At 68.4% G+C, this 106,633-nt stretch carries 95 protein-coding genes and 1 tRNA gene (1 of these 96 cut by a window edge); 49 read left to right on the top strand and 47 right to left on the bottom strand.

All coding sequences use genetic code 11. The features are described 5' to 3' along the window. Both SAOR_RS14605 and SAOR_RS16980 read left to right on the top strand, forming a co-directional pair. On the top strand, positions 1-1,338 hold a 1,338-nt coding region (locus SAOR_RS14605), incomplete at its 5' end, for a YjiH family protein (protein WP_221180014.1). Next, positions 1,281-1,505: a hypothetical protein gene (locus SAOR_RS16980; protein WP_221180013.1), complete on the top strand. Its 225-nt coding sequence runs from the start codon at positions 1,281-1,283 to the stop codon at positions 1,503-1,505. The genes SAOR_RS14605 and SAOR_RS16980, both read left to right, overlap by 58 nt. Positions 1,506-2,543: 1,038 nt before the next feature. On the opposite strand, the gene guaB is transcribed toward SAOR_RS16980, so the two are convergent. Continuing rightward, the gene (gene guaB, locus SAOR_RS14600) at positions 2,544-4,010 is read right to left on the bottom strand and encodes an IMP dehydrogenase (protein ID WP_123632080.1); all 1,467 of its coding nucleotides are present in this window, start codon (positions 4,008-4,010) and stop codon (positions 2,544-2,546) included. A 97-nt stretch (positions 4,011-4,107) separates the two neighbouring features. Here guaB and xseA point away from each other — a divergent pair, with 97 nt between their 5' ends. Together xseA and SAOR_RS14590 are read left to right on the top strand one after the other, a co-directional pair. Further along, entirely contained in the window at positions 4,108-5,481 is a 1,374-nt protein-coding gene (gene xseA / locus SAOR_RS14595) for an exodeoxyribonuclease VII large subunit (RefSeq protein WP_123632069.1), read from the top strand. 79 nt (positions 5,482-5,560) lie between these two features. Then, positions 5,561-6,664: an SH3 domain-containing protein gene (locus SAOR_RS14590; RefSeq protein WP_123632068.1), complete on the top strand. Its 1,104-nt coding sequence runs from the start codon at positions 5,561-5,563 to the stop codon at positions 6,662-6,664. 645 nt (positions 6,665-7,309) lie between these two features. Here SAOR_RS14590 and der read toward each other — a convergent pair. The 14 genes from der to SAOR_RS14520 all read right to left on the bottom strand — a co-directional run bounded on the left by der (position 7,310) and on the right by SAOR_RS14520 (position 20,217). Beyond that, complete coding sequence (gene der / locus SAOR_RS14585; protein ID WP_245965490.1) at positions 7,310-8,662, bottom strand: ribosome biogenesis GTPase Der; 1,353 nt, start codon at positions 8,660-8,662, stop codon at positions 7,310-7,312. A 21-nt stretch (positions 8,663-8,683) separates the two neighbouring features. After that, a complete protein-coding gene (gene bamB, locus SAOR_RS14580; protein WP_123632067.1) occupies positions 8,684-9,856 on the bottom strand; it encodes an outer membrane protein assembly factor BamB in 1,173 nt (390 codons plus the stop codon). After that, positions 9,853-10,524, bottom strand: coding sequence for a YfgM family protein (locus SAOR_RS14575; RefSeq protein WP_185015712.1), 672 nt, complete (start codon positions 10,522-10,524; stop codon positions 9,853-9,855). The genes bamB and SAOR_RS14575 overlap by 4 nt, the downstream gene beginning before the upstream one ends. A gap of 67 nt (positions 10,525-10,591) precedes the next feature. Continuing rightward, positions 10,592-11,869, bottom strand: coding sequence for a histidine--tRNA ligase (gene hisS / locus SAOR_RS14570; protein WP_123632065.1), 1,278 nt, complete (start codon positions 11,867-11,869; stop codon positions 10,592-10,594). Positions 11,870-11,897: 28 nt separating this feature from the next. Next, entirely contained in the window at positions 11,898-12,920 is a 1,023-nt protein-coding gene (locus SAOR_RS14565) for a RodZ domain-containing protein (RefSeq protein WP_123632064.1), read from the bottom strand. Next, positions 12,920-13,675, bottom strand: coding sequence for a type IV pilus biogenesis/stability protein PilW (gene pilW / locus SAOR_RS14560; RefSeq protein WP_123632063.1), 756 nt, complete (start codon positions 13,673-13,675; stop codon positions 12,920-12,922). The genes SAOR_RS14565 and pilW overlap by 1 nt, the downstream gene beginning before the upstream one ends. After that, positions 13,672-14,856, bottom strand: coding sequence for a dual-specificity RNA methyltransferase RlmN (gene rlmN / locus SAOR_RS14555; RefSeq protein ID WP_123632062.1), 1,185 nt, complete (start codon positions 14,854-14,856; stop codon positions 13,672-13,674). Before rlmN ends, pilW begins: the two co-directional genes overlap by 4 nt. 22 nt (positions 14,857-14,878) lie before the next feature. After that, positions 14,879-15,304, bottom strand: coding sequence for a nucleoside-diphosphate kinase (ndk, locus tag SAOR_RS14550; RefSeq protein ID WP_123632061.1), 426 nt, complete (start codon positions 15,302-15,304; stop codon positions 14,879-14,881). 136 nt (positions 15,305-15,440) lie between these two features. Continuing rightward, entirely contained in the window at positions 15,441-15,788 is a 348-nt protein-coding gene (locus SAOR_RS14545; protein ID WP_123590052.1) for a HesB/IscA family protein, read from the bottom strand. 87 nt (positions 15,789-15,875) lie between these two features. Continuing rightward, positions 15,876-16,253 carry an iron-sulfur cluster assembly scaffold protein gene (locus SAOR_RS14540; protein ID WP_123632060.1) on the bottom strand — a complete coding sequence of 126 codons (378 nt, stop codon included), beginning with the start codon at positions 16,251-16,253 and terminating at the stop codon, positions 15,876-15,878. Then, positions 16,250-17,416 carry a cysteine desulfurase family protein gene (locus tag SAOR_RS14535; RefSeq protein WP_123632059.1) on the bottom strand — a complete coding sequence of 389 codons (1,167 nt, stop codon included), beginning with the start codon at positions 17,414-17,416 and terminating at the stop codon, positions 16,250-16,252. The genes SAOR_RS14540 and SAOR_RS14535 overlap by 4 nt, the downstream gene beginning before the upstream one ends. Beyond that, positions 17,413-18,582 carry a cysteine desulfurase family protein gene (locus SAOR_RS14530; protein ID WP_123632058.1) on the bottom strand — a complete coding sequence of 390 codons (1,170 nt, stop codon included), beginning with the start codon at positions 18,580-18,582 and terminating at the stop codon, positions 17,413-17,415. Before SAOR_RS14530 ends, SAOR_RS14535 begins: the two co-directional genes overlap by 4 nt. 40 nt (positions 18,583-18,622) lie before the next feature. Further along, complete coding sequence (cysE, locus tag SAOR_RS14525) at positions 18,623-19,360, bottom strand: serine O-acetyltransferase (RefSeq protein WP_123632057.1); 738 nt, start codon at positions 19,358-19,360, stop codon at positions 18,623-18,625. Positions 19,361-19,494: 134 nt separating this feature from the next. Beyond that, positions 19,495-20,217: a TrmJ/YjtD family RNA methyltransferase gene (locus SAOR_RS14520; RefSeq protein ID WP_185015713.1), complete on the bottom strand. Its 723-nt coding sequence runs from the start codon at positions 20,215-20,217 to the stop codon at positions 19,495-19,497. Between the two features lie 130 nt (positions 20,218-20,347). On the opposite strand from SAOR_RS14520, the gene SAOR_RS14515 reads away from it, so the two are divergent. Beyond that, positions 20,348-21,130 (top strand): inositol monophosphatase family protein, encoded by a 783-nt coding sequence (locus tag SAOR_RS14515; RefSeq protein WP_123632055.1) that lies wholly within the window; start codon positions 20,348-20,350, stop codon positions 21,128-21,130. A gap of 314 nt (positions 21,131-21,444) precedes the next feature. On the opposite strand, the gene secF is transcribed toward SAOR_RS14515, so the two are convergent. The 4 genes from secF to tgt form a co-directional block, all read right to left on the bottom strand. Beyond that, positions 21,445-22,386, bottom strand: coding sequence for a protein translocase subunit SecF (gene secF / locus SAOR_RS14510; RefSeq protein ID WP_123632054.1), 942 nt, complete (start codon positions 22,384-22,386; stop codon positions 21,445-21,447). Between the two features lie 10 nt (positions 22,387-22,396). Then, complete coding sequence (gene secD, locus SAOR_RS14505; protein ID WP_123590060.1) at positions 22,397-24,250, bottom strand: protein translocase subunit SecD; 1,854 nt, start codon at positions 24,248-24,250, stop codon at positions 22,397-22,399. A 61-nt stretch (positions 24,251-24,311) separates the two neighbouring features. Beyond that, positions 24,312-24,638: a preprotein translocase subunit YajC gene (gene yajC, locus SAOR_RS14500; protein WP_123590061.1), complete on the bottom strand. Its 327-nt coding sequence runs from the start codon at positions 24,636-24,638 to the stop codon at positions 24,312-24,314. A 414-nt stretch (positions 24,639-25,052) separates the two neighbouring features. Then, positions 25,053-26,186 (bottom strand): tRNA guanosine(34) transglycosylase Tgt, encoded by a 1,134-nt coding sequence (tgt, locus tag SAOR_RS14495; RefSeq protein WP_123590062.1) that lies wholly within the window; start codon positions 26,184-26,186, stop codon positions 25,053-25,055. Positions 26,187-26,293: 107 nt separating this feature from the next. Between tgt and dacB the strand changes: the two genes are divergently transcribed. The 5 genes from dacB (at position 26,294) to SAOR_RS14470 (ending at position 29,499) form a co-directional block, all read left to right on the top strand. After that, complete coding sequence (gene dacB / locus SAOR_RS14490; protein WP_185015711.1) at positions 26,294-27,787, top strand: D-alanyl-D-alanine carboxypeptidase/D-alanyl-D-alanine endopeptidase; 1,494 nt, start codon at positions 26,294-26,296, stop codon at positions 27,785-27,787. A 53-nt stretch (positions 27,788-27,840) separates the two neighbouring features. Further along, a tRNA-Leu gene (locus SAOR_RS14485) sits at positions 27,841-27,927 on the top strand. A gap of 467 nt (positions 27,928-28,394) precedes the next feature. After that, entirely contained in the window at positions 28,395-28,580 is a 186-nt protein-coding gene (locus tag SAOR_RS14480; protein ID WP_123632052.1) for a CsbD family protein, read from the top strand. Between the two features lie 296 nt (positions 28,581-28,876). Further along, positions 28,877-29,296 (top strand): HIT family protein, encoded by a 420-nt coding sequence (locus SAOR_RS14475; protein WP_123632051.1) that lies wholly within the window; start codon positions 28,877-28,879, stop codon positions 29,294-29,296. After that, on the top strand, positions 29,293-29,499 hold the full coding sequence (locus tag SAOR_RS14470; protein WP_123632050.1) for a SlyX family protein: 207 nt from the start codon (positions 29,293-29,295) through the stop codon (positions 29,497-29,499). The genes SAOR_RS14475 and SAOR_RS14470 overlap by 4 nt, the downstream gene beginning before the upstream one ends. A gap of 552 nt (positions 29,500-30,051) precedes the next feature. Here SAOR_RS14470 and SAOR_RS14465 read toward each other — a convergent pair. Together SAOR_RS14465 and ppc are read right to left on the bottom strand one after the other, a co-directional pair. Continuing rightward, positions 30,052-30,438, bottom strand: coding sequence for a hypothetical protein (locus SAOR_RS14465; RefSeq protein ID WP_123632049.1), 387 nt, complete (start codon positions 30,436-30,438; stop codon positions 30,052-30,054). A 176-nt stretch (positions 30,439-30,614) separates the two neighbouring features. After that, complete coding sequence (gene ppc / locus SAOR_RS14460; protein WP_185015710.1) at positions 30,615-33,371, bottom strand: phosphoenolpyruvate carboxylase; 2,757 nt, start codon at positions 33,369-33,371, stop codon at positions 30,615-30,617. A 124-nt stretch (positions 33,372-33,495) separates the two neighbouring features. Here ppc and SAOR_RS14455 point away from each other — a divergent pair, with 124 nt between their 5' ends. Then, complete coding sequence (locus SAOR_RS14455; protein WP_123632079.1) at positions 33,496-34,083, top strand: NUDIX hydrolase; 588 nt, start codon at positions 33,496-33,498, stop codon at positions 34,081-34,083. Positions 34,084-34,124: 41 nt separating this feature from the next. Continuing rightward, positions 34,125-34,448: a ferredoxin FdxA gene (gene fdxA / locus SAOR_RS14450; protein ID WP_123590071.1), complete on the top strand. Its 324-nt coding sequence runs from the start codon at positions 34,125-34,127 to the stop codon at positions 34,446-34,448. Between the two features lie 7 nt (positions 34,449-34,455). On the opposite strand, the gene SAOR_RS14445 is transcribed toward fdxA, so the two are convergent. Both SAOR_RS14445 and xerD read right to left on the bottom strand, forming a co-directional pair. Continuing rightward, positions 34,456-34,971 (bottom strand): class IV adenylate cyclase, encoded by a 516-nt coding sequence (locus tag SAOR_RS14445; protein WP_123632047.1) that lies wholly within the window; start codon positions 34,969-34,971, stop codon positions 34,456-34,458. Between the two features lie 3 nt (positions 34,972-34,974). Beyond that, a complete protein-coding gene (gene xerD, locus SAOR_RS14440) occupies positions 34,975-35,892 on the bottom strand; it encodes a site-specific tyrosine recombinase XerD (RefSeq protein WP_123632046.1) in 918 nt (305 codons plus the stop codon). Positions 35,893-35,935: 43 nt separating this feature from the next. Between xerD and zapE the strand changes: the two genes are divergently transcribed. Next, the gene (gene zapE / locus SAOR_RS14435) at positions 35,936-37,033 is read left to right on the top strand and encodes a cell division protein ZapE (RefSeq protein ID WP_123632045.1); all 1,098 of its coding nucleotides are present in this window, start codon (positions 35,936-35,938) and stop codon (positions 37,031-37,033) included. A gap of 97 nt (positions 37,034-37,130) precedes the next feature. Next, positions 37,131-38,111 (top strand): alpha/beta fold hydrolase, encoded by a 981-nt coding sequence (locus SAOR_RS14430; protein WP_123632044.1) that lies wholly within the window; start codon positions 37,131-37,133, stop codon positions 38,109-38,111. 15 nt (positions 38,112-38,126) lie between these two features. On the opposite strand, the gene SAOR_RS14425 is transcribed toward SAOR_RS14430, so the two are convergent. From SAOR_RS14425 to SAOR_RS14415, 3 genes are all read right to left on the bottom strand, one after another. Further along, a complete protein-coding gene (locus SAOR_RS14425) occupies positions 38,127-38,576 on the bottom strand; it encodes a MaoC family dehydratase (protein ID WP_123632043.1) in 450 nt (149 codons plus the stop codon). Beyond that, entirely contained in the window at positions 38,573-39,022 is a 450-nt protein-coding gene (locus SAOR_RS14420) for a MaoC family dehydratase (RefSeq protein ID WP_123632042.1), read from the bottom strand. Before SAOR_RS14420 ends, SAOR_RS14425 begins: the two co-directional genes overlap by 4 nt. Before the next feature lie 78 nt (positions 39,023-39,100). Beyond that, positions 39,101-39,874: a pentapeptide repeat-containing protein gene (locus SAOR_RS14415; protein ID WP_185015709.1), complete on the bottom strand. Its 774-nt coding sequence runs from the start codon at positions 39,872-39,874 to the stop codon at positions 39,101-39,103. 243 nt (positions 39,875-40,117) lie between these two features. Here SAOR_RS14415 and SAOR_RS14410 point away from each other — a divergent pair, with 243 nt between their 5' ends. Then, entirely contained in the window at positions 40,118-41,728 is a 1,611-nt protein-coding gene (locus tag SAOR_RS14410) for a long-chain fatty acid--CoA ligase (RefSeq protein ID WP_123632040.1), read from the top strand. Positions 41,729-42,177: 449 nt separating this feature from the next. On the opposite strand, the gene bla is transcribed toward SAOR_RS14410, so the two are convergent. Beyond that, positions 42,178-43,101 (bottom strand): class A beta-lactamase, encoded by a 924-nt coding sequence (bla, locus tag SAOR_RS14405; RefSeq protein ID WP_245965489.1) that lies wholly within the window; start codon positions 43,099-43,101, stop codon positions 42,178-42,180. 1,049 nt (positions 43,102-44,150) lie between these two features. Here bla and SAOR_RS14400 point away from each other — a divergent pair. Genes SAOR_RS14400 through SAOR_RS14375 form a run of 6 tightly spaced genes read left to right on the top strand, consistent with a single transcriptional unit; the run spans position 44,151 to position 49,583 of the window. Continuing rightward, on the top strand, positions 44,151-44,957 hold the full coding sequence (locus SAOR_RS14400) for a nitrilase family protein (protein WP_221180011.1): 807 nt from the start codon (positions 44,151-44,153) through the stop codon (positions 44,955-44,957). 47 nt (positions 44,958-45,004) lie between these two features. Then, positions 45,005-46,264, top strand: a complete 1,260-nt coding sequence (locus SAOR_RS14395; RefSeq protein ID WP_123632038.1) for a substrate-binding protein — start codon at positions 45,005-45,007, stop codon at positions 46,262-46,264. A gap of 25 nt (positions 46,265-46,289) precedes the next feature. Further along, the gene (locus tag SAOR_RS14390) at positions 46,290-47,147 is read left to right on the top strand and encodes a branched-chain amino acid ABC transporter permease (RefSeq protein WP_123632037.1); all 858 of its coding nucleotides are present in this window, start codon (positions 46,290-46,292) and stop codon (positions 47,145-47,147) included. Continuing rightward, positions 47,144-48,160, top strand: a complete 1,017-nt coding sequence (locus SAOR_RS14385) for a branched-chain amino acid ABC transporter permease (RefSeq protein WP_123632036.1) — start codon at positions 47,144-47,146, stop codon at positions 48,158-48,160. Before SAOR_RS14390 ends, SAOR_RS14385 begins: the two co-directional genes overlap by 4 nt. Then, complete coding sequence (locus tag SAOR_RS14380) at positions 48,157-48,879, top strand: ATP-binding cassette domain-containing protein (protein ID WP_123632077.1); 723 nt, start codon at positions 48,157-48,159, stop codon at positions 48,877-48,879. The genes SAOR_RS14385 and SAOR_RS14380 overlap by 4 nt, the downstream gene beginning before the upstream one ends. Then, positions 48,876-49,583, top strand: coding sequence for an ABC transporter ATP-binding protein (locus tag SAOR_RS14375; RefSeq protein WP_123632035.1), 708 nt, complete (start codon positions 48,876-48,878; stop codon positions 49,581-49,583). Before SAOR_RS14380 ends, SAOR_RS14375 begins: the two co-directional genes overlap by 4 nt. Positions 49,584-50,329: 746 nt before the next feature. Here SAOR_RS14375 and SAOR_RS14370 read toward each other — a convergent pair. Beyond that, a complete protein-coding gene (locus SAOR_RS14370; protein WP_123632034.1) occupies positions 50,330-52,078 on the bottom strand; it encodes an acyl-CoA dehydrogenase in 1,749 nt (582 codons plus the stop codon). Positions 52,079-52,408: 330 nt separating this feature from the next. On the opposite strand from SAOR_RS14370, the gene SAOR_RS14365 reads away from it, so the two are divergent. The 5 genes from SAOR_RS14365 to SAOR_RS14345 are packed head-to-tail and all read left to right on the top strand — an operon-like array spanning position 52,409 to position 58,333. Further along, positions 52,409-53,377 (top strand): lysylphosphatidylglycerol synthase transmembrane domain-containing protein, encoded by a 969-nt coding sequence (locus SAOR_RS14365; protein ID WP_185015708.1) that lies wholly within the window; start codon positions 52,409-52,411, stop codon positions 53,375-53,377. After that, on the top strand, positions 53,377-54,807 hold the full coding sequence (locus tag SAOR_RS14360) for a UbiA family prenyltransferase (RefSeq protein ID WP_123632032.1): 1,431 nt from the start codon (positions 53,377-53,379) through the stop codon (positions 54,805-54,807). The genes SAOR_RS14365 and SAOR_RS14360 overlap by 1 nt, the downstream gene beginning before the upstream one ends. A 9-nt stretch (positions 54,808-54,816) precedes the next feature. After that, the gene (locus tag SAOR_RS14355; RefSeq protein WP_123632031.1) at positions 54,817-56,136 is read left to right on the top strand and encodes an FAD-binding oxidoreductase; all 1,320 of its coding nucleotides are present in this window, start codon (positions 54,817-54,819) and stop codon (positions 56,134-56,136) included. Next, a complete protein-coding gene (locus SAOR_RS14350; RefSeq protein WP_123590083.1) occupies positions 56,133-56,870 on the top strand; it encodes an SDR family oxidoreductase in 738 nt (245 codons plus the stop codon). Before SAOR_RS14355 ends, SAOR_RS14350 begins: the two co-directional genes overlap by 4 nt. Before the next feature lie 2 nt (positions 56,871-56,872). After that, the gene (locus SAOR_RS14345; protein ID WP_123632030.1) at positions 56,873-58,333 is read left to right on the top strand and encodes a glycosyltransferase family protein; all 1,461 of its coding nucleotides are present in this window, start codon (positions 56,873-56,875) and stop codon (positions 58,331-58,333) included. Positions 58,334-58,715: 382 nt separating this feature from the next. Here SAOR_RS14345 and SAOR_RS14340 read toward each other — a convergent pair whose 3' ends face one another. Beyond that, entirely contained in the window at positions 58,716-59,462 is a 747-nt protein-coding gene (locus SAOR_RS14340) for a phosphatase PAP2 family protein (RefSeq protein ID WP_123632029.1), read from the bottom strand. Positions 59,463-59,710: 248 nt separating this feature from the next. Here SAOR_RS14340 and SAOR_RS14335 point away from each other — a divergent pair, with 248 nt between their 5' ends. The 7 genes from SAOR_RS14335 to SAOR_RS14300 all read left to right on the top strand — a co-directional run bounded on the left by SAOR_RS14335 (position 59,711) and on the right by SAOR_RS14300 (position 66,893). Continuing rightward, positions 59,711-60,460: a glycosyltransferase family 2 protein gene (locus tag SAOR_RS14335; RefSeq protein ID WP_185015707.1), complete on the top strand. Its 750-nt coding sequence runs from the start codon at positions 59,711-59,713 to the stop codon at positions 60,458-60,460. Next, positions 60,453-60,752: a lipid-A-disaccharide synthase N-terminal domain-containing protein gene (locus SAOR_RS14330; protein WP_221180010.1), complete on the top strand. Its 300-nt coding sequence runs from the start codon at positions 60,453-60,455 to the stop codon at positions 60,750-60,752. The genes SAOR_RS14335 and SAOR_RS14330 overlap by 8 nt, the downstream gene beginning before the upstream one ends. 41 nt (positions 60,753-60,793) lie before the next feature. Next, a complete protein-coding gene (locus SAOR_RS14325) occupies positions 60,794-62,344 on the top strand; it encodes an ArnT family glycosyltransferase (protein ID WP_185015706.1) in 1,551 nt (516 codons plus the stop codon). Positions 62,345-62,348: 4 nt separating this feature from the next. After that, entirely contained in the window at positions 62,349-63,029 is a 681-nt protein-coding gene (locus SAOR_RS14320; protein ID WP_123632026.1) for a response regulator transcription factor, read from the top strand. After that, positions 63,016-64,302 (top strand): sensor histidine kinase, encoded by a 1,287-nt coding sequence (locus tag SAOR_RS14315; protein WP_123632025.1) that lies wholly within the window; start codon positions 63,016-63,018, stop codon positions 64,300-64,302. Before SAOR_RS14320 ends, SAOR_RS14315 begins: the two co-directional genes overlap by 14 nt. 84 nt (positions 64,303-64,386) lie before the next feature. Then, the gene (locus SAOR_RS14310) at positions 64,387-66,120 is read left to right on the top strand and encodes a phosphoethanolamine transferase (protein ID WP_221180009.1); all 1,734 of its coding nucleotides are present in this window, start codon (positions 64,387-64,389) and stop codon (positions 66,118-66,120) included. Between the two features lie 446 nt (positions 66,121-66,566). Beyond that, positions 66,567-66,893, top strand: a complete 327-nt coding sequence (locus SAOR_RS14300; protein ID WP_123632022.1) for a YnfA family protein — start codon at positions 66,567-66,569, stop codon at positions 66,891-66,893. Positions 66,894-67,107: 214 nt separating this feature from the next. Here the strand turns inward: SAOR_RS14300 and merA are convergent, their stop codons facing one another. From merA to SAOR_RS14260, 8 genes are all read right to left on the bottom strand, one after another. Then, positions 67,108-68,754, bottom strand: a complete 1,647-nt coding sequence (gene merA, locus SAOR_RS14295) for a mercury(II) reductase (RefSeq protein ID WP_123632021.1) — start codon at positions 68,752-68,754, stop codon at positions 67,108-67,110. Between the two features lie 22 nt (positions 68,755-68,776). Then, positions 68,777-68,989 (bottom strand): mercury resistance system transport protein MerF, encoded by a 213-nt coding sequence (gene merF / locus SAOR_RS14290; RefSeq protein WP_123632020.1) that lies wholly within the window; start codon positions 68,987-68,989, stop codon positions 68,777-68,779. Positions 68,990-68,995: 6 nt separating this feature from the next. After that, positions 68,996-69,295, bottom strand: a complete 300-nt coding sequence (locus SAOR_RS14285; protein ID WP_342782595.1) for a cation transporter — start codon at positions 69,293-69,295, stop codon at positions 68,996-68,998. 12 nt (positions 69,296-69,307) lie between these two features. Next, entirely contained in the window at positions 69,308-69,670 is a 363-nt protein-coding gene (locus tag SAOR_RS14280) for a mercuric transporter MerT family protein (RefSeq protein ID WP_123632019.1), read from the bottom strand. Positions 69,671-69,758: 88 nt separating this feature from the next. Continuing rightward, positions 69,759-70,160: a mercury resistance transcriptional regulator MerR gene (merR, locus tag SAOR_RS14275; protein ID WP_123632018.1), complete on the bottom strand. Its 402-nt coding sequence runs from the start codon at positions 70,158-70,160 to the stop codon at positions 69,759-69,761. A 502-nt stretch (positions 70,161-70,662) separates the two neighbouring features. Next, the gene (locus SAOR_RS14270; RefSeq protein WP_123632017.1) at positions 70,663-72,252 is read right to left on the bottom strand and encodes an FGGY-family carbohydrate kinase; all 1,590 of its coding nucleotides are present in this window, start codon (positions 72,250-72,252) and stop codon (positions 70,663-70,665) included. Continuing rightward, complete coding sequence (locus SAOR_RS14265; protein ID WP_123632016.1) at positions 72,249-73,802, bottom strand: glycerol-3-phosphate dehydrogenase/oxidase; 1,554 nt, start codon at positions 73,800-73,802, stop codon at positions 72,249-72,251. The genes SAOR_RS14270 and SAOR_RS14265 overlap by 4 nt, the downstream gene beginning before the upstream one ends. After that, on the bottom strand, positions 73,792-75,399 hold the full coding sequence (locus SAOR_RS14260) for an FAD-binding oxidoreductase (protein ID WP_123632015.1): 1,608 nt from the start codon (positions 75,397-75,399) through the stop codon (positions 73,792-73,794). The genes SAOR_RS14265 and SAOR_RS14260 overlap by 11 nt, the downstream gene beginning before the upstream one ends. Before the next feature lie 99 nt (positions 75,400-75,498). On the opposite strand from SAOR_RS14260, the gene SAOR_RS14255 reads away from it, so the two are divergent. Next, on the top strand, positions 75,499-76,515 hold the full coding sequence (locus SAOR_RS14255) for an AraC family transcriptional regulator (protein ID WP_123632014.1): 1,017 nt from the start codon (positions 75,499-75,501) through the stop codon (positions 76,513-76,515). A 301-nt stretch (positions 76,516-76,816) separates the two neighbouring features. Here SAOR_RS14255 and SAOR_RS14250 read toward each other — a convergent pair whose 3' ends face one another. The 3 genes from SAOR_RS14250 to maiA all read right to left on the bottom strand — a co-directional run bounded on the left by SAOR_RS14250 (position 76,817) and on the right by maiA (position 83,727). Then, a complete protein-coding gene (locus SAOR_RS14250; protein WP_123632013.1) occupies positions 76,817-77,845 on the bottom strand; it encodes a hypothetical protein in 1,029 nt (342 codons plus the stop codon). Between the two features lie 122 nt (positions 77,846-77,967). Further along, positions 77,968-82,752: an NAD-glutamate dehydrogenase gene (locus SAOR_RS14245; RefSeq protein WP_123632012.1), complete on the bottom strand. Its 4,785-nt coding sequence runs from the start codon at positions 82,750-82,752 to the stop codon at positions 77,968-77,970. A gap of 321 nt (positions 82,753-83,073) precedes the next feature. Further along, entirely contained in the window at positions 83,074-83,727 is a 654-nt protein-coding gene (maiA, locus tag SAOR_RS14240) for a maleylacetoacetate isomerase (RefSeq protein ID WP_123632011.1), read from the bottom strand. A gap of 67 nt (positions 83,728-83,794) precedes the next feature. On the opposite strand from maiA, the gene SAOR_RS14235 reads away from it, so the two are divergent. The 4 genes from SAOR_RS14235 (at position 83,795) to SAOR_RS14220 (ending at position 87,981) form a co-directional block, all read left to right on the top strand. Then, positions 83,795-84,154, top strand: coding sequence for a DUF4870 family protein (locus SAOR_RS14235; protein WP_123591884.1), 360 nt, complete (start codon positions 83,795-83,797; stop codon positions 84,152-84,154). Next, positions 84,151-84,639: a hypothetical protein gene (locus SAOR_RS14230; protein WP_123591885.1), complete on the top strand. Its 489-nt coding sequence runs from the start codon at positions 84,151-84,153 to the stop codon at positions 84,637-84,639. The genes SAOR_RS14235 and SAOR_RS14230 overlap by 4 nt, the downstream gene beginning before the upstream one ends. Positions 84,640-84,835: 196 nt before the next feature. Further along, positions 84,836-86,860, top strand: coding sequence for a hypothetical protein (locus SAOR_RS14225; RefSeq protein WP_123632010.1), 2,025 nt, complete (start codon positions 84,836-84,838; stop codon positions 86,858-86,860). Next, positions 86,857-87,981: a histone deacetylase family protein gene (locus SAOR_RS14220; RefSeq protein ID WP_123632009.1), complete on the top strand. Its 1,125-nt coding sequence runs from the start codon at positions 86,857-86,859 to the stop codon at positions 87,979-87,981. Before SAOR_RS14225 ends, SAOR_RS14220 begins: the two co-directional genes overlap by 4 nt. A gap of 70 nt (positions 87,982-88,051) precedes the next feature. Here SAOR_RS14220 and SAOR_RS14215 read toward each other — a convergent pair whose 3' ends face one another. Together SAOR_RS14215 and SAOR_RS14210 are read right to left on the bottom strand one after the other, a co-directional pair. Beyond that, positions 88,052-89,278 carry an ATP-grasp domain-containing protein gene (locus tag SAOR_RS14215; RefSeq protein ID WP_123632008.1) on the bottom strand — a complete coding sequence of 409 codons (1,227 nt, stop codon included), beginning with the start codon at positions 89,276-89,278 and terminating at the stop codon, positions 88,052-88,054. Positions 89,279-89,465: 187 nt separating this feature from the next. After that, the gene (locus SAOR_RS14210; RefSeq protein ID WP_123632007.1) at positions 89,466-90,389 is read right to left on the bottom strand and encodes an ROK family protein; all 924 of its coding nucleotides are present in this window, start codon (positions 90,387-90,389) and stop codon (positions 89,466-89,468) included. Between the two features lie 646 nt (positions 90,390-91,035). Here SAOR_RS14210 and SAOR_RS14205 point away from each other — a divergent pair. Then, complete coding sequence (locus SAOR_RS14205; RefSeq protein WP_123632006.1) at positions 91,036-93,381, top strand: ExeM/NucH family extracellular endonuclease; 2,346 nt, start codon at positions 91,036-91,038, stop codon at positions 93,379-93,381. A gap of 56 nt (positions 93,382-93,437) precedes the next feature. Further along, positions 93,438-94,010 carry a hypothetical protein gene (locus SAOR_RS14200; protein ID WP_123632005.1) on the top strand — a complete coding sequence of 191 codons (573 nt, stop codon included), beginning with the start codon at positions 93,438-93,440 and terminating at the stop codon, positions 94,008-94,010. Between the two features lie 179 nt (positions 94,011-94,189). Here the strand turns inward: SAOR_RS14200 and SAOR_RS16975 are convergent, their stop codons facing one another. From SAOR_RS16975 to SAOR_RS14190, 3 genes are all read right to left on the bottom strand, one after another. Then, positions 94,190-94,813 carry a GGDEF domain-containing protein gene (locus SAOR_RS16975; protein WP_221180008.1) on the bottom strand — a complete coding sequence of 208 codons (624 nt, stop codon included), beginning with the start codon at positions 94,811-94,813 and terminating at the stop codon, positions 94,190-94,192. After that, the gene (locus SAOR_RS16970) at positions 94,783-95,376 is read right to left on the bottom strand and encodes a hypothetical protein (RefSeq protein ID WP_221180007.1); all 594 of its coding nucleotides are present in this window, start codon (positions 95,374-95,376) and stop codon (positions 94,783-94,785) included. Before SAOR_RS16970 ends, SAOR_RS16975 begins: the two co-directional genes overlap by 31 nt. A gap of 121 nt (positions 95,377-95,497) precedes the next feature. After that, positions 95,498-96,505, bottom strand: a complete 1,008-nt coding sequence (locus tag SAOR_RS14190) for a LysR family transcriptional regulator (protein ID WP_221180006.1) — start codon at positions 96,503-96,505, stop codon at positions 95,498-95,500. Between the two features lie 40 nt (positions 96,506-96,545). Between SAOR_RS14190 and SAOR_RS14185 the strand changes: the two genes are divergently transcribed. The 9 genes from SAOR_RS14185 (at position 96,546) to SAOR_RS14145 (ending at position 103,743) form a co-directional block, all read left to right on the top strand. Then, positions 96,546-97,616, top strand: a complete 1,071-nt coding sequence (locus tag SAOR_RS14185; RefSeq protein ID WP_123632004.1) for an SDR family oxidoreductase — start codon at positions 96,546-96,548, stop codon at positions 97,614-97,616. A gap of 294 nt (positions 97,617-97,910) precedes the next feature. Continuing rightward, positions 97,911-98,639, top strand: a complete 729-nt coding sequence (pyrF, locus tag SAOR_RS14180; RefSeq protein WP_123591044.1) for an orotidine-5'-phosphate decarboxylase — start codon at positions 97,911-97,913, stop codon at positions 98,637-98,639. A gap of 91 nt (positions 98,640-98,730) precedes the next feature. Beyond that, the gene (gene hemE / locus SAOR_RS14175; RefSeq protein WP_123632003.1) at positions 98,731-99,777 is read left to right on the top strand and encodes a uroporphyrinogen decarboxylase; all 1,047 of its coding nucleotides are present in this window, start codon (positions 98,731-98,733) and stop codon (positions 99,775-99,777) included. 118 nt (positions 99,778-99,895) lie between these two features. Beyond that, complete coding sequence (locus tag SAOR_RS14170; RefSeq protein ID WP_185015705.1) at positions 99,896-100,831, top strand: acetyltransferase; 936 nt, start codon at positions 99,896-99,898, stop codon at positions 100,829-100,831. After that, positions 100,828-101,583 (top strand): SDR family NAD(P)-dependent oxidoreductase, encoded by a 756-nt coding sequence (locus SAOR_RS14165; RefSeq protein WP_123591047.1) that lies wholly within the window; start codon positions 100,828-100,830, stop codon positions 101,581-101,583. Before SAOR_RS14170 ends, SAOR_RS14165 begins: the two co-directional genes overlap by 4 nt. Continuing rightward, positions 101,580-101,771 (top strand): hypothetical protein, encoded by a 192-nt coding sequence (locus SAOR_RS14160; protein WP_123632001.1) that lies wholly within the window; start codon positions 101,580-101,582, stop codon positions 101,769-101,771. Before SAOR_RS14165 ends, SAOR_RS14160 begins: the two co-directional genes overlap by 4 nt. A 1-nt stretch (position 101,772) precedes the next feature. Then, positions 101,773-102,258 carry a YiiD C-terminal domain-containing protein gene (locus SAOR_RS14155; protein ID WP_185015704.1) on the top strand — a complete coding sequence of 162 codons (486 nt, stop codon included), beginning with the start codon at positions 101,773-101,775 and terminating at the stop codon, positions 102,256-102,258. A 4-nt stretch (positions 102,259-102,262) separates the two neighbouring features. Then, positions 102,263-103,138 carry a cytochrome c oxidase assembly protein gene (locus tag SAOR_RS14150; RefSeq protein WP_123631999.1) on the top strand — a complete coding sequence of 292 codons (876 nt, stop codon included), beginning with the start codon at positions 102,263-102,265 and terminating at the stop codon, positions 103,136-103,138. Next, a complete protein-coding gene (locus SAOR_RS14145) occupies positions 103,135-103,743 on the top strand; it encodes an SCO family protein (RefSeq protein WP_123631998.1) in 609 nt (202 codons plus the stop codon). The genes SAOR_RS14150 and SAOR_RS14145 overlap by 4 nt, the downstream gene beginning before the upstream one ends. A gap of 570 nt (positions 103,744-104,313) precedes the next feature. Here SAOR_RS14145 and SAOR_RS14140 read toward each other — a convergent pair. Next, the gene (locus SAOR_RS14140; protein ID WP_123631997.1) at positions 104,314-105,648 is read right to left on the bottom strand and encodes an MFS transporter; all 1,335 of its coding nucleotides are present in this window, start codon (positions 105,646-105,648) and stop codon (positions 104,314-104,316) included. After that, positions 105,645-106,633 carry the 3' portion of an SAM-dependent methyltransferase gene (locus SAOR_RS14135; protein WP_185015703.1) on the bottom strand. It continues 244 nt past the right edge of the window, so 989 of the gene's 1,233 nt are visible here — the last part of the coding sequence; the start codon falls outside the window, past its right edge — the gene reads right to left on this strand; its stop codon occupies positions 105,645-105,647. Before SAOR_RS14135 ends, SAOR_RS14140 begins: the two co-directional genes overlap by 4 nt.

Raw genomic sequence — 106,633 nt, 5'->3', positions numbered from 1 at the left:
TCGCGCCGGCTCGCCGCGCGGCAGTCCCGCCGCCGGGAGCGGCTCGCCGACCCGCACGCCGCGCGTTCCCGCGGCCACACACCCTTCCCCGCCCCGCCGGACGACATGACCGAACACGACAGCCAGAACGCCGCAGCCGAGCCCGCCGACGAGCCGGCGCGACGACCGCCCGGCCGCCGCGCTCTGCTGAGGTTTCTCGTCCCCTCGCTGCTCGGCGCGCTCGCCTTTCTGACGCCGATGGTGACCGCCGAGGGCAACATCACCATCGGCCTGGCGATCCTGTCGAACGCGCTGGCCGCCTTCATGGACGGCTGGCTTGGGCCGATCGCGGGCGTGCTGATGGCGCTGTCCGCGCTGCTGTCGGTCGCAGCATACCTGACCGGCATGGAGGAGTCGCGGCGCGAGGGGCTGTTCGCCGCCCTGTTCGCGGTCTCACCGGCGCAGATCGGGCTGCGCGTGGTGGGCGCGGTCTTCGGCGCGCTGACGCTGCTCGGGTTGGGCCCCGAGTGGATCGTCGGCCCCGACACGGGCCAGGTCGTGTTGTTCGACGTGATCGCGGCACTGGTGTCGTTCTTCTTCTTCGCCTCGTTCCTGCTGCCGCTGCTGACCGACTTCGGCGCCATGGAATTCGTGGGCACGCTGTTTCAGCGCGTGTTCCACCGCATCTTCGGCCTGCCCGGCCGGGCGGCCGTGGATGCGACGGCCTCGTGGCTGGGCGATGGCACCGTCGGCGTGATCATCACCTCCAAGCAGTTCGAGAAGGGCTATTACTCGGCACGCGAGTCGGCGGTCATCGCGACCAACTTCTCCATCGTGTCCATCACCTTCGCGATGCTCGTGGCCAGTTTCACGGAGATCGGCCACCTGTTCGTGCCGTTCTATCTCACGGTGACCGCGTCAGGGCTGGTCGCGGCCATCCTCGTGCCGCGCCTGCCGCCGCTGTCGCGCAAGCGCGACGATTACTGGCCCGCCAGCGGCCGGCGCCTGCCGGCGGACGATGACGACGGCCGCTCTCTGCTGGCGCGCGGACTGCAGCGGGCCCTGCGCCGCGCCGATACCGCGCCCGCCCCGCGCAAGCTGCTCTATGACGGTCTGACGACCTATCTGGAAATCCTGTTCGGGCTGCTGCCGCTGATCATGGCCATCGGCACCACCGGCATCGCCATCGCCGAGTACACGCCGATCTTCAACTGGCTCACCTATCCGCTGGTGCCGGTGCTGGGATGCAGGTGCCGGAGGCCGCGGCCGCCGCCCCGGCGCTGCTGGCCGGGTTCGCGGACATGTTCCTGCCGGCGATTCTGGCGACCGGCATCGAAAGCGAATTCACGCGTTTCGTGATCGCCGCGCTGTCGGTCACCCAGCTCATCTACATGTCGGAAGTGGGCGCGGTGACGCTGAAATCGAACATCCCGCTCAACTTCCTCGAGCTGGGCGCGATCTTTCTGATCCGTACGGTGATCACGCTGCCGATTATCGTGGCGATCGCGCATCTGTTCGTGTTCTAGATCGGAGCGAGAGGCTTTGCTCCGGCCGGCTCGCCATTCGCCAATCTGACCTACGACGATCACGCAGCGGTTCCGAACGAGTGCGGCGCGACTGTCTCTATGGCCCCTTGGTCGCAGCGCCGGCCGGTGAAAACAGCAGGCCTACGGGCCTTACGGGAGTCACGAGTTCAGCGGACCTTTTGTTTCGCACTGCTGTGCGAGTCACTTTCATTTGCTTGTCCAGAATGAAAGTGAGCAAAGAAAAGGACACCCGGCACAGCGCCGGCTACGCCGTGCCGTACGAAGCGAGGAGCGGGGCCTTCCCAGCGTAGCTGGCATGCGACCGCCGGCATTCGGCCCGAGCCCCGAGGCGACGATTCGTACGGTCTCGCCCCGCCGAGGGTCGCATCACGCAGCTTCGCTGCGAGAACGCCCTGCTCCGCCTCTCGGGGCGATACTCCGACGACACGCAGCGACGACGGGATGCGCGCAGAACTCGGATCGCTTTGGCAATCCTCAAACAGGCTGTACGCACCGGTAATGCGCCGGACACCCTTCGGCACTGCGCGTCTGCGTCGCTGTACAACGGGGCCCAAATACAGGCGGGCGATTCCATAGCATCAAGTCGATACGATTGCCCCACCGAAATCAGCCGAGCTGGCTACGTTCCAGTCGGATTACACCCAAGGTTCATTCAACCTGGAGAAGCCGCGACCTTGAGCGAGCGGCGGCAAGGCTTGTCTGTATTGGGCCCCTTGGGCGCAGCGCCGAGCAGCGTGGACCGCAAGCGGAAAAAGACGGCCGGATGTTTGAGCGTTAGCGAGTTTCCGGCCGTCCCGCTTGCGGTCCGCGATGGGAGGGCACCGATGCGAAGCATCGGCGCAAGACAGAGTGTCCTTTGCTTTGGTTACTTGCATTTGGACAAGCAAATGAAAGTGACTCGCACATCAGTGCGAAACCCCAGGCCACAATTCGCCTGAACCGTTGATTCAAGACCCGATACTGAGAAACCGAAAAGCGCCAGACGGGCGACAGCAAGCTATCGTCCGCCGTCACCGTTCAGTCCACCCGATAATTCGGCGCTTCCTTCACGATATGCACGTCGTGCACGTGCGATTCCTTCACGCCCGCCGAGGTGATCTGCACGAACGTCGGCCGGGTGCGCATCTCGGTGATATCGTGGCAGCCGGTGTAGCCCATGGAGGCGCGCAGGCCACCGATGAGTTGATGCACGATACCGCCGAGCGGGCCCTTGTAGGGCACGCGGCCCTCGATGCCCTCCGGCACGAGCTTCTGGATCTCCTCGGAAGGGTCCTGGAAGTAGCGGTCGGCCGAGCCGGAATCGCCGCTCATCGCGCCCAGCGAGCCCATGCCGCGATAGGCCTTGTAGGAGCGGCCCTGATAGAGCTCGATCTCGCCCGGCGCCTCCTCGGTACCGGCGAACATGCCGCCGACCATCACCGCATAGGCCCCGGCGGCGATCGCCTTGGACAGATCGCCCGAATAGCGGATGCCGCCGTCGGCGATCAGCGGCACATCGGTGCCGGCCAGCGCGCCGGCCACGTTGGCGACGGCCGAGATCTGCGGCACGCCGATGCCGGCGACGATACGCGTGGTGCAGATCGAACCGGGCCCGATGCCGACCTTGACCGCGTCCACGCCGGCCTCGACCAGTGCCGTCGCACCCTCGGCGGTGCCGACGTTGCCGCCGATGATCTGCAGATCGGGGAAGCGCTTCTTGAGGTCGGCCACCGCCGCGAGCACGCCCGAGGAATGCCCGTGCGCGGTGTCGACCACCACCACGTCCACACCGGCGTCCACCAGCGCCTGCACGCGCTCCACGCTCTCCGGCCCGGGGCCGACCGCCGCGCCCACGCGCAGGCTGCCCTGGGCGTCCTTGCAGGCGTTCGGGAAATCCGAGGACTTCTGGATGTCCTTGACGGTGATCATGCCGCGCAGGATGAAGCCGTCGTTGACCACCAGCACCTTCTCGATGCGGTGGTGATGGAACAGCGACAGGATCTCGTCGCGGCCGGCGCCCTCGCGCACGGTGACGAGCTGTTCCCGGGGCGTCATCACGCTGGTCACCGGGGCGTCGAAGCGGGTCTCGAAGCGCAGGTCACGGCTGGTGACGATGCCCACGGGCGCGCCGTTGTCGACCACCGGCACGCCGGAGATGCGCCGCGCGCGGGTCAGCTCCAGCACCTCGCGGATGGTCGCCTCCGGCCCCACCGTGATCGGATCGGAGATGACGCCGGATTCGTATTTCTTGACCGTGCTCACATGCTGCGCCTGGCGCTCGATCGGCATCGACTTGTGCACGATGCCGATGCCGCCCTCCTGCGCCAGCGCGATCGCCAGGCCGGCCTCGGTGACCGTGTCCATGGCCGCGGAAATCAGCGGCAGGTTGAGCGTGATGCCGCGGGTCAGGCGGGTCGACAGGTCGACGTGGCGTGGCAGCACGTCGGAGTACGCGGGCTGGAGCAGGACGTCGTCGAACGTCAGGGCTTGCTCGCTGATTCTCAGGGTCATAGGCTCGCCGGCAGTGGGCGGCTGCCTCGCGTATGCGATTATCACCGCCGCAAAGACCGCGGATTATAAAGGAAGCGCCCCGAGCTTGACCATGACGAACGCCGCCACTAACGGCCCCACGGTGTTTTCCGTGACCGAGCTCAACGCCGCCGTGCGCGAGCTGCTGGAGCACAGCTTCGGGCTGCTCTGGGTCGAGGGCGAGATTTCCAACGTGGCGCGACCGCGTTCGGGCCATATCTACTTCAGCCTCAAGGACGGCGACGCGCAGGTGCGCTGCGCGCTGTTCCGCGGCAAGGCGCGGCTGGTGCGCACCGCGCTCGACAACGGCGCCCAGGTGCGCCTGCGCGCACGGGTGAGCCTCTACGCCGCCCGCGGCGACTATCAGCTGATCGTGGAACACGTGGAGGACGCCGGCGACGGCGCCCTGCAGCGCGCATTCGAGCAGCTCAAGGCCCGGCTCGACGCCGAGGGGCTGTTCGCCGCCGAGCGCAAGCGCGCCCTGCCCGCCGCACCGGCGCGCATCGGCGTGATCACCTCCGCCACCGGCGCGGCGATTCGCGACGTGCTCTCGGTGGTGGCGCGGCGCTATCCGCTGGGCGCGGTGCGCGTCTACCCGGTCCCGGTCCAGGGCGAGGCCGCCCCGGCCGCGATCGTGGCCGCGCTGACACGGGCCAGCGCGCGCGCCGACTGCGACGTGCTGCTGCTGGTGCGCGGCGGCGGCTCGCTGGAGGATCTCCAGGCCTTCAACGATGAAAACGTCGCGCGGGCGATCGTGGCCTCGCGGGTGCCCGTGGTTTCCGGCGTCGGCCACGAGGTGGACGTGACCATCGCCGATTTCGCCGCCGACGTGCGTGCGGCCACGCCGTCGGCGGCCGCGGAACTGGTCTGTCCCGACCTGGCCGCGCGCGCCGCCGTCGTGCCGCAGGCCGCGGCCCGGCTGCAGCGCCGCATGCGGAGCCGGCTGAGCACGGCCCGCGAACGGCTCGACGGGCTGACCGCGCGGCTGGCACGCCAGCACCCGCGTCGCCGCCTCGAGGCGCCCATGCAGCGCCTGGACGACGCCGAACTGCGGCTCCAGCGCGCCATGCGCCTGCGCCTCGGCCGGCGGCGCGATCATGCAACCGCCCTCTCGCAGCGGCTCCAGCGCGCCTCGCCGGCATCGCGCATCACGCGCGAGCGCCGCCGCTGCGAGGCCCTGGAGCGCCGGCTGACGCTCGCGACCCGGGGCCACATCCGCAACGCCGATCAGCGTCTGCGCAGCGCCGCTCGCGGTCTCAACGGCGTCAGTCCGCTACAGACCCTCGAACGCGGCTATGCTATTGCCCGCGATGCGCGGGGCGAGGTCGTGCGGAATGCCGACGACGTCACCGAGGGCTCGCGCATTGCCGTCGATCTCGCCCGGGGGCGGCTGGACTGTGACGTTCACACGGTCCATTCCACGCCGCCGGACCGGTCGCCCGAGTGAGCGGACCGATTCCGCGATTGCGTGGCGCAAGGCGTACGACGATGCGGAATCCAACCAACAGACAGGGGTATCGAGACCTATGATCAGACCTTCGCTTTCCGCGGCCCGTCGCCCCGTGCGCGTGTGTGCCGCCCTCGCCCTTCTCCTGCTCGCCGCGGGCTGTGTCACCGGCCCCAAGGTCGTCACGCCCGAGCCGCCGCCGGTGCCCGAGGACGGACCGCCAGTGCCGGAAGACAACGAAGTCGTGCTCTCCGAAGGCACGCAGGTGGTGGCGGACGCGCCCTGGGGCCGCATCAAGATCGAGGCCGGCCCCGGCCTGCGCCGCGTCTACAGCTGGCGCGGCCTGCGCCGCGGCGTGGTGCTCGAACCGCGCGAGGAGCGCATGGGTGGCAGCCTGGGCATCCACTTCGAGGGCAGGCCGCCGGTCTGGGAGGACGCCGACGGCCTCACCGAGGTGGACCTCGAGGAGGGTCAGAAGCGCTTCGAGACGGTGGACGACGCCATGGTCTGGATGCAGATCCGGCGCCTGCGCTACGTCTGGAACAACAGCGGCCTGGTGGTGGGCTGGAAACCGCACGAGGACACGCTGCAGGTCGAGGTCTGGCAGTTCTACATCGACGGCGAGCAGCCGACGAGCCTGCCGGACGCCGACGATGCCCGCATCACGACCGGCCCGGTCGAGGTCGTGCCGCAGGAGATGAAGCCGGTACTCGAGTATCCCGACGGCCGTCGCGAACCGTACGAGCCGGAGGCCGCCCCGGCCGACGCATCGAAGGCGGACGACGACTCGGCGCCGGCAGGCGAGTGCAACTGGTTCGAGCGCCTGTTCAACCAATGCCCCAAGGCCGACACGACCGAAAGCGACGATTCGGCCGAACCCGCTGAGCCCGCCGCGGCCGGCGGCGCGGACGCGGCGGAAAGCCCGGACGCCGACGGCGACGATGCCGACTCGACGACGGACGACGATGCGGCACAGCCGGACGAGCCCGAGAGCGCACCCCGTGCGGAGATCGACGGCAGCACGGTGAATGTTCGCAGCCGCGCGACGACCGACTCCGAGGTGCTGTTCCAGGTCCAGCAGGGCGACTCGGTTGGGATCCTGAAAAAGGAGAACGACTGGAGCTACGTCGAGTTCGACGACGGCCGCAAGGGCTGGGTCGCGGACTTCCTGCTCAAGCAGTAGCCGCGGCGCTGTAGCAGCAGCACGCGGCGGCATGGGGATGCCGTCGCGTGCCGTTTCTTCCGTCCGTCGCCAACGGAGGCTGGCCCGACTCGGCGACAATTGTCATAAGAGCCGAGGCGACTAGGCGCGCGGCGTTTCGCGACGCCCGCCTATGTCGTCTCTAGCGGCGGCCATGGTCCCGCTATCAGGCGGGCCAGGCGGGTATATCGGGATCGAGCGGCGACGGCTCCAGGATCGGGTCACGCTCGACGATCGCCAATCCGCCGGCTTGGCGGATGTTCCGCTCCCGTGGGACAGGCCAACCACCGCCATGCCAATGCGTTTCGAGACCGGTGTGGTGTTCGACGGCAGGGCATGCCGAGGCTTGCCAGGGGCCAAGCGAGCGCTCGATCGCTTAGCCCGTCAAACCTCGGCGGGATCCGATAGCCGAAACAGACGTTAGTGCGCAGGGCCCCGCGCCATGCGGGCCGTGGCTTGCACGCGCTTTCGATGGCGGCCGGCCCGTGCGGCCAGCCGTTGGTCCCGACTCCTGAACCCGGACGATACCGACCACCGCCGGAACACACCGCACGATGATGATCACGCCCTCTCGCCGGAACGTCCTGCGGAACGGCCTCGGCGGTTCTCCCCGCGCGTTCGGCCGGCCTATCGGCGCTGGGTGCGCGCCTTGCCGGCGTAGGGATTGTCGCTGTTCTTGAACACCAGATGGATGGGCGTGCCGAACAGGTCGAACTTCTCGCGGAAGCGACGCATCAGATAACGCTTGTACTCGTCCGACAGGCGCTGCGTCTGGTTGCCGTGGATGACGATCGTCGGCGGGTTGCGTCCGCCCTGGTGGGCGAAGCGCAGCTTGATGCGACGTCCGTGGATGGCCGGCGGCGCGTGCTGCTCGACGGCATCCTCCAGCGTGCGCGACAGCGCATTGGTGCTCAGCTCCGCGAACGCCGCCCGATGCGAGGCCTGGACCGCGTCCAGCAGCTCCCGCAGGCCGGAGCCGTGCAGCGCGGAGACGAACAGCAGGGGCAGATAGTCGAAGGCGCCGATGCGCTCGACCAGCTCGGCGTGCAGGCGCTGCCGCTGTTTCTCGGAGAGCCCGTCCCACTTGTTCACCGCGATCACGGCGGCGCGGCCGCGCTCCACGGCCAGGCTCAGCAGGCGGATGTCCTGGGTCGACAGGCCGGCGCGGGCATCGAGCATGACGATGACCACCTGGGCCGCCTCAGCGGCCTGCATGGCCTTGACCACGCTGATTTTTTCCACCGTATCGCTGATACGCGCCCGTCGCCGCACACCCGCGGTGTCGACAATCACGTAGGGCCGCTCGTCGAAGCTGAACTCGCTGGCCACGGCGTCGCGGGTGGTCCCCGGCGCGTCCCGCGTGAGCATGCGGGTCTCGCCCAGCAGGCGATTGACGAGCGTGGACTTGCCCGCGTTCGGGCGCCCCAACAGCGCCAGGCGGATGGCATCGCGGTCGTGGGCCGAGACCAGCGCGCGCGGCGCCGGGAGCTGGGCGAAGACGTGCTCCAGCAGCAGCCCCACGCGGTCGCCGTGGGCGGCGGAGACGGCCCAGGGCTCGCCGAGACCCAGCGCATGGAACTCGGCGATGGCGCTCACGCTCTGCTCGCCCTCGCTCTTGTTGACGACCACGTGCACCGGCCGCTCGATGCGCCGCAGCCGGTCGGCGATCGCGGCGTCGCCGGCGAGCAGCCCCTGGCGATGGTCGGTGATCAACAGGACGACGTCGGCTTCCTCGAGCGCTGCCTCGGTCTGGGCGAAGGCCTGGGTGTCGATGTCTTCGTCGTCCTGACCGATACCGCCGGTATCGACGACGATGTAGCGCTGTGTCTCGTACACCGCGAAGCCGTAATGGCGGTCGCGGGTGACCCCCGGCTGATCCGCGACCAGCGCATCGCGCGACCGCGTCAGCCGGTTGAACAGCGTGGACTTGCCCACGTTCGGCCGGCCCACGAGGGCCACAACCGGCAGCGCGTCGGTCATCGGGGGTCCTGTCCGGGGCCGCTACGAGCCGTCGACGGGGCCAAAGCGCACCGCCGCGATCTCGCCGTCGGCGCCGAGCACGAGCACGCGATCTCCGGCGACCACCGGCCGCGCACGAATGGCTTCCTCGAAGGGCCGGCCGCGGGCCAACACCTGGCCGTCGTCGGCGGACAGCCAGTGCACGTAGCCCTCGAGATCGCCCACCAGCACATCGCCCTGATAGGTCGACGGCGCCGAGAGACGGCGGTATTCGAGCGCATCCTGCTGCCAGCTCTGGCTGCCGGTCAGCCGGTTGAAGGCGCGGACGATGCCGTCCATGTCAGCGGTGAAGATGTTGTCGTCATCGTAGGCGAGACCGGTCTCCGCGGCGACGTCCGCCGACCAGCGCAGACGACCGCCCGCCAGCGACAGCGACGCCATCCGGCCGCCGGCGCTCACGGCATAGAGCTCGCCGCCGACGACCAGCGGGTCGGCGTCGATGTCCACGATGCGCTCCAGTTCCGAGCGGCCGCTCGGCAGCGCGATCGCCTGCTCCCAGCGCTGCTCGCCGTTGTCGAGATCGAGCGCGACGATCTTGCCGTTGTCGAGGCCGGCGTACACCGTGCCGTCGACGATGACCGGCGACGACGTGCCGCGCATGGTCAGTGTGGGCACGCTGTACTCGACCGACCAGCGCCGGCGGCCGTCGCCCAGATTGAGTGCAACCACGCGGCCGTCGAGCGTGCGGACCACTCCCAGGCCCTCCGAGATCGCCGGCGGCGCGATGATCTCGCTGGCCAGTTCCGTGGTCCATTTCCGTTCGCCGGTGGTCGCCGACAGCGCCACGACCTGGCCGTCACGGGTGCCCATGAGCAGCGTGTCGTCCCCGACCGCGGGCCCCGCGATCAACCGATCGCCGGTACGCGAACGAAAAATGGTCTCGCCGGTGCCCAGGTCCAGCGCACGCACATAGCCGTCGCGATTGGCCACGTACACGCGGCCGTCGGCGACCGCCGGGACGAAGCCGCTGACGAACTCGCCCGCGCCCGCACCGGCATCCGTCTGCCAGAGGGTCTGCATGCGGTATGCCGGCGCCTCCAGTTCGTCGAGCGGGGTCGGCTGGGCCACGGTGGCGCCGCCGCCACAGGCCGTAAGCAGCACACTCGCCGCGGCCAGCAGGCCGACGGCGCCGGGGATGGTGCGTCGATTGCTCATGATGCGGAAGCGCTCTCCTGTTCGGATCCGGCGCCGGCGTCGTCGGCCGGCGCGTTGTCGGCCAGCTTGTTCTGAAGCGGCTGCCGCGGCGTGTCCTGCGGCAGGGCATCCAGCGCACGCTGATAGGCCTGATGGGCGGCCTCGCGATCGCCGCGGGCGGCGTGGATGTCACCCGCCACCTCGGCATAGAGGGCGTCGAAGGCCGCGGGATGATCCGTCTCGAGCAGCGTCAGGGCGGCTTCGGCGTCGTCCTGCGTCCACAGCAGGCGAGCCTTGCGGACCCGGGCGATGTGGCGCATGCCCTCTTCGGAGGCGTTGTCGACCGCCCAGTCGAGGTGCGGCATCGCCTTGTCGTACTCGGAGTCGGCGACGTAGGCGCTCGCCAGACCCAGCGCGGCGCCCGTCGCATAGGGCGTGCCGGAATAGTCGTTCTCGAGCCGCTCAACGGCTTCGACCACACTATCGTCGATCGCGCCGTTGACGAGCGCGCCTTCGATCTGCGCGCTGATGTCGGCGGCGGCCGCGGCCTGGCGGTTCTGGTACCAGTTCCAGCCGCCCCACGCGGCGATCACGATCAGCCCGACCAGGACGCCGATCATCAGGGCGTTGCCGTTGGCGGCCCACCATTGTCGGACCCGGCTCAGTTCTTCGTTGTCGAAATCGGCCATGCAGCAATCACTTTGCGTTGTTATTGGACGGTGACGAGACTCGTTGACATCCGCACGCCACGCGGGTTCAACCGGCGGCCAGCAGAGCCGCGATTCGAGCCGGCGCTTCGGCGATCGCCACCCGCTCCTGCGGCCGGCTGTCGACGAGCGGCTTGATCTGCAGGGCATCCTCGGCGGCTTCGTCCTCGCCGAAGACCAGCGCCAGCCGTGCGCCGCTGCGATCGGCCTTCTTGAACTGCGACTTGAAGCTGCCGCCGCCGGCATGCACTCGCAGGCGCAGATCCGGCAGCGCATCGCGCAGGCCCTCGGCCAGACGGGCCACGCGAGCGCCCGCCGGACCGTCCTCGTGAACCAGATACGCCTGCGGCGCGCAGTCGACCAGCGGCACCTGCTGGGCGGCCATCAGCGCGACCACACGCTCGATGCCCAGCGCGAAGCCGGTGGCCGGCGTGGCGCTGCCGCCGAGCTGGTCGACCAGGCCGTCGAAGCGGCCGCCGGAACAGACCGCGTTCTGGGCGCCGAGGTCGTCGGTCAGCCACTCGAACACGGTGCGGGTGTAGTAATCCAGCCCCCGCACCAGCCGCGGATTGATGCTGTACTCGATCCCGAGCGCTTCCAGACCGGCGCACAGCCCCTCGAAGTGGGCCGAGGACTCCGCCCCCAGATAGTCGCGCAGCGTCGGCGCCTCGGCGATCAGCGTCGCCATCGCCGGATTCTTGCTGTCGAGAATGCGCAGCGGATTGCGCTCCAGCCGACGCTGGCTGTCGTCATCGAGCGCCTCCCGGTGGGCCGAGAAGTAGCCGTGCAGGGCGTCGCGATAGGCCGCGCGCTCCGCCGGCGTGCCGAGCGTGTTGATCTCCAGGCGCAGGCCGCTGATGCCCAGGGCGTCGAACAGACGCGCGGCCATGGCGATCTGCTCCACGTCCACATCCGGCCCGGTCTGGCCGAAGGCCTCGACGCCGAACTGGTGAAACTGGCGCTGACGGCCCTTCTGGGGGCGCTCGTAGCGGAACATCGGGCCCTGGTACCACAGGCGCTGAGTGGCGTTGTGCAGCAGGCCGTGCTGGATGCCCGCCCGCACCGCGCCCGCCGTGCCCTCCGGCCGCAGCGACAGCGATTCGCCGCCGCGGTCCTCGAAGGTGTACATCTCCTTCTCGACGATGTCGGTGACTTCGCCGACAGCGCGCTTGAACAGCCCGGTGCGCTCCATGATCGGCAGCCGGATCTGTTCGTAGCCGTAGGCCGCGAACACGCGCGCGGCCGCCCGCTCGAGCGTCGCCCAGGTCGGGTTCTCGGCCGGCAGCACGTCGTTCATGCCTCGGATCGACTGGATGCGCTGACTCATCGCCGGGCGCTCGCGGTCTCGGTCATGCTCATTCGCTCTCGCGTGCCTCCACGGTCAGGCGGGCCGTACTGTTGCCCGTGGTCGCCCCGGCCACGTCCACCGGCTCGCCGCCGATGGTCATGCTGACACCCGGCGCGAAGCCGAGGGTGATGCGATACGGCGCCGGCGCCTCGAGTTCCTGCGTGTCGCCGGCCTCGTAGATCCCGGTCAGCAGGCGGTTGCCGTCGGCGTCGCGCACGTCCACCCACGAACGTTCCTCGAACTCCATCACCAGGTGGTTCGGCGCGATCTGGGGCTCGTTCGAGGCCTCATCGGCGGCGCTGCCGTTCGTGTCGTCGCTGTCCGTGTCGTCGTCGCTCAGGCCCAGGGTGTCGTTGACGTTGCGGCCGCCGGCCGGCTGGTCGGTGCCCGTCGTCGTCTGCTCTCCGGCCGCCTCCGAGACGGCTTCCGGCGCGCTGGCGTTACCGCCCGTGGCCACGCCGTCGTCGCCGGACGTCTCTACGTCGGCGTCATTGGCGGTCGCGCCCTCGGCGCCGGCGTCCGACGACTGATCGTCGAGAACGATGGTGTTGTCCGAGCCGTCGTTGTCGTCCGGCAGCGAGGCATCGGGCAGGAACACGAACACCGCGCCGATCACCACCAGCAGCGCCAGCAGCGCGGCGACCAGGCCCAGCGCGCGCCAGCGCTGCGGGGTGACGTCCTGCGGGACCACGTCGACCGCGCTCGGAGAGGCCGGCCGCGCCGCGGCGTCCCCCGCCCAGGCGCTGTAGGCCGCCATGAGCCGATCCTGATTGATGTCCAGGACCTTGGCGCACTGGCGGTAGTAGCCGCGCGCGAATACCGGCTGGGACAGGGCCGCGAAATCGTTGTCCTCGAGTGCGTTGACGGTCTTCGGCGAGAACTTGGTCTGGGCGCAGAGGTCGGCCACGGTGTAGTCGTGGCTCAGACGCGCCTCGCGCAGGATCTCGCCCGGCGACAGGCCGTCCGCCTTGTTCTGCGTGAGCGACGCCGAAGGCGCATCCTCGTCGTAATGATCGTCGAACTCGTTCATCAGCGCGATTGCTCCAATTGCCGAAGCGACAGGTTAGCCGCCGGACGACTCGCGTTGTAACGGCCGACATAATCGGCCGCGGCGCCCCGGTCGCCCAGCGCGAGTTCGATCCGCGCGGCCAGCCGCAGCTGCTCGGCCTCGAGATCGGCGGCCGCATCGGCGCGCTCGATGAACCCGCGGGCGCTGAGGTATTCACCACGGTCGTACATCAGCCGCGCCATGTGCACGAGCGCGGTGAACTGCTCGCCGTCGCCCTCGAGCGCGTCGCGATAATACCGTTCAGCGGCCTTGCCGCGGTCGGCGCGCTCCAGACACAGGCCGGCGTTGGCCAGCGCATCCGGCGCCCCGGCGTAGCGCGGATCGTCGGCGGCGCGGTCGAAGTATTCCAGCGCCCGATCGACGTCACCCTGACGGCACAGAAACGCCGCGTAACTGTTGTAGACCGGCGCGTTCGGGCGCAGGTCGACGGCGCGCTCGTAGTAGCGCCGCGCCGCCTCGGGCTCGTCGAGACGATCCTTGACGATCGCCATGCCCCAGACCGCCGAGGCGTTGTCGCTGTCGTAGTCCAGCGCGCGCCGGAAACGCGCCAGAGCCTGGTCGTTCTCGTTGCGGCGCAGATAATCCGCGCCCAGGCTGGCGTTGGCCTCGGCCGCCTGGCGGGTGTCGACCCCGTCACCCGAGGTGGCACAACCGCCGAGCGCCACCGCGCAGGCCACCAGCATGCAGGCAGCGGCGCCCCGCCGCGCACGCCTCATGCCGGATTCGCCCGCTTGGACTCCACCCGGATCGGCACGTCGCGAAAATGACGCTTCTGCCGGCTGGCCACCCGGCCGACAAGCTGGCCGCAGGCGGCGTCGATATCGTCGCCGCGGGTTCGGCGCACGGTCGTGCGCACGCCCTTGCCGTGCAACGTGTCCTGGAACGCGCGGATGCGCTCTTCCGCCGGGCGCTCGTAGCCGGAGCCTTCGAACGGATTGAACGGAATCAGATTGACCTTGGCCGGCCGGTCGCGAAGCAGCGCCGCCAGCGATTTCGCATGCGCGGGCGTGTCGTTGACGCCGGCGAGCAGCACGTACTCGTAGACCACGTGGGCGCGCCGCTCCTTGCCCGCGACATAGCGATCGCAGGCGCCCATCAGCTCCGCGAGCGGATACTTGCGGTTGATCGGCACCAGCTCGTCGCGCAGCGCGTCGGTCGGCGCGTGCAGCGACACCGCCAGGGCGACGTCCACCTCCTCGCGCAGACGATCCATGAATGGAACCATTCCCGAGGTCGAGACCGTCACCCGCCGCTTGGACAGCCCGAAGCCGTAGTCGTCGAGCAGAATGCGGATCGCCGGCACCACCGCGCGATAGTTGGCCAGCGGCTCGCCCATGCCCATGAATACGATGTTGGACAGGGCGCGGTCGCCGTGCACCCGGCCCTCGACGCGCAGATCGTGCTCGGACATCCAGACCTGACCGATGATCTCGGCCGTGGTCAGGTTGCGGTTGAGCCCCTGCTTGCCGGTCGCGCAGAAGCTGCAGTCCAGCGCGCAGCCGATCTGGGAAGAGATGCACAGCGTGGCGCGATCCGGCTCGGGAATGTAGACGGCCTCGATGGCGTTGTCCGGATCCAGATCTTCGGTGACCGCCAGCAGCCACTTGCGGGTGCCGTCCGCCGAGGCCTGCTCGCGGATCTTGGTCGGCGGGCGGATCTCGGCGATCGTCGGCAGCCGGTCGCGCAGCTTCTTGGACAGATCCGTCATCGCCGCGAAGTCGGTGACCCCGCGGGCGTAGATCCACTGCATGACCTGCTTGGCCCGGAACGCCGATTCGCCGTGCGACCGGAAGAATGCCGCCATCGCCTCGCGGTCCAGACCGAACAGATTCACGCGCGTGTCACCGCGGGTGGCACGCGTGGGCTCGGTGGATTCGCGAACGCTGGCCTCAGTCATGATGGGATGCCGGCTCGCCCCTTCAGCGCGGGCAGAGGCCGTCCTGGCCGAAGAAGAAATCGATCTCGGTGGCCGCGGTGTCGGGCGCATCGGAGCCGTGGACGGCGTTGGCATCGATGGACTCGGCGAAATCGCCGCGAATGGTACCGGCCTCGGCTTCCTTCGGGTTCGTCGCGCCCATCAGGTCGCGATTCTTCGCGATGGCGTCCTCGCCCTCCAGGCACTGGACCATCACCGGGCCGGAGATCATGAACGACACCAGGGCGTCGAAGAACGGGCGCTCGGCGTGCACCGCATAGAAGGATTCCGCCTGCTCGCGCGACAGATGCACCATACGCGCACCGATGATGCGCAAGCCGGCGTTCTCGAAACGGCGATAGATGTCGCCGATCACGTTCTTCGCGACGGCGTCCGGCTTGATGATCGACAGGGTGCGCTCGACGGCCATGATCTCTCCAGGATGATTCGGTAACTCGTGAAACTAGAACGCCGCGCAAGAACGCTCACGCGGCGGATAACCACATATTGTAGCCCGGCGGCGGCGGCCGTGTCAGGGCGCGTTGCGCCGACCGCCGGGGCCGGCGTTACACCGTGAACGACTCGCCGCAGCCGCAGGCGTTGACCGCACGCGGATTATCGAAGCGGAACATGCGGTTGAGGCCCTCGGCCCGGAAGTCCACGACGGTGCCCCGCAGCACGTCCATATGCTTGCGGTCGACCACCACCTTGGCGCCGAAGCCCTCGAAGACATCGTCGCTCGCGCCCACCTCGTCGGCGTAGTCCATGGTGTACATATAGCCGGAGCACCCGGACTTGCGCACACCCAGGCGAAGCCCCACACCGCTGCCGCGCTGGGCGAGCTGATGCTTGATGCGCTCGGCCGCGGCCGGCGTCAGCGTCAGATCCTCGGTTTCGACTGTTGCTTCACTCATAACGTCCATGATCCCAGATTAGGAAGCGCCTGATCCAGCCGGCCCACGCCGGCGCGACGGGCGGCTGCCGGCATCGCCAGCAGCGTCTCAGACATCCCGGAGCGCACCGGTCAGTGCGTCGAGCACCAGCAGGCCGGCGTATCGCTCGTGCGGCGCCAGCACCAGCGCCTGTTCGAATTCCCTTACCGTCAGACTACGCGCTGCGTCAATCGTTCGCCCGCTCAGCCATTCGCAGACCCAGTCGGCGCAGGCGATGACGACCGGCGGACCGAAGGCCGCAAACGCCGCCGACGCAATGACGCCCTCGGCGGCGTCCACGAACAGCCGGCAATGCGCGTCGGCGGCCGGCGTGTCCGCCTCGCCCGAACCTTTCCATTGAATGATGTCACATTCGCACGCCGCGTGTCGCGGGCGCAGAAAACGCCCCAGCCACGGCGCCTCGGCGGGCGTGGCCGTCGATCTCATGCCGCCGATGCCAGCGCGCGCAGGCGGGCCACCTCCTCGGCAAACCGGGCGGCCGCCGCGTCGACGGCCGCCACGTCCGTGGCCGCGCCGAGCGAGAAGCGCACGCTCGCACCGGCCTCGCGCGGGCTACGCCCCATGGCCCGGAGAACGTACGACGACTGGCCCTTGGCGGCGCTGCAGGCGGCCCCCGAGGCCACAGCCAGCGCGGGCACGCCCTCGGTGAGCCCGGTCAGCAGGGCGTCGCCGTGAACACCGGCCACGCTGACGTTGAGAAACGGCGCGGCCACATGCGCGCCGCTGCCGTTGCGCGTGACCCCGTCGATGGCCGAGAGCCGCTGCGCCAGCCGGTCGCGCAGCGCGGCCAGGCGCGGCTGCTCGGCCTCGCGCACCGCCCGCGCATGGTCGGCGGCCGCGCCGAAGCCGGCGATCTGATGACCGGCCAGCGTGCCGGAGCGCAGCCCGCCCTGCTGGCCGCCGCCATGGATCTGCGCGGCCAGCCCAAGACGCGGTCGGCGGCGCACATAGAGCGCGCCGATGCCCTTCGGACCGCCGATCTTGTGGGCGGACATCGACAGTAGTGCGATGTTCATGGCCGCGACATCGATGCGCTCGCGGCCCAGACTCTGGGCCGCATCGACGTGCAGCGGCACCCCGCGGGCCGCACACAGGGCGCCGATCGCCGGAATGTCCTGGATCACCCCGGTCTCGTTGTTCACATGCATGACCGACACGAGCGTGGCCTCGTCCGCGATCGCCGCGTCCAGGGCCTCGAGATCGATGCGCCCTTCGCCGTCCACGCCCAGCCGGGTGACGCGCGTGCCGCCGCGCTCGAGCACGTCGAGGGTGTCGAGCGTGGCGTGATGCTCGGTGACCACGCTCACGACATGGCCGCCGCCGGCGAAACCGACGGCGCCCTTGAGCGCGAGATTGATCGACTCGGTCGCGCCCGAGGTCCAGACCAGCGCCTCGGGCGGCGCCCCGATCAGCGCCGCGAGCGCCTCGGCCGCAGCGTCGATCGCGGCGGCGGCCGCCCGGCCCGGCGCATGCGCCGAGGACGGGTTGGCGTCCGCGCCGTCCAGCACCCGCCACATCGCGGAGCCCACGCCGGGCGCCAGCGGCGCCGTGGCGGCGTGATCGAGATAGATCGCCGCGGGCGCGCTCATCCAAGGACCGAGGCGCTGATGCTGCCCGGCATGGCGGCGCCGCCGACACCGCCGGCCAGCCGGCCGAGCACGAGCAGAAAGCGCTGGACCTCCTCGCGGCTGTTGTCCGGGCCGAGGCTCACGCGGATCGCGCCCTGGGCCACCGCCGGGTCCACGCCCATAGCCAGCAGCACCGGGCTCGGTTCACCGCTGCCGGCGGCACAGGCCGAGCCGGAGGAGACGGCGATATCCTCGCGGTCCAGGAGCATGAGCAGCCCCTCGCCGTCGTAGCCGGCCACCGCGAACTGACAGGTGTTGGACAACCGCTCGGCGCCGGTGGAGAACCGCGTGATGCCCGACAGCGCGTCCAGCCCGAGCTCCAGCTCGTCGCGCAGCGCACGCATGTGGGCGATCTCGGCGTCACGGGCGGCAGCCAGCCGCTCGGCGGCGGCGCCGAAGCCGACGATGCCGGCGACGTTGTAACTACCCGAACGCAGGCCCTGCTCGTGGCCGCCGCCGCGCGTGACGGCGTCGATATCGAGCTGCTTGTCGACCAGCAGCGCGCCGACGCCCTTCGGGCCCTGAATCTTGTGCGAGGACAGGCTCGCCGCGTGCGCCCCGCTGGCGGCGAAATCGAAGCCGTGCTTGCCGATGGCCTGCACCGCATCGGTATGGAACCAGGCCCCGGCGGCGCGGGCGAGGCGGGCGATCGCGCGCACGTCCTGGATCACGCCGGTCTCGTTGTTGGCGGCCATGATCGAGACGAGCGCCACATCACCTCCGGCGAGCCGCCGCTCCAGGTCGGCGAGATCGACCCGACCTTCGCCGTCGACCGCCACCCGCTCCAGGCGCGCGCCGCGGGCCGCGCGCGCCTCGGCGGCCTCGGTGACCGCGGGATGCTCGACCGGCGAGATCACCAGGGCCGCGTCGCCGCGCAGACCGGCGATGCCCTGCACCGCGAGGTTATCGGCCTCCGTGCCGCCGCCAGTGAACACCACCTGATCGGGCTGCGCCCCGGCCAGCGCTGCCACCTGGGCGCGGGCGTGGTCGACCGCGGCACGGGCCTCGCGTCCGCCGCGGTGCAGCGACGAGGCGTTGGCGTGTCGCTCGGTCAACCACGGCCGCATGGCCTCGAAGACCTCCGGGTGCAGCGGCGTGGTCGCGTTGTGATCGAAATAGATCGTCATCGGGCTGTGCAATCCCGGCCCGCCGACCGTGGACGGCCGGTCAGGCCTTGTCGGTCTCGGTGTCGGTCGTGCGCTCGTCGAGCCGCGCCGACAGGCGCTCGGTCAGCGATTCGAGCTGGTCCTGGCGACGTTCGAGCGCGTCGATGTGATCCAGCATCGCATCGATGCCGCGCGCGACCGGGTCGGGCATGTCCTGGGTGACACCATACATCTCGAAGCCGATCCGGTCGGCGGTCTCCTTGCGCCGGTCCTCGGGCGTGGCGTCCTTGCACTTGACCAGCTTCGCCGGTACGCCGACCGCCGTGCAGCCGGGCGGCACTTCCTTGACGACCACCGCGTTCGAGCCGATGCGCGCGCCGCGCCCGACCGTGAACGGGCCGAGCACCTTGGCGCCGGCACCGACGATGACGTCGTTCTCCAGCGTGGGGTGGCGCTTGCCGGGGTTCCAGCTGGTCCCGCCCAGGGTCACGCCCTGGTAGACGGTGCAGTCGTCGCCGATCACGGTGGTCTCGCCGATGGTCACGCCGAAACCGTGATCGATGAAGAACCGCCGGCCGATCGTCGCGCCCGGATGGATCTCGATGCCGGTGACCCAGCGCGAGATGTGGGAGACGAAACGGCCCAGCCATTTCAGGCGATGGGTCCAGCACCAGTGGGCGAGGTAGTGCCACCAGACCGCGTGCAGCCCGGGATAGGCGAACACCACCTCCCAGATGCTGCGCGCCGCCGGATCGCGCTCGAATATGGTCTGCACGTCTTCGCGCATGCGGCCAATCATGGGCTTGTCCTCTCGCTGTCGCCGCGGCCGACCGTTTGCGCCAATGTAGCAGAGCATCGGGGCCGCGGGGCGCCGTCGCGGTGGTTGTTATCCGGCGTATCTCGGGGCGCCGGCGCCGCAATCAAGCGGCGGCGTCAGTCATCGCCGCGCCGCCGCGGATCCAGCGACCGCAGCGCGCCGCGCAGGATGTTGAGCTCGATGCGGTCCGGCGCGGCCCGGTTGAACAGCCGCCGCAGCCGGCGCATGAGCATGTGCGGGTGCTCGTGGTTGATGAAACCGCTGGCCTCGAGAACCGCCTGCCAGTGGCCGTAGAGCCCTTCCATGTCGGCCGCGGTCACCGGCTCGCGCGGCGCCTCCCCGGCGGCCACGCGGGCCCCGGCGGCCACGCGCAGCTCGTAGGCCACGAGCTGCACCGCGGCGGCGAGATTGAGCGAGGCGTATTCGGGGTTGGTCGGCACCTGCAGATGCAGCTGGCAGCGATCGAGCTCGGCGTTGGTGAGTCCGCTGCGCTCGCGGCCGAAGACCAGCGCCACCGGCTGGCGCGCCGCGGCGGCCACCGCCCGTTCGGCGGCGGTGCGCGGGTCGGCCAGCGGCCAACTGGTGCGGCGCGCGCGCGCACTGGTGCCGATCGCCAGCACGCAGTCGCCGATGGCGGCCTCCAGCGTGTCGACGACGCGCGCGCCGGCCAGCACATCGTCCGCGCCGGAGGCGCGCGCCGTGGCCTCGGCGTCCGGATAGCGCTCCGGGGCGACCAGCACGAGGTCGGACAGCCCCATCACCTTCATCGCCCGCGCCGCGGCGCCGATGTTGCCCGGATGCTGGGGCCCCACGAGCACCACCCGCAGGCGGGCCATCACGTCGGCCTGCGGCATGCCCGCCGTGGCCGGCTCATCGTCCTTCATCGCGGCTCCCTAAGCGCCCATCACCGGGCGCAAATGGTACGCTAGCGCGCTTTTCCAGCCCATCCGGCGCAGCAGGATCCGTTCCATGCAACCGTTGACCAACATCGCCGTGACCGCGGCCCGCCGCGCGGGCGACGTCATTCTGTCCTACTACCGGCGCGGCGAGACCGGCGAGATCTCCCGCAAGGGCCACAACGACTACGTGACCGAGGCCGATCACTACGCCGAGGCCACGATCATCGACACGATCCGCCGCGTCTACCCGCAGCACGCCTTTCTCGCCGAGGAGTCCGGCGAGCAGGGCGAGGCCGACACGGTGTGGATCATCGACCCGATCGACGGCACCGCCAACTTCATGCGCGGCTTTCCGCATTTCTGTGTCTCCATCGCGGCCCGGGTCAACGGCGTGATCGAGCACGCGGTGATCTACGACCCGGTCAAGGACGAGCTGTTCACGGCCGATCGCGGAGCCGGCGCCTCCCTGGACGGGCGGCGCATCCGCGTCTCGCGCACCCTGCACATGCGTCAGGCGCTGCTGGCCACGGGCTTTGCCTATCGCAAGCAGATGGATGTCGCCACGCATCTGCCGCTGTTCAACCGCCTGGTCTCGGCCAGCTCGGATGTGCGCCGCGCCGGCTCGGCCGCGCTCGATCTGGCCTATGTCGCCGCCGGCCGTCTCGACGGCTTCTGGGAGATGGGCCTGGCGCCCTGGGACATGGCGGCCGGCATCCTCATGGTGCGCGCCGCCGGCGGCATCGCCGGCGATCCGCACGACGGCGATCCGCTCGAGACCGGCAGCGTGGTGGCCGCCAATCCCAAGATCTATCCGGTACTCGCCGGCCGTATCGCGAAGACTCCGTCGCGCTGAGCCGACCGCTGGCGTCATGGGGCCGGCCACGGGCATCGACTCGACGCCGCCCGCCGTCGGCGCCTGAACCGGCCGGCGGGCGGCGCGCTCGCGTCACCCTCGCCCGGCGGTAAACCCGCCTGCGATCCGAATATGCTGGAACCCCGGCCGGCGAGTGTACCGTAACGCCGGGCATCGCATCCTTTCCGTCGCGAAAATCGCCCCGCGATCCGCACGGCCGCCACAGCCGATTCGAGCGGGATCGGTCGCCGCGGCGACCGATTCGTCCTCGCCGCAGATCGCCCCCTGGACCGCGTCGAGGCCTCGCCGCGACGCTAGCGGGTGACGCGGGATGCCTTCTCGGCGTCCTCTTCCCTGGGCGGGAACAGATCCTGGCTGGTCACGTCCAGCTTGAGCGCGAGCACGCTGGCCACGAAGATCGACGAGAACGTACCGATGACGATGCCGATCAGCAGTGCGGTGGCGAAGCCGTGGATCACTTCGCCGCCGAGGAAGAACAGCGCCAGCAGCGTGAGGATCGTGGTGCCGGAGGTCATCAACGTGCGCGCCAGCGTCTGGTTGACCGAAGCATTGACGACCTCCATCGGCGTGGCCTTGCGCATGCGTCGGAAGTTCTCGCGGATGCGATCGAAGACGACGATGGTGTCGTTGAGCGAATAGCCCAGCACCGCCAGCAGCGCGGCCAGCACGGTCAGGTCAAAGTCGAGATGGAACAGCGAGAACACGCCGAGCGTGATCGTGATGTCGTGCACCAGCGCGGCCACCGCGCCGGCAGCGAGCTTCCAGTGGAAGCGCACGATGACGTAGATCAGGATCGCGATCACGGTGTAGAGCAGGGCCAGACCGCCCTTGTTGACGAGCTCGTCGCCCACCTGCGGTCCGACGAACTCGACGCGACGCAATTCGGCGGCGGAATCTTCCACGTCGAGGGCGTCCATCACGCGTGTGCTGACATCGGAGCTGTCCGCCCCCTCCTCGGGTGCCAGCCTGATCATGACCGAGTCCGAGGTGCCGAAATGCTGGACCGTGGCGTCGGGGAACTCGCCCTCGGCCAGGGCGTCGCGCACTTTCTGCAGCTCCACCGCTTCGGGATAACCAACCTCGACGATCACGCCGCCGGTGAAGTCGATGCCGAAAGTGAGCTTCTCCATCGAGAACGACACGATGGAGACGACAATCAGCAACGCCGAAAGCACGAGCGCGTACTTGGCGTAGGCGACGAAGTCGATCGAGGTATCGGGCTTGATCAGACGCATCGAGGGCGACCTATATCGAAAGGCTTTGGAGCCGGCGCTTGCGGCCGTACACGAGATTGGCGATCGCACGCGTGCCCACGATCGCCGTGAACATCGACGTGAGAATGCCGAGCGACAGCGTCACCGCGAAGCCCTTGACCGGTCCGGTGCCGAAGCCGAACAGCACCACCGCCGCGATCAGCGTGGTGATGTTGGCGTCCGCGATCGAGGAAAAGGCCTTGTCGTAACCGGACTTGATCGCCGACTGCGGCGTGTTGCCGCCATCCAGCTCCTCGCGTATTCGCTCGAAGATCAGCACGTTGGCGTCCACTGCCATGCCGATGGTCAGCACGATGCCGGCAATGCCGGGCAACGTAAGCGTGGCCTGGAGCAGCGACAGCAGTGCGACCACGAGAATCAGATTCATGATCAGCGCGGCATTGGCGAACAGGCCGAAGCCGCGGTAGTAGACCGCCATGAACACGATCACGAGCAGAAAGCCCACGATCACCGCATTACGGCCCTGGGCGATGTTGTCGGCGCCCAGGCTCGGACCGATCGTGCGCTCCTCGACGATATTGACGGGCGCCGCGAGCGCACCGGCCCGCAGCAGCAGCGCCAGATCGTGCGCCTCGTTGCGGCCCAGGCCCGTGGTCTGGAAGCGCTTGCCGAACACGCCGTTGATGGTCGCGACGCTGATGACCTCCTCGATCTTCTCCCGCTCGCGTATCTCCTCGCCGTCCTCGTAGCGGGTGTTGATCTTGTTCTCGGTGAACAAGACCGCCATCGGGTCGCCGACGTGCGACGAGGTCACGTCGAACATGTTGCTGGCAGCCTGGCCGTCCAGCGTCACGAACACCGCGGGGCTGCCGGACTGCTGGTCGATGCCCGAGGAGGCGTCGACGAGCTGGTCGCCGGAGGCGATCACCTCTTCCTGCAGCAGGATCGGCTGGCCGTCGCGCGTGTGATAGAGCTCGGTGCCCTCAGGGACGTTGCCGGTGCGCTCGGCGGCCTGGGCGTCCCGGCCGCGGGCCACGAGGCGATATTCCAGCGTCGCGGTCTTGCCGAGCAGACGCTTGGCCTCGGCCGTATCCTGGACGCCCGGCAGCTCGACCACGATGCGCGACTCGCCCTGCCGCTGCACGATCGGCTCCGCCACGCCCAGCTCGTTCACGCGGTTTCGCAGCGTGGTCAGATTCTGCTCCAGCGCGAAGTCGTTGATGCGCTGCGCTTCGGTTTCGGTGAGCGTGCCCACCAGCGTATTCTCGGCCTCCGGCGCCTCGCTAAACTCGAGCACGTCGAACTGGCTCGCCAGCGCATCTTCGGCCTCGTTCATCGCCTCGGCGCTGGGAAATTCGATGCGCACGGCGTCGCCGTCGCGCGAGGCGCGGGTGTAGCGGATGGACTCGTCCCGCAGAAAGCGGGGCACGTCACGCGCATAGCGATCATAGGTGTTGTTGAACACCGTCTCCATGTCCACTTCCATGAGGAAGTGCACGCCACCGCGCAGATCCAGACCCAGCGCCATCGGCTCGGCACCGATCGCCCGCAGCCATTCCGGGGTGCTCGGCGCCAGGTTCAGCGCCACGACGTAGTCGTCACCGAGCTCGCGCTTGAGCTCGCCGGCAGCCTTGAGCTGCGTTCCCGTACCTTGGTAGAGCGCGAGCAGACGCCCTTCCTCGAGGTTGACGCTCTGGGGCGCCATGCCGGCGTTGTCGAGAATGCGTTCGACGCGCTGCGCGAGCTGGGCATCCGGTGCATCGCCGCTTTCCAGCGAGACCTGAACGGCGGGTTGCTGGCCGAAGACGTTGGGCAGCGCGTAGAGCACGCCTGCGGCCAGCACCGCCAGCAACAACAGGTATTTCCACAGCGGATAGCGATTCATAGCGGCCCGGTGACGATCGAGGGCCCGTCCGGCGCGCGCCGCGGGCCGGAATGGCGGTGCTCTAGAGCGACTCCAGCGTGCCCTTGGGCACGACGCTGGTCACGGCGTTCTTCTGGATGCGGATCTCGACGCCCTCGGACACCTCGACCACCAGAAAGTTTTCGCCGACCTGGCGAATGCGTCCCGCGATACCGCCGGACGTCACCACCTCGCTGCCCTTCTCCAGGCTTTCGAGCAGCTTCTTGTGCTCCTTCTGGCGCTTCATCTGCGGCCGGATGATCATGAAGTACATGAACACGAAGAACAGGCCGACCATGATGAGCGTCGGCATGATGCCCCCGCCCGCTGCACCGCTCTGGGCATAGGCGGGAGAGATCAGAAAATCCATAGAGTGCCCCTTGGTTTTGCGTTGGCTGTCGTGGCGCTGCCTCGGCGCGCCGTGCCCGGCAGGCGGCGTAGTATGCCATAGCCTCCACCGTGTCCGGCGCACGCTTGCGTTACGCCAGGGTCTGTTAACACCTCATGCAAACGCCGCGCTGGAGGCCGCACATCGTGTGCGGCAAGGCGCGAGTCGCCGATCATGGCGCGTCACGATCCAGACTGGCAACGCCGCGGCGCGCGCCCCTGGTCGATTGTTGCTGGGCGGCCCGCCCCGAAGGGCCAAACTCCGCGGTCCGGCAATCCCGTGTTGCCACACGCTGACGCCGAGTGACTGCGCGGCCCGCACGACGCCTCGTCCCGCCGCCCATAGCCCATTTTCGGGAAGCGCTTGGCGCGGACTCACGTGGTGCGTTGATAGGTCCTAGCTATGACCGAAGCCGGCGGCCTGGGCCGTGCCGGCGCCTTCGGGCCCGGTGAAGAAATCGGCCATGAAGCGCGGATAGTCGTCGGCCTCGATCGCCGTCCGGATGCGCGCCATGAGCGACTGGTAGTAGTACAGGTTGTGCCAGGTGTGCAGCCGCGCGGCGAGGATCTCGCCACAGCGGTACAGATGATGCAGATACGCCCGGCTGTAACCCCGGCACGTCGGACAGCCGCAGGCCGGATCCAGCGGCCCGGTGTCGTGCCGGTGCACCGCGTTCTTGATCTTGACCACGCCGCGGCTGGTGAAAAGATAGCCGTTGCGGGCGTTGCGCGTGGGCATCACACAGTCGAACATGTCGACGCCGAAGTAGACCGAGGCGACCAGATCGGCGGGCGTGCCGACACCCATCAGATAGCGCGGCCGGTCGCGGGGCGCCAGCGGCAGCACGCCGGCCAGGACATCGGCCTTGTCGTCCCAGCCCTCGCCCACCGAGACGCCGCCGATCGCGTAGCCGTCGAAGCCGATATCAACCAGCGCCGCCATGGACTCGGCTCGCAGATCGGCGTAGACGCTGCCCTGATTGATGCCGAACAACAGATTGCCGCTGTCACCGTGGGCCTCGCGACAACGCGCGGCCCAGCGCATGGAGCGCTGCATGGAGGCCGCGGCATCCGCCTGCGAGACCGGATAGTCGGTGCATTCGTCCAGACACATGACGATATCGGAGTTCAGCGCATGCTGGACCGACACCGCGTCCTCCGGCGACAGAAACCAGCGCGCCCCGTCCAGCGGCGACTGGAAGGCCACGCCGTCCTCGGTGAGCTTGCGCATACCGGCCAGGCTCCAGACCTGGAAGCCGCCGGAGTCGGTGAGTATCGGCCCCTGCCAGCCCATGAAATCGTGCAGCCCGCCGTGCTCGCCGATAACTTCGGTGCCCGGACGCAGCATGAGGTGATAGGTGTTGCCAAGCACGATCTGGGCGCCGAGCTCGGCGACCTCGGACGGCGTCATGCCCTTGACCGTACCGTAAGTGCCCACGGGCATGAATGCGGGCGTATCCACCACGCCGTGCGGCAGATGCAGGCGCGCCCGGCGCGCGTCGCCGGATTGGCACAGAGGTTCGAGATGCATGGGCGCGCAGTTTAGACATGGCCGGCGCCGGCGTCGACGCAGAGCAATTGAGTCCGCGACGGCCGATACATACACTGCGGCCGATGCCCCACTGCCCGCGCGCCCCCATGTCCACTGCCCGAAGCGTCGCCCGGCGAGGCGTCGTCGCACTGCTCGCCGTTGCCTGCCTGCTCGCGCCGGTGAGTGCGGGACTGGCCGCGGAGAGACTGTCCTCGCTACGCTCGCTGTCTCAACAGGCCGACGTCAGCGCGCTGGTCGTGCGCCTGGACGACATGCAGCCGATCGCCCGGCTCAACCCGGATCGGCGCCTGACGCCGGCTTCGGTAAGCAAGCTCTATGCGGCCGCGGCGGCGCTGGAACAGTTCGGCCCCGACCACCGCTTCAGCACCCGCTTCGTCAGCGAGGCCAGTCTGACCGAGGGCGTACTCGAAGGTGATCTCGTCTTCGTCGGCGGCGGCGACCCGGCGCTGGACAATGCCGGCCTCTGGTCGTTGATCGGCCGTCTGCAGGGGCGGGGCGTGCGCCGCGTCGCCGGCGACCTGGTGATCGACGACAGCCTGTTCGGCCGCGTGCCGTGCCTGACCAAGGACCGCTGCGACGCCCGCAGCGGCGCCTGGCACGCCTACAGCGCCCCCCTGTCCTCGGCCGGCGTGAACTTCGCCACCGTCCATGCCAGCGTCTACGCCGGGTCCCGCGCCGACGCGCCCACGCGCGTCGTCCTCCATCCGGACCGCCTGTCCGGCTACGACATCGACAATCGCGTGACCACCGGCGGCCCGGATACGCGGGCTCACATGAAGGCATGGCGAACCTACGACGACGGACGCTCCACGCTGCACCTGCGCGGCGAGCTGCCGGCCGGCGGGGGGCCGTATGAAGTACACCGCGCCGTCACCGGCCCGGCGGGCGAAACCGCGCGCGTGCTGGCGGCAATGCTCGCCGACGCCGGGATCGAGGTCGCCGGCGACGTGCGTGTGCAGGAACAGGCCGGCCGCGACGCCGAGCCGCTGGCCCGCATCGACAGCGATACGCTCGCCGAGCAACTGATTCCGATGATGGCCTATTCCAACAACTACATGGCCGACACGCTCACTCTTGATCTGGCAGCGGACAGCCAGTACAACCGGCCGCTGACGCTGCCGCTGGCGGCGCAGTCGCTGGAGGCTCTGGCCGATCGCGCCACGAGCCGGATCTACCCGGATCACGCCGGTGGGCGCGGGCCGATCTTCGACAGCGGCAGCGGCCTGGCGGTCTCGAACGAACTCTCCGCGCGCGACGTCGTGGCGCTGCTGGGCTATATGTATCGTCAGAACGCACTGTTCCCGGCGTTCTACGGCAGCCTGCCGGTGCCGCTGTCCGCGCCCTCACGCACACTCAAGCAGGGCAATTTCGACTGGCTCACCCGGCTGACGGCCAAGACCGGCACCCTCAGCGAGCCGGTCACCGTACGCTCGCTGGCCGGCTACTTCCGTCTCGCCGACGGCGGCTTCGGCGCTTTCGCCTTCATCATCAACGGTACCGCCGACAATCCCGCGCTGACCTATCGTCAGACGGTCACCGCCTACCAGACCGACATGGAAGCGATCCTCGACACCTACTGAAAGCGATCATTGGTCGTCCCGGGCAGGCCGCGTATACTGCGCGACGCACACCGGCCCGGGTGGCGGAACTGGTAGACGCGTCGGACTCAAAATCCGATTCTGGCAACAGAGTGCGAGTTCGAGTCTCGCCCCGGGCACCATCCCTGCTCTTTGCGCACGTGGTGAGTACCACAGACGACTGACGCATTCCACGCTCGGCAGGCCATTGAAGCGCGCGCGTCGGCGACCGCGGGCAAACCCCTGGGTGTCAGAAGCGTGCCTCAGCCAGGCCCGGATGATATCGGTTATGCATCGCACGGAAGGTCGGCGCGCGACCTTTGCGTCCGCCCCCTGTGGGTCCCGCGAGCCCGCATCGCGAGCGGCGTTCGACTGCGATAGAACGGGCGCTGCCGTACTTGTGGTACTGGCGTTGCAGATCCGTCTTAGCATCGACGTGACCGCCGCGATTGACCGCATTCAACCGAATTGCGCGCCAGCAATTAACGCGCTACCGTCGGCTTGCGATGGCAGGGCAGAGCAATTTCGGTGTATACAGGATGTTACGCGCGGGCCGTACGCTCCATACACGAGCGACGACGGACTGACGCGCACTCAACGGAGATTCGACATGGTTGATGAAGATCGCAAGGCGGGCACCGCCGACAAGGTCAAGGGCTCGATCAAGGAAGGCGTCGGCAAGCTGACCGGCGACGAGGAGAAGGAGGCCGAAGGCAAGGCCCAGAAGAACAAGGGCAAGGCCCAGGACAAGGTGGGCCAGGCCAAGGACAAGATGCGCGACAAGCTCGACAAGTAGTCGATCGCGACGCTTGGAACCAAACCGGCCGCAGCATCCGCTGCGGCCGGTTTTTCTGCGCTCGGCGCCGCTGGCGCCGCGGTCCGGTCGATCCACGGGCTCGGCGCGGCATTCACGTCGTTCCAGCCACACCGGCACCGACGCACGGCCCCGCGTGCGAGGCCGCGGCCACCGCGCTTGCAACGGACACAACCACGCCTAAAACCGCACGCATTCTGGAGCGGGCGCGAAACCCGTCGGCGGCGCGTGCCGCCGACGGTGCATTACACTACGCGCCGCATGACTGCGAGACGCTGATGACCATCGACGACACCCTGCTGCGCGACTGCCACGTCCTCGGCCGGATCGACCACGCGGCGGTACTGCTCAACCGCAACGCGGCCGTGGGCTGGCTGATTCTGGTACCCGAGACCGCGGCGGTCGACTGGCACGCGCTGGACGATGCCGAACACGCGCGCATCAGCGGCCAGATCCGGGCGCTGTCGGCTGCGGTCATGGCGCATTTCCGGGCCGACAAGCTCAATGTGGCCACACTCGGCAACGAAGTGCGCCAGATGCATATTCACGTCATCGCGCGCCATCAGGACGACCCCTGCTGGCCGAAACCGGTCTGGGGCCATCTGACCACGCACCGGGATTACGCGGGCACCGAGATCAGCGCCCTGCGCGCCAAGCTTGCCGATCGACTCGGCCTCATCGAGGGCGGCCAAACATGAGTGACGACACACAGGAGTCGCTGGAGATCCGGCTGGCCTATCAGGAACAGGCGATCGAGCGGCTCGGAGACGTGATCTACGCCCAATCGCGCGAGATCGAGGCGCTGCAGGAACGCTGCCGGGAGCTGGAAGCGCGCGTGACCGCACTCGCCGACGCTGGCGCGCGGCCCGAGGGCGACGACGGGCCGCCGCCGCACTACTGAGCCCGACTAACTAGCAACCAAGGCACGCCGACGCGTCATGCGAGCCGCGGCAAACGCTGATTGACAGCAAGACGCGGCGCAAGTGCGCGTCACACCGTTACTCGGCGCCCGCGCACGGCAACGCAGGATCGCCGCACGTTATCGACTCGATGGGACTCGGCCCGACGGATCGGGCCGCCTGCGACCCATTCACCCTGCGGCTTCTTCACCGCCACAAGTCCCGATTAGAATCCCGATTACGGCGCGCCACGATGGACGACTCGCGCGTCCAAGAACACGATGTGCGCTGCCCGGCGCGGCGTTCGCAGACATATCGACGGGCCGAGCAACGCCCGCGCCCACGGCGCGAACGGTCGTCACGCGATTCGTGCCTGCGATGGATGGGCGCATGGCGCCGTCGCCCGACATCCGCCGTATCACGCGACTGGCCGAGCGCCGGACGGACCGCGTCCCGGACAGTGCCCGGCATTGTCGACGCAGCACCGCGCGACGCCTCGACCCGGGCGAACCGGGAATCGGCGGCCCGGCGCCGTCGCCGGGCCCGTTGACCGGTTAGAGCTGAATCTGGCCTCCGCCCTGGCCGCCACCCTGACCGTAGCCGCCCTGGCCCGGCACCTGGATCTGCTGGCTCTGCTGGCGCTGCATCTCCTTGAGTTCCTCGATCGCACGCTCGGCGGCGGCGTTCACGGCGTCGGGGAACTTGTCGATCGCACCCGAGAGGGTGTCCGCCTCGAGTTCGAAGGACAGCGGCAGGTTGCCGGCCGGCGTCATCAGGCTGGCCGAGCCCTCGTAGCGGACATCGCGCGAGCTGTCGTCCTCGCCCTCGCGGGTGACCGGGATCAGTTTCCGGATGCTGCCGACCTTCAGGTCCGAGAAGGACTCCTCCCGGTACATGTTGTCGGCGTCGATCTGGATTTCCGGCATGTCGTTGGCGGCCATGAATACATCCTTGCTGTTCGATTGATGCGACCAAGGATAACAGCGCGCGCCGGGCCGACTCAGCGCAGACTCAGCGCCGGCCGGCGCCTTGCCGCCGAGCCCACCCGGGGCCGCGGCGAGCGCGCGCCGACTCCGCCGTTTCAGCCGATTCGTCGCATCGCTTCTTCCACCAAGCCTCAGCCCGTATTGCGCATGCCCGCCGCGATGGCGTTGATCGAGCGCAGAACCGGGTCCAGCCAGACGCGGTCGCCGGCCTCGCGATAGCGCTTGAGCGCCACGATCTGGATGTGATTGAGCGGGTCGAGATACGGGCGCCGCCGGTCGAGCGAGCGCTTGAGCACGGTGTCGTCGTCCAGCAACTCGGCTTCGCCCGTGATCGCGAGCACGCCGTCGACCGCGCGCTCGTACTCGGCCCGGATGGCGTCGAAGACCGGCTGATGCGGTCCCGCCAGCGCGGCATAGGTCGCGGCGATGCGCATGTCGGCCTTGGCCAGCGACATCTGCACGCTGTCAACGATGGTCGCGAAATACGGCCATTCGCGATAGAGCCGGCGCAGCGTCTCGACGTCCACGCCCGACTCCGAGAGCGCCGCGCCCATGCCGAGCCAGCCCGGCAGCGTATGGCGCGACTGCGCCCAGGCGAACACCCAGGAGATGGCCCGGATCGAGTCCTTGCTGGGCGTGCCGGAGGCCGGCCGCGAGCCCGGGCGCGAGCCGATGTTCAGCGCGCTGATCTCGGCGGTGGGCGTGGCCGACTGGAAGTAGTCGAAGAAGCCGTCGGTCCGTTCGGTGAGTGCCCGGTAACGGCGCTCGCCGGCATCGGCGAGCTGTCCTGCCACCTCCGAATGATCGGCGTCGGCGTTCTGCGGCCCGCTGGCCTCGAGCGTGCCGGTGATGCCGAGCGTCAATTCGTGGACCGCGGTCTCCTTGTTGCTGTACTTGGCGAAGATCATCTCGCCCTGCTCGGTAAACTTGATGTGCGAGCGCACCGTGTTCGGCGGCTGCGAGACGATCGCCTGATGGGTCGGCCCGCCGCCGCGGCCGACGGTGCCGCCGCGGCCGTGGAACAGCACGCAATCGGCGTCGTGACGCTCGCAGACCGCGACCGCCAGCTGCTGGGCGCGGTAGAGCTGCCAGCGCGAGGTCATGATGCCGCCGTCCTTGCAGGAGTCCGAGTAGCCGAGCATGACCTCCTGGCGCATGCGCGTCCCCGCGGCGAGGAAATCGCGATAGGCCGGATGCGCGAGCAGCGCGTCGAGCACCGGCTCGATGTGTTCCAGATCGGCCACGGTCTCGAACAGCGGTGCGATCGCCAGGGGCGGCGGGGTCTCCTGACCGGGCTCGTAGACGCCGGTCACGCGCATCAGCCACAGCAGGGCGAGCACGTCGGACACGCTGTGGGTCATGGAGATGACGTAGCTGCCGAACACGTCCGTGCCGAGCGTGCGCGAGAACTCGCGCACCACCGCGAGGCTGGCCAGCGTGTCCGAGACCGGGCCGGACACGTCCACCCGGTCGATGCGCGGCGCCCGCTCGCGCTCGAGTTCGGCGGTGAGCAGCGCCACCCGCGCGTCGTCGTCGCGCTCGGCGTAATCGTCGGCGACACCGAGCCCGCGCAGGAGCTCGTCCACGCACTCGGTGTGGCGGGTGGATTCCTCGCGCAGATCCAGCCGAGCGAGATGGAAGCCGAAGGTCTCGACCAGACGCTGAAGATCCTTGATGCCATCGTCCGCGATCGAGCGGTCGCCGTGGCCGATCAGCGACTCGCGCATGACCCGGATCTCGTCGAGCAGCGCCGCCGCGTCGGGATAGGCCAGCGCGCTGCGTTCGCTGCGCTCGGCGCGCAGGCGCAGCTCGGTCTGGAGCTGATCCACCATCGCGGCGATGCGCTGGCGCATGAGATAGAGCTTGCGCCGATAGGGCTCGGCGGCGAAGCGCTCGGCGCGGGCGCCGGTGTGTGCGGCGATCAGGCGTTCCTCGGCCTCCAGCCGTTGCCAGAATTCATCGCTGGGCGTGCACCAGCGCGCCGAGAACGACAGGCGGCTGGCCAGCGTGTCGATCCGGCGCAGATACTCGGACAGCACCTCGCGCGCCTGCATGCGCAGGGCGTAGCGGGTCTCGCGCGCGGTCACGTACGGATTGCCGTCGCGGTCGCCGCCGATCCAGGAACCGAACGTCAGCACCGGCGGCGGCTCGGGGCCGTCGCCGTAGTGGTTGGCCAGGGCCCGCTCCAGATTGCGGTAGATCCGCGGCACCGCCTCGAACAGCGAGGCGCGGAAGTAGTACAGCCCGTTGCGGATCTCGTCGGCCACCGTCGGCCGCGAGCCGCGCACCTCCTCGGTCTTCCAGAGCACCTGGATGTTCTGGCGGATGTGCTCTTCGATCGCGGCCCGGCGGGCGTCGTCCGGCTGACCGAAGGACAGCTCGTGGAACCACTCGAACAGACGCCGCAGCGCGTCCAGCACCGCCCGCGGCTTGGCCTCGGTCGGGTGCGCGGTGAACACCGGCACGAACGACAGCGGCGCCAGCCGCTCGAGCACCGCCTCGCGATCCAGCCCGGCCTCGGCCAGCGCGCCGATGCTGCGGTTGAACGACCCGACCCACTGCGGACTGTCCCGCTCGGCCAGCGCCCGCCGCGTGCGGTGGGCGTGCAGCTCCTCGAGCAGGTTGGCCAGATTGAAGTAGATCGCGAAGGCGCGGGTGACCTCGGTCATGGTCTCCGGCGGCAGCGACTCCACCAGTCGCTGCAGCTCGGCGCGCCGCTCGGGATCCTCGGCCTCGCGCAGGTCGATGTAGCCGCGCCGCAGGGTCTCCACGGTGTCGAACACGCCGTCGGTGGCCTGGGCGCGCAGGACGTCGCCGAGCAGCGCCCCGGCGGCCCGGACCTGCGCCCGCAGGGCCTGATCGTGCTCGGCCTGGTCGGTATCGCTCATGGCCGGATGCTTCTCGTTGATGACCGGATTCATGGGTTTTCAAGGCTTGCAAGCGTCGTGCCGAAAGCATAGCAAGCCCGGCGCGCCGTTCGTGGTCTGCTAACCTGTGCGGATGCCCAAGGCCATGCGCTTCTGCCCCGACTGCGGTGCCCCCGTCGAGTACCGCATCCCGACCGGCGACGACCGCGAGCGCGCCGTCTGCACAGCGACCGGCGACATCTTCTACGAGAATCCGCGCAACGTGGTCGGCTGCATCGTCGAGCACGAGGGCGCGATCCTCATGTGCCGGCGCGCGATCGAGCCGCGGCTCGGCTTCTGGACCCTGCCGGCCGGCTTTCTGGAACTCGGCGAAACCACGCCCGACGGCGCGGCGCGCGAGACCCGCGAGGAAGCCTGCGCCGAGGTCGCCGACGTCAAGCTGTTCGCCATGCTCGACGTCACCCACATCGGTCAGGTGCACATCTTCTATCGCGCGCGACTGGTCGGCGAGCACTTCGCCGCGGGCCCGGAGAGCGCCTACGTGACCCTCCAGCGCGAAGACGAGATCGACTGGCCGCAGCTGGCCTTTCCCACCATCCACCGCACGCTGGAACGCTACTTCGCGGACCGCGCCCGCGGGCACTTCGGCCTGCACGTGGAGTCCCTGGGCGCTGCAGACTGGCGGGCCATGGCGCTCGACCGCGAACCGACCGGGCACGACGACGGGTGTTAGACTAGGCGGCTAACGAAAGCTTGCTTACGAGGCCGTCAGCGATGACCTTCGTCGTCACCGAAAACTGCATCAAGTGCAAATACACCGACTGCGTCGAGGTCTGCCCGGTCGATTGTTTCCATGAGGGCCCGAACTTCCTGGCGATCGACCCGGAGGAGTGCATCGACTGCACCCTATGCGAGCCCGAGTGCCCGGTGGAGGCCATCGTCTCCGAGGACGACCTGCCCGAGGATCAGGCCGAGTTTCTCGAACTCAACGCCGAACTCGCGGCGAAGTGGCCGGTGATCACCGAGATCAAGGACGCGCCCGCGGACGCCGACGAATGGGCGGACAAGCCCAACAAGAAGGAATTGCTGGAGCGCTGAGCCCGCCTCAGCCCCGCCGCGCGAGTAGGTCGACGTAGGCGCAGTCGATCCGCGGCGCGTCGGCCAGGCCTAACGCGGCCATGAGCGCTTCCGCTTCGCGCTCGCCGTCGGCGGCGGTATCGCCCTCGGCCAAGACCACTTCCAGCTCCATGAAGTCGCCGATCCCCGCCACGGCATCGACATGCACGCGGGTGCGCCCGACCCAATAGAGCGTGCGCCGCTTGACCACCCGGCCGGCCGTACCGAGAGCCTCGGCGAGCGTGGCCCGCAGCGCGGCCGGCGCGGTCGTGGGCGTGCGGCGGTAGTGCGACAGCGTCGGTCCCGCGGCGTCCGGGCGCTCGTAGGCGATGAGTTCGCCAGTGCCGTCGCCGAAGGCGCGCAGCTTCAGGCGACCGTGGGCACAGGCGAAGAAGGTGTCGTCCTGGTCGATGACGGTGCCGGCGGATCCGGCGCATTCCGCGGCGCGCCGATGCAGGGCGCGGACATCGGCCACCGCCGCCTTGAGCTCGATGTTCCGGGCCACGTCTCAGCCTCGCGGATGATGCGACGCGTGCAGCGCGGCAAGCCGCGCCCGGGCGACGTGGGTGTAGATCTGCGTGGTCGACAGATCGGCGTGCCCCAGCAGCATCTGCACCGCGCGCAGATCCGCGCCGTGGTTGAGCAGGTGGGTGGCGAAGGCGTGCCGCAGACCGTGCGGCGAGACGTCGGCGCGGATGCCGGCGCTCGCGGCGTGGCGGCGGATGCGGTGCCAGACGTTCTGGCGCGTCATGCCGCCCCCGCGGCCGGTCACGAACAGGGCGTCCGAGCGGGCCGTGTCCAACAGCTGCGGCCGCGCCTGGCGCAGATAGCGCTCGATCCAGTCGACCGCGGCTTCACCGATCGGCACCAGCCGCTCGCGCCCGCCCTTGCCCGTGACCCGGATCACGCCCTGGCGCAGATTGACCTGCGCGCGGCTCGCCCCGACCAGCTCGGACACGCGCAGGCCGGCGGCATACATCAGCTCCAGCATGGCGCGGTCGCGCAGGCCGAGATCGGTATCCGTCGCCGGCGCGGCCAGCAGCGCCTCGACGTCGGCCTCGGTGAGCGTGGCCGGCAGCCGCCGCCCCTGCGCGGGGCTCGGGATCAGCGCGGTCGGATCGGTATCGATGGCGCCGGCGCGGCGCTGGTAGCGATAGAACTGGCGCAGGCTCGACAGCAGCCGCGCGGCACTGCGCGGGCTCGAGCCGGGCGTATTGCGGGCGGCGAGATAGGCCTGCAGTTCACTCCGGCCGGCCGCCAGCAGGCTGTCGTGGCCCTGGGCCACGAGCCAGCCCGCCAGCCGCGCGAGGTCGTTGCGATAGGCCGCCAGGGTCGCGTCGGACAGGCCGCGCTCGGCCCACAGGCCGTCAAGAAAGCATTCGATCTCGCCCGCGATGGGCTCCGGCAGTGCGTCGATGGCGGCCATGGCGCGAGCGTATACTGACGGGTATTTCCACGCGAGATTCTCCATGTCAGCAGACGGTGCAGCCAGCCCCGACGGCCCGCGCGCGCGCTACGAGGCCGACGTCGCGCGCGGCGAGCTCGTCCGCGATCCCGCGCAGGCGCAGGCGGTGGACGCGCTCCAGCGCATCCACGACGAGCTGGTCGCCCATCCGACCCAGCGCAGCCTGTTCGGCCGCAGCCGCCGGCAGCCGGTCACCGGCCTCTATCTCTGGGGCGGTGTCGGCCGCGGCAAGACCTGGCTGATGGACTGCTTCTACGAGTCGCTGCCCTTCGAGGAGAAGAGCCGGCTGCATTTCCACCGCTTCATGGCCAAGGTTCACGAAGCGCGCAAGCGCTACGCCAACCAGTCGGATCCGCTCAAGCTGATCGCCAAGGAATGGTCGGCCGACCGCGTGCTCTGCTTCGACGAGTTCTTCGTCTCCGACGTGGCCGACGCCATGATCCTGGCGCGCCTGACCGAGGCCCTGTTCAAGCGCGGCGTGACGCTGGTGACGACCTCCAACATCGCCCCCGACGATCTCTACGCCGGCGGTCTGCAGCGCGAGCGCTTCATGCCCGCCATCGAGGGCATCAAGCAGCACTGCGAGGTCCTGCACCTGGCCGACGGCACCGACTACCGGCTGGATCACATCGAGGCCTCGGCGACCTATCAGACGCCGCCCGGCGAGGCGGCCGATGCGGTGCTCGACCGCCACTTCGAGCGGTTGGCCACGGGCGCGATCGCCACCGGCGGCAACGTCAAGGTGCTCGGACGCAAGATCCCGGTCCGCCGGCGCACGGACGGCGTCGCCTGGTTCGACTTCGAGGATCTGTGCCGCGGCAGCCGTTCGGCCAACGACTACATCGAGCTGGCGCGCGAGTTCCACACCATCATGCTCTCCGGCGTGCCGGTCTTCGACGACGACGACAACAACGCCGCCCGGCGCTTCATCAACGCCGTCGACGAATTCTACGACCGCCGCGTCAAACTGTTCTGCACCGCCCAGGCGCGCCCCGACGATCTCTACGCCGGCACGCGGCTGACCTTCGAATTCGAGCGCACCGCCAGCCGCCTGCACGAGATGAGTTCGAACGACTACCTCGGCGAGGGGCACCGCCAGTAGCACCGCGCCGCCCCGCTTCGGCGCGGCCGCATCCACCGGCGACGGCTGGCGTACACTCCCAGTGTGTGCCACAGGCCGATCGCACGGGGGCATCCGCATGGACCGACTGTGGGGATCCGGACGCATCCGCCGCCTGCTCGCGGCGGCACTGGCCTGTGCGCTGATCGCTGCGAGCGCCCACGCTGCGGCGGAGCTTGCCGCTGGCGAGAGCCGACGGGTGCGCATCGACGGCCGCACCATGCACATTGTCTGCACCGGTCACGGCGAGCCGACCGTGATCCTCGACGCCGGCCTGGGCGACAGCTCGCTGGTGTGGACCCGCGTGATGCCGGGGCTGGCGACGATGACGCGGGTGTGCCGCTACGACCGGGCCGGCTACGGCGACAGCGAGCTCGGCCCGCCGCCGCGCACGAGCGCGACCATCGTCGACGAACTGGAGACGCTGCTCGCGCGCGCCGGCATCGAGCCGCCCTGGCTGCCGGTCGGGCATTCCTTCGGCGGCTGGAACATGCAGCTGTTCGCCTCGCGCAACCCGGACGACGTCGCCGCGCTGGTGCTCGTCGACAGCAGTCAGGTCGACGAAATCGAGCGCTACGAGCGCGAGCTCGGCATGGTCATCGCCCCCCGCGACAACGCCGTGTTCACGCTCACGCCGCAGATTCCATCGGATCTGCCGCCCGCCGCGGCCGAGCGGGCGAGGGCCCAGATCACCAACCCGGCCGCCATGCGCACGGTCTACCGCGAATGGCGCGGCTTTCGCGCCAGCGAGCGCGAGGTCGCCGCCGCCACGCTGCCCGATCTGCCGCTGGTGGTGCTCAGCCGCGGCGCGCCGATCGCCGACCCGGACAGCCGGCGCGGACGCTCGGAAGCGCTCTGGCGGCGTCTGCAGCGCGAATTCGTGGCTCGCCATCCGCAGGCGGTGCATATCGTGGCCGGCGAGAGCGGCCATTACATCCAGCTCGAACAGCCCGCCCTGGTCGTCCACGGCGTGTGCGTGGCCCTGCGCCGGATCGCCGACGACCATCGCGCCTGCGCCCTGCCCGCAGCCGAGAGCGAACAGCGCGCGGCCGCGCGCTAGCGCCAACCGCTCGCGTCAGCCGGCCTCGCGCCGCGCGAGCATGGACACGGTGCGATAGCTCATCACGGTGATGTCGTCCTGGTTGCGCGTCTCGACCGCGAAATGCACCAGGCCCATCTCCGGGCGCGACTTCGACACCCGCTTGTCGGTGACCGTGCAGCGCACCGACAGCCGGTCGCCGACGTGCACGGGGCTATGCCAGCGCAGGTCGTCGAAACCCGGCGATCCGAGGCTGGCCAGCGGTTCGTCGCGGCCGGTCATCAGCAGCTTCATCGTCAGCGCGGCCGTGTGCCAACCCGATGCCGCCAGCGTCTCGAAATAGGTGTCGGCGGCGCCGGCGTCGCTGAGATGGAACGGCTGCGGATCGTAGCGTTCGGCAAACGCCACGATCGCCTCGGCGGTGATCGCCTCGGTCGGGCCCAGATCGGCGACGTCACCCGGCTGCATGTCTTCGTAGTGGATCATGCCGGGGCCGTGCGGCGGCGGAACAGAGCGTTCGAGGCCAGTTCGGCCACGGCCTCGCCGTCCTGGTTCAGCACGATGAAACGGTTCTTGACCAGCCCGAGCTCGGGCCGGCTGTTGAGCACGCGCGCCTCCATCGTCTCCTGCCGCACCGAGAGCGTGTCGCCGGCAAACACCGGCCGCGGCCAGCGCACCGAGTCCACGCCCGGCGACCCCATCGAGGCCGACTGCGACAGCACGTTGTCGACGAGAATGCGCATGAAGATCGCACAGGTCAGCAGGCCCGGGGCCGTCAGGCCGCCGTACGGACCGTCGGCCGCGGCTTCGGGGTCGACGTGGAACGGCAGCGGATCATAGGCGCGGCCGAAAGCGACGATCTCGTCCTCGGTGACGGTATAAGCGCCGAAGGTCTCAACGCGACCCGGCTCGAAGTCTTCCCAGTAACGCATGGCCCCGCGGCAGTGGTACGGCCGATCAGCGCGCGACTATAGCAAGTCGCCGCGCGGGGCGCGCCGCCGCGGCGCGATTCACTGGGCCACGACCATGCCGTCGGCGGTGTCGATGCCGGTGGCCCCGGTCAGCGTCGCGCCCGCGAAACGCGCGCCCTCGGCCCGGGCGCCGGCGAATCGCGCCCCGCTCAGATCGGCCCCGTCGAACTCCGCGTCGCGGATGTCGGCGTTCGTGAAATCCGCGTGCCGGAGATTGGCGAAACGCAGCAGCGCGTGGCTGAGATCCGCGCCCGCAAAGTTCGCGTTCGACAGATCCGCGTTTTCGGCCTCGAAGCGCATCAACCCCATCGACTGGTTCTTCATGTCCGCCCCGAGCCGGGCATTCGAGAAATCCGCGCCGTGCGCGTCGCCCATCGACAGACGCGCGATCACCCGCGCGCCGCTGAAGTCGGCACCGGCGAACAGCGGCGACTGCTCCCGCGAGGCCTCCAGCCCCTGGGCCACCACCGGCCCGAACAGCTGCGCGCCGCTAAGATCGGCGTTGGAGAAATCCGCCCCGATCAGCCAGGTGCCGTTGAGGTTGGCGCCGCTCAGATTCGCGCCGGACAACCGCGTGTCCTCCAGGCGTGCGTTGGTCAGATCCGCACCGGCGAGATTGGCGCCGGACAGATCGAGTCCGGACAGGTCCAGCCGGCTGAGATCGCGGCCGGAGAAATCCGCGGGCTCCTCCGGCGTGGCGGTGTCGATGCGCGCCTGCACATCGTCCACCGACAGCTCGCCGGCCAGGGCGCCGCCCGCATGACCGATGACAACGGCCATGGACAGCAGTAGAGAACCGATCTTCATCTTCATGTGCAATGCCTCCGAATCGGCATGTGGGCGCATGGTCCGCGCCGCGGCCGAGGATACGCCGACGACCGTACGAGAGCTGAACGCCCGCGCGCCGCCGCCCTGCCCGGACACGATGTAATTTCTCTTACCATAGCTCCCGGCGACGATCAATGTATGCGCCAATGGACGCCCCGCAACAGGCAATGCGATGCTGCCCGCGAAGCGCGAAAACAACATTACACGGCCACGCCGGAAGGAGATGCCATGCGATCGACCATGATGGACCGCCCCCTGCTGCTCGACGACATCCTCGAGCGCGCGGGCGCACAATTTCCCGACGTGGAAATCGTCACGAACATGCCGGACAAGACCCTGCACCGGCAGACGTACGGCGACATGGTCCGGCGCGCCAAGCAGCTGGCACAGGCCCTGACCCAGGCCGGCATCAAGCCCGGCGACCGCGTCGCGACGTTCTCCTGGAACACGCACGCCCATCTCGAGGCCTATTTCGGCATTCCGATCACCGGCGCCGTGCTGCACACGCTCAACCTGCGCCTGCCGCCCGACGACGTGTCGTGGATCGTGAATCACGCCGAGGATCGCATTCTGATCATCGACGACGTGCTGCTGCCGCTCTACGAGAAGTTCGCCGACCGGGTGAACTTCGAGCGCATCATCGTCGTGCCGCTCGCCGGCAAGCCGATTCCCGAGGGCATGGAGAGCTACGAGGACTTCCTGGCCTCGGCCGACGGCGAGTTCGTCTATCCCGACAAGGACGAGAACGACGCCTGCGGCATGTGCTACACCTCAGGCACCACCGGCAAACCGAAGGGCGTGGTCTATTCGCACCGCTCGACCGTGCTGCACGCCATGACCGCGGCCATGCCGGATACGCTGAATCTGTCCTTCAACGACACGGTGCTACCGGTCGTGCCGATGTTCCACGTCAACGCCTGGGGCATTCCTTACGTGGCCACGCTGACCGGCGCCAAGCAGGTCTACCCCGGCCCGCACATGGATCCGGAGAGCCTGCTCGACGTCTACGCCGCCGAGCGGGTCAATACCACCGCCGGCGTGCCGACAATCTGGATGGGCATCCTGGAGGCCCTCGACGCCGAACCCGACCGCTGGGCCCTGCGCGATGATTTGAGCATGATCGTGGGCGGCTCGGCGGCCCCCGAGTCGATGATCCGCCGCTTCGATGGCCACGGCCTGACCGTGATCCAGGCCTGGGGCATGACCGAGACCTCGCCGCTGGGTTCCGCGGCGCGGCTCAAGCCGGCGGTCACCGCACGCAGCGAGGACGAACGCTACGCCAAGCGGGCGACCGCGGGCGTGGCGGTGCCCTTCGTCGAGGTGCGCATCGTGGGCGACGACGGCAATCCGCAACCCTGGAACGGCGAGGATATGGGCGAGATCCAGATCCGCGGTCCGTGGATCACCGGCAGCTACTTCCGGCTCGACAACAGCGACGAGAAGTTCACCACCGACGGCTGGCTGCGCACCGGCGACATCGCCACCGTCGACGCCGACGGCTACATCGACATCACGGACCGCACCAAGGATGTCATCAAGTCCGGCGGCGAATGGATCTCCTCGGTGCAACTGGAGAACGCGATCATGGCGCACGACGCGGTCGCCGAGGCCGCGGTGGTCGCCCAGCCCGACGACAAGTGGGGTGAACGGCCGCTGGCTGCGGTCGTACTGCGCAAGGGCGAGACGCTCGACGCCGACACACTGCGCGCCTTTCTGCTCGAGCGCATGGCCAAGTGGATGGTGCCCGACGACTACGTGTTCATCGACGCCATCCCGCGCACCTCGACCGGCAAGTTCAGCAAGCTGGACCTGCGCAAGCAGCTGCTCGACACCGCCTAGACGCGCGATCGCCCACGGGCACCGGGCCCGGCTCGCTCCACGGCGGCCGGGCCTTTTCGTGCGCGGTGGGTCGGGTCCGTCAAGACTGCATGCGAGCCCGCATCTAGCGCTTGCTTAAAACGGCTACGGGCGCCGGGGCGAGGCGTCGTGCGCACCGCGCAGTCGTTCCGCGTTAGGGTCCGACGACGCCGGAGGTCGCACCCTGGTCGTTGCATGGGGCGCTTGGCCCTTCGGATTGGGCCGTCCATGAAACAATCGACTATAGGCGTTGCGGCGTCGCCAGTCTGGATCGTGGCACGCCACGATCGGCGACTGGTGTCTTGCCGCACACGACGTGCGGTCGCCAAGGCGGCGTTCGCCTGAAGTGCTGACAGGCCCTGGCCGGAGGCCGTGACGGCTTTCGACCCGCTCGGGTCGCGCCGGGCACGCCGCCCCTGGACACTCGGTGTCTATCCCGTGCCGAGCCACCGCACTGTGGCCCGCCCGACGTCAGCCAGCACACGGTCTCGCTGGGAACGGCCGGCATCGGAACCGGCGTAATAGGCGGACACGATCACCGGCGCGTCGGGCTGCGGCCAGACGATGGCGATGTCGTTGGCCGTATTGTTACCGCCGGACCCCGTCTTGTCACCGATACGCCAGTGGCCCGGCATGCCGGCGCGCAGACGATGGTCACCGGTCTCGTTGGCGATCAGCCAGCGCGTCAGCTGTCCTCTGGAGGGCGCGCTCAATACATCGTCGAGCAACAGGCGCTGCATGAGGTGGCCCATCGCCGACGGCGAGGTGGTGTCGTGATCGCTGCCGGGGGTGTACGCATTGAGCGCGGTCTCGTAGCGATCGGACCGCGTGACCGTATCGCCGAGCGCACGCACGAAGGCGGTCAAAGCCGCCGGGCCACCGACGCTGCGCAACATGAGGTTGGCAGCCGTGTTGTCGCTGAGGGTGAGCCCGGCACGACAGACCGCCCCGAGCGTCATGCCGGTGCCGACGTGCCGCCCGGTTTCGGGCGAGTAAGTCACGACATCACCGGCGTCGTAGGTGATGTGTCGGTCCAGCGATTCCTCGCCGGCATCCACGCGGGAGAGAATCAGCCCCGCAAGGGGAAACTTCAACGTGCTGCACATCAGAAAACGCTCATCGGCGCGATGCGCGACCCGCTGCTCACCGGCCGTATCCCGTACAGCCACACCGAGGCGGCCGCCGTGGCGTTTCTCCAGGTCGGCGATCTCGGCGTGAAACGCCTCGGCGGCCGTTCGTGCGGCCAGCGGCGGCGTGCCGAGCACTGATACCGCCGCGCCGGCGGCGAATCCCTTGAGCAAATCGCGACGGCGGAGCATGCGCTGGACAGTCTCGGGGGTGGCTTTATTCTTCATGGTAGATCACGGGTTTCATCCGGGCATTGACCCGAGGTCGACGGCATTTCGCACGCCACCGGCCAAAGGCGCCGGCCATGTGCACATTTGCGGCATGCGCGTCCGACCAACGTCCTCGAGCGCTACCGATCGATCGGACCCGGGACGGTCTGCGTCCACTGAACAAGGCGCAGGCATCGGACGCAAGCACGCGTGCAGTCCAAAATGAGTCACGAGGCTATCGCGTCGAGAACGAGACTCGCCTACGCGAGACCCCTGTTCGACGGGCACGGTGTGCACACGAGGGCTTGGCCACTTTAGCTGGCCCGGCCATCGCGTGAGCAGTGCTCGATCGCCGGAGCACAGTCGCCGCATTCATCTTCGGCCCTGCCGTATCAAAGGCAACGGCGGTGCGCTCGAGCACATTCTCGCCGGCAACCGCGAGTGTGACCGCTTAGTCGTGTCCCGGTATGCCTTAGAGCCGAGCTCGGACACCAGCACATAGCCACGCTCACCACTATCCAAGGCGGAGGGACGACCGACAGGGTGTCGCATCCCAGTTGGGCCGCCTCCTGAAGGTCTAAAGACGCCAATGCGAGCGGAGCTGATACGCACTTGCTACACGCGAGCAACCGAAATCGCGCGAAGGTTTATCAAGCCTGCCACGTACCCCCAGCGCTCTCGGACTCGGCCAGAACAAACCAGTCAATCCAAAATGCTAGCACCAGCACGCACTGTTCTTGCTCAAGATATGCACCAGAGAATGGCACCTGCACCATAACTATCCTGCCGAACCCTATTGCGTCAATGGCCATTACCGCCTCCTCGCGCCACTTCATATAACGACCCGATCCCTCGGCTGCAGACTGCTCGCTCGCTAGCTAGCTACCTCCGCCTGCCCTTTCCCGCAACACTTCCAGGCATTGAGTCAACCGCTAGCCGTCCGGGCGAGGTGTTCTTGGCATATCACTTGCTAGCCCTATTCAAGTACTTGAATCCAGCTAAATCCAAACCTGTACGGCGACATGCGAAGGGGTTACCCAATGACAATAAGGATTGCGTGCATACAGATGGAGCCGACCGTCGGCGACAAAGCCGGCAATATCGCAAAGAGTCTGCAGTACATAGCCGAAGCTGCGGATAACGGCGCCGATCTGGTCGTGCTGCCCGAACTGTGCAATTCAGGTTACGTGTTCGAGTCGCTCGAGGAAACGCGCGCTCTTGCCGAACCCGTTCCCGGCGGGCCGACCGTCGATGCCTGGGAGAAGATCGCTGCCGAGCGCGGTTTGCATATCGTGGCCGGCATCGACGAAGCCGACGGCGACACGCTCTACAACTCGGCGGTGGTCATCGGGCCCGGCGGCTACCTGGGCACCTTTCGCAAGGTGCACCTGTGGAATCGCGAGAATGTCTTCTTCACGCCCGGCGACCTGGCGTTTCCGGTATTCGATACGCCGCTGGGCCGGATCGGCGCACTGATCTGCTATGACGGCTGGTTCCCCGAAAGCTATCGCGAATGCGCGCTGCAGCAGGCTGACATCGTCTGTGTGCCGACGAACTGGGTGCCGATCAACGGTCAAGACCCCAACCGCGAGGCCATGGCCAACATCCTCACGATGGCGGCGGCGCATTCAAACTCGGTGTTCGTTGCCTGTGCGGACCGGGTCGGCACCGAGCGCGGCCAACCCTTCATCGGCCAGAGCCTGATCGTGAGCTATACCGGTTGGCCCATCGGCGGGCCGGCGAGTGCCGACGCAGAACAGATCCTCTACGCCGACGCCGATCTCGACGATACCGCCCGGTCCCGCGCCTGGAACGCGTTCAACGACAACCCGCTGGGCGACCGCCGTCCCGGCGAATACCGCAGCGCGGGCTAGAACGCAGCGCCCGCTGCCACCAATGGATTATCCACGAGGGCTCAATCATGACCGATACCATCAAGACCACAGGCGGCCTGTCGCGCCGCAGCCTGATCAAGTCGCTGGGTGCCGCTGGCGCGCTCGGCCTGGCGGGGCCGAATTTCATTCGCAGCGCGTACGCTGCAGACCCGATCCGCGTCGGGGTGATCTCGCCACTGACAGGGGCCTGGACGGTCTACGGGAAGGCGCATCTCGCTGGTATGGAGATGGCTATCGAAGAGATCAATGCCGCCGGCGGCGTCAACGGCCGGCCGTTCGAACTGGTGGTTGCCGACTCCAAGACCGAGCCGCGTATCGTGGTCGAACAGGCGAACCGCCTGATCCGGCACGAGCGCGTCGATTTTCTGGCCGGTACCTTCTCGAGCGCCGAGCGCAACGCGGCCGGCCCCGTGGTCGCCGCGGCCGATAAAGTCCTGCTCTATCCGACCTTCTACGAAGGCCAGCAGCAGAAGTACTACCCCGGCGTGTGCAACAAGAACATGTTCATGTTCGGCCCGGTTCCATCCCAGCAGGTCTGGCCGCATCTGGAATACATGGTCAAGAACTTCGGCAAGAAGTTCTTCATGATCGGTTCGGACTACGCTTGGCCGCGGGTGACCAACGAAGTCACCAAGCCCAAGCTCCGCGAGCTCGGCGGCGAAGTCGTCGGCGAGGTCTATATCCCCTTCAATACGCCACAGTACGAATCGGTGCTGCGCGATATCCGCAATTCTGGCGCCGACGTGATCTTCCATAGTCTGACCGGCAGCGACACGGTCAACTTCCGCAAGCAGCTCGCGGCGGCCGGCATGAACAAGGACTTCACCCTCTGGACCGTCGACGACGAGGAAGTGGTGACCTCCGGTCTCGGCCCGGAAGTCTCGGCGGGCACCTATGTGAGCTTCGACTACTTCATGTCGATCAACAAGCCGAGTAACGCGACTTTTCTCGAGAAGTTCCGTGCCCACGCCGGCGATGACGCCCTCATGGATACGGTGGGCGTGGCCATGTACAACGCCGGCCACATGGCCGCAATGGCGCTGCGCAAGAGTGGCGAAGTCAGCACCGCCGCCCTGCGCAAGGGCTTGAAGGGGCTGACCTTCGAGGACGCCCCGCAGGGCCCGGTCACCATGCGTGAGCTCGATAACCAGGCGGTACTGCCGTCCTATCTGATGCGGGTGCGTGAGAATTGGACCAGCGTCAACGACATGTTCGAAGAGGTGCAGATGTTCGAATCCGTCGAGCCTCAGGACGCCGCCTGTTCGAACCTGCCCCTGGAAGCCTGAGGCCAGGCCTCGTCACGGAGCCCCCATGCTCAATTCGCTACTCAGCATCGCGGTCGACCTGACGCTGATCACGCTCGTTCTGGCGCTGGCGGCCTTCGGGCTCGCCATCGTCTACGGGTTGGTCGGCGTCATCAACATGGGCCACGGTGCCCTGCTCACGCTCGGCGCCTATCTCACCTGGCAGGCCACCGCCTGGCAGATACCCTTCCCGCTCGCGGTGCTATTCGCCGCGTGTGGTGTATGCGTGATCGGGCTAATCTTCGAGCATCTGGTGATTCGCCATTTCTATGAGCGCCCGTTCGATACGCTGCTGCTGACCTGGGCGTTCTTCATGATCGTCACCGAGGTCATCAAGATCGTGTTCGGTACCGATCTGCGCACCGTCTCGAACCCCCTGCCCGGCGCGATCGATCTGGGCGGCGTGCGAGTCCCGGTCTATCGCGCGACGGTCGCGCTGATCGCGGTCGGCGTGATCGGGGCGACGGCGTGGCTGTTCTATCGCACATCGCTGGGCATTCGCATTCGCGGGCTGATCCAGAACCGGGAGGTCGCCGGCCTGCTGGGGCTCAACATCTCGCTGACCTACAAGATCGTGTTCGGCATCGGCGCATTCATGGCCGGCCTGGCCGGTGGTTTGATCAGCCCGATGCTGAGCATCGATCCCTATATCGGCAACGTCTATCTGGTGCGTTCGTTCTTCGTCGTGCTCGTCGGCGGCATGGGCCAACTACTCAGCGGCACCCTCATCGGCAGCTTTTTCACCGGCGGTTCGGAAACGCTATTCGCGCTGTTTTCGAGCCAGGCGGTCGCCCAGACCGCGGTATTCGCGCTCGCGATTCTCATCCTCCGGTTTCGACCGAACGGCATTCTGAAAAACAAATGAGCCACGCCAACTCCACGATCAAACGCAGACCGCGGGCCGCACACTTCGGCGGCGAAAACGCGGCGGCGTTCGCCCTGCTGGCATTGCTGGTGGTTGCGCCGTTCGTCGCGGGCGACTATATCGCCTATATATTGCCTCAGTACATGCTTTACGGCCTGCTCGCGGTGTCGCTGGTGATGCTCTGGGGCGTGGTCGGCATCGTCAGCTTCGGCCAGGCCGCATTCTTCGCCATCGGCGCCTACGCCATGGGGCTGTGCATGGGACAGAGCGACCTCGGTTTCAACTCCGGCTATGCCGGCCTGGCGAGTGGCGCCCTCGCAGGCGGCCTGTTGGCCGGGGTGACCGGCTGGTTCCTGTTCAGTGCCGGAGTCAAGGCGACCTATTTCGTGTTGATCACGCTCGCACTGTCGATCATTACCGAGCAGGTTGCCGTGAGCCAGTCCCAGCTCACCGGCGGCTTCAACGGCATGTTCGTCAACCGCATGGCGCTTTCGCCCTTCGAGGGCGGCGCGATCGCCGGCGATATCGCCCTCTATTTCTTCGTGCTGGGCGTAGTGGCCGTGGTCTACGCGTTGCTGCGCTGGCTGATGGCGAGCAGCTTCGGCACTGTGCTCGCCGGCGTGCGCGAGAACGAGGACCGGCTAACGGCGCTGGGCTATCGCATCGATCAATACAAGACGCTTGCCTTCGCCCTGTCGGGTGCGATTGCGGGCCTGGCGGGTGCGCTTTATGCCACAACCGCCAGCTTCGTGTCGCCCTCGCTCGCCGGGGTGCTGTTCTCGACACAGGTCGTCGTATGGGTCGCAATCGGCGGGCGGTCCTCACTGCTGGGCGGGCTCGTCGGGGCGATGGTCGTGGCCACTGCCTCGAACTACCTCAGTGCAACCATGCCGCAGTACTGGCAGCTGATTCTGGGCGTGGCCTTCATGCTCGTGATCATTTTCTTCAAAGACGGGTTCGCGGGCATGTTCGCGCGCCTGGGCCAGCGGTTGCGTCCGCGGGAGGTGTCATGAGCGCGCTGCTGCAGACCCAGGGGCTGGGCAAGACTTTCCGCGGCCTGGCGGCTAACGCGGATATCGACTTCGCGATCGAGCCACGCTCGATACATTGCGTGATCGGGCCCAACGGCGCCGGCAAGACGACCTTTCTGAGCATGATCTCGGGCCATCTCGCGCCGAGTAGCGGCCGCATCTTCTATAACAACGCGGACATCACCCGGCTGGCGACGGTAGCCCGCGCGCGATCCGGCATTGCCCGCAAGTTTCAGACGCCGTCCGTCTTCCATGGTTTGACCACTCGTACGAATATCGAACTGGCCGCCCTGCGCGGCTCGGGCAGCCGGGGTGAGCGGCGCGCGCGTATCGACGAAGTGCTGGAGACCATCGGGCTCAGCGCGCAGGCGCAGCGGCTCGCCGCACACCTGTCGCACGGGCAGCGGCAATGGCTCGAGATCGGCATGCTCCTCGCGATGCAGGCCAAGGTGCTGCTGCTCGACGAACCGGCGGCGGGCATGACTGCGGGCGAGACCGCGGCCACGGGCGCCCTCCTTCAGAAGCTGGTGGCCGAACGGGGATTGGCCATCATCGTGATCGAGCACAACATGGATTTCATCCGCGACCTCGACGCCGAGATCACCGTGCTGCATCTCGGACGGGTGATCGCGAACGGCCGTTTCGATGAAATCGCGGCCGATCCGCGCGTTGCGGACGTCTATCTTGGACAGCAGGCATGAAGCTCGAACTCGACCACGTCAGCGCCGGCTACGGCGACATCGGTGTGCTGCGCGATGTCAGCGTCAGCGCGGAGTCCGGCAGCGTGCTGGGCATCGCCGGACGCAACGGGATGGGCAAATCGACGCTGATACGCACGATGGCCGGGCTGATCACGCCAAGCGCGGGCACGGTCATTCTCGACGGCGTCGATGTCACCCGCGAGCCGTCGCACGCGCGTGCTCGCCGCGGTCTCACGACGATCGTCCAGGGCCGCGGCATCTTCGCCAACCTGAGCGTGCGCGAACACCTGACGATGGGCCGCGTCGCCGGCCAGCGCGGCAAGCGCGACCGCCTCGCCGAAGTGCTGTCGTATTTTCCGCGCCTCGAGGAGCGGCTGCGTCAGCGCGCGGGCACGCTCAGCGGCGGCGAGCAGCAGATGCTCGCAATCGGTACCGGACTGATGACCGACCCGAACGTGATGCTCCTCGACGAGCCCTCCGACGGCATCATGCCCACGCTTGTCGAACAAATCGGCGTGCAGCTGCGCGAGATCAACCGGCGCGAGAGCATGACGATCGTTGTGGTGGAGCAGAATCTGCCCATGATCTTTGCCATGGCCGACCGCTGCGTGGTGCTGGAAAACGGTACGGTCGTGCTCGAAGGCGACGCCGAGCAGTTGGCTGCCGAGGGTTCTGTGCACAAGCATCTCGCGTTGGCAGAGTAGCTGCGGACTGCTCACTAGCTTGATTACCCAGACCAGCGGCTAAAGATGTGCTAGCGCATTTGTTCTGTATAGGCCAGCATAATGCACGGCCTGTATCCTAGCCGAGCGCCAAAAGGGATAACGATACCGTGAAGGTCATGGCCGGTCAGCCATCACGCCGCACGCTCGTCTCATGACGGGACCACGTCGTAAGCGTGCGCCATCGCGACCCAAGTGACAGCGGCCGTCTGATCGATAACGACCAGGTGGACCGGCATTGCAGAGCACTTGTGGGCCAAACCGCGACTGGCAAGCTCAGACGACATCCGGATACCGCTGTTTAGTCACGCTCACCGTAGAGGTTTACACGTAAGGCCCTCACGATTGCGAAATCGGCACGAGATCTCTCGGGGGCGTCTGCCGCCGAGCTGGTTGTCCAGACGTCGCGCGAGTTGGGCCGGGCATCGCAGGACTGATGCACAATCTGCGTTTGATTAGGCGCAGCATGGATATCGCGCTTCATATCGTGATCCGATTTCCTATCCGGCCGCTGAGTTGTTTACTTTTGCATCTTGATCGATAGCCATTGATCCGCCCGTCAAGTAACTATCGCCAATCTGAGGTCAGATGAATCCGCCGTGCCTCGGCTAGATTGGCCACGAGCTATCACACATAGTAGGCAGAGAATAGACATTCGACATGACTGTTCCTGCTCATGCGAACTTAGTCCCCCGCTAAGAGACTCTCACTAAAAAGCAGAAAATACGCTAGAGATGCCGCGCGGCGTCCACCGTGTCGATCGCATCCGCCCCGCCCTCGATTCGGGCGGCGTAGCCGCGGGCGTCGGGCAGAACCTGACGCACGTAGAAGCGCGCGCAGGCCTGACGGGCTTCGTAGAAGTCGGTCTCGTCGGTGCCCGCAGCCAGGGCGGCTTGGGCCACATCCGCGATGCGCGCGGCGTACCAGGCGCCGACCACGGTCCCGCAGAGCATGAGGTAGTTGAAGGCGTTGGCCATCGCCGCGTCGCGGCCGGCGGCCAGCAGCGTGTCCGTGGCCTGTTCCAGCAGATCGAGACCTTCAGCCAGAGCCGGATGTGGGTTGGCGCCATCGGCGCGGCCGTCGGCGGTCGCCCGCATGTCGGCGATCAGCGCGCGCATGCCGCGGCCTTCGTCGCGCAGGAGCTTGCGGCCGACCAGGTCGATCGCCTGGATGCCGTTGGTGCCTTCGTAGATGGGCGCGATACGTACGTCGCGCAGCGGCTGGGCGGCGCCGGTCTCCTCGATATAGCCCATGCCGCCGTGGATCTGGATGCCGGTGTCGGCCAGCGACACACCGAGCTCGGTACCCCAGCCCTTGACGATGGGGGTGAGCACGTCGACCCGGGTCTGGGCGGCGGCGCGCTCGGCGTCGTCATCGCTGCGCTCGGCGACGTCCATGGCCGCGGCCGAATCCAGGCACAGGGCGCGCAGGACGTCGATGCGGCTGCGCATCGACAGCAGCATGCGCTTGACGTCGGCGTGCTCGACGATCGCGGCGCCGCCCTGCTCGCGTTCGCGCGCGTGGGCCAGGGCCTGCTGATAGGCGCGGTCGGCCACGCCCAGGCCCTGCACACCCATCTTGTGGCGCGCGGCGTTCATCATCGTGAACATATGCGCCAGGCCGCGGTTGGCCTCGCCGACGAGCCAGCCGAGCGCGCCCCGGCCGTCCTCGCCGTAGGTCATGGTGCAGGTCGGGCAGGCGTGGATGCCGAGCTTGTGCTCGACCGAGGCACAGCGCATGTCGTTGCGCTCGCCGGGATTGCCGTCGGCATCGGGAATATACTTCGGCACCAGAAACAGCGAGATGCCCTTCACGCCGGCGGGCGCGTCGGGCAGCCGCGCGAGCACCAAGTGCACGATGTTGCCGGCCATGTCGTGCTCGCCCCAGGTGATGTAGATCTTCTGGCCGAACAGGCGCCAGGCCTCGCCGTCGGGCTCGGCGCGGGTGCGCACCTGCGCGAGATCGGAGCCGGCCTGCGGCTCGGTGAGGTCCATGCAGCCGGTCCATTCCCCGGAGACGAGCCTGTCGAGATAGACCGCCTTCAGATCATCGCTACCATGATGAGCGAGCGCATCGACCGCGCTGGCGGTGAGCAGCGGACACAGCGCGAACGACATGTTGGCGGCGTTCCAGAGTTCGGTCGTCGCCGCGCCCAGCACCCGTGGCATGCCCATGCCGCCGTGCTCGGGATCGCCGGTCAGGCCGTTCCAGCCGGCCTCGACGAACCGGTCGTAGGCATCGGCGAAGCCGGACGCGCTGGTCACGCCGTCGGCCGACCAGTCCACGCCCTCGGCGTCGCCGCTGGCGTTCAGCGGCGCCAGCACCGACGAGGCGAACCGCCCGGCTTCGTCGACGATCGCCGAGATCGTGTCTGGCTCGTAGTCGTCGCAGTCGGGCAGGCCGCGGATGTGCGCGTCGTCGAGCACTTCCGTCAGCATGAACATGAGATCGCGGGTGGGCGCGTGATAATCGGCCATGGCTCTGCCCTCGGATGCATCGGTTGAAGCGCCGCACCGCGGCGCGCCGGGCGCCTCATGATATGGGTAACGATAATTACCCGAGCGGTCGACGTGCGCCGTCCGACCCCGGTCCGCGTCGCGCGCACCCGGGGTACGCCCGGATGCGTGTATTGCAGCGACCGACCCGGTTTACGCTATGCTCTGCTACCGACGCGCGCGTGTACGGCACGGGATGGGGTGGCACGCCGCGGTCGAGTGACATCGTGGAGACGGCCCGCATCGGCCGTCAGCCCCGGCGGTCACGCGCCCTGCGGCGCGGGGCCTCGTCAACCAACCGAAGGCGTCGCATTGCCCCGTCCACGCACCATCGTTTTCTCGCTCTGTCTGGCGGCCCTGCTCTACGCGACCGTGGTCGCCGGCATCGACACCGAACGCACAATCGCCGCCGTGGGCCGGCTCGACGGGCGCTGGTGGCTGCTCATCCTGGCGCTGTCGCTGATCAACTATGCGCTGCGCTTCGTGCGCTGGCACGGCTATCTGCGCTGGCTGGGCAACCGTATTCATCCCGGCCGGCACGCGCTGATCTACATCGCCGGATTCGCCCTCACGACGACCCCCGGCAAGGCCGGCGAGGGCATGCGCTCGATCTATCTCGCGCGTCTGGGCGTGCCCTACCCGCACAGCCTCGCCGCCTTCTTCGCCGAACGCTTTCTGGACCTGCTCACCATCGCGATGCTGTCGATGCTGGTGCTGATCGCCTTCTCGGGCTACGTGCTGTGGGTGATCGCGCCGCTCGCGGTGCTCGCCGGCCTGCTCGTGGCCATTCGTCAGCGGCGCCTGCTGGAGGCCATGAAACGGCGCTACGCCACGCCCGAAACCCGTGTCGCCCGGCTCATGCACGGGCTGGTCTCGGCCTGGGATCAGGCCTTCGCGCTGCTCGGCGACCGGCCGCTGTATGCGGGTCTGGCGCTCGGGCTGGTGGCCTGGGCCGCCGAAGGCGTATCCGTCTACGTCATCGCCCACGGTCTCGGGCTGGAACTGGCCGTGGAGACGGCCATCGGGATCTACGCGGTGAGCATGCTCGTCGGTGCGCTGTCGTTCGTGCCCGGCGGGCTGGGCGGCACCGAAGCGGTGATGGCGCTGCTGCTCAAGCTCTCCGGCGCGGGCGGCGCGCTGGCCATCGCCATCACCCTTATCGCGCGCATCGCCACGCTGTGGTTCGCCGTGCTGCTCGGGCTGATCGCCATGCTCGGTCTGGAAATCGACCGGCGCCGCCATCCGGAGTCCGCGCCGATATCGTCCGAAGGAAAACGCTGATGTCCGATTCGCAATCCGCGCCGCCGCTGGTCGTCGACCTCGACGGCACCCTGGTCAACAGCGATCTGCTGGTGGAGTCCGCCTTCGTGCTCGCCAAGCGCTCGCCGCAGAGCCTGCTGAATCTGCCGGGCTGGCTGCGCGGGGGCAAGGCCCGGCTGAAGGCCGAGATCGCCCGGCGCGCCGATCTCGGTATCGCCGAGCTGCCCTACAACGAGGCGCTGATCGCCTATCTGCGCGGGCAGAAGGAAACCGGCCGCACGCTGATTCTCGCCACCGCGGCCAACGAGCGCTACGCCCGGGCCGTGGCCGATCATCTGGGCCTGTTCGACACGGTGCTGGCCAGCGACGACCAGACCAATCTCAGCGGTCAGGCCAAGCTGGACGCGCTGCGGGCGCATCTGGACGGCGGCGCCTTCGACTACGCGGCCGACGATGACGTCGACACCGTGATCTGGCGGCATGCGCGCCAGGCCATCCTGGTCAACGCCAACGACCGGCTGATCGCACGTACCCGCGACGAATTCGAGATCGGCGCGACCTTCCACGCCGAGCCCGCCGACTGGCGGACCTGGACACGCGCGCTCCGGGTGCATCAGTGGGCCAAGAACGCGCTGATCTTCGTGCCGCTGCTCGCCGCCCATCAGTACGCCGACGCCAGCATGCTGGTGATGGCCGTGCTGGCCTTCATCGCCTACAGCCTGCTGGCCTCCAGCGTCTATCTGCTCAACGATCTGGTCGATCTCGGCGACGACCGCCAGCATCCGCGCAAGCGCGAGCGCCCCTTTGCCTCCGGCCGGCTGCCGATCCTGCACGGCGTGCTCGCGATTCCCGCGCTGCTGCTGGCGACCCTGGTCATCGCCGTGTTCCTGCCGCCCGTCTTCTGGCTGGTGCTCGCGGCCTACTACGCGCTGACGCTGGCCTATTCGCTCGGCCTGAAGCAGCTCGCCCTGATCGACGTGATCACGCTGGCCAGTCTCTACACGCTGCGCATCATCGCCGGCGGCGCCGCCACCGGCATCGATCTGTCGTTCTGGCTGCTGGCGCTGTCGATGTCGCTGTTTCTGAGTCTGGCCATGGCCAAGCGCTGCACCGAGCTGCAGGTCATGGCCGATCATTCCGGCGACGCCCCGCTCGGCCGCGGCTACATGGCGACCGATCTGGCGCCGCTGCGCAGCCTGGGCACCGCGGCCGGCTACACCGCCGTCGTGATCCTCGCGCTCTACATCAACAGCCCCGACATCACCGACCACTACACGCATCCGGCCCGGATCTGGCTGCTGTGCCCGGTCGTGCTCTATTGGATCAGCCGGATCTGGCTGAAGACCCTGCGCGGGGAGATGCACGACGACCCGATCGTGTTCGCCGCCCGCGACAACGGCAGCCGCGTCTGCCTGCTGTTGGGCGCGGCGATCATGGTTCTGGCACTGTAGCGCCCCGCCATGGCCGATTCCGCCCACGCCTCCTGGGGCCGTTACCCCGCCAGCCGTCCGGCGGCGGTCACCCGCGCCACCGACCGCCATCGCGCCGTGCCGGAAGCGGCCACGCCGGTACTGGCCTACGGTAACGGCCGCAGCTACGGCGACAGCTGCCTGAACAACGGCGGCACGCTCGTCGAGACGCGCGGCCTGGACCGCTTCATCGCCTTCGACCCGGCCACCGGCGTGCTCGACTGCGAGGCCGGCGTGCTGCTGGCGGAGATCCTCGCGCTCGCGGTGCCGCAGGGCTGGTTTTTGCCGGTCACCCCGGGCACGCAGTACGTGACCGTCGGCGGCGCCATCGCCAATGACGTGCACGGCAAGAACCACCACGTTGCGGGCACCTTCGGCCGCCACGTGCACGAACTCGAACTGCGGCGCACCGACGGCGACTGCCTGCACTGCAGCCGCCAGCTCAACGCCGACTGGTTCGCGGCCACCGTGGGCGGGCTCGGGCTGACCGGGCTGGTCACCCGCGCGCGCATCGGCCTGCGCCGGATCGAAGGCCCGTACATGGACGTCGACACGCGCCGCTTCGACGACCTCGACACTTTTCTGAAGCTGTCCGCGGCCGCAGATGACGACCACGAATACACCGTGGCCTGGACAGACTGCACCGCCCGCGGCAGCGCCGTCGGGCGCGGCTGGTTCATGCAGGCCAACCACAAGCCGGCGCTGGGCCAGAAGCCCGATCCGCGTCGCCGCGGCGCGCCGGCGTTCCCGTTCACGACGCCGGTGTCGATGATCAACCGCGCCACGCTGCGGCCGCTGAACACGCTGTATTTCCATCGCCGCTGGCGCAGTGCCTGGCGCGACACCCAGCACTATCAGCCCTATTTCTATCCCCTGGACGGCATCCGGCACTGGAACCGCGCCTACGGGCCGACGGGGTTTCTGCAGTATCAGTGCGTGGTCCCGCACGCCGACGCCCGCGCCAGCATCACCGAGCTGCTGGAACGCATCGCCGCCGCCGGCGCCGGCTCGTTCCTGTCCGTGCTCAAGGTCTTCGGCGACGTCCCCTCGCCCGGTCTGATGTCGTTTCCGCGCCCGGGCGTGACCCTGGCGCTGGATTTTCCCAACCGGGGCCGACCCACTTTCGAGCTGCTCGACGCGCTGGACGGCGTGGTCATGGCCGCCGGCGGGGGGGTCTATCCGGCCAAAGACGCCCGCATGTCGGGCGCGGCCTTCCGCCAGTATTTCCCCGAATGGCGCCATTTCTCTTCGTACGTCGACCCCGGCGTATCCTCCAGTTTCTGGCGCCGCGTCATGGAAGAAGCGCAATGAGAAAGATCCTGATCGTGGGCGCGACCTCGGCCATCGCCGAACAGGCCGCGCGCCGCTTCGCCGCCGACGGCGACGCCCTGTTCCTGGTCGGCCGCCGCGCCGACCGGCTCGAGGCCGTGGCCGACGACCTGAAGGTGCGCGGCGCCCACACCACCGGCACCCACGTCATGGACGCCGACGACCTCGCCGCCCACGCGCCCATGCTCGACGCCGCCGAGGCCGCCCTCGGCGGACTGGACACGGTGCTCGTGGCCTACGGCACCCTGCCCGATCAGGCCGCCTGCGCCGCCGAACCGGCGACCGCGGTCGCGGCCTGGCACACCAACGCCGTGAGCCAGATCGCCCTGCTCACCGACGTCGCCAACCGCTTCGAGCGTCAGGGCCACGGCCTGATCGCCGCGATCTCCTCGGTGGCCGGCGACCGTGGCCGGGCCAGCAACTATGTCTACGGCAGCGCCAAGGCCGGGCTGAACGCCTTCCTCGACGGCCTGCGGCACCGACTGTTCGGTTCCGGCGTGCAGGTGCTGACGATCCGACCCGGCATGGTCGACACGCCCATGACCGCCGAATTCGACAAGGGCCCGCTGTTCGCCAGCCCCGAAAAGGTCGGCGGCGACATACACAAGGCCATCGGCAAGCGCCGCGCGGTCTGCTACACGCCCGGGTTCTGGTGGCTCATCATGACCGTCATCCAGTCTCTGCCGCGAGCAGTCTTCCACCGCACGCAGTTGTAGCCGTGGCAGCACCCGCGCGCCGGGCCGGGGCCCGCCCGGTCCTCTGGCTGATCGCGCTCTACGCGATCTCGCGGCTGGCCTTTCGCGCCGCGGGCGTGCGCTTCGACCTGCGGCCGCTGGACACCTCCTGGCAGATTCTCGACCCGGTCCTGCTGCGCCACGACCTGCTCGAAAGCCTGTTCTACATGCCGGGGCAGCCGCCGCTGTACAACCTGATGCTCGGCCTGGTGCTCAAGACGGGCGGCAACGACACGGTACTGGCGCTGCTCTTTCGCTGTCTGTACAGCGCCATGGCGCTGGCCACCGTGCTGCTGCTCTACGCGCTGATGCGGCGGCTGGGCGTGCGCGTGGCCATCGCCTTCTCGACGGCGCTGGTGTTCATGCTGACCCCGGCGCTCGTGCTCTACGAAGCCATTCCCTATTACACGCTGCCGATCCTCGTCCTGCTCGGCGGGATCGCGTGGCTGTTCCACGCCTGCATCGAACGTCCCGCCTTCGGCCGGCTCTGCGCCCTGTTCGCGGCCATGGCGGCGCTGATCTATCTGCGTTCGATGTTCCAGTGGCAATGGTTCGTGGTGCTGGCGCTCTTCTGTGCGCTGGTGCTGCCGGGCCACCGCCGCCAGGTGTTCGCCGCGGCCGCCATCCCGCTGCTGATCGTATTCGCGCTCTATGGCAAGAACCTCGCGATTACCGGGCATTTCGCGACCTCCGACTGGATGGGCATGAGCCTGTCCAAGCTCACGACGCTGGCCATCGATCACGACGAACGCGAACGGCTGGTCGCCGCCGGCGCGCTGTCGGAAATGGCCCTGCACGACGCGCCGTTCAAACCGCCCGAAGCCTATCCGTGGATATTCGACGACCTCGAGCCTACCGGCATTGCGGTGCTCGACCAGCGGCGCAAGTCCACCGGCCACGTCAACTTCAATCACATCGGCTACGCACAGGTCTCCCAGCAGGCGCTCGACGACGCCATGGCCTCGCTACGCCGGCACCCAGAGGCCTATCTGCGCTCGATGGGCACCGCCTGGCTGATGTTCCTGCGGCCCTCCAGCGACTACCCCTTCCTCGCCGACAACCGCGCCGACATCGCCCCCTACAGCCGGGCGTTCTCGCTCGTCCTCGCCGGTCAGCCGGTCTATCCCGAAGAGCCCGGCTTCGACCTGCAGCCCGGCCACATCGGCGTCCTCATCGCCCTCGGCTACGCACTGGCCGTCGGCTTCGGCCTGGTGCTGCTCGTGCGCTGCGCCATGCGACGGCGCATCTCCACCGCCGAAGCCACGCTCATCTTCCTGTGGCTGAACATCATGTACGTCAGCGTCATCGGCAACGCCTTCGAAGTCGACGAAAACCAGCGCTTCCGCTTCTCGGTCAATCCGTTCATTGCGGCAATGCTATCCGTACTGGCCGAGCGTGTTTCCGCGGCGATTCGTTCCCGGCGAGAGCGGGAACCGCACGTCTAATCGCCTCCGCTTAGCAGGCGATATGCTATTTCAGATGTCTTCCATAACTCGGCTTTCGGGGCGTCAGCTATCGGCCAGAAGCGGACCTTGTCACCATCGATTCGGCTAGCTTGCGATGCCTCTAGATGGGCCGCTACTCGATTGGGGTGCTCCAGAATGGGGCGCCCCAGAATGACGTGGATTCCACTTTGTGGTATTTGAAAGCCGCGAAGCAGGCTCACGTCGACTCCCAGATTAATTTGGCGGCGAAGCACGCCCAGGGAAGGGAATGAAAAAAACTCGGCGCAAGTCCGGCGATGGTTTACACGTGAAGTAATAGAGAGCTCTAATTCCCTCGTTTTCCCAGATAGTCCTGGGTCACCTTAAGAGAGTTCTATTCACATCAGCTCTGATTGACGCGGTCGCTCGCCTTGGCGAATCCGATACGAAAGACCGCATAGCTCACGAACCAGCACAGGCCCGCGCTGACCATGTCGTGTGACAGGAAATGCGCGCCGCGCAGCTCCTGTGCGAAACCGTAGGTGATGCCGACCACGATACCGGGTGCCAGCCACCAGATCGCCCGGCCCAGCGGATATTGACGGGCAAAGAAGAACAGCGCGAACAGGCAATAGCCGCCGGCGGCATGGCCGGCCGGAAAGCAGCCGCCGACTTCGCCGGGGTGCAGGGCATAAACCGCCGCGCCGGCGACGTCGCCGCCATAGCGCGACAGATCCCAGGGGCAGGGCAGCGCGAGCATATGCTTGCCCAGCGACACCAGCAGCAGGCTTGTGATCACCGCGATGCACAGGCAGACGAGCCCGCGCCGATAGGGGCGCAGCCGTTGGCTCCAGCTGCTCACCGCGGTCAGTGCGAGCAGGCCCACGCCCCAGGCGATGGAGAACCGTTGACCGTATTCGTGCAGCACCCGCGATGTCAGCCAGGCATAGCGCAAGTCCCAGTCGTCGCCTTCCAGCCGGAACAGCAGGTCGGCCCAGTAGCGATCGAGATCGAGCCCCTGGGTGATCAACAAGCCAAGCACCAGCGCCAGCAACGGGCAGACGAATAACGGGTCGTCCTGCCAGGGACGTGGCGTCCAGGCGGGATGACCGACAGCCGTTCGACGATCGGCGTGGGCGGGTTTGGACATGGCAACGAATCCTGGAAGCGGCTAACCCTAAAGAGCCTGGCCCGGGCCGCGTGCGGAAAACGTGGGTATGCCGTCACCACGGCGTCGGACCGCTCGTACGCGGTCTAGATCGCTGCAGAATTCACGAACCAACGAAAAACAAACGCAATGCCAACGGTCACGCGACCTGCGCTGTCGATAATTCGGTACAACGTAAATACTAAAGCGTGCCGCTCCTTGTGGGGCGGCACGCACGAGGATCGAAGCGTTTGCTTAATCGCGACTGCCGTACGCCGCCGTCCCTGGCCGTGGTCATCCCCTTCTACAACGAGCAGGACAGCGTAGCCGCGCTGCTTGCGGAGATTGATCGTGCGCTCGCCGGCCAGATCGACTACGAGCTGATCGCCGTAGACGACGGTTCGACCGACGATACGGCGGCCGTGCTGTCACTTGCCGCCGGGCGGGTCGCCGCGCTGCGTGTCGTGCGCCTGCCGCAGAACTGCGGCCAGAGCGCGGCGCTGGCCAACGGCATTCATGCCGCACGCGCGCCCTTGATCGCGACCCTCGACGGCGATGGCCAGAATCCGCCGGCCGATATCGCCCGCCTGGTCGACGCGTATCGAGAGCAGGCACACGCCGGCCGCTGTCTTGTAGTCGGCTGGCGCCGCCAACGCAACGACAGTGCCTTGCGACGACTGTCGTCGCGCGTGGCCAACGGCCTGCGCGGCGCGTTGTTGGGCGACGGCTGCCCGGATACGGGCTGTGGTCTCAAGGTCTTCGCCCGTGATGATTTTCTCGCGCTGCCGCGTTTTCGGCATATGCATCGTTTTCTGCCGGCGCTGTTCGTACGCGCGGGCACGCAGGTGATCAGCGTGCCGGTGGCGCATCGGCCGCGGCGCGCCGGGCGGTCGAAATACGGCGTGGGCAACCGGCTCTGGACCGGTTTGCTGGATATGGCCGGCGTGTACTGGCTGCAGCGGCGTGCCTGTCGTATCGAATATGAGGTGGATGATGTTTGACGCGCTACAGACCCAGGACATCGTGTGGATCGGGCTGGGCCTGGTCGGGCAGGCGCTGTTCTCGGCCCGCTTTCTGGTGCAATGGATCGCCAGCGAACGCCGGCGCCAGAGCCATATTCCGGTCGCATTCTGGTATTTGAGCATCGCCGGCGGAGTCACGCTGCTCACCTACGCGATCTATCGCGCCGACCCGGTGTTCATTCTCGGCCAGAGCACGGGCGTGTTCATCTATGCGCGCAACCTCTATCTCATTCGCGCGGGGCGGGCCGAATCGTCGCCGGCCGGGACATGAGCGTGGGATTTCGATTACCGGCTGGAGCGCCGGGGGCATGGGTGGCAGTGATCGTCATCGCGCTGCTCGCGATGGCCGTGGCCAGCCGAGGCATGGGCGAGATTCCATTGGAAAGCCATGAGATCTATGTCGCCCAGACCGCCGAGAACATGCTCGAAAGCGGCGATTGGCTGGTGCCGCGCCTGAACGGCGAATACCGGCTGACCAAGCCGCCGCTTAGCTATTGGCTGGTGGCCGGTATGGCAACGTTCGCCGGTCAGGACCATATCGGCGCGAGTATCGCACGCGCGCCCTCGGTACTGGCCGTGATGGGCGTGGCGTTGCTCGCGCTCTGGATCGGCACGCGGCTGTTCGATCGCCGCACCGGGATGCTGTCCGGGCTGCTGTGCGTGGCCTCACTGGCGGCCTTCAAGTACGGCCACAACGCGCGGCCCGACATGCTCTATGCGTTCTGGACCACGGCCGTGCTCGCGGCCTGGGTCGGCAGCCGTCAGGCGAGCCTGGCCACGCAGGCACGATGGGCCTGGGCGCTGTGGGTCCTCGTCGGACTCGCGACGCTGACCAAGGGGCCGCAGGCGCCGCTCATTCTGCTGCTCGGCCTGGGATTGCACGCGGTGCTGAGCGATGAACGCGCGGTCGATCTCTGGCGGCGACTGCGTCCCGTGCGTGGCTTGTTGATCGTGCTCGCGCTGGTCGTGCCGTGGTATCTGCTGCTGCGTCAGGCGATTGGTGGCCAGACGCTGGGCGACTCGCAGCTGTCCGGCGCGTTGCTCACCATCGATCCGTTACGGCTATTCACGCCGTTCTATCTTCTGCGCGCACCGATGCTTTGGCTGCCGTGGGCGTTGTTGTTGCCGGCAGCGGTGCTGCTTGCCTGGCGCGATCGACGTGGGGCGGCAGGGCTGCTCGCCTTCACGATCGTGTTCGCCATGCTGGCGTTCGCGCTCGGGCCGCAGTACCGCGAGATCTACATGCTGCCCTGGCTGGCGCCGGCGATGTTGCTATTGGCGGCTGCGGCGGTCCGGATTTCCTGGGGGCGAGTCTGTGTCGCGTGGGTGATCGCGGTGGTGGGCGTGGCGCTTGGCTGGCTGATCTATGAAGCCGGGCTGGCTGCGCTGCCGGTAGCTGCAGCCGGGGTGTTGCTTGTCGGTGGCGCCGGATGGGCGCTGCGGCGACGCCAGACGCCGGCTGCTGCAGCGCTGGTGGCAGTGGCCTTCGCCTTGGGGTTGTTCCAGGGTGGCGCGGTGCCCAGCCTGTGGAGCAGCGCGCGCTACGACGAGCTGACCTTCGTCCAGGCGCTGTCGCCGCGTGTCGATCCCGGTATGCCGGTGGTGGTCTGGGATATCGATGCGGCCCACTACTCTTATTATCTCGACCGCCCGGTTAAGGGCGCCGAGGCGCTCGATGCGGTCTGCGACTGGATTGGTCGACAAACCGCGGCGACCCTGCTGATCTATCCGCGAGAGCGACGGCGCGAACTGGCCGAGTGGTTGGCGTTCGTGCCCCTGCTGGCCGATAACGATTCCGAATTCGCGGCGACCCGCCTGCCGCCCGGCACGGCTTGCCGTGCTCCCCAGAACGCTGGAGCCTGACGTCATGTATATCCTGATCGTGGAAGACAACGACGATCTGGCAGCCAATATCGGCGAATACTGTGAAGAGCAGGGTGATATCGTCGACTATGCCGGCGATGGCCTGACCGGCCTGCATCTTGCGGTAGTCAATAGCTACGATGTGCTGGTTCTGGATCTGAGCCTGCCCGGCCTCGACGGGCTATCGCTGTGCGAGCGGCTGCGCCTGGATGCCGGTAACAACGTGCCGATTCTGATGCTCACCGCCCGCGATACCCTGCGCGATCGCCTGACCGGCTTCGAAACCGGGGCGGACGACTATCTGACCAAGCCGTTTTCGTTGCAGGAACTGCATATGCGGCTCAAGGCGTTGGTGCGCCGCGCGGCTGGCGCCACAGATCATCTGGTGGTTTCGGACCTGATCTTCGATCTGCGCACCCTGATCGTGCGCCGCGGCGGGCGGCGCCTGACGCTCACCCCGACCGGGATGCGCATGCTGGAGCTGCTCATGCGCGCATCGCCTGCGGTGGTGCGGACCGCCACCGTGGAGCGCGCCATCTGGGGCGACGACCCGCCCGACAGCGAGGCCGCGTTGCGCGGCCATATCCACCAGCTGCGGGGCATTATCGACAAGCCGTTTCCGACCAAGCTGCTCAAGACCGTGCACGGCATTGGCTACCGACTGGCGGACGATGAGTCGCTCTAGGCTGCTGCCACGGCTGGGGCTACGGCCACGTTTTCTGCTCGCCACGCTGGCGTTGGTGTTCGTCGTGCTCGGCGGTTTTGTCTATGCCGTGTCCGAGTTCCTGGACGTGCTCGAAGACGACATGATCCACGGCGAACTGGCGCGCGACATGGACCGGATCGCGGCCTTGTACGAGCGAGACCCGGCGCTGCTGCAGGTTACCGAGCCCGGGCTGCAGGTGTTCGTCGTGCCGCGTGGCGACACGGCGAGTCTGCCGCCATCGCTGGCGCATCTGCCCGACGGACGCTCGCACGAGGTGGAGGTGCCGGACGCCGAGTACGAATACGGCGCCACGCGACGCGATATCGGCGACAAGAGTCTGTACCTGCTGCTCGATCTCACGCCGGTCGAACGGCTGGAAAAAGAGCTGATTGGCGTGGCCTGGGTGGTCGGCCTCGGCGCGCTGTTCCTGGCCGTGACGCTGGCGTTGTGGCTGTCGCAGCTGGTGATGCGGCCGGTACGCGGGCTGGCCGAACGCGTATCGCGGGTGGTGCCCGGCCAGCAGCGCCCACAGCTGCGTATCGCCACCGGTGATCGACAGCTGGACGTGATCGTCGAAGCGTTCGACAGCGTGCTGGACCGCTTCGATGCGTTCGTCGCCCGCGAGCAGGCGTTTACCGAAGACGCCAGCCATGAACTGCGCACGCCGCTGGCCACCGCGATCAGTTCGATCGATCTGATGGCCGCCGACGAGAGCCTGTCGACCAAGTCGCGCACGCGCTTGATGCGGGCGCGCTCGGCCACCGCGCGCATGCACGAGCTTATCGAGTCGCTGCTGCTTTTTGCCCGCGAGGAGACCGACGAGCGTTGTATTACGCCGGTCAGCCCGGTGGTGCGCGAAGCGATTGCGATGCAGCAGGAGCTGTTTGCCGGCGCCGCTCAGCCGTGTCCCGAGATCGGGTTCGATGCGCGCGGCGAAGCCGAGGTGTCGGCGCCCGCGAGCATGCTGTTGTCGGTGGTCAACAACCTGCTGCGCAACGCCATTGAGCATGGCGGTACGGCACGGATCGATATCGTACTCGATCGTGGCTGCCTGACGATTCGCGACCACGGCAAGGGCATCGCGCCGGCGGCCTTGTCGCGCCTGTTCGATCGACGTTTTCGCGGTGCCCACAGCCGGGGCCAGGGTCTGGGGCTGTATCTGGTCAAGCGCATCAGCGAGCGCTTTGGCTGGACGGTCGATGTCAGCAGCACGCTCGGTACCGGCACCCGGTTCGATCTGCGTTTCCACTAGTCGGGCGTTTCCGGCGGCGATCCGCCCGAACTAACGCAATACCCACGGCAGCAGGACGGGCGGCACACGGCGCGCGCGCAAGGATTGGCCTTCCAGGTCCATCCGCTCGCGAGCACGCTGCCCATGTCGTCGACCACGCCCGAATCCTCTTCACGCCTGCGTCGTTTTCTCCTTGCGCTGCCGCGTCCGGAAAGCGGCACGGCTGGTCTGACGCTCGCGGTCGCGGCGTTTCTGGCGATCTTTCTGAATAGCGCGTTCTGGAAAGCGGTGATCGCGGCAGCCGATATCGGCATGGCCCGCAATCTGGGTTTCGGCCTGTCGCTGGCGGCGGCCATGCTCGCTTTCTTCGTGCTGCTGGTATCGCTGTTCGGCCTGCGTTATCTGTTCAAGCCGGCGATCGTCGTGTTGCTGTTCATCGCCTCGCTCGCCAGTTATTTCATGAACGTCTACGGCGTGGTCATCGACGACACGATGATCCACAACGTGCTCGAGACCGACAGCGGCGAGGCGTCGGGCCTGCTCAGCGCACGGTTGATCGGCCATCTGCTGCTGACCGCAGTCCTGCCGTCGCTTGTGGTCCTGGCATGGCGCATCCGCTATCGACCGTTCTGGCGCGAGCTGGGCATTCGCGCGCTCACCGTGACGCTCGCGGTGGGCGTGTTGGGCGTCAGCGTATACGCGCACTACAAGGACTTCTCGCTGGTCCTGCGCGAGCATCGTGAGCTGCGCTATCTGATCAACCCGACCTATCCGCTCTATGCCGCGGTGGATACGGCGATGCAGACCGCCGAAGCGGCCAACACGCCGGTGGCGCCGCTCGGTCGCGACGCCCATCAGCAACGCCCGGTCGGAACGTCGCGCCGTGTCGTCGTGCTGGTGGTCGGCGAAACGGCGCGTGCCGCCAACTTCTCGCTCAACGGCTACGCGCGGGACACGAATCCACGGCTCGCGAAGCGCGATCTGATCAACTTCCCGGAATTCTCCTCCTGCGGCACGTCGACGTCGGTATCGGTGCCCTGCATGTTCTCGCGGCTCGATCGCGGCGATTACGACGAGTACGAGGCGCGCCATACCGAAGGCCTGCTCGATGTCCTCGCACATGCCGGCGTGGAGGTGCTCTGGCGTGACAACAACTCCGGCTGCAAGGGCGTCTGTGCCCGTGTGCCCAGCGAGGATTTGTCCAACGCGGACGACCCCGCGTTGTGCGGCGACGGTGAATGCCACGACGAGATCCTGCTGCAGGGATTGCAGGACCGGATCGACGGCGCCAAGGGCGATCTGCTTGTGGTGCTGCACCAGCAGGGCAGTCATGGCCCGGAATACTACAAACGCTATCCCGACCGCTTCGAGCGCTTCACGCCCGTGTGTTCAAGCAACCTGCCGCAGGACTGCGATAGGCAGGCGATCATCAACGCCTACGACAACACGATTGTCTATACCGACCACGTGCTCGACCAGATCATCGGCCTGCTGGAACAGGATGCGCGGCAGAACCAGGACGCCACCGCGTTGCTGTATCTCTCCGATCACGGCGAGTCGCTGGGCGAGAACGGGCTCTACCTGCACGGCTTTCCCTACGCGCTCGCACCGGCGGTGCAGACCCACGTTCCTGCATTGGCCTGGTTCTCGTCCGAGTTCGGCCTTGATCGCGGCTGCCTCACCCGGATTGCCGGCAATCCCTACTCACAAGACAATCTGTTTGATTCGGTGCTCGGGCTGTTCGCGGTGCGGACGTCGGTCTACAAGCCAGACGCCGATATATTTGGTCAGTGCCGAGCCGCGAACCGGGAAGATGGTCTTGGCGCCCTAAACCAGTAGTGGCATTCGGCCATCCAGTCCGTGCGCCGGCTCACCGCCAGGGCCTGTTCCACATCGACGGGCCGTAGGCGATCCTCGATCGCACGACGCAACAGCACCAGCCAAGCGTAGCCGGGTTCAATCGTGGTGACGAACAGCGCGAGTTTGCCGACGAAACCGGCAAGCGGCGGAATACCTGCGAGCGAGAGGAGGCTCAGGCGCAATGCGCGGCGAGCAACGGATGAGCGGTGTCGAGGCGAAGACACGCGGGGTTCCATAGCCCGCTATCCGCCAAAGCAGACGCTCTCGGAGCTTCCGAACTCACTAATGCGCTGTTATCGCACACGCATCGACATGACACGCCTTCGGGATTCGAACAGTTTTTCAGTTCAGCCTAGTTCGTGAACGCTCAGTGCTGGTTTGCTCGCGTTAAACTGCATCGCCAAAAGCAAATCTGCTGGTCACTCATGCCGACACTTGTGGTCTATACCTGCGCTGCGCTTGCTGAGATCGCCGGCTGCTTCGCGTTCTGGTCTTGGCTCCGATCGGGGAATAGTGCGCTATGGCTTTTTCCGGGCATGGTTTCACTGGCGGCGTTCGCTTGGTTATTAACGCTCAGCCCCGCTGATCAAGCAGGACGCGCTTACGCTGCCTATGGAGGCTTATATATAGTCGCTTCAATCCTTTGGATGTGGGCTATAGAAGGGCACGCGCCAGACGCCTGGGATGCACTGGGCGCAGTGGTTTGTCTTGCCGGCGCAGCGATCATTCTGTGGGCCCCGCATGCGACGTGAACCTTGTGCTTGAATCGCATACATCAGGGGCAAACTAGGTGAACCGATCTTTGCAGGTCTGTATTGGGTCGTGCCCCAATCAAAGACATCGGGTCACGCGAAAATACCCCAAGACTTGATGGCGAATCCAGCGCTGCGAGGCTCGCCTCGCGCCGAACTTAAAGAGGTAGACGAACAACGGCTCGATCGATCAACCGATCGCTAACGGCGACAGTCACCCAGCACAGCAGGACAGCTGCTCGACATCTTTGGTAAAAGTCTGGGCACAGAGCTTGAGCGCTTCCACGTGAACCAGATAAGGAAACAACAGATCGCCCAAGGCTTCAACGGTCATGCCGTGGTGGACGGCCAATACAGCGGCCTGAATCATCTCGCCGGCTTCGGGAGCCAAGATTTGAGCTCCGAGTAGACGATGGCTGGCCGCCTCGGCAACCAGCTTGACGAATCCGCGGGTCTCGAAGTTGGCAAGCGCACGTGGTACATGTTCCAACCCTAAAGAACGGGTCTCGATCTCGAGGCCGCGCGCTTGGGCTTGGCGTTCATCCAACCCCACCGTCGCGATCTGTGGATCGGTGAAGATCACTGCCGGCATGGCGGACAGATCCAGCCGCGCTCGACCGCCGGTCATGTTGACGGCCGCGCGGGTGCCGCCGGCGGCGGCCACATAGACGAACTGGGGCAGCGTCGTACAATCGCCAGTGGCATAGATATGCTCGGCGCTGGTACACAGCGAGGCATCAACCCTGATCGCACCGCGTTCATCGGTCACCACCCCGATCTTGTCTAGTGCCAAATCGCGGGTGTTCGGGGCGCGGCCCGTTGCCACCAGCAGCCGGTCGCCCTGGATCGGGCCGTCGTCGGTGTCGAGCGTGAATTGCCCTGCCGCAAAATGTACGGAACGCGCCAGGCTGTGCTGGCGTACGTCGATTCCTTCGGCGCGGAAGGCCGCGGCAAGGCCCTCGCCGAGCGCGGGGTCTTCGCTGGATAGCAGCGTACTGCGGGCCAGGACTGTGACCTTCGAACCCAAACGGCGGAACGCCTGAGCCTGTTCAACGGCAACGACAGAGGCGCCGATGACGATGATGTGCTCGGGCGTGTCCGGACTGAAAACCGCCTCATCGGACGTCCAATACGGCGTGTCGGCCAGGCCCGGTATCGGTGGGATCGTTGGGGAAGCCCCGGTAGCGATCAGAATGCGATCGGCCACCAAACGATCTTCGGACCCGTCATGTGTCGTGACAATTAGCGTATGCGCATCTTCGAAGTGGGCCCGCCCGCGGCGCAGCGTAATCGATGGATTATCGTCGAGTATTTTCTGGTACTTGGCCGCGCGTAGTTCTTCGACCCGGGACTGCTGCTGGCGCTGCAGGCGTGGCCTATTAATCGTTGGCTTGCAATCTGCCAACCCGTCAAACGGGTTGTGGCGTTGGTGCTGGGCCAGTTCGGCGGCGCGAATCTGGATCTTGGATGGCACGCAGCCCACATTGACGCAGGTGCCGCCAATGATGTCGCCCGACTCGATCATGCTCACCCGCGCCCCTGCCTCAACGGCGCGGATGGCAGCCGCGAACGCGCCGCTGCCACTGCCAATGATCGCGATATGGCGGTTTTCGTCTTCTCCCGCGACCCGTGAAGACTGGGCAAGCGAAGATTCGTCGTCCCAGTTGCGGGCATCGTAGCCTTGGGCCTGTACCGCTTCGATCAGCGTGGTTTCATCTGTGCCGTCATCCAACTGGACTTCGGCACGGCGCTCGGCATAGGACACCACAGCGCTTGCGCCAGGAAGTGCATTGAGCGCGTCCTCGACCCTTTGGGCGCAGTGCGCGCAGGTCATGCCGTGAATAGCGAGTATGCGTTTCATTTGGGTTCCGGATCGGTCGGGTTTAGCAGGCCATTTTCTTACGCCGATAAACGGCGTAGATCGTCAGCCCCAGGAAAAAGGCCAGCGCGGGCAGCAGCACATAGTCCAAATAGCCCACCAGCGCAGAAAGACCGACGACGCCGAACAGGATCACCAGCACCGGCGTGAAACAGCACAGCGCCGCGATAACGGTGCCTGCAATGCCCACACCGAACAGCTTTTTATTGCGGTCCATGTGGTATTACTCCTTTGGCTTGGACGGATAGCCAGCGCGGGTCGTGGCCGCGGTTAAGTCCGAGACCGAAGCAATCTCCGGATCGAAGGCGACCGTGGCGGTCTTGGACTCGTAGTCCACGCGCACCGTGTCGACGCCGTCGACCTGCTGGAGCGCCTTGCGCACCACAAAGGGACAGGTCGCGCAGGTCATATGATCCACCGCAAGCGTTACGGTCCGTTCAGCCGCCGCAAAAGCGCCTTGTATCCAGACCGTGCCCACCAGCAGCATGGTTGCCACTAAAATCATGCGTTGTTTTCGAACCATGACGATCATTCCTTAGAGAAAAGCCGGCGCGTACCAGGGAAAGGTGAGCAGTGCCGTGACGAGTAATGCGAGCAGCCAGAAAATGAGGCGCTGACGGCGCTTGACCGCCGGTCGGGCGCACGCTGTATCGGAATCGCAACTCGGCCCGCAGCGATACAGCCGCCAACCGGCAAAAATCAGCAGCGCCAGCGTGATAACAACGAATATCGGCCGATACGGTTCCAGTGCAGTGAGCGAGCTCATCCAAGCGCCGCCGACACCGATCGATATCAACAACACCGGCGCTACACAGCACAGGGAAGCCCCGACCGCGGCGAGCACGGCGCCGATCTGGGCCCAGGTGGTGCGACCGGTCGCGGTCGTGGGGTCGTTCATGAAAAGGCTCCGTGCCGGTTCGATAATCGGACGAAGCGCAGCTTAAACGCGGTACTCAGGTACCGTGTCAAGGGCTGGCTGAGTTATTTCAGTCGCGGTGGGACAGCGTCTTGATCAGCGGACAATGATTGGACACTTGCGCGTTCCGGCAGCGATCGATCAGCCCATCCAGCGTGTCCTGCATCGCCGTTAAATCGGCAATGCGGGCTGCCACCAAGGCACGCTGATTTTCCGCAACGCGGCGTACGTCATCGCAATGACCGTCACCCAAAATCAGCAAGTCGCCGATTTCGTCAAGGCTGAAACCCAGGCCCTGCGCGCGCTTGATGAAACGAATGCGGTCAACGGTCGCGCGCGGATAGCGACGATAGCCAGTGGACGGTTTGGGCGGCTGATCGATCAATCCGCGTCGCTGGTAATAGCGCACAGTTTGCAGATTTACGCCGGCGGCCGCCGCGAGTTTTCCGATCGTTAGTCCAGTCTCAGCCATGTCGTTTCAGGTTCAATTTGCGACGCGTAAATACGGTAGCAACAAGACATACGCGATGCGCCGTCACCAGCGCCTATCCAGTCGCGGGCGGTGCAAGTTCAAATCGGACCGACTCGGTGCTGGTAAATTTTGGTGGAGGTTCATGCTTGCCTGTAGTGGGTGACCGATACGGTTTGAACCGTTGGCGACTGTATTCACTGAATGAGCAAATCCTGGCGAGCGTCGCCGCCGAGCATCTGTTTCGCTGGGCATCAAACCACATCGAATTAAGGGTGCCTGATACGACTGCCCGTCAAGTCAATTTCGAAAGGCTTGGCGTGGGTGCCGATCGCTGACTGGGATGGTCCGCTTTGGGTGGAAAGCCGCCACTCGATTAGGTCAACAGATAACTACGCTGACGACAGACGGCGTGTTTCGTCGATCAACACGCGGCATCTCCGTCTGTGATTTAGCCTGCGGCCAACAACCTGGCCCTAAACTCACGCGTGGTCTATCAATCGTTTCAATCCCAGTTGTCGGCAGCACGACGGAATCCCGTACCGGCGTACTGGCCGGCGATACGCCGAAACGTCGGCGCCAGGGCTGGGTACAGTCCGCGATAGACTTCGTGGTACAGGCGGTCGTATCGGCGGCTGGTGTCTGGATCCGGCTCGAACCGCGCTCCATCGTGGACCATGGCGCGGGCGGCCGCGGTGTGGTCGGGGTGCCAGCCGAGCCCCACGGCGGCGTTGATGGCCGCACCCAGGCCGCTGGTATCGTGGGTGTGGCTGCGCTGCGCGGGCAGGCCGAAGACGTCGGCGAGGATCTGCATGGCGGCGTCCGACTGCGAGCCGCCGCCGGCCACGCGCAGGCGCGTCACGGGCGTGCGGGTGCGGCGTTCGATGCGCTCGCGCCCGGCACGCAGCGCGTAGGCCAGGCCTTCGAGAATGGCGCGATAGACGTGGGCGCGGCCGTGAACGTCGGTAAAGCCCACGATCGCGCCGCGGGCCTCGGGGCCGGGGTCGCGCACCCCGGGCGACCAGGTCGGCAGCACGAACAGGCCGTCGCTGCCGGGTGGGATCGGCGCGATGGCCTCGTCTAGGAGCGTTTCGGCGCTGCGGTGGGCGGCGGCCGCGGCTTGGACGGTGTCGACGGCGAATTCGTGCTTGAACCAGGACACGAGCCAGAAGCCGCGATAGATCTGGATCTCGTCGGTGTAGGCGCCAGGCATGGCGGCCGGATAGGCGGGGACGAAGCGCGTGACCTCGCGGTAATCCGCGCGGCAGGTGTTGAGCGTCGCGGTGGTACCGAGCGACACGCAGGCGGTCTCCGGCGTGACGGCGCCGGCGCCCAGCACCTCGCAGGCCTTGTCGGCGCCGGCCGAGAACACGGGCAGCCCCGCGGGCAGGCCGAGCGCTCGCGCGGCCGCGTCGCTGACCTCGCCGAGCACGCCGCCCGGCTCGACCAGTTCAGGCATCTGCCCGGGCGTCGCCGCGATGGCCCGCCATTTCCAGTCCCCCGCCTTCGCCCAGCGCCGGCGTCGATAGTCGAACGGCAGATAGCCGACCTGGGCGGCCACGCTGTCGCGCCAGCGCCCGGTCAGGCGATGAACCAGCCAGCCGGACAGCAGCGGCATGCGCGTGGTGCGGGCATGCAATGTCGGCTCATGCGCGGCCAGCCAGTTCGCCGGCGCGGCGCGCTGGAAGCGCTCGATCGTGCCGGCGAGGCCGAGCAGCGCGAAGACCGCGCGCCAGTGTCCCGGCAGCGCCGGCACGGTGGCGGCCTCACGCTGGTCCAACCACGAGATCGCCGGGCGAAGCGGCGTGCCGTCCTCGGCGGCGAAGACCGTGGTCGCCCGCTGTGTGGTCAGGGCGATGCCGGCGATGCGATCGACCGCCGCTTGCGGCTCATCGGCCAGCGCCCGGCAGGCCGAGACCGTCGCCTGCCAGAACACCTCGGCCTCCTGCTCGGCCCAACCCGGTTCGGGGGCGTGGTACGGCGGCTCGATCGGGACCTGGGCGCGGGCACACAGCGTGCCGGCGGCGTCGAAGACGAGCGCCCGCACGCTCTGGGTGCCGACGTCGATCGCCAGCACGCGATCGCGCGCGCTCATACCGGAGCGTGCACCGCGCGCCAGTGGGCGAGATAGCGCTCCCGCTCCTCGGCCCAGCGCGCGGCGTCCCAGCCCAGCGCGGCGCGGCACAGCGGCTCGATGGTCGCCAGCTCGGCCGCGCCGCCATCGGGCAGCAGCAGGCCTACGCGGGTCCGGCGCAGCATGAGATCGTCCAGATGCTCGACCGCCTCGAAGGCGAGCGCGCAGCGCAGCTCGCGCCGGCAGTAATCGGTCACGCCCACCCGGGCCTCGTCGTCGGGCGCGGCCGCGAGCCGCGCATACGCCGGGCCGTGGCGGGAGGCGCGGCGCCCGGCGGCATCCACCGCCACGCCCGGCAGCCGCTGCTGGACGATCGGCGACGCGGGATCGGCCACGGCACGCCGCCCCAGCGCCTCCCCGACGCGGGCGAGCACGTCATGCGCGGTCACGCGGAAGGTGGTGAGCTTGCCGCCGGTGACGGTGATCAAGCCGCGTTCGACGTCGATGGCCGACTCCCGCGATTCCTCCGAGGCCGAGGCGCCCGGCTGCCCGGCCACCACCGGGCGCACGCCGGCAAAGGCCGACAGGGCATCCGTCGCGGCGAGCTCGCGGTCCGGGAAATAGTGCCGCGCCGCGGCGATCAGATAAGCCGATTCGGCCGCGCTCATCACCGGCGGCGCGTCCATCGGCGCGTCGTGGTCGAGATCGGTGGTGCCGAACACCGTCGCGCCCTGCCAGGGCACGGCGAACAGCGGCCGCCGATCGTCCGGATGAAAGAGCGTGACCGCCTGCGCCACCGGCAGGGCGTGAAAGGGAAAGACGAAGTGCGAGCCCCGCAGCGGCCGCAGCTGCGGCGCGCCGTCGACCTGCGCGCGCAGCGCGTCGCTCCACGGTCCGGTGGCGTTGACCACCGCGCGGGCGCGGAGCGCGAAGGTATCGCCCGTGATGCGGTCGGCCGCGCGGATGCCAACGACCCGGTCGTTCTCGAGGATCGGCGCCTCGGCGCGCACGTAATTGGCCGCGGCCGCGCCGTGTGCGCGCGCCTCGATGAGCACGCGCAGGGTGAGCCGCACGTCGTCGGTCACGGCATCGCGGTAGACGAAGCCGCCGGTAAGCGCCTCACGGTTCAGATCCGGCATCCGCCAGGCGAGGTCGTCCGGGCGCAGATAACGCGAATAGCGCTTGCCGGCCATCAGGTCGTAGGCGGCCAGCCCGGCGCCGAGCTTGATGCGCCCCGGCCGGTCGTGGGCATAGACCGGCAGCAGGAAGTCCAGCGGGTCGACCAGGCCCGGCAGGTCGCGCATCAGGCGCTGGCGCTCGCGCACCGATTCGCGGGTCAGCCGCCAGTCGCCGGCGGCGAGATAGCGCAGGCCGCCGTGCACAAGCTTGGACGACCAGCTCGACGTGCCCGAAGCGAAATCGTTCTGCTCGACGAGTGCGACCGACAGCCCCGCGCGGGCCGCCTCCAGCGCCACGCCGGCGCCGGTGATGCCGCCGCCGACGATCACGAGATCGAAGCAGCGGTCCGCGGCCGCCTCGGCGAAGTCCTCGCGCCAGCCTTCAGCCCACATGATCGTCCTCCCAGAGCTTGTGCGGGTTCATCATGCCCTCCGGATCGAGCTCGGCGAGCGCGGCCCGCATCAATCGCCGCCCCGAGGCGCCGGTTTCGGCGGCCAGATAGGGCGCGTGGTCGCGGCCCACGCCGTGCTGGTGGCTGATGGTGCCGCCCCGGGCCACGATCGTCCGGCTGACGTCGCGCTTGAGCCGGCGCCAACGCTCGATGTCGGTGGCGTGGTCCGGCCCGCGCCGCCAGATCACGGTCATGTACAGGCTGCAGCCGGCGGCATAGACGTGCGACAGATGGCTGAAGGCCAGCGCGCGCTCGCCGTGGGCGTGCAATGCCTCGTGGGCGGCCTGCTGCATGGCGCTCACGGTCGCGGTGGCGCGCGACCAGGGCACCGCGGTCTCCATGGTGTCCACGCAGTAGCCGGCCTCCCACAGGCCGTTGCGCAGATAGGCCCCGGCGAAGCGGCCGGCGGCCCAGGCGCGGCCGAGGGCGGTGCCCACCGCCACGCCTCCGGCCGCACGGGCCAGCGCCAGCGCATCGGCACGCGCGCGCCCTGCCTCGCGCCGGCTGCCGGTGACGCCGAACAGCATCATCACCGGCCGGTCGCCCAGGCGGCGCCAGCCGAGATAGCGGCGCAGCCAGGCGATGGCCGACTCGTGGCCGGCGATGCGCAGCTGGGTATCGGTCTCGTCGGCGTTGGAGACACGCAGCATCGACACCGCCACCCCGGCCTGGCTGATCGCCCGCGCAGCGGCGAGCCCCGCCGCCCAGTCGCCGAAGAACACCGCGTGGAAGCGCTCGTGTTCGGGCGTGGGCGTGACGTGCACGCAGGCCTCGGTGAGCACGCCGAGCCGGCCCTCCGAACCCAGCACCAGCTGGCGCAGGTCCGGCCCGGCCGAGGAGGCCACGCGCCCGCCGACCTCGAGTTCGCCGCCCGGACAGGCCAGCCGCGCGCCGTGGAGACAGTGCTCGATGCGGCCGTAGCGGCGCGACTGCTGGCCGGCGGAGCGGGTCACGATCCAGCCGCCGAGCGTGGAGTATTCGAACGACTGCGGATAGTGGCCGAGCACGAAGCCGTGGGCCCGCAGCTGGGACTCCACCAGCGGCCCGGGCGCGCCGGCGGCGATTCGCGCGAGCCGGTCGTGCGGGTCGATGTCCAGCAGCCGCACCTGGCGACTCATGTCCAGCGAGATCACCGGCCGGCCGTCGTCGACCACCTGCAGATGCCCGACCACGCTGGTGCCGCCGCCGTAGGGGATGACCACCGCCCCGGCGCGTTCGGCCGCGGCCAGCACCGCCCGCGTCTCGGCGTGGTCGCGCGGCCGGGCGACCGCATCCGGAAACGGCCCGACCGCGCCGTGACGCAGTGCCGCCCAGTCGGCGAAGCTCTGGCCGTGGGCGTGGCGCAGCCGCGATTCGGCGTCCCGGTCCCAACCCGGCCTGGCCGGCAGCCGGGCCGCCGGCACCCCCGCGCAGGCCGACGCCAGACTCGCATCGCCGCCGCGATCGCCCTCGCCCAGCCGCTGTGCGAGAAACGCCCACGCCGCCTCCGGCAGCGGTGTCTCGCGGCGCGCCTCGCCCCAGCCGTTCCATCGCCGCATTGCCCGATCTCCGCCGCTCGTGTGCCGTCGCGACCAAGGCTATCGGATTCTGAAGTCACAAAAATTGACTCGACGCGCACGGCCCGATCTCATGCCGACATGACACACCACGCCGCCACGACACCGCGGCCGACCGTCGCGGCCTCGATGCTGCGCTCACTGCATGGCTATCTCGCCGCCCGCGGCCATGATGCCGACGCCCTGCTCCAGGCCGCCGGGCTCGCCGCCCGCGATATCGCCGACGCCGAACGCGCGATCGAGGCGCGCCACTACGAACGGCTGCTGCAGGCGGCGATCGTGGCCAGTCACAACCCGCTGCTGGGGCTGGAATTCGGCATGGCGGTCCACCCCGAACGCTGGGGCGGGCTCGGCCGCCTGCTCGTGCACTGCGCCACACTCGGCGAGGCGATCGCCTTCCAGACGCGCTATGTCCACCTCGTCAACGCCGCCGGCCGCACCACCATCAGCGAGCACGACGGCGAGACGACGATCGAATGGCGTGACGCAGAGCCCACGATGCCGGCGCTGGTGGAAGAAGCCTTCGCGGCCTGGGTGGGTTTCGCCCGCTGGGCCAGCCAGCGCGACCGGGCGCCGATCGCGGTCAGCTTCCGGCACCGCGCGCAGGGCGATCCCGCCGTCTATCGGGCCTTTTTCCGCTGCCCGGTCCATTTCGAGGCGCCCGGCCATCGGCTGCGCTTCGACTCGGAGCTGCTTGCCGCGCCGCTGCGCTCGCCGGATGCTGTGCTCGCCACAGCGCTCGCGGCCCGGGTCGACACCCGCCAGGCCCGGCACGACAGCCATGCCCTGGTCGCCGCGCTGCAGGACTGGATTGCCGCGCGGCTGGCCCACGGCGCGCCCGGCCTGGCCGATGCCGCCGCCGCCATGAACCTCGGCGAACGAAGCCTGCAGCAACAGCTGCACGACGCCGGCACCGGCTTTCGTCAATGCGTGGACGACACCCGCCGCCGGCTCGCCGAGCGGCACCTGCGCGACGCCTCGCTGTCGATCGGCGATATCGGCCTGCGGCTCGGCTTCTCGGAGCAGAGCGCGTTCCAGCGCGCCTTTCGTCGCTGGCACGGCCTGCCGCCCGCGGCCTGGCGGCGCCGGAACGGCTGAGCCGATCCAGAGCCTGTTGACCCTTCATGCGAGCCCGCGCCAAGCGCCTCCTGAAAATTGATTAGGGGCGGGAAGACGAGGCGTCGTGCGCGCCGCGCAGTCGTTCTGCACCAGCGTGCGACAACGCTGGATTGCTGCACGATAGCGCCTGGCCCGAAGGGTTGGGCCGCTCATGAAACAACCATGGGCGCGCTGCGGCGTTGCCAGTCTGGATCGTGGCTCGCCACGATCGGCGACTCGCGCCTTGCAGAACACGATTTGAGCTCTCCAACGCGGTGCTCATATGAGGTGTTAGCGGGCCCTAGCCGAAGACCAGCCGCAGCAGCGGCAGGCCGCCGACCGTACCCAGCGGGCCCGCGAGCGCCAGCAGCCACGGCCAGCGCCCGGACAGCCCCCGCGGCAGCCGCGTGAAACGGCCGTCGCGCACCTGCAGCACCACCACGGCCAGCGCCAGCATCCAGGCGACCCCCAGCCAGCGCGCATAGTCCACGCCCACCGCGAACAGCGGCAGCACGCCCAGCGGCACGAGCGCCCACAGATCGAGACGACGCGCGTTGGCGCGGTACGTGGCCACGAACGCCGCGACGATACCCCCGACGGTGGCCATCAGCAGGCCCACCTCGAGCGGCGAGAACAGCCCCTGCCCCAGGCGGCCGGCAACATAGCCCGCCGCGGCATCCGAATCCCGCAGCCAGACGAACAGGGCGTTGCGATTGGCCGGCGTCAGATGTTCGGCCAGACTCGCGGCGAGCGCGTCGTGGCCCGGCTCGTAGCGGCCGAACACCATGATGACCGCGACCGTCGGCACGCAGGCGACCAGCACCGGCGCGCCTCGCGTCAGCGCGCGGCGGAACTGCGCGGCCGGCGCCGCGTCCGACGCGTGGGCCGCCGCCCCGGCCGCAGCCAGCACCAGCGGCACGCCGTAGAACAGAAACGCTTCGTGAACCAGCAGCGCGAGCACGCAGACCGCGGCGGCGGCCCAGACCCGCTGGCGACGAACGAGCCACACGGCGGCTGCCGCCAGCAGCAGGTTAAGCTGGTCGTAGCGGGCGAAATCGTAGCCGAAGGCGAGAAAGGTCGCCGGCGAGGCGACGACGAGCGCAGTCAGCCCGCGGGCATCGGCCGGGGCCAGACACGCGCGGGCCGTGCGCAGCATCCGGGTCATCACCGCGATCAGGCCGGCGGCCACGGCGACGCCGAACGCCAGCGCCGCGATGCCGCGCACGGGGTCGGGCAACGGCGACAGCAGCGTGCCGACCAGGCCACGGCGCACGAAGCCGTGGGCCACGTAGTCGACGTGAAAATGCAGGGCGTTGAAGCCGCTGAACAAGCGGACATCGCCCGCCGCCAGCGCGGCGACGAACTGGACGCCGAACCCGGCGGCGAATAGCAGTGCGGCGGCCTGCCCGGGCCGGCGCTCCGCCCGGGCACACGCGCGCGCGAGCGTGTCGTTCAGACGGCGCCGCCCAGACTCGTCGGCCGGGCGGTGGTCAGACGCGCCAGATCGCGCACGGCCACGGTCAGGTGGGCGTGACCCGGGCGGTCGATCGCCTGCAGTTCGGCCATGCGCGCGGCGACGTATTCGATGGTGCGGCGGTGGGCCTCGCGCCAGTCGTCCAGCGGTGTCGGCCCCGGCATGTCGAGCACCTGGGCGGCGATCTGCTGGTGGATGCGGTAACTGTCGCCGCGCAGCCCGGCCCGGGCGAGCGCGGCCCAGCGGCCGTCCGCGCCGAGGTCGTGGATCGCATCCTGCAGCCAGGCGACGCCGAGCTCGTCGCCGACGGCGTAGTAGATGCTCGCGACCTCGCCCACGTCGCGGCCGCGGCCCTCGGCCAGCGAAACCACGTCGAGCACGCCGCCGCCGGCGTCCGCGCTGGCGATGCGGGCGGCCAGCGCCTCGTCGAGGCCGGCCTCGGTCCAGGCCTCGAAGTCGGCCTGCCAGTGCGCGTGGTAGCTGCCGGCGAGGAATTGCGGCAGATCCGCGAGCAGCCGGCGGGCGTCGGCGCCGAAGCGCTCGATCAGCGTGGCCATGTCGCCGTCGATCTCCGGCGTGGCCAGCCACCAGCTCATGACGTGCTTGAGCAGCCCGATGACGATCTTGTGCAGGGCGTACTGCTGTTCCGTGGGCAGGCGGTTGTCCAGTGCCTCGATATCGTGGAACAGGGCTTCGCCGTCCAGCCAGGCGTCGGCCAGCAGATAGGCCCGCACCGCCGCGTCCATGCGGCTGCCGAAACCGGCCGGCAGCCGGTGGGCGGTGGCGATGCCCAGCCGATCCACCATCTGGTTGGTCACCAGCGTGGTGATCAGCTCGCGCTTGAGCCGATGGCCGGTCACGGCGTCGGGGTGGCGCTCGGCCAGCGCCGCGGGAAAGCCGTCGGCGAGCGTGCGTTCCAGCCACGGATCGTCCGGGAGATCACCGGCGACGACCGCCTCGGCCACGGCGATCTTGGCGTAGGAGACCAGTACCGCGAGCTCCGGCCGGGTCAGCCCCTGACGGCTACGCAGGCGCTCTTCGATCGCCTCGTCGTCGGGCAGCCGCTCGAGGCGCCGATCGAGTACGCCGTCGCGCTCCAGCGTGCGCATGTAGCTCACCTGCTCGTCGAAGCGGGTGATGCTGTCCGCGGCCATGAGGCTGATCTGCTGGGTCTGCAGATAGTTGGTGCGCAGCACCAGCTCGACCACGTCCGGGGTCATCTCCGCCAGCAGTGCGTTGCGGTCGTCCCGGTCGAGCCGGCCGGCGGCCTCGACCGCGCCCAGCGCGATCTTGATGTTGACCTCCAGATCGGAGGAATCCACGCCGCCGGAGTTGTCGATGGCGTCGGTGTTGAGATAGCCGCCGGCCAGGGCGTACTCGATACGCCCGGCCTGGGTCAGGCCGAGGTTGCCGCCCTCGCCCACGACCCGGGCGCGCAGCTCGCGGCCGTCCAGGCGCACGCTGTCGTTGGCGCGGTCGCCGACATCGGCGTGCGACTCGGTGCGCGCCTTGACGTAAGTGCCGATACCACCGTTCCAGAGCAGGTCCACCGGCGCCCGCAGGATCTCGCGGATGAGCGCGTTCGGCGTCAGGCGCCGGTCGTCTATCGCCAGCGCGGCCCGCGCCTCGGACGAGAGCTCGATGGTCTTGGCGCTGCGCTCGTAGACGCCGCCGCCGGCCGAGATCAGCGCCGGGTCGTAGTCGCTCCAGGCCGCGCCGGCCGCCTCGAACAGGCGCTTGCGCTCGGCGAAGGTGGCCGCCGGATCGGGATCCGGGTCGATGAAGATGTGGCGGTGGTTGAAGGCCGCGACCAGGCGGATCTGCTCCGAGAGCAGCATGCCGTTGCCGAAGACGTCGCCGGCCATGTCGCCGATGCCGACCACCGTGAACGGCTCGCGCTGGATGTCGCGGCCGAGCTCGCGGAAGTGGCGCTTGACGCCCTCCCAGGCGCCGCGGGCGGTGATGCCCATGACCTTGTGGTCGTAGCCGGCGGACCCGCCGGAGGCGAAGGCGTCGTCCAGCCAGAAGCCGTATTCCTGCGACAGGCCGTTGGCGATGTCCGAGAAGGTGGCCGTGCCCTTGTCGGCGGCGACCACCAGATAGGGGTCGTCCGCGTCCAGGCGCACCACCCGCGGCGGCGGCTCGACGGCGTCGCCCACCCGATTGTCGGTGATGTCCAGCAGGCCGCGGATGAAGATCTTGTAGCCGGCGATGCCGCGCGCCTGGCGGGCCTCGCGCGTCTCCTCGGCGGGCGTGTCCTTGAGCACGAAACCGCCCTTGGCGCCGACCGGCACGATTACCGCGTTCTTGACCATCTGCGCCTTCATCAGGCCCAGCACCTCGGTGCGGAAATCCTCGCGCCGGTCGGACCAGCGCAGCCCGCCACGGGCGACCGGACCGCCGCGCAGGTGCACGCCCTCGACCTCGGGGGCGTAGACGAAGGCCTCGAACATCGGCACCGGGCGCGGCAGTTCCGGCACCCGGTGCGGGTCCAGCTTGATGCTGACGTAGGGCTTGGACCGGCCGTCGGCGTCGCGCTGGAAATAGTTGCTGCGCAGGGTCGCCGTGACGACGCCGTGGAAGGCGCGCAGCACGCGGTCGGCGTCGAGGCTGGCCACGGCGTCGAGCGCGGCGAGGATATCGTCCTCCGAGACCCGCTCAGCGGCGCCGTCGGGGTCGAAGCGCTGCTCGAACAGGGCCACCAGGTCGGCCACCAGTTCGGCGTGGGCGGCCAGCTGCATCTGCACGTAGACCGGCGAGAACGGCAGCTCGGTCTGCAGCAGATAGCGCGTGACCGTGCGCACCAGCACGACCTGGCGCGGCGCCAGACCGGCGGCGATCACCAGCCGGTTGAGGCCGTCGTCCTCGGCGCGGCCGGCGACGATGTCGGCGAACGCTTCGGCGACGTAGTCCGCGCGCTCGCCGGCGGCCAGGCATTCGGCCTCCGGATGCTCGGCCTCGTATTCGTGGATCCACTGGCGGTCGTGCCCGGGGCGAGCCACGGCATACGGCCGCTGGGTGTGCACGGACAGGCCGAAGTTCTCGAGGATCGGCAGCACCCGCGACAGCGTCATCTCCGAGCCGCCGCCGTAGAGCTTGAGCGCCACGTCGCCGTCCCGCGTGAGCCCCACGAAACGCAGCACCGGCGGCGCCTCGGCGTCGAGCCCGGCCAGCAGGCGCGCGTCGGCGACCGCGGCCTCGGCGTCGAAGCGCTCGCGATAGCCGATGTCGAAGGCCTGGGCGTAGGCGGGCATGAGCGTGCCCGCATCGCGGGCGGCGGCGGCGAAGCGATCGCTCCAGTCGCGGGTGGCGGCGATCAGGTCGGCTTCGAGACTGCGGGCGTCGATGCCGCCGTCGACCGGGCCGTCGGTGGCGATCTGACAGTGCACGCGCACTACCGCACCGCGCAGGAACTGGGCGTCGGTCTCCTGGGCGCTGCCGTTCAGACGGCGCTCGAGTTCGCGCACGATGCGGTCGCGCAGTTCGACGGTGTAGCGTTCGCGCGGCAGGTAGACGATGCAGGAATGAAAGCGCTCGTAGCGATCGCGGCGCAGGAACAGGCGCAGGCGCTCGGTCTCGCGCATGCCGAGCACGCCGATGACCGTGTCGTAGAGCTCGTCCTCGGAGGACTGGAACAGCTCGTCGCGCGGGAAGGTCTCGAGGATGTAGCGCAGGCTCTTGGCCGCATGCGAGCCCGGACGCAGCGCGGCCCGCGTCATCACATGGCGCACCTTCTGGCGCAGCAGCGGAATATGGCGCGGGCTGGCGGCGTAGGCCTCGCCCGAGAACAGCCCCAGAAAGCGATGCGCGCCGACGACGTTGCCGGTCTCGTCGAAGCGCTTGATCGCGATGACGTCCATGGTCTCCGGGTGGTGGATCCAGGCGCGCGCGTTGGCCTTGGTCACCACCAGCACCCGCCCCGACTGGCTGTACTTGTCCATCATCGCCGCCGGGGCGACATAGCCGTCCGGGTCGATGCCGGGGCGATCCTCGCGCAGCAGGCCGAGACTGCTGTCGGGCACGTCGACCATGCTGTCGGCGTCGCCGCCGGTGGCCACGACCTCGCGGCAGCGGTAGCCGAGAAAGGTGAAGTGATCGTCGGCGACCCAGCGCAGAAAGGCCTGGGTCTCGGCGCATTCGTCGGGGTCCACGCCACTCGGTGCGGTGTCCAGATCCGCCATCACGCGCTGAAGCTGGCGACGCATCGGATGCCAGTCGGCCACCACCCGCGCCAGGTCGTCGAGGCTGGCGCGGATGCGGGCCTCCAGTGCGGCCACGTCCAGCCCGGCGGGCGCGGCGAACTCGATGCGGATGACGGATTCGTCGTCAGCGTGCTCGTTGGCGCCCGCGTGACTCGGCGGACCCGCCAGCCGGCCGTCGGCGTCGCGGGCGACCCGCACCACGGGGTGGATCATCCAGTCGATCTCGGCGCCGGTCTCGCGCACGGCCATGCCGAGGGTGTCGACCAGAAACGGCATGTCGTCGATGACCGTCATCAGCGCGGTGTCGCAGCGGCCGTCGCCGTCGGTCAGCGGCTCCACCGCGATCCGGAACTCGCCGTGCCGCCGCGGCCGGGCCAGCAGCTCGAACTGCTGCCGCGCGGCGGCGAACAGCGCGGCCGGCGAGCGCGCGGCGAGCGTGTCGGCGGCGATACCGTCGAAACAGATATCGACGAAGGCGACGAACGCGCCGGCCTCGCCGGCCTCGTCATGCGCCACCGCCCGGGCGTGCAGATCCGCAAGTAGGGTCGCCGTACTGTTCATCGCGCGTCATCCGGTTGTCGGTCCGTCCCGATTAGTACCTTATTTCGCCTGGTTCTGTATCGTCACAGTGCTTCCGCCGCATCATGGCGGCGCATCGGCAGGGGCTGCAACGCCGCGTCGGCGCGTCGGGCGGACGCGGCCGCCGGCACGACACGCGCCTCTCTAGCGCTGCGCCGCACGGTGGCGGCCCGCCGCGCGTCTCGACGCGCTGTGTATCCGGGCCGTCCCGCTTTCGCCGACGACAAAAGACCCGACCGGCGCGTGAACCTCCGCCGCGGCGTGCGGCGCCGCCCCGCACCCGGCGCGGCGGGCCGGCGCGGGTCAGCGGGTGTCGGGCTGGGTGTCCGGGTCCGCGGCCTGAAAGGCGGCCATGGTCATGCAGGCGCGATAGACGCGGCGGATGGTCGGATAGTCCGACAGATCGACCTGATAACGTTCGGCCAGCGACACCTGGGGCACCAGACAGACGTCCGCCAGGCTCGGCCGCTCGCCGAAGCAGTAGCTGTGCGCGTCGTGCTCGCGGGCGTGGCCGGCGAGAATGGATTCCATCGGCCCGAAGGCCTTGTGGATCCAGTGCTCGAACCATTCGCGGCGCTTGTCATAGGGCACGCCCATGGCGTCGCGCAGATAGCGCAGCACGCGCAGATTATTCAGCGGGTGCGTGTCCGCGATCGCGATCTGGGCGAAGGAGCGGATGCGCGCGCGCTCGGCGATGTCGCCTTGGATCAGCGGGCGTTCAGGATAGCGCTCCTCGAGATATTCTAGAATGGCCGACGACTGGGATATCACCAGATCGTTCTCGGCCCACAGCGCCGGGATGAGCCCCTGCGGATTCACGTTCAGGTACGACAGTCGATCGCCCCTGGCATGGTCCAGATCCGTGAGGATCGACTTGTAGGACACGCCCTTGTAGTTGAGCGCGATGCGCACCCGGTGCGCCGAGACGCTGCGATGGTGAGTGAACAGCTGAAGCATGAGCCGGCGACCGTTTTCGAACGCGATTGACGCCCGATTCTAGCAAACTGACTGCCCTGCCCCACCCATGACCATGGCCCATCACCCCGACAACACGCCGGCCACGCGCAGCGAGATCGAGCGCAACGTGCTGCTGGTGACCTACGTTCTCTACGGTCTGGCGTTCTTCGCCGGCGTCACCGCGATCGCGGGCGTGATCATCAATCACGTCAAGATCGGCGACCGGCGCGACGGCGTGGCCTGGACGCACCACCGCTGGCTGATGCGCACCTTCTGGTTCGGGGTGCTCTGGTCGCTGGTCTGCCTCGTGCTGGCCGGCGTCGGCATCGGCCTGGTCGGCTATGTCGTGCTCTGGATCTGGTTCGTCTACCGCATCGTGCGCGGCGTGCTCGCCTTCGCCGAACACCGGGCCATGCCGGCGCCATGAACGATATCGACCATCCGCGGCCGGCCGCCGGCGCCGGCGGCGCCGGTGTGACCTTGGGCTACCTCACCGCCGCCGCCGTGCTCGCCGCCCTCTGGGTCGGGGTCGGCGTGGTGCTCATACCCGTCATCGCCGTGCTGGCCATCCCCCACGGCCTGGCCACCGGCGGCGCCGATCCGGTGATCGCCGGCCACCACCGCTGGCTGATGCGCCATCACCTGTGGTCCGCCGCCACCCTGCTGCTGGTGCTGATCGCCCCGCTGCTGGCGATCCCGACACTGCTCGACACCACCATGACCGTGCTCAACACGATGGCCTACGCCCCGCACCCGATGGAGACGCTGGCCGCCGCCTGGCCGGAACTGGGCATCGGCACCCTCATGCTGGCCGCCTTCGTCGCCATCGCCGGCTGGCTGATCGTCACCCTCTGGCTGAGCGTCCGCCTGATCCGACGCTGGCTGCGCTGGATGGATCGAGCCCCGGCGTAGCGCCGGTGGATGCCGGGGCCGCAGGCGGCTCAGCGTCGACGCAAGCCGGCAGCGCACGGTGCCGTGGCCACGCAGCCGTTGTGTTAATGTCGCCGAAACCCATTTGCCGGACTGTGCCGAACGGTACACCGCGGTGCGATGACCGGCGTGCGGACATCACGCCGCGCACGCGCAGGCCGGGCTCCGGAGGTCGTACTTGGGTGAGCCCACCCCTTCACAGACGCCGCGGTTCGCGAGACTGACCGAGGATTTCGAAGCGACGCTCGAGCGCCTCGAGACGGCGCCCCGTTTCTCCAAGTTCAACCATCAGTCCCAGCTGCTGGCCCGCGCGCGGAAGCTGCTGAGCGATCCCGCGGGCATCGCCGCGCTGTACGCTCACGCCGGCCGTTTCGACGCCGCCGGGGTGTTCCTCGGCGGTGACTGGTACGACCCGGCCGATCTCCAGCCGGGCCTGGCCGGCAGCACGCTGCGCGCCGGCGGCGCCAACGCCACGCTGGAGTGTCTGAGCGAACTGCGGCTGCTGGCGATCGCCCAGGGCGAATGCCGCAGTGCGTCGATGGATGCCGCCGGTGCGCGCAGTTTCCTCGAGCAGGTGCTGGCCGCGAACCTCGATCTGCTGTTCCCGGTCGCCACGGAGGAAACCCGCGAGGCGGATCCGGCGATCGGCGAGCGCGTGCGCACGCTGTTCGAATTCATTCTCGAGCGCATCGGCGCGGCCACGATCCTCAACGCGCTGGTCATCGAGGTCGAGCGCGTTCTGCTCCAGCGCCCGATCATGATCCAGCGGGCGGAGGCCCTGCTGCGCGCGGCCGACCGGGCCACCGCAGAGCTGCCCGAGGACGACGCCGCGGCCACCCGGGCCCGGGCGTGGATCCACGCGCTGAAGGGGCCGAGCCGTCTGTCGCGGGCGGGCAGCCGCGACGACTATGTCGCCGCGCTCGCCGCGCTGGATACCAACGCGCTCGCCGAGGAGGCCCAGACCTTCGGCGATGCCATGGCGCGCACCGGGCTGGTGTCCGCACAGCACGCCGATCTGCTGTGCCATCTGGTGGACCGGGCGCCGGAGCTGGTCGGTCCGGCGCTCGCCCTCAACGCCGTCGGCAAGGTGAGTCTGGGTGCCCATCAGACGCTGATCTCGGAGCTGATCCAGTTCGCGATCCGACGCGAGACCGCGCGCTCGATCTACGGTCTGTCGAAGCTGCTGGAACAGGGCATGACCTTCATCCGGCCGGTGCTGCCGGGCCTGCGCCGGCTGATGGTGCTGGCGATCAATCCGGAGGTGGCGGCCACGCTGCGCGAGGCCAGCGAATGGACGGATCCGCCGGACGCCAACGTACTCCTGCTCGCCGGCACGCTGTCGGTGCTCGGCCAGCCGCGCGGCGTGGATCAGGGGCTCAACCCCACATGCCAGTCGGCCCGGGCGATCAGCCTTTGGGCCCAGAACGATGTCGGTTATCTGCTCGAACTGATCGCCTACGCCGCCCGCGAGAACGATCTCGTCCTGCAGTTCGAGGGCCTCAACATCCGCGCCAGCGAGCTGACCTTCGGTCTGGCGACGGAGCTGCATACCGAACTCGATCCGGTCTCGCTGCTGCTGACACCGCACCTCGACCGCATCTACATGGAGATGAGCCGCCACACGATCGGGCGCATCGGCGACGGTCACCGCTGGGTCAACCCGGAGCTGCACGGCTGGTGGGTGCATCGCGGCTTCGGCGAGCTGATCGACACGGCCACCGGCACGGTGACGCGCTGCGACGATTTCATCCGCGATTTCCACGCCGCCTATCATCCGCTCTACAACGGCGGTCGGGATCTGGTCTATGCCCAGCCCTGCGGCATCGCCACGACGAACCATCAGGGGGCGCTGGTGGGCTGGCACGCGATATCGATCCAGCGCGTGGCCTTCGATCCGGCCGGGGAATGGCGCGTCTACTTCTTCAACCCGAATCGCGACAAGGAGCAGAACTGGGGACAAGGTATCGTCACCTCGACCCACGATCACGGCGAACTGGAAGGCGAGTCCTCACTGCCCTTCGAGCAGTTCCTGGCGCGCGTCTATGTCTTTCACTACAAGACACGCGAGACCGGCGACCCGGCGCGGATACCCGCGGACGCCGTGGCGCGCGTGCGCCGGCGGATCGCCGACAGCTGGGCCGCCGACATGCCCTGGAACGACGAGCAACCTGTGGACATCGACGCCGCCGGTGACAAGGCATGAACAACCCGCTGCTGATCTATTACGACTACGCCATGCTCGGGCACAATCCACACGGCTGGGACCCCGAGCATCCGGAGTGGACGGATGCGGTCAAGGCGATGATCGCGATCCAGTACCCGGACGCCCAGCTCGAGTCCTATGCGCATCCGGAGCGCCCAGAACGCCTGACCGCGATCGTCGATCGCCTGCTCAAGGCCGCGGTGGACAACGTCCGCTGGGCGCTGCCCCTGCCGGCCACGCCCACCGAGCTCGAGCGCGCGCACACCGCACAGCATGTCGCCTATATCGAAGGTCTGGAAGGCGAATCCGGCTGGCTGGCCAAGGACACGACCGCCGTATCGCCGTTCAGTGTCGCCGCGGCGCGTCTGGCCGCCGGTGCCGGCGTCAGCGCTCTGGAAGCCATTGCCCGCGGCGAGGCAGAGCGTGCCTTCTGCATCGTTCGTCCGCCGGGCCATCACGCCCCGGCCGACCAGGCGATGGGCTTTTGCCTGTACAACAACGTCGCGGTGACCGCCGCGCATGCCCGCGCCGCGCTCGGCTACGAGCGCGTGCTGATCTGGGATTGGGACATGCACCACGGCAACGGCACCCAGGACATCTTCTACGATGATCCCGGCGTGCTGGTGATCGACAGTCATTGCGCCGCGCCCTTCTACCCGGGCACCGGGCACCTGGAGGAGACCGGCGCCGGCGACGCCACCGGCTACCACCTCAATGTGCCGCTGCCGCCGGGCTTCGGCAACGCGACGCTGATCGACGTATTCGAACAGATCGTCCACCCCGCAGCCCAGGCTTTTCGCCCGGACCTGATTCTGGTCTCCGCCGGTTTCGACTGCCACTACCTGGATATGACCTGTGCGATGGACGACACCGGCTATGCGGTGCTCGCCCAGCAGATGGCCGCGCTGGCGGATTCGCTGTGCGGGGGCCGGCTCGTCTGTGTGTTGGAAGGCGGCTACAACGCCCAGGCCCTCGCGGACAGCACCCATGCCCTCGTCGGCGCCCTGGCCGGCAGCGCGCCTGTCGCCGCGGTCAACGTGCTTGCAAACGATCCGGGCCGCGCCGCCGTGACCGAAGCCGCGGCGTACCACGCCGACAACCTGGCCGCGCTCGCGCGCTGATTCTCGCGCCACAAAAAAACCCCGCCCGGCCGAAGCCGGAGCGGGGTTTCGCTATCGGGGTGGCCGCCGATCAGAGGTAGAAGTCCAGCTCCTCGTTGCGCTTGAGCCAGTCGCGCATGCGGTGGGCGTTGTCGCCGAAATAGAAGATCAGGCCCCAGTGGGTGCCGAAGGCATTGCGCTTGGTCACGGTCTCCTGCAGGGGTTCCGTCAACTCGTGGAAGTCGAAGTACTCGTGCTCCTCGACCTCTTCGGGAATCGCGAGCTTGCTGACCACGCGCTTGCGCGGATAGACGCCGAAGCAGCCGGCATAGCCCTTCGCCCCCGTAACCGGCTCGGGGAAGAAGTTGCGCACCTCGTCCTCGGTGGTCTTGGGATCGAACACCAGCATCGAGGCCTGATAGGCGTTGAAGCCGTAGGCGCGCTCGATCAGCTCAAAGGCCTTGAAGCCCGGCGGCCGATAGGCGACCTCGCCGAAGTACATGGTGCCGTCGGAGGTCACGAAGTACTCGGGATGGATCTGGCCGAACTTGATGTCGAAGGCCTCGATCAGCAGTTCGATCTGCTTGGTGATCAGGGCCCGCCAGGATTCCAGCTCGGGGGTCGCCGGCACGAAAACCGAATAGCCGAGCGTGACGTATTCGGAGATGTTGAGGAACTGGATCTCGCCGTTCCAGATCCAGGCCTCGACCGCGAACTCCCAGCCGTCGAGATGGCTTTCCATGAGCAGCGGATACTCGGCCTCCGGGATCTGCTCGATCTCCTCGGCGGTCCGGATCATCCGATGACCGAGACAACCCGCCTTGTCGAAGGCCTTGAGGTGGATCGGATCGTCGACGTCGCCGTCGAGCTTGAGCAGCGTCTGGTTGACGCGCTTGAAGAAACGATAGACGTCGTCCTTCTCGTGGGCTTCCTCGAAGATGCCCACGCGAATGCCGCCGAGCTGGGCGCGGCGCTTCATCAACGCCTTGTCGCGGAACAGCACGGCCTGGCCGTGCAGGCGCGGGTTGCCCATGAGCACGGCGTTGATCGCGCCGGCCCATTCGACGACCTCCTCGAACAGCGGCACGGCGGCATCGACGCCTTCGTCCCGCAGTTTTTCGGCAATCTCCAGCGAACGGTCGTTCAACCGCTCGAAGTTCCACGCCATGTAGGGGATATCGTGCTGCTTGCAGTAGTCCTCGGCCCACTCGGGCGCGACGACGATGTAACGGCGATCGAAACGCTCGGCGGCCTCGATGGCGCCGAGAGACCAGCCCAGCAGGGCGATATAGCCCTTGTCCGGATCCTTCTCGCTCATGGCTTTCCGTTGGTCAATGGAGTTCTTGATGACGGTAGCACACTCTCATTCGCACCGACGGCGGCCGCACCAAAACGCATGGAACGCGCACTGAATAAGAAGGCTTAATCGATGAAATGCGGTGATCGTGACGACACGACTTGCGTGAACACCCCAACGCGAGGCAGCCCGCGAGTGCCGCGGCGCGTCAGGCGCCCGGCCACAGCCGCGCTGCGCCGCGCACGCCCGAGGCGGCGCCGTGCTGCGCCGGACACAGCGGCGTATCCACCTGATCGGCAAAGACGTGCTGCGCCCAGACCTTGGGCACCTCGCTGTACAACCAGCGGATCTGCGACAGCCCGCCGCCGATGACGATCACATCCGGATCGAGCAGATTGATGACCATGGCCAGCGCCCGCGCGACCCGCTCGAGCCAGGCCTTGAGCGTGGCGCCGGCCAGCCGCTCGCCGGCTTCGGCCCGCTCGACGATCTCGTGCGCGCTCAGTTCGTGGCCGCCGCGACGCATGTGGTCGGCCGTCATCGCCGGCCCCGACAGCCAGGTCTCCAGACAGCTGTCCATGCCGCACCAGCAGCGCGGCGCACTGCGGACCTCAGCGGCCCGCGCCCAGGGCAGCGGGATGTGCCCCCACTCGCCCGCCACGCCGTTGCAGCCGGTCAGCAGGCGACCGTCGATGACCACGCCACCGCCGACGCCGGTCCCCATGATCACGCCGAAGACGCTGGCGTATCCGGCTCCGGCGCCGTCGAGAGCCTCGGACAGCGCCAGACAGTCGGCGTCGTTCGCGATGCGCAGCTCGCGCCCGATCGCGCTCTGCAGATCCACCGCCAGCGGACGGCCGTTCAGACACTGGGAATTGGCGTTGCGCAGCAGCCCGGAACGCGGGTCGACGCTGCCCGGCGTGCCGATGCCGACGGGCAGACCGGTGACCGCGACATCCTGTTCCAGCGCCTGCACCAGATCGACCACCGCGGCCACGGTGGCGTCGTAATCGCCCTGCGGCGTGTCGACGCGTCGCTGGCTGCACACCTGATCGGCGGCGTCGATGACCGTGCCCTCGATCTTGGTACCGCCCAGATCGATGCCGAGCCGCAGTCCCGACGTGGCGCTCATCGACCGCACCCGGCCGATACGGCGCGGGCCGGCTTCCTCCGGGCCACGCCAGGAGCGACTCGATCGATCGTGGACAATGTCTTCATGCGCCGTCCCGGCCGTGCCAATGCGTTCGTCATGTTAGCGCGAGCCGTCCCTACGGGCACAGCCGCGACCGGTGCAAGACCCGCAGCACAGGCCGTCGGAGTCGGAGCGTCACTGATCCGCCGCTCCGACCCGCGACCAACCCGCTTGGATTCAACGGCGCCGATCGCTCGGCCGGCGCGACGCGGAACCCCACCGTCCGCTGCACCGCGGGTACCGAACTCCACCTCGCCGGCTTACCGCACGTTCGGCCCGCGTGCCCACCGACACCACATGGAGAGCGCCTCGACGCCGGTTCTGCGGCGCTCCATCGGCGTCGAGCGGCCGACGCCCGGCTGCCGGCATTCGTGGCAACCGGCCGCTGCTACCAAAACTGAACCCCGAAACAGTCGGATGTCACGGAATCTTCTTATAACGCGACCTCCAGCGCCAGGTTGCTGAGCCGAAAGTGGTTTCACTTGGGCCGTGCCCCGGCCCGGCGTGGCCGCGCCGCGGCCGTAGCGTGGTCGCAACATGGGCTCGCCACGCTGCCCCAACCAACGGAAAAATCAGGGAGACAGCCGTGACCTCATTCGGACGAGCCGGACTCGCCGCGCTCACGCTGGGCGCATTCGCGCCCGTCGTGCATGCCGCGCCGGGTCTGTTCTTCAGCGAGTACGTCGAAGGCAGCAGTTACAACAAGTCGCTCGAAATCTACAACCCGACCGATGCCGCGGTCGACCTGGACGACTACGCGATCGCGGTGTATTTCAACGGCTCGGCCGACGCCGGCGCCACGATCGCGCTAGAAGGCACGATCGAAGCCGGCGAGACCTTCGTGTTCGCCGACCAGCGTGCCGACGCCGTCGTGCTGGCCGCGGCCGACCAGACCTACGGCGGCTCGCTGTACAACGGCGACGATACGATCGCACTGCTCGACGACGGCGCGCCGGTCGACGTCATCGGCCGCATCGGCGTCGACCCCGGCTCGGCCTGGGGCTCGGGCAGCGTCTCGACGCGCGACCACACGCTGCGCCGCGATACGTCGGTCACGAACGGCCGCGCCGACGGCGACACGCCCTTCGATCCCGCCAATGAATGGAGCGGCTACCCCGCCGACACCTTCGCCGATCTCGGCACGTTCGGCGAGTCGCAGCCGCCGAGCACCGTCGCCTTCGGCAGCTGCGGCGACGACGCCACCGCCATCCACGCCATCCAGGGCCCGGGGGCCGATTCGCCGCTGGTCAACGAGATGCACGTCGTGGAAGCGATCGTGACCGCCGTCTACGGCGGTTCGAACGGTCTCGAGGGCTTTTTCGTACAGGCCGCCGACGGCGCCCACGACAGCGACCCGCGCACCTCCGAGGGCCTGTTCGTCTACACCGGCGACACCGACGACATCGCGGCCGCGGATTTCGCCACCGGCCAGCGGGTGCGTCTGCGCGGCGAGGTGACCGAGTTCAACGGCCTCACCGAACTGCGGCGCACGGACCGGGCCGCGGTCTGCGGCAGCGGCTACGCCGTGTCGCCGTCCCTGCTGGCCCTCCCCTTCGCCAGCCCGGACGCGCCGGAAGCGCTAGAGGGCATGCGCGTGACGCTGCGCCAGCGTCTGACCGTATCCGGCAATTACACGCTCGGGCGTTTCGGTGAAGTCGTGCTCTCGGCCGGCGGTCGCCTGCAGACGCCGACCAACGTGGTCCCGCCCGGCGAACCGGCTCGCGCGCTGGCCGAGCTCAATGCGCGCAATCGGCTGGTGCTCGACGACGGCCTGTCCACGGAGAACCCGGATCCGGTCATCTACCCGGCGCCCGCGCTGTCGGCGTTCAACACGCTGCGCCTCGGCGACGCGGTCACCGGCATCGAAGGCGTGCTGAGCTACGGCTTCGGCGACTGGCGCGTGCAGCCCACGGCGACCCCGGTCTTCGACCCGGTCAATCCGCGGCCGACACCCGCGGTCCTGCCCCAGGGCGGCAACCTGCGGGTGGCCAGCGCCAACGTTCTGAACTTCTTCAACGGCAACGGCCAAGGCGGCGGCTTTCCGACCGCGCGCGGCGCCGACAGCCCGGAGGAGCTGGCACGACAGCGGGCCAAGCTGGTGGCGGCCATCACCGCGCTCGACGCCGATATCGTGGGCCTGATGGAAATCGAGAACGACGGCTACGGCCCCGACAGCGCGATTCAGGAACTCGTCGACAGCCTGAACGCGGCCGGCGACAGCGACGCCAGTTATGCCGTCGTCGATCCGGGCAGCCCGCGACTCGGCGCCGACGCCATCGCGGTGGGCCTGATCTACGACAGCCAGCGGGTCCGCCCGGTCGGTGAGCCGGCGACCCTGACCACCACGCCCTATGTGACCGGCAACCGCCAGCCGATCGCGCAGACCTTCGCCGCGCCCAACGGCGGCCGGGTGACCGTCGCCGTCAACCATTTCAAGTCCAAGGGCAGCTGCCCCGGCGGCGACGATCCGAACGCCGACCAGGGCGACGGCCAGAGCTGCTGGAACGTCCTGCGGACACAGGCCGCCGAGGACCAGATCGACTGGCTCGCCGACGATCCGACCGACGGCGACACCGATCAGGTGCTGGTCATCGGCGATCTCAACGCCTACGCCCAGGAGGACCCGATCACCGCCTTCGAGCGGGCGGGCTACCGCACGCTGCTCGAGCGCAGCGACGACACGCCGGCCACGACGTATGTCTTCGACGCCCAGAGCGGTGCGCTCGACCACGCGCTGGCCAACGGCGCGCTGCAGGATCGAGTCCTGGCCGCGGTGCCCTTCCATATCAACGCGGACGAGCCGCCGGCTCTGGACTACAACATCGAGTACAAGTCGCCGGCCCAGATCGGCAGCTTCTACAACCCCGGCCCGTATCGGGCCTCCGATCACGACCCGGTCGTGATCCAGCTCGACCTCGCTGCGCCGCAATGAACGCGGCGACCCATACGACCCCGCTCACATATTCATCGACCCAGGGAGTACAGACCATGAACCGCTTTCTTTCCACCGCCGCCCTGACAGGCGCCCTGCTGTTCGCCTCCGCGGGCGCCCAGGCCGGGATGATTCACTTTTCCGGTGCCGTGACCGGCTTTGCCGACCTCGGCGGCAACCCGGTGGCGACTCCCGTCTCGTCGTTCGCGGTGGGCGACGCCTTCAGCGGCGTACTGGATGTCGCCGACGAGGCGCTGGCGCCCGGCGCAGCCTTCGGCAACGCCGACATCCGCGACTACCGGTTCAGCGTCGGCGATACCGCGCTGACCAACGACCGCACCTCCATCGCCGGCACGCTCGGCCCGAACGGCCTCGGCCTCGACGACTTCCTGGCCTTCACCGGCATCTCGGCCCTCGGACCCGCGTGCAGCTTCTGCAGCGCCGAGATCACCGAGGACGGCTTCACCATCGACCACTTCACCGCCGGCGGCCGCATCCTCGGCGACCTGACGGCCACCGTCGAACTCAGCGCCGCCGACGTTCCCGCGCCCGGCGGCGTGCTCGGTTTCATGGGCCTGGCCATGATCGGGGCGCTCGCGCTCGTGCGCCGGCGCGATATCGACGGCTGATCGAAGGACCGGCCGCACGGGCCCGCGTCATCAGGCGCGGGCCTTTTTCGTACATGCCGATCAAAGTGGCGGGATGCCGGGGAGAGCTCGCTCGGCGGGGCCGTTGGCATCGCGCCTATCCGGCCGCCGCTACTACCTCGCGTGAGGGGCCGTGCGCTCGAACCGCGGTCCGTTCCGGCCTAGCCGTTGACCACGCGGCGCCTGTTCCTCGACCGCTTGATCGCGTACATCGCCTCGTCGGCGCGGGCGAGCACTGCTGCGCAGTCGCGCTCCCCCGGCGAGGAATTGACCGCACCGATGCTCGGGCCGGCATAGTCCAGCCCGGCCACACCGAGGTCGAATGTGCCGGACGTCACCTCGGACAGGCGTTCCCGCATCGCCGCACGGCCCGCATCCGGCGTACCGGAGGAACAGGGCCCGAACACCACGAATTCGTCGCCGCCGATGCGGGCCACGAAGTCGCCACCGCGCAGCGCGTTCTGCAGCTTCTCGGCGATCGCGATCAGAAACCGGTCGCCCGCATCGTGGCCGTAGGCGTCGTTGATCTGCTTGAAGCCGTCGAGATCGATGAACGCCAGATGGAGGACCTCGCCGCGACGTTCGGCGTTGGCCAGCGCCCGATTCAATTCGCTGACCATGGCTCGACGGTTCGGTATCAGCGTGAGCGGATCGGTCAGCGCGAAGGCCCGGTAGGAGTCGTGCTCGCGCCTGAGCGTCTCGAGCAACTGCTCGCGTTCGATATGACGCCCGATGAGCTTGGCGAACACCCGCATCAGGCGGCGCGCGTCGGCCGCTTCCGGCACCCGCGTCGTGCTCGCGCCGCACACGTGCCGTAGACGCGATCGTCGCCGATCGTCACCGGTTCGTTGACGTAAGTCACCAGACCGAGCTCGCCCGCCGCGGCCGAATCACCCCAGCGCGTCGGCACGTCCGTGGCCCAGGTCACGTCGTCCTCGAGCGCGCGCTTGCAGAGCGTGTCGCCCCAGGGCACCGTCAAGCCTTCGGCGACCGTCAGATCGCCGCTGTTGCGTGCGAACAGGATATCCTGGATGCCGCGGTCCGTATCGATTCGCGTCATATAGGTCGATTCGAGCCCGCTCACGCGTTCCAGAATCGACAGAAACGGGCGCACGAGCGCCTCCAGATCATCGCTCTCGACCGCCGTCGCGAGCTGCTCGAGCACCTCGTCCATCGTCTTGTCCCCTCGGTTATGTCGGCACTTAACCGATTGCCGGCGGCGGGCGCATCCCCATGGCCCGCACGCCATCGCGGCGCTGTCCGATGGATCGAACAGCCCGCCGTGCTCTCGCGAAAACACTATCAATCCCCGTGGCGCGGCGCGAACGTCATCGGGATTACCTTGCATCGCCGGCCGGCCGATGCCGCAAGCATTGCGGCATGGCACAGGCTACGGCCGGGAAACACGCATTGCCGGCGCTCGACCGGAAGCGGCACCGCGGGTCAGCCCGAGTGTCACGACGCTCGCGCTATCGCCTGATCGATGCGGTGCGGTCCCAGATCGGCGGATCGCCCACCGCTTCCAGCACGTGATCCACAAACGCCTGGACCTTGCGCGGACCGAGACGCGGGGCGGCGTAGAGGATGTGCACCGAGCGCACCTCCGGAGCCACCTCCCACTGCCAGCCGCCCAGAAGCGAAACCAGACTGCCGCTCTGGAGTTCCCGATCGATGAGCCACGTCGGAAACAGGACGATGCCCTGACCCAGCACCGCGGCGTGCCGCAGGCTGGGCGCATCGTCGCTGTACAGCGAGCCGTCCACATCCAGGCGCTGGAATGCCTCCGCGCCGTGCTCGCGCCAGTACCAGTGCTGGCGACCGTACTCGCCCTGGTAGCGCAGGCAATCGTGTCCGCGCAGCGCCTGCGGCGTATCGGGCCACCCGCAACGGCGCAGATAATCGGGGGCGGCAGCGACCACATAGCGCATGGGCGCCAGGGTGCGGGCCACCAGGTTCGACGCCGTCAGCGGGCCGACGCGGAAGGTCACGTCGCTCGCGCTGTACACCGGATCGACGATGTGGTCTGTCAGCCGCAGTTCGGTCCTGATGTTCGGGTATCGCTGTGAAAAGGCCCGAACGAGCGGCACGACCTGGCGCTCGCCAAAGGCGACCGGGGCATTGATGACCAGCATCCCCGTCGGTTCGTCATGCGCGGCCCGCACCGCATCCGTCGCCTGATCGAGGTCCGCGAGCAGCGGGCGGATCGCCTCGATATACCGCGCGCCCGCTTCAGTGAGCGCTACGGCCCGCGTGTGCCGGTGAAACAGCGTCTGGCCCAGACTGCGCTCGAGTGCCGCAATCTGTCGCGACACCGAGGACACCGCCCGATGGCTGCGATGCGCGGCGGCGGTGAAACCGCCCGTATCCACGACCAGACGGAACGTCCGCAACGCGTTGAGATCCAGATTGCTTTTCATGCAACAAATAATTGCAAAATTTGCGCTTGTTGCAAGAGCCGATCGGCGGACAATCGACATCCATCCACTCCAACCGGCGGTTTCCGCCCGGATCGATCTCATGCAGAAAGGCAACGCCCTAGTCGTCGGCGCCACCGGCATCACCGGCGGCAACCTCGCGCAGTATCTGGTCGCCAGCGGCTGGACGGTCTATGGCCTGTCGCGCCGCGCCGAGCGCACCGGCGGCGTCATCCCGGTCGCGGCCGACCTGCTGGACGCCGACAGTACGGCCACGGCACTGAAGTCGCTGCCGATCACCCACGTGTTCTATTGCACCTGGACCCAGCGCGACAACGAAAAAGACAACGTCGAAGCCAACGGTGCGATGATGAACAACCTGTTCGCCGCGCTCGACCCGGAGCGGCTCGAACACATCTCGCTCGTGACCGGCACCAAGCAGTACCTCGGTTCGTTCGAGGCCTATGGCAGCGGCCGGGTGGAAACACCCTTTCGCGAGTCGGCCGAGCGCGTGCCCGGCCCCAACTTCTACTACACGCTCGAAGACATCATGCGCGATGTCGCCGAACGCTACGGCATCGCCTGGAACGTGCACCGCCCGCATACCGTGATCGGCTATGCGCCCGGCAACATCATGAATATGGGCACGACGCTCGCGGTGTATGCCACGATCTGCCGCGAGACCGGCAAGGCGTTCACGTTCCCCGGCTCACAGGAGCAGTGGCACTATCTCACCGACCTAACCGACGCGCTGCTGCTCGCACGTCAGATGGAATGGGCCGCGCTCGCGCCAGGGGCGGCCAACCAGGCATTCAACACGGTCAACGGCGATGTCTTCCGCTGGCGGCGCCTGTGGCATGAGATCGGCGGCTACTTCGGTGTCGAGGTCGCCGACTGCCCCGACACGCCGCGGCCGCTCGCCTCGCAGATGGCGGGCGTCGAAGACACCTGGCGCACGATCGCCCAGACCCACGGCCTGATCGAACCGGATGTGACGAAGCTCGCGTCCTGGTGGCATACCGACGGTGATCTGGGCCGTACCCAGGAATGCGTGAACGACATCAACAAGTGCCGGAATTTCGGCTTCCACGCCCACCGCGAGACCCGTTCCGTGTTCTTCGACCTGTTCGACCGTCTCGCGGCCGAGCGGATCATTCCACCGATACGCGCGTAGCACCCGATCGCGCGCCGAACCGGTTCGGGTCACGCGGCGGTACGACAGACCGGCACAGGCCGAGCGCGGGCCGATGGATACAAGCCCGGTCTGTCATCGCCGTGCATTTCAACGGTCGCGGCCGAGTCGGCTGCGGCGTGATCGACGCCGGCGCCCGTACGGGACACGTCGCGTGATCCAAGGCGGCCGCTTCGGCCGCCGATGGCCCCATGGCACACTCGCGGGACCGAGCCAACCGGTTCCCGACATGCCAGAATTGCGGCCGTCGATTTCACTCGCCGCTCCGATCCCGCCATGACGCCGATACCGGACGACCGCGACCGCCTGATCTTCGCACTCGACGTGGCCGACACCGAGTCGGCCCGGTCGCTGGTCGTGCGTCTGGGCGATACCGTGACTTTCTACAAGGTGGGTCTGGAGCTGGCGATGTCGCCCGGCTACTTCGAGCTGGTGGACTGGCTCAAGGCCCGGGGCAAGAAGGTGTTCGTGGACGTCAAGCTGTTCGACGTGCCGGCCACGGTGGCGGCGGCGGTGACGCGGCTGTGCGCGCGCGACGTCGACTTCATCACCGTGCACGGCAATCAGGGCATCATGGCGGCGGCGGCCGAGGCGCGCAGCGGCAGCGCCCGCATCCTGGCGGTGACCGCCCTGACCAGTCTCGACCAGGGCGACCTCGACGACATGGGCTTTGCCTGCGACATCCCGACACTCGTGCTCTCGCGGGCGCGGCGCGCGCTGGCGGCCGGCTGCGACGGGGTCGTGTCCTCCGGCCTGGAGGTCGAGCGGCTGCGCGCGGAAGCACCCGAGCGGCTGATCGCGGTCACGCCCGGCATCCGACCGGTGGCCAACGACGAGCGCGCTCCGGACGACCAGAAACGGGTGATGACGCCGCGCCGCGCCATCGCCTCCGGGGCCGATCATCTGGTCGTGGGCCGCCCGATCCGCGAGGCCGCGGACCCGGCCGCGGCGGCCGCGGCCATCCAGGACGAGATCGCGGCCGCGGTGGCCGAACGCGGCGACTGACCGCACGCCTATCGGCCGCCGGTTCGGGACCGGTAAACTGCCCGCCAGAATCGTCCGTCGGCAGCCACTGCCGGCCCCAAGAGCCCTTTGCATGTCACACGATCGCCTGCTGCGCGCGCTCGCGCGCGAACCCGTCGACGCCACGCCGGTCTGGCTGATGCGTCAGGCCGGACGCTATCTGCCCGAATACCGCAAGCTGCGCGAACAGGCCGGCAGCTTCCTGACCCTGTGCCAGAACCCGGAGCTCGCCTGCGAGGTCACGCTGCAGCCGCTGCGGCGCTTCGACTTCGACGCCGCCATCCTGTTCTCGGACATCCTCACCATTCCCGAGGCCATGGGCCTGGGCCTGCATTTCGTCGCCGGCGAGGGGCCGCATTTCCATCATCCGGTGCGCACCCCCGACGAGATCGCCCGGCTCACCGTGCCCGACATCGATCGCGAGCTCGGCTACGTGCCGGCCGCGGTCGAGCTGATCCGGCGCGAGCTGGACGGGCGCACGCCGCTGATCGGTTTCGCCGGCAGCCCGTGGACGCTGGCGACTTATATGGTCGAGGGCGGCCCGTCCAAGAACTACGCCCACATCAAGAAGCTGATGTACGACGCGCCCGAGGCGCTGCACCAGCTGCTGGACGTGCTCGCGCGCTCGGTCGCGGCCTATCTCAACGCCCAGATCGCCGCCGGCGCCCAGGCGGTGCAGATCTTCGACACCTGGGGCGGCGTGCTGACCCCCGCCGGCTATCGCGAGTTCTCGTTGGCCTACATGCAGGCGATCGTGGACGCGCTGGAGCCGGCGCCGGACGGCAGCCGCGTGCCCGCGATCCTGTTCACCAAGGGCGGCGGGCCGTGGCTGGAATCGATGGCCGATACCGGCGCGGCCGCGCTCGGGCTGGACTGGACCATCGACATCGACGCCGCCCGCGCCCGCGTGGGCGACCGGGTCGCGCTGCAGGGCAACCTCGACCCGGCGGTACTGCACGCCCGGCCGGCGGTCATCCGTGAACACGTGCGCGACGTGCTGGCGCGCTTCGGCGACGGTCCCGGGCATGTGTTCAACCTCGGCCACGGCGTCACCCCGGACATCAAGCCCGACCACGTCGCCGCGCTGGTCGACGCGGTGCACGAATTCTCGGCCCGCTGATGGCGGGCGCGCAAGCCGGGCGCAGTCCGACGGCGGGCCGGGGACGGGCGGTTGGCGCGACGCGGCGCAGGCGCTACATTGCCGTCATGACCGTCACGACGCCGCCGGACGCGCCCCGATGAAACGCTGGCTCGAACCCCTGCGCGGCGCGATCGCGGTCGCGGGCATGGTGCTCGTCACGCTGCTCGGCTTCATCCCACTGCTGCCCGCCAGCCTGGTGAAGCTGGCCGCGCCCTGGCCGGCGGTGCGCACGCCGGCCACGCGCGCCGTGCTCTGGGTCGCCCGCTGGTGGGCGCGCGGCGTCAACGCCGTCATCGTCGGCGTCTCCGGCACCCGGGTGACCTACGACCAGCAGGTGCCCGACGATCCGGACGGGCGCTACGTGCTGATCTCGAATCATCAGTGCTGGGCCGACGTGATGCTGCTGTGCCACGTGGTCGAGCCGCAGCTGCCCTTCCCGCGCTACTTCATCAAGGAGCGGCTGCGCTGGCTGCCGGTGGTGGGGCTGGCCTGCTGGGCGCTGGATTTTCCGTTCATGAAACGCCACAGCCGGGCCGAACTCGAGCGCAACCCCGATCTGCGCAACCAGGACATGGAGACGGTGCGCCGCGCCTGCGCGGTGTTCCGCGCATGGCCGGTCTCGATCGTCAACTACGCCGAAGGCACCCGCTCGACCGCCGCCAAGCGCGCGGCGGCCGGCTCGCCCTACGCCGCGCTGCTGCCGCCCAAGGCCGGCGGCACGGCCTTCGCCATCAACGCCATGCGCGACGTGCTCGACGGCGTGCTCGACATGAGCGTGGCCTACGTCAATACGCCCGAACCGCGGTTCTGGGATTTTCTCTGCGGCCGGATCCCCGAGGTGGTGATCCGCGTGCGCCGGCTCGATGTCCCGCGCGACCTGTTCGACGGCGACTACAGCGCCGATCCCGAGTACCGCGAGCGCTTCAAGCGCTGGCTGGAAGGTGTCTGGGCGGAAAAGGACGCCGAAGTGTCCGCGCTCCAGGATCCGCGTCAGTCCGCGACCCGCTTCGACCGGCTCGGCGACTCCCGATGACGGCGGGCGTGGCCTGGATCACCGGCGCCAGCTCGGGCATCGGCGCCGCGCTGGCGGTGGAACTGGCCGGGCACGGCTGGCAGGTGGCCGTGTCCGGGCGCGACGCCGAGCGACTCGCCGCGGTCCGGGCGCGGGCGCCGGCGGCGATCCACCCGTTCGCCCTCGACGTGACCGATGCGGACGCCAACGTCACCGTCGCCGCCGACATCGAACGCCGGCTCGGCCCGATCGACCGCGCGGTGTTCAACGCCGGCGTGGGCAGCGGCTTTTCGGTGGATCGCTTCGACGCCGCCGACGTGCGCGAGCGCATGCACGTCAACTACGGCGGCGCGGTCAACGGCATCGGCGCGGTACTGCCGGCCATGCGCGCGCGGGGCCGCGGCCAGATCGCGCTGACCGCCAGCGTGGCCGGCTTCCGCGGCCTGCCGGACGGCGCGCCCTACTGCGCCTCCAAGGCGGCGATGATCGCCCTCGCCGAAGGGCTGGCCCTGGATCTGGCGCCGCGCGGCATCGACGTACGCGTGATCACGCCGGGCTTCGTGCGCACGCCGCTGACCGACAAGAACCGCTTTCCCATGCCGTTCATCATCGAGCCGGACGATGCCGCCCGCCGGATCCGGCGCGGGCTCGACGGCCGCGGCTTCGAGATCACGTTTCCGAAACGGCTGTCCTATGTGCTCAAGACGCTGCAGCGGCTACCCTATGCGTTGTACTTTCCTCTGATCCGGCGCATCGCCGGAGGCCGCTCATGAAAACGCTCGTCTGGCTGATCGTCATCGTCGTCCTCGTGGTCGCCGCATTCGGCATCCTGCAGTGGGTGCGACGCCAGATCGCCTCCAGCCGCGAGGATCTCAAGCACGTCGACCGCAGCAAGCTGCGCGATCTCGACGACGACGCCTGGGCCGAGGAGGAGCGCGACAAGGACGACTGGAAGCGCTGACGTGGACACGCTCGAGCGGCTGCAGCGCCGGGTCGCAGACGAGATCCCGCTGGCCCGGGCGGCCGGCATCCGGCTCGCGCTGGACGCCGACGGCAGCGTGCGCGCCGAGGCGCCCTTCGACGCCAACCGCAACCTGCACGGCACGGTCTTCGGCGGCAGCCTCTATGTCGTCGCCCTGGTGGCCGGCTTCGCCCAGACGCAGTGGCTGGTCACGAGCACCGGCCTCGACGCCGCCGTGGTCGTCCAGCGCGCGGAGACGCGCTATCTCGCCCCGCTGCGGCGTGCGCTGACGACGCGCATGCAGCTGCCCGAGGCCGCCGCGCTCGCCCGCTTCGTCGACGCCGTGGCGCACCGCGGCCGCGGACGTCTTGAACTCACCGTCCGGATAGCCGACGACGACGGCGACACCGCCTTCGAGTTCGACGGCACGTTTGTCGCCACCGCCGCGCCCGGCGTGCGCAACCCCCGCGACGAATCGGGGTCATAGGGGAATGGCCGCCGAGATCGCACGCTGGCTCACGCCGTGGGAGCCCCTGTACTGGCTGATCGCCCTGTTCGCGATCGTGGCGGCCTGCTATGTCCGCGGGCTGGCGCGCCGCCGACGGGCGCGCGACGTGCTGCCGGCGATCGCGTTCTTCGTGGGGCTGGCGTCCATGTACACGGTGATGCAGACCCATGTCGACTACTACGCCCAGTACATGTTCTTCATCCACCGGGCCCAGCATCTGATACTGCATCATCTGGGGCCGTTCCTGATCGCGCTGTCCATGCCCACCGCCGTGCTGGCCGCGGGTGCGCCGCTGTGGCTGTCGCGCGGCATGCGCGGGCTCGGCGCCCTGCCGCCGGTTGCGGGGCTGTATCGCGTACTCCAGCATCCGGTGATCAGCGCGGCCCTGTTCGTCGGCCTGATCTATTTCTGGCTGTGGCCGTCGGTGCACTTCACGGCCATGCTCTCGGCCCGCGACTACTGGCTGATGAACCTGTCGATGGCCGTCGACGGGCTGCTGTTCTGGTGGTTCATGCTGGACCCGCGCCGGCCCGGCGCCACGCCGACGACCTATTCCATCGGCCTGCGCATCATCGTGCTGTGGGCGGTGATGCCGCCGCAGATCGCGATCGGCGCCTATATCGCGCTCGCCCCGGACACCGTCTACGACGTCTATGCCGTCTGCGGGCGCGCCTTTCCGATATCGCCCATCGTCGACCAGCAGCTCGGCGGCCTGATCACGTGGATTCCGGCCGCGATGATGAGCGTGGTCGCCACCCTCATCCTCCTGCGGCTGGGCTTCGTACACGACCGCAGCACCGCATCGCCGACCGAGCCCGCCGTGACCGCTTCCCGACCCGATGAGCGCCAGACCGTATGAACCATCGCCTGCCCCGCCGCCTGTTTGTCGTGTTCGCACTCGCCGCGACCGCTCTGCTCGCCGCCTGCAGTGGCGGCGAACCGGAGTACAACGCCCACGACATCGAAGGCGTGATGCCGGATCTCGCCTTCAATCTGACCGACGAGAACGGCAACGCCGTCGAGGCCGACGACTATGACGGCAGGCTCAAACTGCTGTTCTTCGGCTACACCAACTGTCCTGACATCTGCCCGGCCACGATGGCCCGCATCCGTGCCGCGCTCGGGGGCCTGGACGACACGACCCGCGAGAACATCGACGTGCTGTTCGTCAGCGTCGACCCTGAGCGCGACGACCCGGAACGCCTGGCGCAGTTCACCTCGAGTTTCGGGCCGCGCTTCGCCGGGCTCACGGGCAGCCAGGAGCAGCTCCAGACGCTGTCCAAGCGCTACCGCGTGACCTACGGCTACGGTGAGCCCAACGACAACGGCTTCTATCTGGTCTCGCACAGCAGCGCGATCTTCGTGTTCGGCCCGGAAGGCAAGGCACGGCTGCTGGTCAATCAGGAACAGAGCGTGGACGCACTGCGCGCCGATCTGAAGAAACTGCTCGAACGCGTCGACTAGGCCTGTTAACGCTTACTGCGAGCCCGTGCCAGGCGCTTCCTGACAATGGACCATGGGCAGCAAGACGAGGCGTCGCGCGCGCCGCGGCATCGCCAGTCTGGATCGTGACCCGCCCCAATCGGCGACTCGCGACTTGCCGCACACGCTATGCAGTCGCCAACGCGGCGTTGGCATGGTGTGTAACAGGCCCAGGAGCGATACGCCCGTTCCGGCCGCACGGATCGCACTTCCGTCCCGAGCGCCGCGAACGCAGGCGCCGGGCCGGACGCGGCGAGGCTGCGACGCCGCCTCGGCCGGCGGAGATCTTCCAGGCCAGGCTTTCTTACGGCATTGCTCCGGGCGCGTGCGCACGACGGCGAGTGCAGCGACGCGCCGGGAAACGACACCTCACAGGCTTCAGCGGGCCGCGCCCGCATTCCGGGCCGCACCCGCAACACACCCGGCTCAGCCGCTTTCGGCGAAGGTACGGCGTTCGCGTGCCCTCGGCACGTTTCATCGCCCTACGTGCCGGCCCGCGGGCTCGGGCGTCGGCGCGAGCGCGGCTGACCGATCGGAGACGGCCCGAGTGACTCAGCTGCTCGAGGGTTCCCGCCGGCCGATCTCGCTCTGCAGCTCGGCGTGGCGGCGCCGGTCGAGCGGGAAGTGCCACATCAACGCCACCACGCCGAGCTTGATCGCCACCGGCAGCAGGCCGTAGAGCACGGCGAGCGTCCACAGCGCGGTGGCGTCGTTGTCGCCGCCGGCCTCGAAGCCGGCCAGCCAGAGCATCGGATAGGCGATGCCCAGCGCGATCGCGAAGGCCAGCTTGGTGGCCATGCCCCAGAGGCCGAAGTACAGCCCCGCCCGGCCGTCGCCGCCGGCCGCCGTATCCTCGTCGATCACATCCGCCTGGATCGAAGCCGCGATCGCCTGATCCACGCCGAGGCAGCTGCCGCCGAGCACGCAGATCAGCCCGTAGCCGATATAGTCGCCCTCGCCCAGCGTCACCGTGAACACGAACACCGCGCTCACCCAGAGCATGGACGCGCACCAGAGCCGATGCTTGGACCAGTTGCGGCCGATGCGCAGCCACAGCGGCAGCCCGAGCACCGCGGAGAGAAAGTAGATGGCCAGAAAGACGCCGCCGGTGACCTCGCTGCCGCCAAGAATGCCGATCACGAAGAACAAAAACAGCGCCGCCGGCAGGCCGTTGGCCGCGCCGTTCAACAGATAGGCGATCAGCAGGCGCCGGAACGGGGCGTTGGCCGCGAGCAGCCGCCAGCTCTGCGCCCAGCGGATATGCGAGGCCCGGCTTCCCGCGGGCTCGGGCACGCGCCAGATGAACAGCGCCGTGGCCATGGGCAGGGCCACCAGCAGAAACACCGCGATCGCCGCCAGCCCCGCGGCCGCGTCGCCGGCCGCGCGCTGGGCGAGCGCCGGCAGCAGGATCGCCACCAGCGTCCCCAGCACGAAAAATCCCTCGCGCCAGGCGGTGATACGCGAACGCTCGTCGTAGTCCGCCGAGAGTTCGGCGCCGAGCGTGGTGTAGGGCAGATAGATCAGGGTCCAGCCCAGATAGGCCAGCATGCTCCAGACCAGCAGGTAGGCCGCGCCCGCGTCCGCGCCAGGCACGAACAGGAACCAGGCGGCGAGCATCAACAGCGGCGCGCCGAGGGCGATGAACGGCCGGCGCCGGCCGAAACGCGTCGTCAGGCGATCCGAGGCGGTGCCGATGAGCGGGTCCGTGATCACGTCGAACAGGCGCGCGGCGAAGATCAGCACGCCGACCAGGCCGGTGTTGAGCGCCGACATCTCCGAATAGAACGGCGGCAGATACACCGTCAGCGGCAGACCGAGCGCGGCCAGCGGCAGACCGAGTACGCCATAGGCCGACAGCATCGGCCAGCGATAGCCGACCGCGCTCATCGGGCGCTCTCCCCGATCGGACGCTCGAGCGCGATCTGCATGAGATCGATGTTGCCGGAGGTGAAACCCGCCGCGCAGTAGGCGAGATAGTAGCGCCACATGCGCAGGAACGACGCCCCGTGCAGGGCCTCGATCTCGGCGCCGCGCGCGACCACGCGCGCGTCCCAACGCATGAGCGTGCGCGCATAGTCGCGGCCGTGGAAGTCGCGTTCGCGCACGTTCAGCCCGGCTCGGGCGGCCTCGCGCTCGAACACGGCCGGCGAGGCGAGCATGCCGCCCGGAAAGATGTACTCCTGAATGAAGTCCACGTTCGCGCGGTAGTAGTCGAAGCGGCTGTCGTCGATCGTGATCGCCTGGATCGCGGCCCGCCCGCCGGGTTTGAGCGCGCGGAAGATCGCACCGAAGTAGTCCGGCCAGTAGCGCTCGCCCACGGCCTCGTACATCTCGATGGAGACGACGTGATCGAAGCGCTCGTCGACGTCGCGGTAATCGCGCAGCTGGAAGTCCAGCTGCTGTTCCAGCCCGGCCTCGGTCGCGGCCCGGCGGGCGAAGGTCAGCTGCTCGGTGGACAGCGTCAGACCGGTGACGTGGCAGTCGGCCTGGCGGGCGGCGTAGCGGGCGAACCCGCCCCAGCCGCAGCCGATCTCGAGGATGCGGTCGCCCGGCTGCACGTCGAGCCGGGCCAGCAGGCGCGCGTACTTGCGCCGCTGGGCGCTCGCCAGATCCTCCTCCGGATGCGCGAACAGGGCCGAGGAATAGGTCCAGGTCTCGTCCAGCCAAAGGCCGTAGAAGTCGTTGCCCAGATCGTAGTGATAGGCGATGTTGCGCCGCGCGCCGCGGCGCGAGTTGCGGCGCAGGCGGTGCCGCACCGCACTCATCGCGGTATACAGATGCTGCAGGCGCGAGAAATCCGGCTCCAGCGCATCCTCGTTGAGGTGCAGCAGATAGATGAGCGCGGCCAGATCCGGCGTGTCCCACTCCCCGG

Source organism: Salinisphaera orenii subsp. orenii MK-B5, assembly GCF_003788635.1.
Classification (GTDB): domain Bacteria; phylum Pseudomonadota; class Gammaproteobacteria; order Nevskiales; family Salinisphaeraceae; genus Salinisphaera; species Salinisphaera orenii.
This window is presented reverse-complemented; position numbering and strand designations above follow the sequence as displayed.

Excerpts from the sequence above, each read along its gene's own strand:
- SAOR_RS16980 (WP_221180013.1), top strand. The coding sequence starts at position 1,281 with ATGTTCCTGCCGGCGATTCTGGCGACCGGCATCGAAAGCGAATTCACG.
- xseA (WP_123632069.1), top strand. The coding sequence starts at position 4,108 with ATGACGAACGCCGCCACTAACGGCCCCACGGTGTTTTCCGTGACCGAG.
- SAOR_RS14590 (WP_123632068.1), top strand. The coding sequence starts at position 5,561 with ATGATCAGACCTTCGCTTTCCGCGGCCCGTCGCCCCGTGCGCGTGTGT.
- der (WP_245965490.1), bottom strand. The coding sequence starts at position 8,662 with ATGACCGACGCGCTGCCGGTTGTGGCCCTCGTGGGCCGGCCGAACGTG.
- bamB (WP_123632067.1), bottom strand. The coding sequence starts at position 9,856 with ATGAGCAATCGACGCACCATCCCCGGCGCCGTCGGCCTGCTGGCCGCG.
- SAOR_RS14575 (WP_185015712.1), bottom strand. The coding sequence starts at position 10,524 with ATGGCCGATTTCGACAACGAAGAACTGAGCCGGGTCCGACAATGGTGG.
- hisS (WP_123632065.1), bottom strand. The coding sequence starts at position 11,869 with ATGAGTCAGCGCATCCAGTCGATCCGAGGCATGAACGACGTGCTGCCG.
- SAOR_RS14565 (WP_123632064.1), bottom strand. The coding sequence starts at position 12,920 with ATGAACGAGTTCGACGATCATTACGACGAGGATGCGCCTTCGGCGTCG.
- pilW (WP_123632063.1), bottom strand. The coding sequence starts at position 13,675 with ATGAGGCGTGCGCGGCGGGGCGCCGCTGCCTGCATGCTGGTGGCCTGC.
- rlmN (WP_123632062.1), bottom strand. The coding sequence starts at position 14,856 with ATGACTGAGGCCAGCGTTCGCGAATCCACCGAGCCCACGCGTGCCACC.
- ndk (WP_123632061.1), bottom strand. The coding sequence starts at position 15,304 with ATGGCCGTCGAGCGCACCCTGTCGATCATCAAGCCGGACGCCGTCGCG.
- SAOR_RS14545 (WP_123590052.1), bottom strand. The coding sequence starts at position 15,788 with ATGAGTGAAGCAACAGTCGAAACCGAGGATCTGACGCTGACGCCGGCC.
- SAOR_RS14540 (WP_123632060.1), bottom strand. The coding sequence starts at position 16,253 with ATGAGATCGACGGCCACGCCCGCCGAGGCGCCGTGGCTGGGGCGTTTT.
- SAOR_RS14535 (WP_123632059.1), bottom strand. The coding sequence starts at position 17,416 with ATGAGCGCGCCCGCGGCGATCTATCTCGATCACGCCGCCACGGCGCCG.
- SAOR_RS14530 (WP_123632058.1), bottom strand. The coding sequence starts at position 18,582 with ATGACGATCTATTTCGATCACAACGCGACCACGCCGCTGCACCCGGAG.
- cysE (WP_123632057.1), bottom strand. The coding sequence starts at position 19,360 with ATGATTGGCCGCATGCGCGAAGACGTGCAGACCATATTCGAGCGCGAT.
- SAOR_RS14515 (WP_123632055.1), top strand. The coding sequence starts at position 20,348 with ATGCAACCGTTGACCAACATCGCCGTGACCGCGGCCCGCCGCGCGGGC.
- secF (WP_123632054.1), bottom strand. The coding sequence starts at position 22,386 with ATGCGTCTGATCAAGCCCGATACCTCGATCGACTTCGTCGCCTACGCC.
- secD (WP_123590060.1), bottom strand. The coding sequence starts at position 24,250 with ATGAATCGCTATCCGCTGTGGAAATACCTGTTGTTGCTGGCGGTGCTG.
- yajC (WP_123590061.1), bottom strand. The coding sequence starts at position 24,638 with ATGGATTTTCTGATCTCTCCCGCCTATGCCCAGAGCGGTGCAGCGGGC.
- tgt (WP_123590062.1), bottom strand. The coding sequence starts at position 26,186 with ATGCATCTCGAACCTCTGTGCCAATCCGGCGACGCGCGCCGGGCGCGC.
- dacB (WP_185015711.1), top strand. The coding sequence starts at position 26,294 with ATGTCCACTGCCCGAAGCGTCGCCCGGCGAGGCGTCGTCGCACTGCTC.
- SAOR_RS14480 (WP_123632052.1), top strand. The coding sequence starts at position 28,395 with ATGGTTGATGAAGATCGCAAGGCGGGCACCGCCGACAAGGTCAAGGGC.
- SAOR_RS14475 (WP_123632051.1), top strand. The coding sequence starts at position 28,877 with ATGACCATCGACGACACCCTGCTGCGCGACTGCCACGTCCTCGGCCGG.
- SAOR_RS14470 (WP_123632050.1), top strand. The coding sequence starts at position 29,293 with ATGAGTGACGACACACAGGAGTCGCTGGAGATCCGGCTGGCCTATCAG.
- SAOR_RS14465 (WP_123632049.1), bottom strand. The coding sequence starts at position 30,438 with ATGGCCGCCAACGACATGCCGGAAATCCAGATCGACGCCGACAACATG.
- ppc (WP_185015710.1), bottom strand. The coding sequence starts at position 33,371 with ATGAGCGATACCGACCAGGCCGAGCACGATCAGGCCCTGCGGGCGCAG.
- SAOR_RS14455 (WP_123632079.1), top strand. The coding sequence starts at position 33,496 with ATGCGCTTCTGCCCCGACTGCGGTGCCCCCGTCGAGTACCGCATCCCG.
- fdxA (WP_123590071.1), top strand. The coding sequence starts at position 34,125 with ATGACCTTCGTCGTCACCGAAAACTGCATCAAGTGCAAATACACCGAC.
- xerD (WP_123632046.1), bottom strand. The coding sequence starts at position 35,892 with ATGGCCGCCATCGACGCACTGCCGGAGCCCATCGCGGGCGAGATCGAA.
- zapE (WP_123632045.1), top strand. The coding sequence starts at position 35,936 with ATGTCAGCAGACGGTGCAGCCAGCCCCGACGGCCCGCGCGCGCGCTAC.
- SAOR_RS14430 (WP_123632044.1), top strand. The coding sequence starts at position 37,131 with ATGGACCGACTGTGGGGATCCGGACGCATCCGCCGCCTGCTCGCGGCG.
- SAOR_RS14425 (WP_123632043.1), bottom strand. The coding sequence starts at position 38,576 with ATGATCCACTACGAAGACATGCAGCCGGGTGACGTCGCCGATCTGGGC.
- SAOR_RS14420 (WP_123632042.1), bottom strand. The coding sequence starts at position 39,022 with ATGCGTTACTGGGAAGACTTCGAGCCGGGTCGCGTTGAGACCTTCGGC.
- SAOR_RS14415 (WP_185015709.1), bottom strand. The coding sequence starts at position 39,874 with ATGAAGATGAAGATCGGTTCTCTACTGCTGTCCATGGCCGTTGTCATC.
- SAOR_RS14410 (WP_123632040.1), top strand. The coding sequence starts at position 40,118 with ATGCGATCGACCATGATGGACCGCCCCCTGCTGCTCGACGACATCCTC.
- bla (WP_245965489.1), bottom strand. The coding sequence starts at position 43,101 with ATGAAGAATAAAGCCACCCCCGAGACTGTCCAGCGCATGCTCCGCCGT.
- SAOR_RS14400 (WP_221180011.1), top strand. The coding sequence starts at position 44,151 with ATGGAGCCGACCGTCGGCGACAAAGCCGGCAATATCGCAAAGAGTCTG.
- SAOR_RS14395 (WP_123632038.1), top strand. The coding sequence starts at position 45,005 with ATGACCGATACCATCAAGACCACAGGCGGCCTGTCGCGCCGCAGCCTG.
- SAOR_RS14390 (WP_123632037.1), top strand. The coding sequence starts at position 46,290 with ATGCTCAATTCGCTACTCAGCATCGCGGTCGACCTGACGCTGATCACG.
- SAOR_RS14385 (WP_123632036.1), top strand. The coding sequence starts at position 47,144 with ATGAGCCACGCCAACTCCACGATCAAACGCAGACCGCGGGCCGCACAC.
- SAOR_RS14380 (WP_123632077.1), top strand. The coding sequence starts at position 48,157 with ATGAGCGCGCTGCTGCAGACCCAGGGGCTGGGCAAGACTTTCCGCGGC.
- SAOR_RS14375 (WP_123632035.1), top strand. The coding sequence starts at position 48,876 with ATGAAGCTCGAACTCGACCACGTCAGCGCCGGCTACGGCGACATCGGT.
- SAOR_RS14370 (WP_123632034.1), bottom strand. The coding sequence starts at position 52,078 with ATGGCCGATTATCACGCGCCCACCCGCGATCTCATGTTCATGCTGACG.
- SAOR_RS14360 (WP_123632032.1), top strand. The coding sequence starts at position 53,377 with ATGTCCGATTCGCAATCCGCGCCGCCGCTGGTCGTCGACCTCGACGGC.
- SAOR_RS14355 (WP_123632031.1), top strand. The coding sequence starts at position 54,817 with ATGGCCGATTCCGCCCACGCCTCCTGGGGCCGTTACCCCGCCAGCCGT.
- SAOR_RS14350 (WP_123590083.1), top strand. The coding sequence starts at position 56,133 with ATGAGAAAGATCCTGATCGTGGGCGCGACCTCGGCCATCGCCGAACAG.
- SAOR_RS14340 (WP_123632029.1), bottom strand. The coding sequence starts at position 59,462 with ATGTCCAAACCCGCCCACGCCGATCGTCGAACGGCTGTCGGTCATCCC.
- SAOR_RS14330 (WP_221180010.1), top strand. The coding sequence starts at position 60,453 with ATGTTTGACGCGCTACAGACCCAGGACATCGTGTGGATCGGGCTGGGC.
- SAOR_RS14320 (WP_123632026.1), top strand. The coding sequence starts at position 62,349 with ATGTATATCCTGATCGTGGAAGACAACGACGATCTGGCAGCCAATATC.
- SAOR_RS14315 (WP_123632025.1), top strand. The coding sequence starts at position 63,016 with ATGAGTCGCTCTAGGCTGCTGCCACGGCTGGGGCTACGGCCACGTTTT.
- SAOR_RS14300 (WP_123632022.1), top strand. The coding sequence starts at position 66,567 with ATGCCGACACTTGTGGTCTATACCTGCGCTGCGCTTGCTGAGATCGCC.
- merA (WP_123632021.1), bottom strand. The coding sequence starts at position 68,754 with ATGAAACGCATACTCGCTATTCACGGCATGACCTGCGCGCACTGCGCC.
- merF (WP_123632020.1), bottom strand. The coding sequence starts at position 68,989 with ATGGACCGCAATAAAAAGCTGTTCGGTGTGGGCATTGCAGGCACCGTT.
- SAOR_RS14285 (WP_342782595.1), bottom strand. The coding sequence starts at position 69,295 with ATGGTTCGAAAACAACGCATGATTTTAGTGGCAACCATGCTGCTGGTG.
- SAOR_RS14280 (WP_123632019.1), bottom strand. The coding sequence starts at position 69,670 with ATGAACGACCCCACGACCGCGACCGGTCGCACCACCTGGGCCCAGATC.
- merR (WP_123632018.1), bottom strand. The coding sequence starts at position 70,160 with ATGGCTGAGACTGGACTAACGATCGGAAAACTCGCGGCGGCCGCCGGC.
- SAOR_RS14270 (WP_123632017.1), bottom strand. The coding sequence starts at position 72,252 with ATGAGCGCGCGCGATCGCGTGCTGGCGATCGACGTCGGCACCCAGAGC.
- SAOR_RS14265 (WP_123632016.1), bottom strand. The coding sequence starts at position 73,802 with ATGTGGGCTGAAGGCTGGCGCGAGGACTTCGCCGAGGCGGCCGCGGAC.
- SAOR_RS14260 (WP_123632015.1), bottom strand. The coding sequence starts at position 75,399 with ATGCGGCGATGGAACGGCTGGGGCGAGGCGCGCCGCGAGACACCGCTG.
- SAOR_RS14255 (WP_123632014.1), top strand. The coding sequence starts at position 75,499 with ATGACACACCACGCCGCCACGACACCGCGGCCGACCGTCGCGGCCTCG.
- SAOR_RS14245 (WP_123632012.1), bottom strand. The coding sequence starts at position 82,752 with ATGAACAGTACGGCGACCCTACTTGCGGATCTGCACGCCCGGGCGGTG.
- maiA (WP_123632011.1), bottom strand. The coding sequence starts at position 83,727 with ATGCTTCAGCTGTTCACTCACCATCGCAGCGTCTCGGCGCACCGGGTG.
- SAOR_RS14235 (WP_123591884.1), top strand. The coding sequence starts at position 83,795 with ATGACCATGGCCCATCACCCCGACAACACGCCGGCCACGCGCAGCGAG.
- SAOR_RS14230 (WP_123591885.1), top strand. The coding sequence starts at position 84,151 with ATGAACGATATCGACCATCCGCGGCCGGCCGCCGGCGCCGGCGGCGCC.
- SAOR_RS14220 (WP_123632009.1), top strand. The coding sequence starts at position 86,857 with ATGAACAACCCGCTGCTGATCTATTACGACTACGCCATGCTCGGGCAC.
- SAOR_RS14215 (WP_123632008.1), bottom strand. The coding sequence starts at position 89,278 with ATGAGCGAGAAGGATCCGGACAAGGGCTATATCGCCCTGCTGGGCTGG.
- SAOR_RS14210 (WP_123632007.1), bottom strand. The coding sequence starts at position 90,389 with ATGAGCGCCACGTCGGGACTGCGGCTCGGCATCGATCTGGGCGGTACC.
- SAOR_RS14200 (WP_123632005.1), top strand. The coding sequence starts at position 93,438 with ATGAACCGCTTTCTTTCCACCGCCGCCCTGACAGGCGCCCTGCTGTTC.
- SAOR_RS16970 (WP_221180007.1), bottom strand. The coding sequence starts at position 95,376 with ATGCAAGGTAATCCCGATGACGTTCGCGCCGCGCCACGGGGATTGATA.
- SAOR_RS14190 (WP_221180006.1), bottom strand. The coding sequence starts at position 96,505 with ATGTCGATTGTCCGCCGATCGGCTCTTGCAACAAGCGCAAATTTTGCA.
- SAOR_RS14185 (WP_123632004.1), top strand. The coding sequence starts at position 96,546 with ATGCAGAAAGGCAACGCCCTAGTCGTCGGCGCCACCGGCATCACCGGC.
- pyrF (WP_123591044.1), top strand. The coding sequence starts at position 97,911 with ATGACGCCGATACCGGACGACCGCGACCGCCTGATCTTCGCACTCGAC.
- hemE (WP_123632003.1), top strand. The coding sequence starts at position 98,731 with ATGTCACACGATCGCCTGCTGCGCGCGCTCGCGCGCGAACCCGTCGAC.
- SAOR_RS14170 (WP_185015705.1), top strand. The coding sequence starts at position 99,896 with ATGAAACGCTGGCTCGAACCCCTGCGCGGCGCGATCGCGGTCGCGGGC.
- SAOR_RS14165 (WP_123591047.1), top strand. The coding sequence starts at position 100,828 with ATGACGGCGGGCGTGGCCTGGATCACCGGCGCCAGCTCGGGCATCGGC.
- SAOR_RS14160 (WP_123632001.1), top strand. The coding sequence starts at position 101,580 with ATGAAAACGCTCGTCTGGCTGATCGTCATCGTCGTCCTCGTGGTCGCC.
- SAOR_RS14150 (WP_123631999.1), top strand. The coding sequence starts at position 102,263 with ATGGCCGCCGAGATCGCACGCTGGCTCACGCCGTGGGAGCCCCTGTAC.
- SAOR_RS14145 (WP_123631998.1), top strand. The coding sequence starts at position 103,135 with ATGAACCATCGCCTGCCCCGCCGCCTGTTTGTCGTGTTCGCACTCGCC.
- SAOR_RS14140 (WP_123631997.1), bottom strand. The coding sequence starts at position 105,648 with ATGAGCGCGGTCGGCTATCGCTGGCCGATGCTGTCGGCCTATGGCGTA.